This window comes from Cytobacillus sp. QJM3NY_8 (assembly GCF_056173585.1).
On record NZ_CM149681.1, the window covers coordinates 335,001 to 450,343 of the forward strand.

107 protein-coding genes and 4 riboswitches are annotated in these 115,343 nt (G+C 43.4%); of the genes, 73 read left to right on the plus strand and 34 right to left on the minus strand.

The window, feature by feature from the left end:
• Positions 1 to 74: 74 nt before the first annotated feature.
• The 14 genes from AC0VZ9_RS01800 (at position 75) to purD (ending at position 14,351) form a co-directional block, all read left to right on the plus strand.
• Complete coding sequence (locus AC0VZ9_RS01800) at positions 75 to 617, plus strand: DUF2179 domain-containing protein (protein WP_009336735.1); 543 nt, start codon at positions 75 to 77, stop codon at positions 615 to 617.
• Positions 614 to 820 carry an NETI motif-containing protein gene (locus tag AC0VZ9_RS01805; RefSeq protein WP_019382942.1) on the plus strand — a complete coding sequence of 69 codons (207 nt, stop codon included), beginning with the start codon at positions 614 to 616 and terminating at the stop codon, positions 818 to 820. The genes AC0VZ9_RS01800 and AC0VZ9_RS01805 overlap by 4 nt, the downstream gene beginning before the upstream one ends.
• An 88-nt stretch (positions 821 to 908) precedes the next feature.
• Positions 909 to 1,010: riboswitch (purine riboswitch) on the plus strand.
• 139 nt (positions 1,011 to 1,149) lie between these two features.
• Positions 1,150 to 1,638 carry a 5-(carboxyamino)imidazole ribonucleotide mutase gene (gene purE / locus AC0VZ9_RS01810; protein ID WP_026041807.1) on the plus strand — a complete coding sequence of 163 codons (489 nt, stop codon included), beginning with the start codon at positions 1,150 to 1,152 and terminating at the stop codon, positions 1,636 to 1,638.
• Positions 1,625 to 2,779, plus strand: coding sequence for a 5-(carboxyamino)imidazole ribonucleotide synthase (gene purK, locus AC0VZ9_RS01815; protein WP_175502193.1), 1,155 nt, complete (start codon positions 1,625 to 1,627; stop codon positions 2,777 to 2,779). The genes purE and purK overlap by 14 nt, the downstream gene beginning before the upstream one ends.
• A 3-nt stretch (positions 2,780 to 2,782) precedes the next feature.
• A complete protein-coding gene (gene purB / locus AC0VZ9_RS01820) occupies positions 2,783 to 4,075 on the plus strand; it encodes an adenylosuccinate lyase (protein WP_009336739.1) in 1,293 nt (430 codons plus the stop codon).
• A gap of 115 nt (positions 4,076 to 4,190) precedes the next feature.
• On the plus strand, positions 4,191 to 4,916 hold the full coding sequence (purC, locus tag AC0VZ9_RS01825; protein ID WP_019382939.1) for a phosphoribosylaminoimidazolesuccinocarboxamide synthase: 726 nt from the start codon (positions 4,191 to 4,193) through the stop codon (positions 4,914 to 4,916).
• Positions 4,904 to 5,158 carry a phosphoribosylformylglycinamidine synthase subunit PurS gene (purS, locus tag AC0VZ9_RS01830; RefSeq protein ID WP_019382938.1) on the plus strand — a complete coding sequence of 85 codons (255 nt, stop codon included), beginning with the start codon at positions 4,904 to 4,906 and terminating at the stop codon, positions 5,156 to 5,158. The genes purC and purS overlap by 13 nt, the downstream gene beginning before the upstream one ends.
• Positions 5,155 to 5,841 carry a phosphoribosylformylglycinamidine synthase subunit PurQ gene (gene purQ, locus AC0VZ9_RS01835; protein ID WP_019382937.1) on the plus strand — a complete coding sequence of 229 codons (687 nt, stop codon included), beginning with the start codon at positions 5,155 to 5,157 and terminating at the stop codon, positions 5,839 to 5,841. The genes purS and purQ overlap by 4 nt, the downstream gene beginning before the upstream one ends.
• Entirely contained in the window at positions 5,825 to 8,041 is a 2,217-nt protein-coding gene (purL, locus tag AC0VZ9_RS01840) for a phosphoribosylformylglycinamidine synthase subunit PurL (RefSeq protein WP_019382936.1), read from the plus strand. Before purQ ends, purL begins: the two co-directional genes overlap by 17 nt.
• Positions 8,026 to 9,423, plus strand: coding sequence for an amidophosphoribosyltransferase (gene purF, locus AC0VZ9_RS01845; protein ID WP_071158092.1), 1,398 nt, complete (start codon positions 8,026 to 8,028; stop codon positions 9,421 to 9,423). The genes purL and purF overlap by 16 nt, the downstream gene beginning before the upstream one ends.
• 149 nt (positions 9,424 to 9,572) lie before the next feature.
• Positions 9,573 to 10,598 (plus strand): phosphoribosylformylglycinamidine cyclo-ligase, encoded by a 1,026-nt coding sequence (purM, locus tag AC0VZ9_RS01850; protein ID WP_019382935.1) that lies wholly within the window; start codon positions 9,573 to 9,575, stop codon positions 10,596 to 10,598.
• A 13-nt stretch (positions 10,599 to 10,611) separates the two neighbouring features.
• Positions 10,612 to 11,193: a phosphoribosylglycinamide formyltransferase gene (gene purN, locus AC0VZ9_RS01855; RefSeq protein ID WP_009336746.1), complete on the plus strand. Its 582-nt coding sequence runs from the start codon at positions 10,612 to 10,614 to the stop codon at positions 11,191 to 11,193.
• 34 nt (positions 11,194 to 11,227) lie between these two features.
• Positions 11,228 to 12,763, plus strand: a complete 1,536-nt coding sequence (gene purH, locus AC0VZ9_RS01860; RefSeq protein ID WP_019382933.1) for a bifunctional phosphoribosylaminoimidazolecarboxamide formyltransferase/IMP cyclohydrolase — start codon at positions 11,228 to 11,230, stop codon at positions 12,761 to 12,763.
• Between the two features lie 319 nt (positions 12,764 to 13,082).
• Positions 13,083 to 14,351 (plus strand): phosphoribosylamine--glycine ligase, encoded by a 1,269-nt coding sequence (gene purD, locus AC0VZ9_RS01865; protein ID WP_448897546.1) that lies wholly within the window; start codon positions 13,083 to 13,085, stop codon positions 14,349 to 14,351.
• Here the strand turns inward: purD and AC0VZ9_RS01870 are convergent.
• Complete coding sequence (locus AC0VZ9_RS01870) at positions 14,329 to 14,475, minus strand: EYxxD motif small membrane protein (protein WP_342025880.1); 147 nt, start codon at positions 14,473 to 14,475, stop codon at positions 14,329 to 14,331. The two genes, purD and AC0VZ9_RS01870, sit on opposite strands and share 23 nt — an antisense overlap.
• A gap of 26 nt (positions 14,476 to 14,501) precedes the next feature.
• On the minus strand, positions 14,502 to 14,792 hold the full coding sequence (locus AC0VZ9_RS01875) for a YgaP family membrane protein (RefSeq protein ID WP_009336749.1): 291 nt from the start codon (positions 14,790 to 14,792) through the stop codon (positions 14,502 to 14,504).
• A gap of 195 nt (positions 14,793 to 14,987) precedes the next feature.
• Between AC0VZ9_RS01875 and AC0VZ9_RS01880 the strand changes: the two genes are divergently transcribed.
• The 9 genes from AC0VZ9_RS01880 (at position 14,988) to AC0VZ9_RS01920 (ending at position 27,840) form a co-directional block, all read left to right on the plus strand.
• Entirely contained in the window at positions 14,988 to 16,730 is a 1,743-nt protein-coding gene (locus AC0VZ9_RS01880; protein WP_026041806.1) for an adenine deaminase C-terminal domain-containing protein, read from the plus strand.
• 94 nt (positions 16,731 to 16,824) lie between these two features.
• Positions 16,825 to 17,880, plus strand: coding sequence for a DUF3048 domain-containing protein (locus tag AC0VZ9_RS01885; RefSeq protein ID WP_019382931.1), 1,056 nt, complete (start codon positions 16,825 to 16,827; stop codon positions 17,878 to 17,880).
• 40 nt (positions 17,881 to 17,920) lie between these two features.
• Positions 17,921 to 18,229 (plus strand): YerC/YecD family TrpR-related protein, encoded by a 309-nt coding sequence (locus AC0VZ9_RS01890; protein ID WP_019382930.1) that lies wholly within the window; start codon positions 17,921 to 17,923, stop codon positions 18,227 to 18,229.
• 342 nt (positions 18,230 to 18,571) lie between these two features.
• Positions 18,572 to 19,258: a heptaprenylglyceryl phosphate synthase gene (pcrB, locus tag AC0VZ9_RS01895; RefSeq protein ID WP_251175371.1), complete on the plus strand. Its 687-nt coding sequence runs from the start codon at positions 18,572 to 18,574 to the stop codon at positions 19,256 to 19,258.
• 75 nt (positions 19,259 to 19,333) lie between these two features.
• The gene (gene pcrA / locus AC0VZ9_RS01900; RefSeq protein WP_475396985.1) at positions 19,334 to 21,565 is read left to right on the plus strand and encodes a DNA helicase PcrA; all 2,232 of its coding nucleotides are present in this window, start codon (positions 19,334 to 19,336) and stop codon (positions 21,563 to 21,565) included.
• Between the two features lie 54 nt (positions 21,566 to 21,619).
• The gene (ligA, locus tag AC0VZ9_RS01905; protein WP_217028236.1) at positions 21,620 to 23,626 is read left to right on the plus strand and encodes an NAD-dependent DNA ligase LigA; all 2,007 of its coding nucleotides are present in this window, start codon (positions 21,620 to 21,622) and stop codon (positions 23,624 to 23,626) included.
• Positions 23,627 to 23,641: 15 nt separating this feature from the next.
• Entirely contained in the window at positions 23,642 to 24,811 is a 1,170-nt protein-coding gene (locus tag AC0VZ9_RS01910; protein ID WP_019382927.1) for a CamS family sex pheromone protein, read from the plus strand.
• 814 nt (positions 24,812 to 25,625) lie between these two features.
• Complete coding sequence (gene pruA / locus AC0VZ9_RS01915) at positions 25,626 to 27,173, plus strand: L-glutamate gamma-semialdehyde dehydrogenase (protein WP_064328209.1); 1,548 nt, start codon at positions 25,626 to 25,628, stop codon at positions 27,171 to 27,173.
• A gap of 115 nt (positions 27,174 to 27,288) precedes the next feature.
• The gene (locus AC0VZ9_RS01920) at positions 27,289 to 27,840 is read left to right on the plus strand and encodes a cysteine hydrolase family protein (RefSeq protein WP_026041579.1); all 552 of its coding nucleotides are present in this window, start codon (positions 27,289 to 27,291) and stop codon (positions 27,838 to 27,840) included.
• A gap of 124 nt (positions 27,841 to 27,964) precedes the next feature.
• Here AC0VZ9_RS01920 and putP read toward each other — a convergent pair whose 3' ends face one another.
• Complete coding sequence (gene putP / locus AC0VZ9_RS01925; protein ID WP_009335966.1) at positions 27,965 to 29,434, minus strand: sodium/proline symporter PutP; 1,470 nt, start codon at positions 29,432 to 29,434, stop codon at positions 27,965 to 27,967.
• A gap of 634 nt (positions 29,435 to 30,068) precedes the next feature.
• On the opposite strand from putP, the gene aceA reads away from it, so the two are divergent.
• Both aceA and AC0VZ9_RS01935 read left to right on the plus strand, forming a co-directional pair.
• Positions 30,069 to 31,358, plus strand: coding sequence for an isocitrate lyase (aceA, locus tag AC0VZ9_RS01930; protein ID WP_475396986.1), 1,290 nt, complete (start codon positions 30,069 to 30,071; stop codon positions 31,356 to 31,358).
• A 206-nt stretch (positions 31,359 to 31,564) separates the two neighbouring features.
• A complete protein-coding gene (locus AC0VZ9_RS01935) occupies positions 31,565 to 31,999 on the plus strand; it encodes a YueI family protein (protein ID WP_009335964.1) in 435 nt (144 codons plus the stop codon).
• Between the two features lie 204 nt (positions 32,000 to 32,203).
• Here AC0VZ9_RS01935 and AC0VZ9_RS01940 read toward each other — a convergent pair whose 3' ends face one another.
• Positions 32,204 to 32,557 carry a cupin domain-containing protein gene (locus tag AC0VZ9_RS01940; protein WP_019380120.1) on the minus strand — a complete coding sequence of 118 codons (354 nt, stop codon included), beginning with the start codon at positions 32,555 to 32,557 and terminating at the stop codon, positions 32,204 to 32,206.
• 223 nt (positions 32,558 to 32,780) lie between these two features.
• On the opposite strand from AC0VZ9_RS01940, the gene gatC reads away from it, so the two are divergent.
• From gatC to AC0VZ9_RS01980, 8 genes are all read left to right on the plus strand, one after another.
• Positions 32,781 to 33,071 (plus strand): Asp-tRNA(Asn)/Glu-tRNA(Gln) amidotransferase subunit GatC, encoded by a 291-nt coding sequence (gatC, locus tag AC0VZ9_RS01945; RefSeq protein WP_009335962.1) that lies wholly within the window; start codon positions 32,781 to 32,783, stop codon positions 33,069 to 33,071.
• A gap of 13 nt (positions 33,072 to 33,084) precedes the next feature.
• On the plus strand, positions 33,085 to 34,542 hold the full coding sequence (gene gatA / locus AC0VZ9_RS01950) for an Asp-tRNA(Asn)/Glu-tRNA(Gln) amidotransferase subunit GatA (protein ID WP_026041578.1): 1,458 nt from the start codon (positions 33,085 to 33,087) through the stop codon (positions 34,540 to 34,542).
• 15 nt (positions 34,543 to 34,557) lie between these two features.
• A complete protein-coding gene (gatB, locus tag AC0VZ9_RS01955; RefSeq protein WP_009335960.1) occupies positions 34,558 to 35,985 on the plus strand; it encodes an Asp-tRNA(Asn)/Glu-tRNA(Gln) amidotransferase subunit GatB in 1,428 nt (475 codons plus the stop codon).
• A gap of 165 nt (positions 35,986 to 36,150) precedes the next feature.
• Entirely contained in the window at positions 36,151 to 37,203 is a 1,053-nt protein-coding gene (locus tag AC0VZ9_RS01960; protein ID WP_019380118.1) for a LytTR family transcriptional regulator DNA-binding domain-containing protein, read from the plus strand.
• A gap of 128 nt (positions 37,204 to 37,331) precedes the next feature.
• The gene (locus AC0VZ9_RS01965; RefSeq protein WP_009335958.1) at positions 37,332 to 38,180 is read left to right on the plus strand and encodes an ABC transporter ATP-binding protein; all 849 of its coding nucleotides are present in this window, start codon (positions 37,332 to 37,334) and stop codon (positions 38,178 to 38,180) included.
• Complete coding sequence (locus AC0VZ9_RS01970; protein WP_019380117.1) at positions 38,177 to 38,884, plus strand: ABC transporter permease; 708 nt, start codon at positions 38,177 to 38,179, stop codon at positions 38,882 to 38,884. Before AC0VZ9_RS01965 ends, AC0VZ9_RS01970 begins: the two co-directional genes overlap by 4 nt.
• Before the next feature lie 171 nt (positions 38,885 to 39,055).
• Complete coding sequence (locus AC0VZ9_RS01975; RefSeq protein WP_019380116.1) at positions 39,056 to 39,616, plus strand: thioredoxin family protein; 561 nt, start codon at positions 39,056 to 39,058, stop codon at positions 39,614 to 39,616.
• Between the two features lie 19 nt (positions 39,617 to 39,635).
• The gene (locus AC0VZ9_RS01980) at positions 39,636 to 40,703 is read left to right on the plus strand and encodes an NAD(P)H-dependent flavin oxidoreductase (RefSeq protein WP_009335955.1); all 1,068 of its coding nucleotides are present in this window, start codon (positions 39,636 to 39,638) and stop codon (positions 40,701 to 40,703) included.
• Positions 40,704 to 40,734: 31 nt separating this feature from the next.
• Here AC0VZ9_RS01980 and AC0VZ9_RS01985 read toward each other — a convergent pair whose 3' ends face one another.
• On the minus strand, positions 40,735 to 41,667 hold the full coding sequence (locus tag AC0VZ9_RS01985; protein ID WP_192908056.1) for a manganese-dependent inorganic pyrophosphatase: 933 nt from the start codon (positions 41,665 to 41,667) through the stop codon (positions 40,735 to 40,737).
• Positions 41,668 to 41,834: 167 nt separating this feature from the next.
• On the opposite strand from AC0VZ9_RS01985, the gene AC0VZ9_RS01990 reads away from it, so the two are divergent.
• Complete coding sequence (locus AC0VZ9_RS01990) at positions 41,835 to 42,587, plus strand: metallophosphoesterase family protein (RefSeq protein WP_009335953.1); 753 nt, start codon at positions 41,835 to 41,837, stop codon at positions 42,585 to 42,587.
• 177 nt (positions 42,588 to 42,764) lie between these two features.
• Here AC0VZ9_RS01990 and AC0VZ9_RS01995 read toward each other — a convergent pair whose 3' ends face one another.
• The 3 genes from AC0VZ9_RS01995 to plsY form a co-directional block, all read right to left on the minus strand.
• On the minus strand, positions 42,765 to 43,790 hold the full coding sequence (locus AC0VZ9_RS01995) for an STAS domain-containing protein (protein WP_009335952.1): 1,026 nt from the start codon (positions 43,788 to 43,790) through the stop codon (positions 42,765 to 42,767).
• Between the two features lie 109 nt (positions 43,791 to 43,899).
• Entirely contained in the window at positions 43,900 to 44,559 is a 660-nt protein-coding gene (locus AC0VZ9_RS02000; protein WP_019380112.1) for a DUF421 domain-containing protein, read from the minus strand.
• A gap of 105 nt (positions 44,560 to 44,664) precedes the next feature.
• On the minus strand, positions 44,665 to 45,291 hold the full coding sequence (gene plsY, locus AC0VZ9_RS02005) for a glycerol-3-phosphate 1-O-acyltransferase PlsY (protein WP_009335950.1): 627 nt from the start codon (positions 45,289 to 45,291) through the stop codon (positions 44,665 to 44,667).
• Positions 45,292 to 45,687: 396 nt separating this feature from the next.
• Here plsY and AC0VZ9_RS02010 point away from each other — a divergent pair, with 396 nt between their 5' ends.
• The 6 genes from AC0VZ9_RS02010 (at position 45,688) to AC0VZ9_RS02035 (ending at position 51,543) form a co-directional block, all read left to right on the plus strand.
• Positions 45,688 to 46,047 carry a hypothetical protein gene (locus AC0VZ9_RS02010; RefSeq protein ID WP_009335949.1) on the plus strand — a complete coding sequence of 120 codons (360 nt, stop codon included), beginning with the start codon at positions 45,688 to 45,690 and terminating at the stop codon, positions 46,045 to 46,047.
• Positions 46,048 to 46,173: 126 nt separating this feature from the next.
• Positions 46,174 to 46,431 (plus strand): hypothetical protein, encoded by a 258-nt coding sequence (locus AC0VZ9_RS02015; RefSeq protein WP_009335948.1) that lies wholly within the window; start codon positions 46,174 to 46,176, stop codon positions 46,429 to 46,431.
• A gap of 59 nt (positions 46,432 to 46,490) precedes the next feature.
• Positions 46,491 to 47,108, plus strand: coding sequence for a TetR/AcrR family transcriptional regulator (locus AC0VZ9_RS02020; protein ID WP_009335947.1), 618 nt, complete (start codon positions 46,491 to 46,493; stop codon positions 47,106 to 47,108).
• 254 nt (positions 47,109 to 47,362) lie between these two features.
• Positions 47,363 to 48,298, plus strand: a complete 936-nt coding sequence (locus AC0VZ9_RS02025; protein WP_251175362.1) for a diacylglycerol kinase — start codon at positions 47,363 to 47,365, stop codon at positions 48,296 to 48,298.
• 296 nt (positions 48,299 to 48,594) lie between these two features.
• Positions 48,595 to 49,974, plus strand: coding sequence for a 23S rRNA (uracil(1939)-C(5))-methyltransferase RlmD (gene rlmD / locus AC0VZ9_RS02030; RefSeq protein ID WP_251175361.1), 1,380 nt, complete (start codon positions 48,595 to 48,597; stop codon positions 49,972 to 49,974).
• Positions 49,975 to 50,079: 105 nt separating this feature from the next.
• The gene (locus AC0VZ9_RS02035) at positions 50,080 to 51,543 is read left to right on the plus strand and encodes a PAS domain-containing sensor histidine kinase (RefSeq protein WP_475396987.1); all 1,464 of its coding nucleotides are present in this window, start codon (positions 50,080 to 50,082) and stop codon (positions 51,541 to 51,543) included.
• Positions 51,544 to 51,626: 83 nt separating this feature from the next.
• Here the strand turns inward: AC0VZ9_RS02035 and AC0VZ9_RS02040 are convergent, their stop codons facing one another.
• The gene (locus AC0VZ9_RS02040; protein WP_475396988.1) at positions 51,627 to 53,543 is read right to left on the minus strand and encodes an alkaline phosphatase family protein; all 1,917 of its coding nucleotides are present in this window, start codon (positions 53,541 to 53,543) and stop codon (positions 51,627 to 51,629) included.
• 287 nt (positions 53,544 to 53,830) lie between these two features.
• Between AC0VZ9_RS02040 and AC0VZ9_RS02045 the strand changes: the two genes are divergently transcribed.
• The 3 genes from AC0VZ9_RS02045 (at position 53,831) to AC0VZ9_RS02055 (ending at position 57,138) form a co-directional block, all read left to right on the plus strand.
• A complete protein-coding gene (locus AC0VZ9_RS02045) occupies positions 53,831 to 54,934 on the plus strand; it encodes an SH3 domain-containing protein (protein ID WP_251264839.1) in 1,104 nt (367 codons plus the stop codon).
• 384 nt (positions 54,935 to 55,318) lie between these two features.
• A complete protein-coding gene (locus tag AC0VZ9_RS02050) occupies positions 55,319 to 55,975 on the plus strand; it encodes a 5-bromo-4-chloroindolyl phosphate hydrolysis family protein (protein WP_009335941.1) in 657 nt (218 codons plus the stop codon).
• A complete protein-coding gene (locus AC0VZ9_RS02055) occupies positions 55,972 to 57,138 on the plus strand; it encodes a toxic anion resistance protein (RefSeq protein WP_251175359.1) in 1,167 nt (388 codons plus the stop codon). Before AC0VZ9_RS02050 ends, AC0VZ9_RS02055 begins: the two co-directional genes overlap by 4 nt.
• Positions 57,139 to 57,197: 59 nt before the next feature.
• On the opposite strand, the gene AC0VZ9_RS02060 is transcribed toward AC0VZ9_RS02055, so the two are convergent.
• Entirely contained in the window at positions 57,198 to 58,856 is a 1,659-nt protein-coding gene (locus AC0VZ9_RS02060; protein ID WP_009335939.1) for a PAS domain-containing sensor histidine kinase, read from the minus strand.
• Positions 58,857 to 59,062: 206 nt separating this feature from the next.
• On the opposite strand from AC0VZ9_RS02060, the gene AC0VZ9_RS02065 reads away from it, so the two are divergent.
• From AC0VZ9_RS02065 to AC0VZ9_RS02085, 5 genes are all read left to right on the plus strand, one after another.
• The gene (locus AC0VZ9_RS02065) at positions 59,063 to 59,293 is read left to right on the plus strand and encodes an excisionase family DNA-binding protein (protein WP_475396989.1); all 231 of its coding nucleotides are present in this window, start codon (positions 59,063 to 59,065) and stop codon (positions 59,291 to 59,293) included.
• A gap of 92 nt (positions 59,294 to 59,385) precedes the next feature.
• Positions 59,386 to 59,946 carry an FAD-dependent oxidoreductase gene (locus tag AC0VZ9_RS02070; protein ID WP_251175358.1) on the plus strand — a complete coding sequence of 187 codons (561 nt, stop codon included), beginning with the start codon at positions 59,386 to 59,388 and terminating at the stop codon, positions 59,944 to 59,946.
• A gap of 202 nt (positions 59,947 to 60,148) precedes the next feature.
• Positions 60,149 to 61,549, plus strand: coding sequence for a M28 family peptidase (locus AC0VZ9_RS02075; protein ID WP_009335936.1), 1,401 nt, complete (start codon positions 60,149 to 60,151; stop codon positions 61,547 to 61,549).
• A 186-nt stretch (positions 61,550 to 61,735) separates the two neighbouring features.
• Entirely contained in the window at positions 61,736 to 62,704 is a 969-nt protein-coding gene (locus AC0VZ9_RS02080) for a DMT family transporter (protein WP_009335935.1), read from the plus strand.
• Between the two features lie 114 nt (positions 62,705 to 62,818).
• Positions 62,819 to 63,496: a DUF421 domain-containing protein gene (locus AC0VZ9_RS02085; RefSeq protein WP_009335934.1), complete on the plus strand. Its 678-nt coding sequence runs from the start codon at positions 62,819 to 62,821 to the stop codon at positions 63,494 to 63,496.
• Between the two features lie 29 nt (positions 63,497 to 63,525).
• Here AC0VZ9_RS02085 and AC0VZ9_RS02090 read toward each other — a convergent pair whose 3' ends face one another.
• From AC0VZ9_RS02090 to AC0VZ9_RS02105, 4 genes are all read right to left on the minus strand, one after another.
• Positions 63,526 to 64,488, minus strand: coding sequence for a D-2-hydroxyacid dehydrogenase (locus tag AC0VZ9_RS02090; protein WP_071156475.1), 963 nt, complete (start codon positions 64,486 to 64,488; stop codon positions 63,526 to 63,528).
• 176 nt (positions 64,489 to 64,664) lie between these two features.
• Complete coding sequence (locus tag AC0VZ9_RS02095) at positions 64,665 to 65,012, minus strand: hypothetical protein (RefSeq protein ID WP_009335932.1); 348 nt, start codon at positions 65,010 to 65,012, stop codon at positions 64,665 to 64,667.
• A gap of 239 nt (positions 65,013 to 65,251) precedes the next feature.
• Positions 65,252 to 66,070 carry an MBL fold metallo-hydrolase gene (locus AC0VZ9_RS02100; RefSeq protein ID WP_226280802.1) on the minus strand — a complete coding sequence of 273 codons (819 nt, stop codon included), beginning with the start codon at positions 66,068 to 66,070 and terminating at the stop codon, positions 65,252 to 65,254.
• 186 nt (positions 66,071 to 66,256) lie between these two features.
• Complete coding sequence (locus tag AC0VZ9_RS02105; protein ID WP_217027440.1) at positions 66,257 to 67,702, minus strand: TerD family protein; 1,446 nt, start codon at positions 67,700 to 67,702, stop codon at positions 66,257 to 66,259.
• 452 nt (positions 67,703 to 68,154) lie between these two features.
• On the opposite strand from AC0VZ9_RS02105, the gene AC0VZ9_RS02110 reads away from it, so the two are divergent.
• Positions 68,155 to 68,877, plus strand: coding sequence for a glycerophosphodiester phosphodiesterase (locus AC0VZ9_RS02110; RefSeq protein WP_009335929.1), 723 nt, complete (start codon positions 68,155 to 68,157; stop codon positions 68,875 to 68,877).
• A gap of 226 nt (positions 68,878 to 69,103) precedes the next feature.
• On the opposite strand, the gene AC0VZ9_RS02115 is transcribed toward AC0VZ9_RS02110, so the two are convergent.
• From AC0VZ9_RS02115 to AC0VZ9_RS02125, 3 genes are all read right to left on the minus strand, one after another.
• On the minus strand, positions 69,104 to 69,544 hold the full coding sequence (locus AC0VZ9_RS02115; protein ID WP_475396990.1) for a hypothetical protein: 441 nt from the start codon (positions 69,542 to 69,544) through the stop codon (positions 69,104 to 69,106).
• Positions 69,545 to 69,553: 9 nt separating this feature from the next.
• Positions 69,554 to 69,904 carry an ASCH domain-containing protein gene (locus AC0VZ9_RS02120; protein ID WP_009335927.1) on the minus strand — a complete coding sequence of 117 codons (351 nt, stop codon included), beginning with the start codon at positions 69,902 to 69,904 and terminating at the stop codon, positions 69,554 to 69,556.
• A 128-nt stretch (positions 69,905 to 70,032) separates the two neighbouring features.
• Entirely contained in the window at positions 70,033 to 71,724 is a 1,692-nt protein-coding gene (locus tag AC0VZ9_RS02125; RefSeq protein ID WP_251156670.1) for a glutamine--tRNA ligase/YqeY domain fusion protein, read from the minus strand.
• Between the two features lie 303 nt (positions 71,725 to 72,027).
• Here AC0VZ9_RS02125 and AC0VZ9_RS02130 point away from each other — a divergent pair, with 303 nt between their 5' ends.
• The 5 genes from AC0VZ9_RS02130 (at position 72,028) to AC0VZ9_RS02150 (ending at position 81,262) form a co-directional block, all read left to right on the plus strand.
• Positions 72,028 to 72,792 (plus strand): alpha/beta hydrolase, encoded by a 765-nt coding sequence (locus AC0VZ9_RS02130; RefSeq protein ID WP_050807844.1) that lies wholly within the window; start codon positions 72,028 to 72,030, stop codon positions 72,790 to 72,792.
• A 185-nt stretch (positions 72,793 to 72,977) separates the two neighbouring features.
• Positions 72,978 to 74,180: an MFS transporter gene (locus AC0VZ9_RS02135; protein WP_034297759.1), complete on the plus strand. Its 1,203-nt coding sequence runs from the start codon at positions 72,978 to 72,980 to the stop codon at positions 74,178 to 74,180.
• A 443-nt stretch (positions 74,181 to 74,623) separates the two neighbouring features.
• Positions 74,624 to 77,371, plus strand: a complete 2,748-nt coding sequence (locus AC0VZ9_RS02140) for a dynamin family protein (protein ID WP_251175355.1) — start codon at positions 74,624 to 74,626, stop codon at positions 77,369 to 77,371.
• Positions 77,372 to 77,553: 182 nt separating this feature from the next.
• Complete coding sequence (locus AC0VZ9_RS02145; RefSeq protein ID WP_009335922.1) at positions 77,554 to 80,349, plus strand: ATP-binding protein; 2,796 nt, start codon at positions 77,554 to 77,556, stop codon at positions 80,347 to 80,349.
• 97 nt (positions 80,350 to 80,446) lie between these two features.
• Positions 80,447 to 81,262, plus strand: coding sequence for a CheR family methyltransferase (locus AC0VZ9_RS02150; RefSeq protein ID WP_009335921.1), 816 nt, complete (start codon positions 80,447 to 80,449; stop codon positions 81,260 to 81,262).
• Positions 81,263 to 81,427: 165 nt separating this feature from the next.
• Here the strand turns inward: AC0VZ9_RS02150 and AC0VZ9_RS02155 are convergent, their stop codons facing one another.
• Positions 81,428 to 82,570 (minus strand): PP2C family protein-serine/threonine phosphatase, encoded by a 1,143-nt coding sequence (locus tag AC0VZ9_RS02155; protein ID WP_251175354.1) that lies wholly within the window; start codon positions 82,568 to 82,570, stop codon positions 81,428 to 81,430.
• A gap of 347 nt (positions 82,571 to 82,917) precedes the next feature.
• On the opposite strand from AC0VZ9_RS02155, the gene AC0VZ9_RS02160 reads away from it, so the two are divergent.
• The 5 genes from AC0VZ9_RS02160 (at position 82,918) to AC0VZ9_RS02180 (ending at position 87,983) form a co-directional block, all read left to right on the plus strand.
• Positions 82,918 to 84,282, plus strand: a complete 1,365-nt coding sequence (locus AC0VZ9_RS02160) for an aspartate kinase (RefSeq protein WP_009335919.1) — start codon at positions 82,918 to 82,920, stop codon at positions 84,280 to 84,282.
• 238 nt (positions 84,283 to 84,520) lie between these two features.
• Positions 84,521 to 85,159 carry a hypothetical protein gene (locus AC0VZ9_RS02165; protein WP_009335918.1) on the plus strand — a complete coding sequence of 213 codons (639 nt, stop codon included), beginning with the start codon at positions 84,521 to 84,523 and terminating at the stop codon, positions 85,157 to 85,159.
• A gap of 135 nt (positions 85,160 to 85,294) precedes the next feature.
• A complete protein-coding gene (locus AC0VZ9_RS02170) occupies positions 85,295 to 86,482 on the plus strand; it encodes an MFS transporter (protein ID WP_009335917.1) in 1,188 nt (395 codons plus the stop codon).
• A gap of 173 nt (positions 86,483 to 86,655) precedes the next feature.
• A riboswitch (glycine riboswitch) is annotated at positions 86,656 to 86,756 on the plus strand.
• 149 nt (positions 86,757 to 86,905) lie between these two features.
• Positions 86,906 to 87,772 carry a formyltetrahydrofolate deformylase gene (purU, locus tag AC0VZ9_RS02175; protein WP_019380091.1) on the plus strand — a complete coding sequence of 289 codons (867 nt, stop codon included), beginning with the start codon at positions 86,906 to 86,908 and terminating at the stop codon, positions 87,770 to 87,772.
• A gap of 85 nt (positions 87,773 to 87,857) precedes the next feature.
• Positions 87,858 to 87,983: an FbpB family small basic protein gene (locus tag AC0VZ9_RS02180; protein ID WP_139266815.1), complete on the plus strand. Its 126-nt coding sequence runs from the start codon at positions 87,858 to 87,860 to the stop codon at positions 87,981 to 87,983.
• Positions 87,984 to 88,539: 556 nt separating this feature from the next.
• Here AC0VZ9_RS02180 and AC0VZ9_RS02185 read toward each other — a convergent pair.
• Positions 88,540 to 88,860 carry a hypothetical protein gene (locus AC0VZ9_RS02185; protein ID WP_009335915.1) on the minus strand — a complete coding sequence of 107 codons (321 nt, stop codon included), beginning with the start codon at positions 88,858 to 88,860 and terminating at the stop codon, positions 88,540 to 88,542.
• 314 nt (positions 88,861 to 89,174) lie between these two features.
• On the opposite strand from AC0VZ9_RS02185, the gene AC0VZ9_RS02190 reads away from it, so the two are divergent.
• The 5 genes from AC0VZ9_RS02190 (at position 89,175) to AC0VZ9_RS02210 (ending at position 93,557) form a co-directional block, all read left to right on the plus strand.
• The gene (locus AC0VZ9_RS02190; RefSeq protein ID WP_475396991.1) at positions 89,175 to 90,929 is read left to right on the plus strand and encodes an alkaline phosphatase D family protein; all 1,755 of its coding nucleotides are present in this window, start codon (positions 89,175 to 89,177) and stop codon (positions 90,927 to 90,929) included.
• A 15-nt stretch (positions 90,930 to 90,944) separates the two neighbouring features.
• Complete coding sequence (locus AC0VZ9_RS02195) at positions 90,945 to 91,151, plus strand: twin-arginine translocase TatA/TatE family subunit (protein WP_009335913.1); 207 nt, start codon at positions 90,945 to 90,947, stop codon at positions 91,149 to 91,151.
• Between the two features lie 169 nt (positions 91,152 to 91,320).
• The gene (locus AC0VZ9_RS02200; RefSeq protein WP_071156462.1) at positions 91,321 to 92,316 is read left to right on the plus strand and encodes a hypothetical protein; all 996 of its coding nucleotides are present in this window, start codon (positions 91,321 to 91,323) and stop codon (positions 92,314 to 92,316) included.
• A gap of 318 nt (positions 92,317 to 92,634) precedes the next feature.
• Complete coding sequence (locus AC0VZ9_RS02205) at positions 92,635 to 92,760, plus strand: FbpB family small basic protein (RefSeq protein ID WP_019380085.1); 126 nt, start codon at positions 92,635 to 92,637, stop codon at positions 92,758 to 92,760.
• Positions 92,761 to 92,774: 14 nt separating this feature from the next.
• A complete protein-coding gene (locus tag AC0VZ9_RS02210; RefSeq protein WP_009335911.1) occupies positions 92,775 to 93,557 on the plus strand; it encodes a TerC family protein in 783 nt (260 codons plus the stop codon).
• Positions 93,558 to 93,609: 52 nt separating this feature from the next.
• On the opposite strand, the gene AC0VZ9_RS02215 is transcribed toward AC0VZ9_RS02210, so the two are convergent.
• Positions 93,610 to 94,158, minus strand: coding sequence for a GNAT family N-acetyltransferase (locus AC0VZ9_RS02215; protein ID WP_192908066.1), 549 nt, complete (start codon positions 94,156 to 94,158; stop codon positions 93,610 to 93,612).
• A gap of 99 nt (positions 94,159 to 94,257) precedes the next feature.
• Positions 94,258 to 94,653 (minus strand): VOC family protein, encoded by a 396-nt coding sequence (locus AC0VZ9_RS02220; protein WP_009335909.1) that lies wholly within the window; start codon positions 94,651 to 94,653, stop codon positions 94,258 to 94,260.
• A gap of 130 nt (positions 94,654 to 94,783) precedes the next feature.
• Between AC0VZ9_RS02220 and AC0VZ9_RS02225 the strand changes: the two genes are divergently transcribed.
• Positions 94,784 to 94,921: a hypothetical protein gene (locus AC0VZ9_RS02225; RefSeq protein WP_019380083.1), complete on the plus strand. Its 138-nt coding sequence runs from the start codon at positions 94,784 to 94,786 to the stop codon at positions 94,919 to 94,921.
• A 131-nt stretch (positions 94,922 to 95,052) separates the two neighbouring features.
• Positions 95,053 to 95,886, plus strand: a complete 834-nt coding sequence (locus AC0VZ9_RS02230) for a TVP38/TMEM64 family protein (protein WP_009335908.1) — start codon at positions 95,053 to 95,055, stop codon at positions 95,884 to 95,886.
• A 75-nt stretch (positions 95,887 to 95,961) separates the two neighbouring features.
• Here AC0VZ9_RS02230 and AC0VZ9_RS02235 read toward each other — a convergent pair whose 3' ends face one another.
• Positions 95,962 to 96,333, minus strand: coding sequence for a PaaI family thioesterase (locus AC0VZ9_RS02235; protein WP_226280665.1), 372 nt, complete (start codon positions 96,331 to 96,333; stop codon positions 95,962 to 95,964).
• A gap of 186 nt (positions 96,334 to 96,519) precedes the next feature.
• Here AC0VZ9_RS02235 and AC0VZ9_RS02240 point away from each other — a divergent pair, with 186 nt between their 5' ends.
• From AC0VZ9_RS02240 to tenA, 3 genes are all read left to right on the plus strand, one after another.
• Complete coding sequence (locus AC0VZ9_RS02240; RefSeq protein WP_071156456.1) at positions 96,520 to 97,629, plus strand: alpha-hydroxy-acid oxidizing protein; 1,110 nt, start codon at positions 96,520 to 96,522, stop codon at positions 97,627 to 97,629.
• A gap of 128 nt (positions 97,630 to 97,757) precedes the next feature.
• Positions 97,758 to 97,874: riboswitch (TPP riboswitch) on the plus strand.
• Positions 97,875 to 97,986: 112 nt separating this feature from the next.
• On the plus strand, positions 97,987 to 98,475 hold the full coding sequence (gene thiW / locus AC0VZ9_RS02245; protein ID WP_251175351.1) for an energy coupling factor transporter S component ThiW: 489 nt from the start codon (positions 97,987 to 97,989) through the stop codon (positions 98,473 to 98,475).
• 149 nt (positions 98,476 to 98,624) lie between these two features.
• A riboswitch (TPP riboswitch) is annotated at positions 98,625 to 98,726 on the plus strand.
• 58 nt (positions 98,727 to 98,784) lie between these two features.
• Positions 98,785 to 99,474 (plus strand): thiaminase II, encoded by a 690-nt coding sequence (tenA, locus tag AC0VZ9_RS02250; protein WP_009335904.1) that lies wholly within the window; start codon positions 98,785 to 98,787, stop codon positions 99,472 to 99,474.
• Positions 99,475 to 99,836: 362 nt separating this feature from the next.
• On the opposite strand, the gene AC0VZ9_RS02255 is transcribed toward tenA, so the two are convergent.
• Positions 99,837 to 100,544 (minus strand): DUF1287 domain-containing protein, encoded by a 708-nt coding sequence (locus AC0VZ9_RS02255; RefSeq protein ID WP_192908069.1) that lies wholly within the window; start codon positions 100,542 to 100,544, stop codon positions 99,837 to 99,839.
• 104 nt (positions 100,545 to 100,648) lie between these two features.
• On the opposite strand from AC0VZ9_RS02255, the gene AC0VZ9_RS02260 reads away from it, so the two are divergent.
• Both AC0VZ9_RS02260 and AC0VZ9_RS02265 read left to right on the plus strand, forming a co-directional pair.
• Positions 100,649 to 101,482, plus strand: a complete 834-nt coding sequence (locus AC0VZ9_RS02260) for a TIM barrel protein (protein WP_192908070.1) — start codon at positions 100,649 to 100,651, stop codon at positions 101,480 to 101,482.
• Positions 101,483 to 101,604: 122 nt separating this feature from the next.
• Positions 101,605 to 101,934, plus strand: a complete 330-nt coding sequence (locus AC0VZ9_RS02265) for a hypothetical protein (protein WP_475396992.1) — start codon at positions 101,605 to 101,607, stop codon at positions 101,932 to 101,934.
• Between the two features lie 78 nt (positions 101,935 to 102,012).
• Here AC0VZ9_RS02265 and AC0VZ9_RS02270 read toward each other — a convergent pair whose 3' ends face one another.
• The 8 genes from AC0VZ9_RS02270 to AC0VZ9_RS02305 all read right to left on the minus strand — a co-directional run bounded on the left by AC0VZ9_RS02270 (position 102,013) and on the right by AC0VZ9_RS02305 (position 109,637).
• Entirely contained in the window at positions 102,013 to 103,158 is a 1,146-nt protein-coding gene (locus AC0VZ9_RS02270; RefSeq protein WP_475396993.1) for an MGDG synthase family glycosyltransferase, read from the minus strand.
• 16 nt (positions 103,159 to 103,174) lie between these two features.
• Positions 103,175 to 103,762, minus strand: a complete 588-nt coding sequence (locus tag AC0VZ9_RS02275; RefSeq protein WP_192908073.1) for a DedA family protein — start codon at positions 103,760 to 103,762, stop codon at positions 103,175 to 103,177.
• The gene (locus AC0VZ9_RS02280; RefSeq protein WP_009335898.1) at positions 103,759 to 104,466 is read right to left on the minus strand and encodes a polysaccharide deacetylase family protein; all 708 of its coding nucleotides are present in this window, start codon (positions 104,464 to 104,466) and stop codon (positions 103,759 to 103,761) included. Before AC0VZ9_RS02280 ends, AC0VZ9_RS02275 begins: the two co-directional genes overlap by 4 nt.
• A gap of 277 nt (positions 104,467 to 104,743) precedes the next feature.
• Positions 104,744 to 105,565, minus strand: a complete 822-nt coding sequence (locus AC0VZ9_RS02285; protein ID WP_009335897.1) for a manganese catalase — start codon at positions 105,563 to 105,565, stop codon at positions 104,744 to 104,746.
• 148 nt (positions 105,566 to 105,713) lie between these two features.
• Entirely contained in the window at positions 105,714 to 106,721 is a 1,008-nt protein-coding gene (locus tag AC0VZ9_RS02290; RefSeq protein ID WP_009335896.1) for a FecCD family ABC transporter permease, read from the minus strand.
• Complete coding sequence (locus AC0VZ9_RS02295) at positions 106,718 to 107,728, minus strand: FecCD family ABC transporter permease (RefSeq protein WP_009335895.1); 1,011 nt, start codon at positions 107,726 to 107,728, stop codon at positions 106,718 to 106,720. Before AC0VZ9_RS02295 ends, AC0VZ9_RS02290 begins: the two co-directional genes overlap by 4 nt.
• Positions 107,729 to 107,914: 186 nt before the next feature.
• Positions 107,915 to 108,841, minus strand: a complete 927-nt coding sequence (locus tag AC0VZ9_RS02300) for an iron-hydroxamate ABC transporter substrate-binding protein (protein ID WP_019380077.1) — start codon at positions 108,839 to 108,841, stop codon at positions 107,915 to 107,917.
• A complete protein-coding gene (locus tag AC0VZ9_RS02305) occupies positions 108,792 to 109,637 on the minus strand; it encodes an ABC transporter ATP-binding protein (protein WP_009335893.1) in 846 nt (281 codons plus the stop codon). The genes AC0VZ9_RS02300 and AC0VZ9_RS02305 overlap by 50 nt, the downstream gene beginning before the upstream one ends.
• Positions 109,638 to 109,847: 210 nt before the next feature.
• Between AC0VZ9_RS02305 and AC0VZ9_RS02310 the strand changes: the two genes are divergently transcribed.
• A complete protein-coding gene (locus tag AC0VZ9_RS02310; RefSeq protein ID WP_009335892.1) occupies positions 109,848 to 110,897 on the plus strand; it encodes an NAD(P)/FAD-dependent oxidoreductase in 1,050 nt (349 codons plus the stop codon).
• Positions 110,898 to 111,390: 493 nt separating this feature from the next.
• On the opposite strand, the gene AC0VZ9_RS02315 is transcribed toward AC0VZ9_RS02310, so the two are convergent.
• Positions 111,391 to 112,605, minus strand: a complete 1,215-nt coding sequence (locus AC0VZ9_RS02315; RefSeq protein WP_475396994.1) for an MFS transporter — start codon at positions 112,603 to 112,605, stop codon at positions 111,391 to 111,393.
• A gap of 141 nt (positions 112,606 to 112,746) precedes the next feature.
• On the opposite strand from AC0VZ9_RS02315, the gene AC0VZ9_RS02320 reads away from it, so the two are divergent.
• Complete coding sequence (locus tag AC0VZ9_RS02320; protein ID WP_009335890.1) at positions 112,747 to 113,082, plus strand: antibiotic biosynthesis monooxygenase family protein; 336 nt, start codon at positions 112,747 to 112,749, stop codon at positions 113,080 to 113,082.
• A gap of 61 nt (positions 113,083 to 113,143) precedes the next feature.
• Here the strand turns inward: AC0VZ9_RS02320 and AC0VZ9_RS02325 are convergent, their stop codons facing one another.
• Both AC0VZ9_RS02325 and AC0VZ9_RS02330 read right to left on the minus strand, forming a co-directional pair.
• The gene (locus tag AC0VZ9_RS02325) at positions 113,144 to 114,175 is read right to left on the minus strand and encodes a FecCD family ABC transporter permease (protein ID WP_009335889.1); all 1,032 of its coding nucleotides are present in this window, start codon (positions 114,173 to 114,175) and stop codon (positions 113,144 to 113,146) included.
• Positions 114,175 to 115,209, minus strand: coding sequence for a FecCD family ABC transporter permease (locus tag AC0VZ9_RS02330; RefSeq protein WP_009335888.1), 1,035 nt, complete (start codon positions 115,207 to 115,209; stop codon positions 114,175 to 114,177). The genes AC0VZ9_RS02325 and AC0VZ9_RS02330 overlap by 1 nt, the downstream gene beginning before the upstream one ends.
• Between the last annotated feature and the right edge of the window lie 134 nt (positions 115,210 to 115,343).

Here is a 115,343-nt window from a genome sequence, read left to right on the forward strand (position 1 = left end):
TTTGTACAATAGGGACTTAATGGGGAAGGGGCGCCCATATGCCTTTAAATCCCCCATAAAGGAGGACGCTTGCTTTGCTGGAAAACAGTTTTATTATGGTCGCTATTATTTTGATCATTAATATTGTATATGTATCATTTTTTACCATCAGGATGATTCTTACGCTTAAGGGGCAGCGGTACCTTGCAGCTTTTATAAGCACCATCGAAGTTGTTATCTATGTCATAGGTTTAGGGCTGGTTCTGGATAACCTAAATGAAATACAAAATCTGATTGCTTATGCAGTCGGTTATGGAATTGGCGTTATTGCCGGCATGAAAATTGAAGAGAAGCTTGCTCTTGGCTATATTACGGTAAATGTAATTACAAAGGAATATGACAGGGATCTTCCAAAAGCTTTAAGGGATAAAGGCTATGGTGTCACAAACTGGGCTGCCAATGGACTTGAAGGCGATAGGATGGCCCTTCAGATCCTGACACCAAGAAAATATGAATTAAAGCTTTATCAGACGATTAAAGAGCTGGATCCTAAGGCCTTCATCATCGCTTATGAGCCAAAAACGATTCATGGCGGTTTCTGGGTGAAATCTGTTAAGAGAGGAAAGTTATCCCAATGAGCAAAGCCAAAAACAAAATGGTGTTTGAGGTCCAGGAAAACGAAACGATTGACCAGTGCCTGGACAGGATACAAAAGGCAGGATATATACCTGTTAGAAGGACTGAGAAGCCTATATTTAAAGAAGTTAAGACGGGTGGTAAAGTCGATTATGAACCGGCTGGAAGGCAGATAGTTTTTGAAGCAAAACGATTAGAAGATTAAAACACGAACATTAATTGTCTGACTTTTAGTATTGTTCGATTTTTCGATTGACAGAGTATCAGGTATGTTGTTAATATGATGGTAGTTAATAAAACGTGAATAAACCCCTCGTATAATAATGGGAATAGGGCCCATAAGTTTCTACCCGGCAACCGTAAATTGCTGGACTATGAGGGAAAGCTGATATGCCCGGCATGTAGAAGGAATGGTTCCTGCCGTTTGCAGGTGTCTTCCTTATGGTTCTTTTTAGCCCGGACAGATTACTTTCTCTCATATTAAGAGAAGGGTCTGTGCGGGTTTTTTATATTGGAAGATTTGGAGGAGAAAGAATGAGCGCACAAGCAGCAGTCATTATGGGAAGCAAATCAGATTGGGAGACAATGAAGCACGCTTGCGGAATTCTGGAAGAGCTTGAAATCCCTTATGAAAAAAAGGTTGTTTCAGCCCATCGGACTCCAGATCTTATGTTTGAATATGCTGAGCAGGCAAGAGACAGAGGAATAAAGGTAATTATTGCGGGTGCAGGAGGAGCGGCACACCTTCCAGGAATGGTTGCAGCGAAAACGACACTTCCTGTCATTGGAGTGCCAGTCCAATCAAAAGCTCTAAACGGACTGGATTCATTGCTGTCCATTGTTCAGATGCCCGGCGGCGTCCCGGTTGCAACGGTTGCGATTGGAAAAGCAGGAGCCACTAACGCCGGATTGCTGGCAGCACAAATACTTGGCGCTTTTGATACAGCCATTGCAGAACGTCTTCAGTCAAAAAGAGATAAAACAAAACAGGAAGTACTAGAAAGCAGTGATGAACTTGTCTAATAAAACAATTTTACCTGGACAAACAATTGGAATTATTGGCGGGGGACAGCTTGGGAGAATGATGGCACTTGCAGCAAAAGCAAATGGCTTCAGGATTGCCGTTTTAGATCCGGCAGAAGACTCTCCTTGCGGCCAGGTTGCGGATATTAAAATCATTGGAGAATATGGCCATTTAGATTCTATAAAAGAGTTAGCTGACGTCAGTGACGTTGTGACATATGAATTTGAAAATATCAGTGCGGAAGCTCTTGAGTGGCTATGTGCAAATGCGTACGTCCCACAGGGGAGCGAGGTGCTGGAAATCACCCAGGACCGGACAAAGGAAAAAGCAGCCATCCAAAAAGCCGGCTGCGAGGTAGCGCCATATGCGGTCATTACTACTGAAAAAGATATTTATGATAATATAGAAAAGCTTGGCTATCCAGCAGTATTAAAGACATCCAGAGGCGGATATGACGGAAAAGGGCAAGTTGTAATAAAGAGCGGGCAGGATATTAAGAAAGCTGCACAGCTTCTTGAGAATGGCGTGTGCGTCCTTGAAAAATGGATTCCATTCGAAAAGGAAATATCGGTTATTATCTGCCGGAATATCTCGGGAGAAAAAGCGGTATTTCCAGTCGGGGAAAATGTCCATAAAGAAAACATTCTGCACCAGACAATTGTGCCGGCCATGATCACAGCCGATGCTGAGGAAAGGGCAATAAATGCAGCAAACCAGCTGGCAGAAGCTTTAAGCCTTGTCGGTACATTGGCAGTCGAAATGTTTCTGACAAAAGACGGACAGATTTACATTAACGAGCTTGCGCCTCGTCCGCATAACTCAGGCCATTATTCGATAGAAGCTTGCGAAACCTCCCAGTTTGAACAGCACATCCGTGCAGTTTGCAATTGGCCGCTTGGCAGCACGGAGCTATTAAAACCGGCTGTTATGGTAAACATACTAGGAGAGCATCAGGAGCCTTTAATTAAGAAAATACCTGAATTGGATGACTGGAAGATTCACTTGTATGGAAAAAAGGATGCCAAATATAAACGCAAGATGGGCCATGTCACGCTTTTGCGGAAATCAGCCGAAGAGGCACTTGAAGAAGCAGAAAGAAGCGGCATTTGGACCCCTGTGAAGGAAAAGATCGGAGGATAAAACATGATTGAACGCTATACGAGACCGGAAATGGGAGCTATCTGGACAGAAGAGAACCGCTTTCAGGCTTGGCTTGAGGTAGAAATTCTTGCTTGTGAAGCTTGGGCTGAATTAGGGGATATTCCGAAAGAAGATGTTCAGAAAATCCGTGAGAATGCTTCTTTTAATATTGACCGTATTAAAGAAATCGAAGAGGAAACACGGCATGACGTGGTCGCTTTTACTCGTGCGGTATCTGAAACGCTTGGCGAGGAACGCAAATGGGTTCATTACGGGCTTACTTCCACAGATGTGGTTGATACGGCGCTTTCATACTTAATCAAACAGGCGAATGATATTCTTCTAAAAGATATCGAACGCTTTGTGGAAATCCTGAAAAACAAAGCACAGGAACACAAGCATACAGTAATGATGGGCCGTACGCACGGGGTACATGCTGAGCCGACTACATTCGGATTAAAGCTTGCACTATGGTATGAAGAAATGAAGCGTAATCTTGACCGCTTTAAAGAAGCAGCTGCTGGAGTGGAATTCGGTAAAATCTCAGGTGCAGTTGGAACATATGCAAACATCGATCCGTTTGTTGAAAAATATGTGTGTGAAAAGCTGGGCATCCAGCCAGCGCCCATTTCAACGCAAACACTTCAGCGTGACCGTCATGCACATTATATGGGGGCGCTTGCGCTTGTAGCCACTTCAATTGAAAAATTTGCGACAGAGATCCGCGGCCTGCAAAAAAGCGAAACGCGTGAAGTGGAAGAGTTCTTCGCGAAAGGTCAAAAGGGATCTTCAGCAATGCCGCACAAACGCAACCCGATTGGTTCAGAAAATATGACGGGAATGGCAAGAGTGATCCGCGGCTATATGATGACTGCGTATGAAAATGTGGCATTATGGCATGAGCGGGATATTTCCCACTCATCAGCTGAAAGAATCATACTGCCTGACGCAACGATTGCGCTGAACTATATGCTGAACCGCTTTGGAAATATCGTGAAAAATTTAACAGTCTTCCCTGAAAACATGAAGCGCAATATGGACCGTACGTTAGGGCTGATTTACTCTCAGCGTGTTCTTCTGGCCTTAATTGACAAAGGCATGACTCGTGAAGAGGCATATGATACTGTTCAGCCGCGGGCTATGGAAGCGTGGGAAAAACAGGTGCAATTCCGCAGCCTGATCGAGCAGGACGAGACGATTACATCAAAGCTAACCGAAGCAGAAATAGATGACTGCTTTGACTATAACTACCACATCAAGCATGTGGACACCATTTTTGACCGTCTAGGTTTATAAAAAAATAAAGAGGTAAAGAGCAGTCTTTACCTCTTTATTATCGGGAAAATTCCCAATCTTCTTAATAATAATGTCTAGCAGACATGTGCTATTCAAATAAGGGAGGCTCTCCGCTATGGAAAAAGGAGAATTGTTATACGAAGGCAAAGCCAAAAAGGTTTATCAAACAAACGATGAAAATATCGTCTGGATTGAATACAAAGATTCTGCAACAGCCTTTAATGGTGAGAAAAAAGCAAGCATCAGCGGCAAGGGCCGTTTGAATAACGAGATTACGAGTTTGCTTTTTTCAAAGCTTCATGACCTGGGAATTGAATCTCACTTTATTGAAAGACTTTCAGAGACTGAGCAGCTTGTTAAAAAGGTGGATATCATTCCGCTCGAAACAGTGGTCCGCAATGTTGCAGCGGGGAGCTTTTCTAAGAGATTGGGAGTTGTAGAAGGGAAAGAGTTACCGAGGCCGATTGTTGAATTCTACTACAAAGATGACGAGCTCGGTGATCCGCTGCTGACAGAAGATCATATTGAAGTTCTTCAGCTGGCTGATAAAAAGGAAGCAGCCCTTTTACAGGAAAAGGCACTTCAGGTTAATGCCATTTTAAGAGACTTTTTCAAAGACCTCGGCATTAAATTAGTAGATTTTAAGCTGGAGTTTGGTAAAGATGAATCAGGACAAATTCTGCTGGCTGATGAGATTTCGCCAGATACTTGCAGGCTTTGGGATATTGAAACAAATGAAAAGCTGGATAAAGATGTTTTCCGCAGAGACCTTGGAAATTTAACAGATGCTTATGAAAATATTTTAGCTCGACTGGGAGGCCAAACAGTATGTACAAAGTAAAAGTTTTCGTCACATTAAGAGAAAGTGTTCTAGATCCTCAAGGAACAGTTGTAAAAAATTCTCTGCATTCCATGAATTACAGCGAAGTGTCTGATGTGCGCATTGGAAAATACATGGAACTGATAGTGGATAAAAGCGACCGTCCTGTTGAAGAAGCTGTGAAGGAAATGTGTGAGCGCTTATTAGCTAATGTAGTGATTGAAGATTACCGCTTTGAAATTGAGGAGGCTGTTGCTCAGTGAAGTTTGCTGTGATCGTATTTCCAGGGTCTAATTGTGACATCGACATGTACCATGCAGTAAAGGATGAGCTTGGAGCGGAAGCCGAATATGTCTGGCATGACGCGGAAAGTTTAGACGAATATGACGGGATTCTTCTTCCCGGCGGTTTCTCTTACGGAGATTATCTCCGTTCGGGTGCTGTCGCACGCTTCAGTAATGTCATGAAAGAAGTTGTTAAAGCGGCTGAAGCAGGAAAGCCGATCCTGGGCGTCTGCAATGGATTTCAAATCCTTCTTGAAGCTGGTCTTTTGCCTGGGGCAATGAGAAGAAACGATAGCCTGAAATTCATCTGCCGCACCGTGGAGTTACGGGTTGAAAACAATGAGACCATGTTTTCATCTGCATATGAGAAGGATGAAGTAATCAATATTCCGATCGCCCATGGTGAAGGAAACTATTATTGTGATGAAGCTGTTCTAGCTGAATTGAAGAAAAATAACCAAATCGTTTTTACTTACAATGGAACGAATCCAAATGGCAGCCTGGAAAACATCGCAGGCATTGTCAATGAAAAAGGAAATGTACTCGGCATGATGCCGCACCCTGAAAGAGCTGTTGATGAGCTTTTAGGGGGAGCAGATGGCCTGAAACTTTTTCAATCAATCGTAAAACAATGGAGGGAAGCACATGTCGTTAATGCTTGAGCCAAGTCCGGAACAGTTAAAGGCACAGAAGGTATACAAAGAAATGGGTTTGTCTGATGACGAATTTGCGATGATTGAAAAGATTATCGGGCGTTTGCCAAATTACACAGAAATCGGTTTGTTTTCGGTTATGTGGTCAGAGCATTGCAGCTATAAAAACTCAAAGCCCGTTTTAAGCAAATTTCCGACAACAGGAGAGAAAGTACTTCAGGGACCAGGGGAAGGAGCTGGAATTGTTGATATCGGCGATGGGCAAGCAGTTGTTTTTAAAATTGAAAGCCACAACCATCCGTCTGCAATCGAGCCTTACCAGGGGGCAGCAACAGGTGTCGGCGGGATTATCCGCGATGTATTTTCAATGGGAGCAAGACCGGTCGCGCTCCTCAACTCTTTACGCTTTGGAGAATTGGATACTCCTCGTGTACGGTACCTTTTTAAAGAAGTAGTCGCAGGCATTGCAGGTTACGGAAACTGCATCGGCATTCCAACAGTTGGGGGAGAAGTGCAGTTTGATTCTTCCTATGAAGGAAATCCGCTTGTAAACGCTATGTGTGTCGGCTTAATCGACCATAAGGATATTAAAAAAGGCCAGGCCCATGGAGTAGGCAACACAGTCATGTATGTTGGAGCAAAAACCGGCCGTGACGGTATCCATGGTGCTACTTTTGCATCTGAAGAATTAACAGACCAATCAGAATCAAAACGCCCGGCTGTCCAGGTTGGCGATCCATTCATGGAAAAGCTTCTGCTAGAGGCATGCCTTGAACTGGTCCAGTCTGACGCACTTGTCGGCATTCAGGATATGGGAGCTGCCGGTCTGACAAGCTCTTCTGCTGAGATGGCCAGCAAAGCGGGATCCGGAATTGAAATGAATCTTGACCTTGTTCCTCAAAGGGAAACAGGCATGACTGCATATGAAATGATGCTTTCCGAGTCTCAGGAGAGAATGCTGATTGTCGTGAAAAAAGGACGCGAGCAGGAGATCGTTGATTTATTTTCCAAGTATGGCCTTGAAGCAGTATCTATCGGCAAGGTAACCGATGATAAAATGCTCCGCCTGACTCATCAGGGAGAAGTGGTAGCAGAGCTGCCGGTAGATGCGCTTGCAGAGGATGCGCCGGTTTATCATAAGCCATCAAGCGAGCCGGAATATTTCCGCGAATTTCAGGCAATGGAAAATGAAGTTCCTGCGGTTGAAGATTATAAAGAAACATTGGTAAAGCTCCTTCAGCAGCCGACAATCGCCAGCAAGGAATGGGTTTATGACCAGTATGACTATATGGTCCGCACGAATACAGTAGTGGCACCTGGATCAGATGCTGCAGTCATTCGCATCCGCGGCACCCGCAAAGGATTGGCCATGACGACAGACTGTAATTCACGTTATATGTATCTTGATCCTGAAACAGGCGGAAAAATTGCTGTGGCTGAAGCAGCAAGAAATATCATTTGCTCCGGCGGTCAGCCATTGGCGATAACAGATAATCTTAACTTCGGAAACCCGGAGAAGCCTGAAATCTTCTGGCAAATCGAAAAAGCGGCAGATGGAATCAGTGAAGCATGCCGCACATTGAATACGCCAGTTATCGGCGGAAACGTCTCTTTATATAACGAAACAAATGGAACAGCTATCTACCCAACACCTGTCATTGGAATGGTCGGGCTTGTTGATGACATTGATCATGTTACAACACAATCATTTAAAGCAGCTGGTGATCTTATTTATCTGGTAGGCGAAACAAAGGATGAGTTCGGCGGCAGTGAGCTGCAGAAGATGACATACGGCAAGATTTTTGGAAAAGCGCCTGAACTTGATCTCGAAAAAGAAGAAAAGGCACAGGAACAAATTTTAAAAGCTATTCGTTCGGGACTTGTTGCATCTGCCCATGATGTGGCAGAAGGCGGTTTAGCGGTAGCAGCTGCGGAAAGCCTGATTGGTTCAACAGGTCTGGGAGCGGATATCAAGGTAAAAGGAAATGCGACTTCAGCTTTATTCAGTGAATCACAATCCCGTTTCTTGCTATCTGTCAAAAAAGAAAACCAGGAAGTATTTGAAAGTTTAGTAGACGCGACATTAATCGGTGAAGTAACAGAAGCACCTATACTTTATATCTCCAATGAAGAGGGCCTATTGCTTGCTGAACAGGTTGACGTTCTAAAGCAGGCCTGGAAAGGGGCTATCCCATGCTTGCTGAAATAAGAGGACTGAATGAAGAGTGCGGTGTTTTTGGAATCTGGGGGCATCAGGATGCTTCCCAGATCACGTATTACGGGCTTCATAGTCTGCAGCACCGCGGCCAGGAAGGCACGGGAATGGTTGTTACCGATGGCAAAAAGCTGAAAGGCATTAAAGGTGAGGGGCTAGTAACGGAAATTTTCACTGCAGATGCCATGAAGGAACTGGAAGGAAAAGCAGCAATCGGACATGTACGCTATGCGACTGCCGGCGGGGGCGGATATGAAAATGTCCAGCCTCTGCTATTCAACTCACAAAGCGGAAGTCTTGCACTTTGCCATAATGGAAACCTGGTGAATGCGACTGCATTGAAGCATCAGCTTGAAGGACAGGGAAGCATTTTTCAAACGAGCTCGGATACAGAGGTGCTGGCTCACTTAATTAAGCGTGCAGGCTTCTCTTCACTTAAGGACCGTGTCAAAAATGCTTTATCCATGATTAAAGGAGCTTATGCTTTTCTGATTATGACCGAAACAGAACTGATGGTTGCGCTGGATCCGAACGGCATGAGGCCGCTCTCGCTTGGCAAAATCGGCGATGCTTATGCGGTTGCATCTGAAACATGTGCTTTTGATGTTGTCGGTGCAGAGTATATCCGCGATATCCTGCCAGGAGAACTGCTGATTATTGACGACAATGGATTCCGTTCTGAAATGTTTGCAATGGCCTCTAATATTGCAATGTGCACAATGGAATATGTTTATTTTTCCCGTCCGGACAGTAATATCAACGGGATCAACGTTCATACAGCCCGGAAAAACCTTGGAAAGCAGCTTGCCTTTGAGGCGCCAGTTGAAGGGGACGTCGTTACGGGCGTACCTGACTCAAGCATCTCTGTCGCGATTGGCTATGCTGAAGCTACAGGCATTCCATATGAGATGGGCTTGATAAAAAACCGCTATGTTGGCCGGACTTTTATCCAGCCATCCCAATCGCTGCGTGAGCAGGGTGTAAAAATGAAGCTGTCTCCGGTACGCGGAGTTGTAGAGGGCAAGAGAGTCATCATGGTGGACGACTCGATCGTTCGAGGAACAACAAGCAGACGGATCGTCACAATGCTGAAAGAAGCAGGAGCTACAGAAGTGCATGTGCTTATCAGTTCACCGCCAATTAAAAATCCATGTTTCTATGGAATCGACACATCAACAAAGGAAGAATTGATTGCCGGCAATCATTCAGTTGAGGAAATAAGAGAAATCATTGGTGCGGACACACTTACCTTTTTAAGTACAGAGGGCATGGTCAAAGCAATCGGCCGAAAAGACGGACAATGCCTGGCATGCTTTACAGGCCAGTATCCGACGGAGATTTATCCAAGCACTTTGCATCCTTATGAAAAGGTATAAATATGAAACTTGGCCGGTATTTTGCTCTTTTTGGCCGGTAAATATAAAGAATTAACCGGTAAATCATCATTTTTGACCGGTAAAAGCACAATGTTGGCCGATAAAATACAAAATCGGCCTTTATTTTTCCAACCAAGAGGTGAAAAGGAATGGCAAATGCATATAAACAGGCCGGAGTAGATATTGAAGCTGGCTATGAAGCAGTTTCCCGCATGAAAAAGCACGTACAGAAGACGATTCGTCCTGGTGTGCTTGGCGGTTTGGGCGGATTTGGCGGCATGTTCGATCTATCTGAACTTAACCTGAAGGAACCGGTTTTAGTATCAGGTACAGATGGTGTCGGCACGAAGCTGATGCTCGCTTTTATGATGGATAAGCATGACACGATTGGGATTGATGCGGTCGCAATGTGTGTAAATGATATTGTTGTACAGGGAGCGGAACCTCTTTATTTCTTGGATTATATCGCCTGCGGAAAAGCGGCGCCTGAACGGATTGAAGCGATTGTGAAAGGAATTGCGGATGGCTGCGAACAGGCAGGATGCGCACTCGTAGGCGGTGAAACAGCTGAGATGCCTGGCATGTACAGTGAGGAAGAATATGACCTTGCCGGCTTTGCGGTCGGTGCCTGTGAAAAATCCAGCCTGATTAATGGTTCCGATATTAAAGCTGGAGATGTACTGATTGGGCTTGCATCCAGCGGAATTCACAGCAATGGCTACTCACTTGTCAGAAAGCTGTTTTTTGAAAAAGCGAATCTGTCCTTGACAGATCATGTAGAAGAATTAGGCTGCACTTTAGGGGAAGAGCTGCTTCGCCCTACAAAAATTTATGTAAAGCCGCTTCTATCAGCTATGAAGCAATTCAAGCTGAAGGGCATGGCGCATATTACCGGAGGCGGATTTATTGAAAATATCCCCCGCATGCTGCCTGAAGGTCTTGGCGCCCAGCTTAGTGAAAGCAATTGGGAAGTGCCGCCTGTGTTCACGCTTATGGAGAAGATCGGCGGACTGGAACGCAAAGAAATGTACAACATTTTTAATATGGGAACAGGCATGGTGATTGCAGCGGATAAAGAAAATGCTGATAAACTAATCACCTATTTTAATGATATCGGAGAAAAATCCTATCTAATGGGGACAGTGACGGATCAGGAAGGAATTGAAATTCTGTAACTTGGAGGAAGTCATGAAAAAAATCGCAGTGTTTGCTTCCGGAAGCGGAACGAACTTTCAGGCCATTGCCGATGCTGTAAAAAAAGGTGATTTGCAGGCTGAGATCGTCTTGTTTGTCTGTGATCGGCCAGGTGCATACAGCACACAGCGTGCACAAAACGAACAGGTTCCGCAGTTTGTTTTTTCAGCTAAAGACTATGCTGGCAAAGCAGAGTATGAAAGAGCGATTTTGCAAAGGCTGAAGGAGAGCGGCGCCGAGTATATTATTCTCGCAGGCTACATGAGACTGATCGGCCCGACGCTTTTGAAAGAGTTTGAAGGCAGGATTATTAATATCCATCCTTCTCTTCTTCCTGCTTTTCCTGGTAAGGATGCAATTGGCCAAGCGTTATCTGCCAATGTGAAGGTAAGCGGTGTAACGGTTCATTTTGTCGATGAAGGTATGGATACTGGGCCGATTATTGCTCAAGCGGCAGTTGATATAAGTGCGGGTGAAACGCTGGATAGCCTTCAAAAGAAGATACATGAAGTCGAGCACAAACTTTATCCGCAGGTTTTGCAAAATCTTTTCTATGCTAAAATGGTAGAGAACTAAAGTGTATCATTCAACAGAGACAGGGGGAGCGAACATGAAGAAACGTGCATTAATCAGTGTTTCCGATAAAAATGGCATAACAGAATTTGCCGAGCAGTTAAGCGAACTGGGTTTTGAAATTATCTCAACAGGCGGTACAAAAAAAGCGCTGGAAGAGAGTGGAGTCCCCGTTATCGGAGTAAGTGATGTGACAGGCTTTCCGGAAATTTTGGAAGGGCGTGTGAAAACATTAAATCCAATGATTCATGGCGGGCTGCTGGCAAAGCATGGCGAACCAGGCCACAAACAGCAGCTTGAGGAGCATGGAATCCAGCCTATCCAGGTTGTGTGCGTGAATTTGTATCCGTTCCAGCAAACTATCGCTAAGCCAGATGTGACAGTAGAGGATGCGATAGAGAATATTGATATCGGCGGCCCGGCCATGCTGCGTGCCTCCGCCAAAAACCATGACTATGTAACGGTTGTGGTGGATCCGGCCGATTATGAAACAGTTCTTTCACAGCTAAAAGAAACCGGAGAGGTCCAAAAGGAAACCCGCCGCAGACTCGCTGCAAAGGTTTTCCGCCATACTGCTTCCTATGATGCGATGATCGCTGAATATATGACAGATTTGGCAAATGAAGAAACACCTGAAAAATTAACGGTTACGTATGAACTGAAGCAAACATTGAGATACGGGGAAAATCCGCATCAAAAGGCTGCCTTTTACCGCAAGCCGCTTGGTTCTGAATTTTCGATTGCTAACGCTGAACAGCTTCACGGCAAGGAATTATCCTACAACAATATAAATGATGCAGATGCAGCTCTCCAAATAGTAAAAGAATTCTCAGAGCCTGCAGCGGTTGCAGTTAAGCATATGAATCCTTGCGGAGTGGGGACTGGGGAAAATGTATTCGAAGCTTTTTCAAAAGCTTTCGAGGCGGACCCTGTATCAATCTTTGGCGGCATTATTGCCCTGAACAGGGAAGTAGACGCTGAGACAGCGAAAAAGCTATATGAAATCTTCCTTGAAATCATCATTGCACCTTCCTTCTCAAATGAAGCGCTTGAGATTTTAAAAGGGAAAAAGAATCTGCGCCTGCTGACTATTCCTTTTGAAGGCAAAAAGAAAGCGGAGATGAGATTGTCCGCCATTGAAGGCGGCTTGCTGACGCAGGAATATGATCTATTCACCCTTGATAATGCAGAAGTAAAAGTTCCGACCAAGAGAGAGCCAACAGAAGAAGAGTGGAAAGCATTGAAGCTGGGCTGGAAAGTTGTGAAGCATGTAAAATCCAATGCCATTGTCGTAAATGATGCAAATATGACACTTGGGGTCGGTGCCGGGCAGATGAACCGCGTAGGCTCTGCCAAAATTGCGCTTGAGCAGGCCGGTGAAAAAGCGAACGGAGCTGTACTGGCATCCGATGCCTTTTTCCCAATGAACGATACAGTTGAAACGGCAGCCAAAGCAGGCATCACAGCCATCATCCAGCCGGGAGGCTCAATCCGTGATGAGGATTCCATCAAAAAGGCTGATGAGTACGGAATTGCAATGGTCTTTACAGGCGTACGTCATTTTAAACATTAATCGAAAAGCGGAAGCGCCTCGATCAGGGGCGACAAGCATAAGACGAGCTGTCGGAAAGGTGGCCCTTTACCTTTTTGACAGGTTGGCTTATGACCTCGAGCCCCTAGGCGCTGGAGCTGGACAATACGAAAAGCGGAAGCGCCTCGATCAGGGGCGACAAGCATAAGACGAGCTGTCGGAAAGGTGGCCCTTTACCTTTTTGACAGGTTGGCTTATGACCTCGAGCCCCTAGGCGCTGGAGCTGGACAATACGAAAAGCGGAAGCGCCTCGATCAGGGGCCTTGCTATTATAGCTGACATTTTTACGGAGGTGGGCGTAATGAAGGTATTGGTTATAGGAAGAGGCGGCCGAGAGCATGCAATTTGCTGGAAGATGAATCAAAGCCCTTCAGTGAAACAGGTTTTTGCGGCTCCAGGAAATCCGGGAATGGAAGATTCAGCTCAAGCGGTTGCCATCCAGGAACATGAACAGGAAAAACTTGTGCAGTTTGCTCAGGATAATGAAATCGAATTGACTGTAATCGGGCCGGAAGTGCCGCTGCTTGAGGGGCTGGCTGACCGATTTGAAGAAGCCGGGTTAAATGTATTTGGGCCGAGAAAAGCAGCAGCCGAAATTGAAGGCAGCAAGTCCTTTGCCAAGGAGCTAATGAAGAAATATGCTATCCCCACTGCCGAATATGGGGTATTCAGCAACTATGAAGAAGCGAAAGCCTATATTGAAGCAAAAGGCGCTCCCATTGTTCTTAAAGCAGATGGCCTTGCAGCCGGAAAAGGCGTAATAGTGGCCATGACTATGCAGGAAGCATTGTCTGGGATTGAGGAACTATTATTGAATGAAAAGTTTGGCCAAGCTTCTTCAACGGTTGTAATTGAAGAATTCCTTGAAGGCGAAGAATTTTCCTTAATGGCCTTTGTGAACGGTGAAACGGTGATTCCGCTAGAAATTGCACAGGACCACAAGCGTGCCTATGATGGAGACCAGGGACCGAATACTGGCGGAATGGGGGCTTATTCACCGGTACCGCATATTGGTGATGAAACAGTTGCAGCGGCTGTTGAACATGTTTTGAAGCCGGCAGCAAAAGCAATGATTCAGGAAGGCCGAAGTTTTACCGGTATCCTGTATGCAGGTCTGATCAAAACAACAGCAGGCCCGAAGGTAATTGAATTTAATGCCCGTTTTGGAGATCCTGAAACACAGGTGATTTTACCCCGCATGAAGTCGGATCTGGCGGGAGTAATGCTGGCAGTCCTAAAAGGGGAACAGCCTGAAATCGAGTGGGATAAGGAAGCAATCGTCGGAGTGGTTGCTGCTTCTAAAGGCTACCCTGAAGCTTATGAAAAAGGAGCCGTTCTGAATGGGCTTCAATCACTTACAAATGTCTCCGTCTTCCATGCCGGCACTGATCGAAACAGCTCAGGTGAGTATGTGACAAATGGAGGCCGCGTGCTGCTGGCAGGCGCTAAAGCTCCTACTCTGAAAGAAGCACAGCAAAAGGTATATTCCGAACTCGAAAATCTTCAGTGTGAAGGTGTATTCTACCGCAAAGATATTGCCGATAAAGCTATCGCGCACGTCCTTTCTTAGTCTTCCGGATATACACAAACAGGAGTGCTACAATGCTTCCAATTATTGCTGCCAGGACGAACGTCATATCCATTACGTATTCCCAAAACATATTGTCAGCTCCTTTCAATTTTCCAGCCCCCATATAGGGAGCTGGATTTTTTAAGAAATTTAAGATGGATTATACGGGAGAATTTCCTCAACAGCATCATCATTATTGTGATTGCCATCCTGCTTTCGCTTTTCCTGAACCATGTCCTGGCCTCTTTCAAAAAGAGCTGTCAAAGGGCAAAAGCGGACAATTCCCTCTGCCACCTTCATGCCGCCCAGCATGGCCATCATGAGGTAAGAGTCCCGCCAAGGTCTTTTCACAAGCTTTGAAGTGCTCCAGGCTAAGACAGTTAATCCGACTGTTATGCGTATTAAGGCATTTACTATGCCGATATTTGGTTTTACATTCATGGTTGTGTCACCACTTTCACAAAAATTTTACAATCTTTTACTGATTCTTTAATGCGTTAAACAGTGAAATATGTTACTATAAAAAACAAGAGAAATGAAAGGGCTTTCTTTACTGATTTATAGCCATTTCACTCATTGATTTTATTCTAAAAACAGAGTCTTTTATATATAGATATCAACAAGGGAGGGAGTATGGTGCTGGAACAGCGTTACCGTTGGAAAAACAGACACTTGCGTGAACATGTTTCCGTATTGGACGGAAAACTGTCACCGACGATATTACTAAAGAACGCCCGTTATCTTAATCAGGCACTTCGCAAATGGATAACAGCAAATATATGGATTTATGGCGACCGTATTGTTTATGTGGGCGAAAAGCTGCCGGAAAAAATAGAACAGTGTGAGGTCGTTGATTGTACGGGACTCACGCTGGTTCCTGGATATATTGAACCGCATGCCCATCCATTTCAATTATATAATCCCCATTCCCTGGCGAGCTATGCATCGCAGTTTGGTACAACAACCCTGATTAATGACAATATGGTCCTTGCTTTACAGCAGGATAAAAAGAAAGCGTTTTCTTTCCTGAAGGAAATGAGAAACATGCCTGCAACAACCTATTGGTGGTGCCGATTTGATGCACAAACGGAAATCCAGCATGAAGAATCCGTTTTTTCGCATGGGAACGTTAAATCATGGCTTGAGCATGATGCCGTGCTTCAGGGAGGAGAGCTTACAGGCTGGCCGAAGCTTTTGGATGGCGATGATATGATGCTTCATTGGATTCAGGAGACTAAGCGGATGAGGAAAAAGATTGAAGGCCATTTTCCTGGGGCATCCGAAAAAACGCTGGCAAAGCTCATGCTGCTTGGTGCTGATTGCGACCATGAGTCGATGACGGGAAAGGATATTTACAATCGTCTTTTACAGGGATATACCGTATCTCTCAGATATTCTTCCATCCGTCCCGATTTGCCGGTTTTATTGGACGAGATGCATGAAATCGGCATTGATCAATATGATCGGATGATCTTCACAACAGACGGTTCCTTTTCCTCCTTCTATGAACAGGGAATTATTGACCATATGATCCGCATTGCCATAGATAAAGGAGTGCCGGTAATTGATGCTTATAACATGGCTACCATTAATGTGGCCCGTCATTATGGAATCGATTATTTACATGGCTCCATTGCGACAGGAAGGGTGGCCAATATTAATTTTCTGTCAGATGAAAAAGAACCAACTCCATTATCTGTTATTGCCAAAGGGGAGTGGGTGAAAAGAGATGGTGAAAACCTGCACGCCTATAAGCCTGTAGAATGGGGAGAATACGGCTTCGAACCGCTGGATATTGATTGGGAGCTAACTGCTGATGATATGCAATTCTCCATGCCTTTCGGGATAAAACTGGAGAATGCAGTTATTACGAAGCCCTACTCCATCACGATTGACGTTTCATCCGAAGAACTGGAGAAAGACCATGATGAATGTTTCTTCATGCTTGTTGACCGGAATGGACACTGGCGCATAAATACGATACTAAAAGGGTTCTCGAAAAGCCTGGATGGAATGGCAAGTTCTTTTTCCAATACCGGTGACATTATCTTAATTGGAAAAAGAAAACAGGAAATGCTGAATGCTTTTAACCGGCTGAAAGAAATTGGCGGAGGCATTGTCATATCAGAAGGGGGAAGAATTGTCCAGGAGATGGAACTCCGCTTAAAGGGTGTGATGTCCCATAAAAATGTGGAGGAATTAATGGAGGAAGAAAAACAGCTTGTTCATTATTTGCGTGATCAAGGCTATAGACATGAAGATCCAATGTATACGCTGCTCTTTTTCTCTTCAACGCATCTGCCTTATATCAGGATTACTCAGCAGGGGATGTATGATGTAATGAATAAAACGGTACTCTTTCCAACGATAATGCGTTAAAATATAAAAGTATACTATATAATAGAGATAAAGACTGCTCAGTGGTGGAGCTAACATAGAACCTGCATCAAAGCAAAAAACACAGGGGTGCTAAATGCTAAAAAGATGGATAGCTGTATCAGCAGCGGCAATGCTTTTAGTCTCTGGCTGCAGCAAAGAAAAAACTGAAGAGCCTGAAAAACAAGATACGGAAAAAGCGGAAGAGGCTGCAAAAGGGGTAAGCTCTGAAAAAGAACTTCCATTTCACTATCCTCTCACAGGCTTCGGGTCGGAGGCTGAGGTGGATGGAAGGGCTGTAGCGGTGATGATCAATAATCATCCGAAAGCCCGTCCGCAATCCGGGCTTAACCAGGCTGATATCGTCTACGAATTGCTGGCAGAAGGGGACGTGACGCGTTTTCTTGCTATTTTTCAAAGTGAGCAGCCCGAAATGATAGGGCCGGTAAGAAGTTCAAGAGATTATTATATTGAGCTGGCGAAAGGCTATGACAGCCTCTACATTGCCCACGGCTATAGTCCGGAAGCCAAAGAATTGCTGGATCAGGGCTATATTGATAATCTGAATGGAATGCAGTATGACGGTACACTGTTTAAACGGGAAAGCTTCCGCCAGGCTCCTCATAATTCCTATATTTCATTCGAAAATGTGCTGAAGGGTGCAAAGGAAAGAAATTATGTGATGGAAAACGAACCGGAATCTCTGGCGTTTCTGTCGAAGGAAGATGCAAAGGCTATTCAGGGAGAGGATGCTGACTCTGCCATGATCTCCTATTTGGACAATGAATTATTCAATGTCATCTATGAGTATGATGCGGCACTGGAGAAATACAAAAGATATTCCAATGGCGAACTTACAGCTGATTACAAATCCGGCGAACCTGTATTGCTTGATAACATCTTCATTGCAGAAGCAGACCATAAAGTGGTTGACAGCGCGGGCCGCCGTGATATTAACTTAACTTCTGGGGGAAAAGGATACCTCCTGCAAAAAGGGAAAGTGACAGAAGTAAAATGGGAAAATATTGACGGGCGAATTCTTCCTGTATTAAATGGGAAACAGGCTGGCCTGGTGCCAGGAAAGACCTGGATCAACATCGTTCCATCAAGCATGGGCAATGAGCAAACGGTTTCCTTTGAAGCTAAACAATAATTATGTCAAAAACTATTACAATAAAGGGGTATGCAAATATATGCAAATTGATAAGCTAAGAGGCAAAGAACTGGATCAGTTATTTAAATCTGTTTTATCTTTAAATGACCTGGAAGAGTGCTATCGCTTCTTTGATGACTTATGCACAGTTAATGAAATACAGTCCCTGGCTCAGCGTCTGGAAGTGGCACGCATGCTTCGTGAAGGCAAAACCTATCATAAAATTGAAACAGATACGGGCGCAAGCACGGCAACCATTTCCCGCGTGAAGCGATGCCTCAACTATGGAAATGATGCCTATGAAATGGCACTGGAAAGAATCAAAGAAGAAGAACCTGAAAAAGCGTAAATATTCGTATTACTTAAACCGATGGGGCTGTTCCCGCGGTTTTTTTCTTTGTTTCCCCTAATAATTTTTTCCACCTCATAAAGACTTCCTGCTTTACTTTTTTATCTAGCTTCAGCGCCCAGCCCCTCGAGGTCGCTTCAGGCAAGCTGATGAAGTCAAAAAAACGACTTCATCCACTGACCTTCCGACGTACAGGATTACTAGTGCCGACGTTGCCACAGGACGTGGCAGCGTCGGCCAGCGCTTGTCCGGGCTGTTCGAGGCGCTTCAGCTTTTATTTTTTATTCACTATCTTAAATGATATAATGATGAAATGGAATGATAGAATGGAGGCAATTTTGCATGTATGATGTTCGCGAATGGAGCCACGTTTTTAAGCTCGATCCGGATAAAAATATATCAGATGAAAACCTGGAAATGATTTGTGAGTCTGGAACAGACGCGATTATTGTGGGCGGGACGGACGGAGTAACGCTGGAAAAGGTGCTGGATTTAATGGCACGCATCCGCCGATACACAGTCCCTTGTGTGCTGGAGGTTTCAACCATTGATTCAATTACCCCGGGCTTTGACTTATACTTTATCCCGACAGTCCTTAACAGCCGGGACGTGAAGTGGATTACAGGCCTTCATCAGGAGGCTGTAAAAGAATATGGGGATGTCATGAATTGGGAAGAAATTCTGGTTCAGGGTTATTGCATCCTGAATGAAGATTGCAAAGCGGCACACGTTACCAATTCAAGGACAGATTTATCATTGGATGAGGTAAGGGCATATGCCATGATGGCTGAGAAGATGTTCAGCCTGCCAATCTTCTATCTGGAATACAGCGGAAAGTACGGAGACGCTGAAGTGGTCGCAGAGGTGAAAAATACGCTTGAAGAAACCGTATTATTTTACGGCGGCGGCATCATGAATGCCGAGCAGGCAAGTCAAATGGCTGAGCATGCGGACGTAATTGTGGTCGGAAATATTATTTACGATGATCTGCAGGCTGCATTGGCCACTGTCGAAGCTGTTCGTGCCTAATTCAGTTGCTGATGATTATAAAAAAAGATAAAATAGATATAAGAACATATGTTTCTATGGTGGTGAAGAGAAGAAATGCAATTTTTAACGGATAAATTATTGAACGGACTGAATCCGCAGCAGCAAAATGCGGTAAAAACAACAGACGGACCACTTCTTATAATGGCAGGAGCGGGAAGCGGAAAGACAAGAGTGCTTACCCACAGGATTGCTTACTTGATGGTAGAAAAGGGTGTGAACCCCTACAATATTCTGGCAATCACTTTTACAAACAAAGCAGCCCGTGAAATGCGTGACCGTATTCATAACATGATGGGCGGAGCTGCAGATGAAATCTGGATTTCGACGTTCCACTCCATGTGCGTTCGAATCTTAAGAAGAGATATTGACCGTATTGGCTATAACCGCAATTTCACGATTCTTGATTCAACAGATCAGCAATCGGTGATTAAATCAATCCTCAAGGATAAAAACCTGGATCCAAAGAAATTTGATCCGCGTGCTATCCTGGGGTCTATCAGCTCGGCAAAAAATGAATTAATTACCCCTGAAGAGTATGCGAAAACAGCAGGAGATTATATTCAGCAGGTTGCAAGTGATGTATATACAGAGTACCAAAAGAGACTAAGACGCAACCAGGCGCTTGATTTTGATGATCTTATTATGATCACGATTCAGCTGTTCCAGAGAGTGCCGGAAGTGCTTGAATATTATCAGCGCAAATTCCAGTACATTCATGTGGATGAGTACCAAGATACTAACAGAGCGCAGTATATGCTGGTCAAGCTTTTGGCAAGCCGTTTTAAGAATCTGTGTGTGGTCGGTGATTCCGATCAGTCCATCTATAAATGGCGCGGTGCGGACATAGCCAACATCCTTTCTTTTGAAAAGGATTATCCAAATGCACAGACTATTATGCTCGAACAAAATTACCGATCAACTAAAAGGATTCTGCTGGCTGCGAACGAAGTCATCAGCAAGAACCTCAACAGAAAGCCAAAAAACCTTTGGACTGAAAACGCAGAAGGCAATAAGATCTTCTACTATCGTGCCGACAGCGAGCAGGGAGAAGCGCAGTTTGTTGCAGGGAAAATTAAAGAATACATCAGCAGCGGCAAGCGAAGCTTTTCGGATATTGCTATCTTGTACCGCACAAACGCACAGTCCCGTGTAATGGAGGAAGTACTGTTAAAGTCGTATATTGAATATTCCATTGTCGGTGGCATCAAGTTCTACGACCGCAAAGAAATTAAGGACATCCTTGCTTACCTGCGTCTGATTGCAAATCCGGATGATGATATCAGCCTTCAGCGTGTCATCAATGTGCCAAAACGCGGAATCGGCTCCGGTTCCGTTGATAAAATCGCCAACTTTGCACAGCTTCACGAGATGAGCATGTTTGAAGCTCTTGAGTCCATTGAACTGATTGGCCTGAGCCCGAAAATTACAAAAGGGGCTATTGAATTCAGGGATTTGGTTAAAAACTATACACAAATGCAGGAATACTTATCTGTGACAGAACTTGTGGAAGAGCTGCTGGAGAAATCAGGATACCGGGATATGCTCATTGCCGAGAAGTCCATTGAAGCCCAGAGCCGTCTGGAAAACATTGATGAATTCCTGTCTGTTACAAAAAACTTTGAAGAAGCCAGCGAAGATAAATCGCTTATCGCATTTTTGACTGATCTGGCTCTTGTGGCTGACATTGATAAATTGGATGATGATGGGGAAAAAGCTGAATCAGTTGTGCTTATGACACTTCACTCAGCAAAAGGGCTAGAGTTCCCTGTTGTCTTTTTACTAGGTCTTGAAGAAGGTGTATTCCCGCACAGCCGTTCTCTAATGGAAGAATCGGAAATGGAAGAGGAGCGCCGTCTTGCTTATGTGGGAATCACGCGGGCAGAAGAAGAGCTTTACATTACGAATGCACAAATGCGTACTTTATTTGGACGCACGAATATGAATCCGCCATCCCGATTTATCAAAGAAATTCCTGCTGATTTGCTGGATGGGCTTGAACCTGCTAAAAAGCCGTCTCCATTTGGATCATCCCCGTTTGGATCTCCTTCAGCTTCAAGAGGAGCACAGCCTCAGCGGAAAGCGGTGGTTCGTCCATCTGCATCGAATACAGGCGGAGATGAAATTGACTGGAAAGTCGGCGACAAAGCCCAGCACGGAAAATGGGGTACAGGTACAGTTGTCAGTGTAAAAGGTTCCGGCGAAGGAACAGAGCTGGATATTGCGTTCCCAAAACCAGTTGGCATTAAACGTCTGCTGGCCAAATTTGCACCGATTACAAAGGCGTAAACTTAGAGCAGCCTGCCAGGCATTTTTTAAAGGACTATAGAAAGGGTTGAATGTATGGACCTTCAATTGGCAGAAAAAAAGGTGAAAGATCTGCACAACCTTTTGAATCAGTATAATTATGAATACCATGTTCTTGATCAGCCGTCTGTTCCAGATGCTGAATACGATAGACTGATGAGGGACCTCATTGAGCTTGAAGGGCAATTTCCCGAGCTGAAAACAGAAGATTCTCCAACACAGCGGGTTGGAGGGGAAATCCTTGATATGTTTGAAAAGGTGGAGCATCAGTCACAAATGCTCAGTTTGGGCAATGCCTTCAGTGAGCAGGACCTAAGAGACTTTGACCGCCGTGTCCGCCAGGGTGCAGGTGAAAATGTTTCTTATGTATGCGAATTGAAAATCGATGGGCTGGCTGTCTCCCTCCGTTATGAGGATGGGCTTTTTACTCTCGGTGCCACACGCGGGGACGGATCCATCGGTGAAAATATCACAGCAAATTTAAAGACCATTCGCTCTATCCCTCTCCGGCTGAAAGAGAGTGTCACGATGGAAGTGCGCGGTGAGGCATTCATGCCAAGGCGTTCTTTTGAGAAATTGAATAAAGCGAAAGAGGAGAATGGGGAAGAGCCTTTCGCAAACCCAAGGAATGCCGCAGCAGGTTCATTAAGGCAGCTTGATCCGCGTCTGGCGGCAAAGCGAAATCTCGATATTTTTGTCTACGGCATAGCGAATGTAGGGGATACAGGCGTTGTATCCCATAGCGAAGGTCTGGATTATCTGGATAGCCTTGGATTTAAAACGAATAAAGAACGCAAAAGATGTGAAAGCATCGAGGAAGTCATTGAATATGTACAGGGATGGACTGACAAACGTCCAAACCTGTCTTATGATATTGATGGCATCGTTATTAAAGTCGATTCACTTGAATCACAGGAGCAGCTTGGCACTACGGCAAAAAGCCCACGCTGGGCCATTGCTTATAAATTCCCTGCAGAAGAGGTTGTTACCACATTAAGGGATATTGAATTAAGCGTGGGGCGAACTGGCGTAGTTACGCCAACTGCACTTCTGGAGCCTGTCCGTGTTGCCGGAACGACTGTTCAAAGGGCGTCACTGCACAACGAAGATTTAATTCGCGAAAAAGATATTAAGATTGGCGATCAGGTCGTTGTGAAAAAAGCAGGAGATATTATCCCTGAAGTTGTAAATGTTCTGGCTGACAGGAGAACGGGTGAGGAGCAGGATTTTAACATGCCGACACATTGCCCTGAGTGTGAAAGCGAACTGGTCCGCCTTGATGGTGAAGTGGCATTGCGCTGCATTAATCCAAAGTGCCCGGCCCAGATCAGGGAAGGCCTAATTCACTTTGTATCCCGCAACGCCATGAACATTGATGGCCTTGGTGAAAAGGTGATCAGCCAATTATTTGCCGAAAATCTGATTAAAGATGTGGCAGATATCTATAAATTAACGTATGAACAGCTCATCCAGCTCGAGAGGATGGGTGAAAAGTCAGTAAATAACCTCATTCAGGCAATTGAAAACTCCAAGGGCAACTCATTGGAAAAGCTTTTATTTGGGCTGGGGATCCGCCATGTTGGCGCAAAGGCAGCCAAGACGCTGGCCCAGGAGTTTGGCCATATGGAAGCACTTGAAAAAGCATCCCGGGACAATTTAACAGCTATCAATGAAATTGGTGAAAAAATGGCTGATTCTATCGTTTCCTTCTTTGATCAGGAAGAAGCCCATGAACTGATTGCGGAGCTGAAAGCAGCTGGGGTCAACATGGCTTATAATGGGCCAAAGCCTGTTTCGGCCGAAAACTCGGATAGCTTTTTTGCAGGAAAAACAGTGGTTCTGACAGGAAAGCTTGAAATAATGAGCCGGAATGAAGCAAAAGAAAAAATAGAGGCGCTAGGCGGTAAAGTATCCGGAAGCGTCAGCAAGAAAACAGATGTTGTAATCGCCGGAGAAGAGGCTGGATCCAAACTGACGAAGGCCCAGGAGCTTGGAGTAGAGGTTTGGAACGAGGAGAGACTGGTTGAAGAATTAAATAAGTAAGAGGGTGTAAGCTCCGTGAAAAAACTGATGATGCTTGCTTTATCTCTAACCCTTCTGCTAGCAGGCTGTGCGCCTAATTTTAATAAGCAGGAGGAAGTTGTTCAGGAAGACAAGAACGAAAAGGATAAGGCAATCATTCCGAACTATAAAATTTCTGAAAAGTATTATCGAACACTGCTGCCTTTTGAACCAAGTGAATCCAGAGGTCTCGTGGTCAATAATGTAAACACCAAATATGATATCAATGAATTTGAGACAGGACTTATGAGAGTTGCGCAAAACACGTTTGATCCTGATAAATACTTATTCCAGGAAGGACAGTATCTAAAGAGAGGCACAGTCCAGGCTTGGCTAAACCGTAAATTCACTGATGCTCAGCTGAAGGAACGCGAAATGAAGGCAGAAGACAATATCGGCTTAAATCCAATGATCGCAGATGGCGGAGATATTGATAAAAACAATGAAAAAAGCCCGATCTACCTTGCCCATATTCTTGAACACAACTATTTGCTGAAAAATGATGATGGAAAAGTGGGGCTCGGCGGTGTTGTAATTGGCCTTGCCATGAACTCTGTCCATTATTATCAAAAGGAACAATATGGTGCCACTTTCGAAACAAAGATTGACCAAGATGTCATCGAACGGGAAGGTAAAAAGCTGGCTGAAGAAGTACTGCAGAGAGTACGGCAAATCAAAGGCCTGAAAGATGTGCCGGTAACCATTGCTTTGTTTGAACAGCAATCAAGAACTTCGGTGGTGCCAGGCAGCTTCTTTACATACGCTACGGCGGATAAAGGAAGCACTAAGCTTGGCGGATGGGAAGACGTCAACGAGAAATATGTCCTTTTCCCTTCAAACACGGCTGAAAAAAATCATCGAGATGATTTAACGGCTTTTCTTAACTTTAAACAGGATGTAGAAACCTATTTCCCAAACTTCAATGGAGTTATCGGGAAAGCCTTCTACGCTCAGGACCAATTGCAGGAAGTTAATATTGATATCCCAATCCAATTCTATGGAAAAGCAGAAGCGATTGGATTTACCCAGTATGTAACAGGGCTTGTCGTCAAACACTTCCCTGAATACATCTCAGTCCAGGTGAATATCTCATCTGTCAACGGACCGGAAGCGCTAGTAGTCCGGAAAGCAGACCAAAGCGAACCTTTTGTCCACATCTATCAATAGAACCAGGGTACCCAGAAGTGCAGAAGATGCATCTTCTGGGTTTTTTAATTTCAGGAAAGAGGGTTACGGGCATTGTGGAAAATTGGAAGCAGTTTGAGAAAATCTGGTGTCATAGAGGCTTCATGAAGACGAAAAAGGAAGTGGAACGAGGAAAATGGTCATCATAGAGTATTCATGAAGACGAAAAAGGAAGATGCTCGAGGAAAATGGTCGTCATAAAGGCTTCATGACGACGAAAAAGGAAGAGGCTCAGGAAAATGGTAGTCATAGAGGGTTCATGACGACGAAAAAGAAAGAGGAACGAGGAAAATGGTAGTCATAGAGGGTTCATGACGACGAAAAAGAAAGAGGAACGAGGAAAATGGTCGCCATAGAGGGGTTCATGACGACGAAAAAGGAAGAGGCACGAGGAAAGTGGTCGTCATAGAAGGCAATGGCGACACAATAGAGAGATGCAAGAATAAGGGTCCCCATAAAAGTTCATAGCTGTAAAAATGATAAGAAGTAAACAAAAATGATATTCACTGCTAAAAAATAACAGCACTAAAATTTTTTATATAACAGTTTTATCCAAAACCTGCCCTAAGAATCTTCAACCCCTTATCCTTCTAAGTAAAACTGCAATTTCTCTCGAAGGATGTTAATATATAACATCAGCGGAGAATGTTTGAAGATAATGTTATTTTCGTGTTAATATAGTGTTTGGATGAAAACGTTTTAAGAGAATAGCAGACCTTTCTCCAGCATGTTTATAAAACGGGGCGGGGCGCTACGATCTGGCGTTTGATATTTGTACACACAGGAGGCGGTAAAAATGGTACAACCTTATAAGCATGAGCCATTCACGAATTTTAAAGAAGAAGAAAATCGTGAAGCATATTTAAAGGGTTTACAAACTGTAGAAAGCTATTTGGGCCAGGATTATGATCTTTTAATTGGCGGAGAGCGCATTTCTACTGAAGATAAAATTGTATCAATCAATCCTTCTAATAAAGAAGAAGTAGTTGGCCGTGTTTCAAAGGCAAACCGCGAGCTTGCGGAAAAAGCAATGCAGGCTGCTGTTGAAGCATTCAAAACATGGAGAAAAGTGAAGCCGGAAACACGCGCAGATGTTTTATTCAAAGCTGCTGCGATCATCCGCCGCCGTAAGCATGAGTTTTCTGCCCTTTTAACAAAGGAAGCAGGGAAGCCTTGGAACGAGGCAGATGCTGATACTGCGGAAGCCATTGACTTCCTTGAGTACTATGCACGCCAAATCTTAAAAATCAAAGACGGTGTTCCAGTCAACAGCCGTCCGAACGAATATAACCGTTATGACTACATTCCATTGGGAGTGGGCATCATCATCTCTCCTTGGAACTTCCCGCTTGCAATCATGGCCGGCACTACTGTTGCCGCGATCGTGGCAGGAAATACAGTTCTATTAAAACCAGCTTCTACAACACCGGTTGTGGCTGCGAAATTTGTTGAAGTGATGGAAGAGGCAGGCCTTCCGAAGGGCGTGCTGAACTTCGTGCCGGGCAGCGGTGCAGAAGTGGGCGACTATTTGGTTGACCATAAAGACACTCGCTTCATCTCCTTCACGGGTTCACGCGACGTTGGTCTTCGCATCAACGAGCGTGCTTCCAAGCTAAACGAAGGCCAAATCTGGCTAAAGCGTGTGATCGCTGAAATGGGCGGTAAGGACACAATCGTTGTGGACAAAGAAGCAGACCTTGAATTGGCAGCTACTTCAATCGTTGCCTCTGCTTTCGGATTCTCCGGCCAGAAGTGTTCTGCATGTTCACGTGCGGTTGTAGTAGAAGATGTATACGATCAGGTTCTTAACCGTGTGGTGGAACTGACTAACGAATTAACGCAGGGCAATCCTGAAGACCAGAGCAATTACATGGGTCCAGTGATTGACCAGGGCGCATTTGATAAAATTATGAGCTACATCGAAATCGGCAAAGAAGAAGGCAAGCTGATGACGGGCGGAGAAGGAGACAGCTCGAAAGGCTTCTTCATCAAGCCGACAGTATTCGCAGACCTTGCCCCGGATGCACGCTTAATGCAGGAAGAGATCTTTGGACCTGTCGTTGGCTTCACAAAGGCAAAAGATTTCGATCATGCGCTTGAAATCGCCAACAACACCGAGTACGGCTTAACAGGTGCTGTGATCACACAGAACCGTGAGCACATCCAAAAAGCGCGCGAAGACTTCCATGTTGGAAACTTATACTTCAACCGCGGCTGTACAGGCGCGATTGTTGGATACCAGCCATTCGGCGGATTCAACATGTCAGGAACTGACTCCAAGGCGGGCGGCCCTGACTACATTCTTCTGCATATGCAGGCGAAGACTACTTCTGAAATGTATTAATAAACCTCCGATTGGAGGCGGGAACAGCAACTTGGTTGCTGTTCCTTTTTTATTGGATATTCAGGACTTTGAAGTATATGATGAAAATAAGCCTATAGATTGGAGTGATGCGAAAATGCCAAACAAAGCTTTGATTAATATCGATTACACAAATGATTTTGTAGCGGAAGGCGGTGCGCTGACATGCGGTAAGCCTGGACAGCTGCTGGAAAAGAAGATCGCGGACCTTACAGGAGAGTTTATCGCGAGTGGGCATTTCACTGTTTTTGCCATTGATGTTCATGATGAAGGAGACATCCATCACCCAGAAACAAAATTATTTCCGCCGCATAATATCAGGAACACGGAGGGAAGAAATCTGTACGGTTTATTGCAGCAGATTTATGAAACAAACAAAGACGCTGAAAATGTTTATTTCATGGACAAAACAAGATATTCTGCATTTGCAGGAACCGATCTCGAGATAAAACTGAGGGAACGCGGTGTTGAGGAGGTGCACCTGGTCGGTGTATGCACAGACATTTGCGTGCTTCATACAGCAGTCGATGCTTATAATAAAGGGTTTAAAATAGTGATTTATAAAGATGCTGTTGCTTCATTTGATCAGGAGGGTCATCAGTGGGCCTTAAGGCATTTTGCAAATACGCTTGGAGCAGAAGTAATTTAATGATTCCTGCTTTGTAATTAAGCCGGCAACACAAAATATTGATTCCCGGCTCAAGCCTGTAATTGTATGGATGAACGACAGACATACAAAAAACCCTCTCCACAAAGGAAGAGGGTTGCTGCAATTAATTTTTAAGGACAGACTTATATTGATTGTACTGCTCCTGAACTTCCTTTGAAGGTGCTTTATCCAGAAGGCTGACGATGATGATCGCTAGACCTGCAAATAGGAAGCCGGGCGCCAATTCATACAAATCAAACAGTCCGCCGGTAAGCTGTGCCCAAACAATTACTGTTACGGCACCAACAATAATGCCGGCAAGGGCGCCATTCCGTGTCATGCGCTTCCAGAACAGGCTCAGGATGATAACTGGCCCGAAGGCTGCACCAAATCCGGCCCAAGCATAACTGACAAGTTCCAACACCTTGCTTTCTGGGTTATACCCTAAGAAGATGGCAATAATGGCAATGCCCAGTACAGCAATTCTGCCAACAATCATTTCTTCCTTTTTGGAAGCATTTCTTCTGAAGATGGATTTATAAAAATCCTGCGCCAGTGCACTTGAAGAAACGAGCAATTGAGAGTCAACTGTGCTCATGATTGCTGAGAGAATGGCTGCTAATAAGAATCCAGCTACCCATGGATTAAATAGTACCTGTGAAAACATGATGAATACTGTTTCAGAATTGGCAAGCGGTGCATCTGCAAAATAGGCGATGCCGGCAAACCCTACAAACAGTGCTCCAAATAACGAAAGAACCATCCACGTCATACCGATCAAGCGGGCTTTTGGAACGTCGTTTGTTGATTTTAATCCCATAAAGCGGACAAGGATATGCGGCTGTCCAAAGTAGCCAAGCCCCCATGCCAGCAGGGAAACTACGCCAACAAAAGTGGCTCCTGAAGCAACATCTAAATGTGTTGGATCTATCGCGCTGATCTGATCTAGTGTTTCATTCCAACCGCCAAGCTCCTGAATCGCTGTAATCGGAATGATAATCAAGGCTAAGAACATTAAAATGCCTTGAATAAAGTCTGTCCAGCTGGCTGCAAGGAAGCCGCCAAATAATGTGTATGACAAAATGACAGCAGCTCCGACCCAAAGAGCGAGTGTATAATCCATCCCGAATGAATTTTCTAATAGAATGGCACCGCCGACCAGGCTGGAAGAAGTATAGAAAGTGAAAAAGACTAATATGACGATTGCAGAAACTACCCGCAGCAATTTTGAAGTATCATGGAACCGGTTTTCAAAATACCCGGGAACTGTAATCGAATCGTTGGCTACTTCTGTGTAGACACGCAGTGGCTTAGCAACAAACTGCCAATTCAGATAGGCACCGGCTGCCAGACCGATAGGAAGCCATATTTCACCCATACCGCCTAAGTAAACAGCTCCAGGCAATCCCAGCATTAACCATCCGCTCATATCAGAAGCTCCGGCACTCAAGGCTGCAACTCCAGCTCCAAGCCCTCGTCCGCCTAAAACATAATCAGATAAATCTTTAGTCATTCTGGCTGCAAGCACGCCAATCAGCAGCATGCCGACCAGATAAACAATAATGGCAATTAAAGTTGGTATATTTATATCCATACTTATTTATCCTCTCCTTTCAACAAAATATGAGATGCCTGATAGTACGATCAATAATGGCATTGGAATAAGAAGCCAAAGCCACGTCGCCATAGTGAAATCCATATGTTCACCCCCATTTTTCTATTTATGTCCCCATTAAAACATACGTGGAAAAGTTCCTTTTATACAGTAACATGCAGTTTTGTGTTTGTGGAAAAATCGGTTTGGGGAATGGTCCACTTTGAAAAGACGTTTATTATCATAACATAATAAAGGTTGAGGGACAAAAAACCTTGTAAGCTACAAAGATATAAATGTATAAAAATACGTTATTTCGCATTAATTTGCTGTTATATCACATATATCAACATATCTATTCATCTAAATTTATAAAATTAAGTTGGCGAAAAGAGCTATTTTATTGGATAGATTAGAGAATTAGCGGTAAATTTTGAAAATTTTTTTAAAAAGGGGTTCCCATTAAGAAATCTCTGTTATATAATACAAAACATAGATGGTTAATTGTTTTATAACAACTTAGACTTATATCATAACAGCTAATAATTTAATACCTGTTGTGATACAGAAATGCAGTGCAACTGGGATTTTGCTCAAATGATGATTTTCTAAATTAAAAGGAGGATTTAATCAAATGGCAGATGAAAGAGTGCGTCAGTTACAGGAAAGCTGGGAAATGGATGAACGCTGGAATGGAGTAGAAAGACCGTATACGGCTGAGGAAGTCATTAAATTAAGAGGGTCAATTGATATTGAACATACATTAGCGCGTCGTGGTGCAGAGAAGCTGTGGAAGCTTGTGAATGAAGAAGAATTCGTTAATGCATTAGGGGCGTTAACGGGAAACCAGGCTGTCCAGCAGGTTAAGGCTGGGCTGAAGGCCATATACTTAAGCGGCTGGCAGGTTGCTGCAGATGCGAATCTGTCCGGAAATATGTACCCGGACCAAAGTCTATATCCGGCCAACAGTGTTCCGAGTGTTGTAAAACGAATTAATCAGGCCCTTCAGCGAGCTGACCAGATTCATCATATGGAAGGCGATCATTCCATTGACTGGTTCGCTCCGATTGTAGCAGATGCGGAAGCAGGATTCGGCGGCCAGCTTAATGTATTTGAACTTATGAAAGGCATGATTGAATCGGGTGCCGGCGGAGTACACTTTGAGGACCAGCTATCTTCTGAGAAGAAATGCGGCCACCTTGGCGGAAAGGTTTTGCTGCCTACCCAGACTGCTGTTAAGAATTTAATTTCTGCAAGATTGGCAGCGGATGTTATGGGCGTGCCGACTGTCATTGTCGCACGGACTGATGCCAACGCTGCAGACTTAATAACCAGCGATGTGGACCCTTATGATTCACCTTTCATTACCGGGGAACGCACACCTGAAGGTTTCTTCCGTACAAAGGCAGGTCTTGACCAAGCGATCGCTCGGGGATTGGCGTATGCTCCTTATGCAGACCTGGTATGGTGTGAAACCTCAGAACCGGATCTTGATGAAGCGAGACGCTTTGCTGAAGCAATCCATGAAAAATTCCCTGGCAAGCTGTTAGCGTATAATTGCTCTCCTTCATTCAATTGGAAGAAAAAGCTCGATGACGAAACGATTGCAAAATTCCAGGTTGAGCTCGGCAAAATGGGCTATAAGTTCCAGTTTGTTACTTTGGCAGGATTCCATGCGCTAAACCATAGCATGTTTGAACTGGCTCGCGGCTATAAAGACCGCGGAATGGCAGCGTACTCTGAACTGCAGCAGGCCGAGTTTGCCAGCGAAACACATGGCTACACGGCGACAAGACATCAGCGTGAAGTGGGTACCGGCTATTTTGACCAGGTTTCCATGGTCATTACTGGAGGAACATCCTCGACAACAGCTTTGAAGGGATCCACTGAGGAAGAACAGTTTACTGAAAAGCAGGAAGCTTAAATTCTACCCGTATGTAACTTGATTTCTTACCTGTATATTCTCCTATTTTGAACCTCTCTTCCTGGAAGGGGGGTATTTTTTTGCTTAAGGGACAAGCACAGTACATGCTGCAAAAACATACATATTATATAGGCGAAATTTGAAATAGGACGTAATACTGAATACAATGGAAGCATTGAGGTCATATAAGGATGGAGGATGTACAATTGGCTGAAAATATAGATGATTATCTTCAACAGGGGATTCATGGACAAAAACAGACCAAGCCTGATGAGCGCCGCAAGTTTCTTGGCTCGCTTCGGGAGAGGGTGGTCATTGCCTTGAAGCAGCCGCAGATAAGGGAAGATGGAATCTATCCGCAGGTGGAAGAGGCCCTTAAAGCCAACAGCAAGGCTCATCTTTATCTAAATGGGAATATGAGCTACTCCTATTTATCAAAATATATAAAGCTTGCCTCAACCTATAAGGTCGAATATACAATCGTCACCAATAAAGATCATAATTCAGAGATCGGGCTGGTTCTAGCCTATGACTATGCGATTGATAAACCGGAAATTTTCGTGGAGAGGAAAACGGTCAAAGCAGAAGCAAAAAAAGAAAAAAAGGGCGGCCTATTTGCCAAACTATTCAAGCGGAAATGAGCAGCGTCTTCAGCGCTGCTCTATTTTGAGAGGAAAGCACCACAATACCGGCCGAAATGGGGATTTTACCGGTCAAGTTTTATAAAATACCGGCCGAAATGGGGATTTTACCGGTCAAATTTTTGTAAAATATCGGCCGAAATACGGGATTTACCGGCCAAAATTCAGCACTTACCGGCCCATTCGAGGTGTTCCGCTATCTATTCAAAGGCCCTTCAGGTACAGATGGGGATCCAAATCAGGACCTTCAATCACAATTGCAGTCATGCCAAGGTAAGAGCCTGATTCATGTTCCTCACCTTCAGACCAATAAACAGCGGTTCCTTTTTGGACTGCAATTTGCTCACCGCCAGCAGTTTTAACCCATCCTTCGCCGTCAACGATGAGAAATAGCTGGGGACAAGCTGCCGGATGCATGCCTAAAACACTATTATCCTTCAGGTGGATACACCCAACTGTAGCTGTTTTGTTCCGGATAATCGGGGTGATGCTGGCATTGTGGCTGCTGAATTGGGCAATTTCCCTGCTGACATCCAAATCAAATCGGAAAAATTCCATAATCGCACCTCCTGTATTTATTACCGCAACCCCCATTTATTCGGTTTCGCTTTTCATTTATCCTCTAAAAAGAGAAGCAAACACACAATTCACTGAACTCATGGTAAAATAAGCAGAAGATTGCTAAGCCAGCTGGCGTGCGCGTATTGCTTTAACGCGCGAAAGTTTGGTATGATCATAATAATTGTGCATTGACAGTATTCAATTTTTGGAGGTGGCATTAATGTCGAGAATTTCAATAGATCAGGTTAAGCATGTTGCACACCTGGCGCGACTTGCAATGACTGAGGAAGAAGCTGTTGCATACACCGAACAGCTGGACAAGATGATTTCATTTGCCGAACTGCTGAATGAGCTTGATACAGACCATGTTGAACCAACATCCCATGTTCTTGATATGAAGAATGTATTGAGAGAAGATAAGGCAAATAAGGGGCTTCCACAGGAAGAAGTTCTGAAAAATGCACCGGAACATCAGGATGGCTATATAAAAGTGCCGTCTATTATTGAATAGGGAGGGGAAAATGGTGAGTTTATTTGACCATAAGGTATCGGAACTTCATCAGCTTTTACATAAGAAAGAAATCACGGTTACCGACCTTGTCAGCGAATCGTACAAGCGAATCGGTGAAGTTGAAGATAAAGTACAGGCTTTCTTGACGCTTGATGAAGAAAAAGCCCGTGAAGCAGCTAAAAGAATGGATGGGAAAATTGGAACAGACGAGGCAAAAGGCCTTTTGTTCGGTATGCCAATCGGCGTGAAGGATAACATCGTAACGAAGGGGCTGCGCACCACCAGTGCGAGTAAAATCCTTGAAAACTTTGATCCAATTTATGATGCGACTGCTGCATCCAAATTACATAATGCTGAAACCATTACAATCGGTAAACTGAATATGGATGAATTTGCAATGGGATCATCCAATGAAAACTCAGGCTTTCAAGTAACCCGAAACCCATGGAATCTAGAAAGAGTTCCCGGAGGATCTTCCGGTGGTTCTGCTGCTTCTGTTGCAGCCGGTGAAGTTTTATTTTCTCTTGGATCAGACACAGGCGGCTCAATCAGACAGCCTGCTTCTTATTGCGGAGTTGTTGGGTTAAAGCCTACATATGGAAGAGTATCAAGATTCGGACTGATCGCGTTTGCCTCATCTCTGGACCAAATCGGGCCAATTACACGGACCGTTGAAGATAACGCATATCTGCTTCAGGCAATTTCAGGTGTGGATCCTATGGATTCTACTTCAGCAAATGTTGAGGTCCCAAGCTATGCGGAAAGCTTGACTGGGGATGTAAAGGGGCTGAGAATTGCCGTACCGAAAGAGTATTTGGCTGAAGGTGTGAATGAAGAGGTGCGCCAGTCAGTACTGGACGCCCTGAAAGTGTTAGAAAAACTTGGAGCAACATGGGAGGAAGTTTCCCTGCCGCATTCGAAATATGCACTGGCAACGTATTATCTGCTGTCCTCCTCTGAGGCATCGGCAAACCTGGCACGCTTTGATGGCGTACGCTATGGCTATAGAACAGCAGATCCTGAGAATTTAATCGATTTATACAAAAAGACCCGTGCAGAAGGCTTTGGTGATGAAGTGAAACGCCGCATCATGCTTGGCACATTCGCCTTAAGTTCAGGCTATTATGATGCTTACTATAAAAAGGCACAAAAGGTGCGTACACTGATTAAACAAGACTTTGAAAATGTTTTTGAAAAATATGATGTCATTATTGGACCGACAGCACCAACTCCTGCCTTTAAGATTGGTGAAAATACATCTGATCCGCTGACAATGTACGCAAATGATATTCTGACAATTCCAGTAAACCTTGCCGGCGTACCTGGAATCAGCGTACCTTGCGGATTCGCGGATGGATTGCCGCTTGGCCTTCAGATTATCGGAAAGCATTTTGATGAAAGCACTGTTTACCGCGTAGCGCATGCTTTTGAGCAGGCTACAGAATTCCATAAGCAAAAACCGGGACTGTAAGGGGGGGGGAACTTCATGAAATACGAAACGGTTATTGGACTTGAAGTACACGTTGAGCTAAAAACAGATTCAAAAATATTCTCGGCAAGCCCAAACCATTTTGGGGCAGAGCCTAACTCCAACACAACGGTCGTCGATCTTGGCTACCCTGGAGTGCTTCCTGTCATTAATAAAAAGGCAGTTGAATTCGGAATGAAAGCTGCGATGGCACTGAATTGTGAAATTGCACCTGTCACCAAATTTGACCGGAAGAATTATTTTTACCCGGATAACCCAAAAGCCTACCAGATTTCGCAATTCGATAAGCCAATTGGAGAGCATGGCTGGATTGAGATCGAAGTCGACGGCTATAAGAAAAAAATCGGCATTACGCGAATCCATCTTGAAGAAGATGCAGGAAAACTCTCTCATGCTAAAGGATATTCTCTTGTAGACTATAACCGCCAGGGTACCCCGCTGATTGAGATTGTGTCTGAGCCGGATATCCGCACGCCAAATGAAGCATACGCATATCTCGAGAAGTTAAAGTCCATCATCCAGTATACAGGCGTTTCTGACTGTAAAATGGAGGAGGGTTCACTTCGCTGTGATGCGAATATCTCCCTTCGTCCTGTGGGCCAGGAGGAATTTGGCACAAAGACAGAGCTTAAGAACCTGAACTCCTTTAACTTTGTCCGCAAAGGACTGGAGTATGAGGAGAAACGACAGGAAGAGATTTTAAGTTCAGGCGGTACAATCCAGCAGGAAACATTGCGCTATGATGAAGCAACCAATACAACCATTCTAATGAGGGTAAAAGAGGGTTCGGATGATTATCGTTATTTCCCTGAGCCTGATTTGCTTGATATCCATATTGATGAAGAGTGGAAAGAGCGCATTCGTGCTGAGATCCCTGAGCTTCCGGACCAAAGAAAGAACCGCTATATTGAAGAACTTGGGCTTCCTGCTTATGATGCAGCTGTCCTGACAGTCACGAAAGAAACATCCGATTTCTTTGAAGCGGCTGTCCAAGCAGGAGCTGACGCAAAGCAGGCTTCCAACTGGGTGATGGGTGAACTGTCAGCATACCTGAATGCTGAACAAAAAGAGCTGACAGATATAGCTCTGACACCAGAGGGACTTGCCGGCATGATTAAACTGATAGAAAATGGCACCATCTCTTCCAAAATTGCCAAAACCGTTTTCAAAGAACTGGTTGAAAATGGCGGAGATCCGGAAACAATCGTAAAAGAAAAAGGCCTGGTTCAGATTTCGGACGAAGGTGCACTTCTTAAGATTATCGGAGAAACGCTTGATGCGAATCCGCAATCGATTGAGGATTTCAAAAATGGAAAACAAAAAGCGATCGGCTTCCTTGTCGGCCAAATCATGAAAGCCACAAAAGGACAGGCCAACCCGCCGCTTGTCAACAAATTATTGCAGCAGGAAATTCAGAAAAGATAGCTATTTATCGGGGTATGAAATCATTCGGTTTCATGCCCCTTTTTTGTTTGAAGAAAACGGTCTTTCGACAAATACCCCTATTATTTCCCAGGAAAAGCTATATTTTACATGTCCTTCAGCGTTATAATTACAGGTATGAAATCTAAAAAAACCAGGTGATTAGAAATGGCCATTTTAAAAATAACAAATTTAGAAGAGCATGATGAGCATACAGTTGTATTTCCTCCATTTAGTCTGGAGATCTCTGCGGGCGAGGCCGCAGCAGTTCATACAAATACAAATGTAAGGAACGTATTATTGAGTATGTTCATGGGGACAATGCCGATTTCCAATGGAGAAATAAGGGTTAATGAAATTAGTGCGGCGATAGACAAACGCAAATTCTTGACGGGCATTGGAATCTTCTCCTTAAATGACGGGCTATATGAAAGATTAACGGCGAAGGAAAACTTCTCTTTTTATAAGAACCTATATGGATCGGAAATATCAATAGAAGAAGGGCTGCGTGCTGTTCAGCTGGATGCAGAGCGAAATCAGCAGGTTAGAAAGTTATCCTATTCACAAAAAAGACGAGTCCATTTTGGCCGTATGCTTTTTCAGAACCCTGCATTGTTTATTTTTGAAGAGCCAGACCAAAATATTGATTTGGAAACAAAGCGTGTCTTCATAAAATTGATAAGGAAACTTAATCAAAATGGGAAAGGTGTTTTAATACTAACTGGTAATTTGGAGAGTGCGCTTGCAGTGACCAACAAGGTTTATAGGCTTGGTGAAACCGGTCTGCTGGAGCTTGACGTTTTACAGGATGAACCGGATACAGCGGCGCAGGAACAGCATGCCGGTCTGCTGAGTGAAGAAACGCCAGCGGTACAGCCTGTTCGCTTCGAAAAAGTCCCTACAAAAGTGAACGATAAAATCGTATTATTCGACCCGCCTGAAATTGATTACATTGAAAGCAGCGATGGCCAATCCAATATTTTTATTAAAGGTGAAGTGTATCCAAGTGTATTTACTCTGGCAGAGCTGGAAAGAAAACTGCACCCCTATGGCTTCTTCAGATGCCACCGCTCTTATATTGTTAATCTGCAGAAGGTCCGGGAGGTCGTGACGTGGACAAGGAATAGTTTTACACTGGTGCTCAATGATGCTTCTAAATCATCAATCCCTTTATCAAAAGGGAAAATGGCGGAGTTAAAAGAAATGCTGGGGTTAAAATAAGCTCCATTCCACTTCTGTATTGCTCCATTCAGCCTCTGTAGTGCTCTTTTTATCTGGAATATAATGTGGGGGTTTTCTTTATGAATTAAGATGAATGCATAAGAAAACAAACCGCATGGAGGATGAAAATGGAGAATATCATTGAAGTCAAATCATTGGCCAAATACTTTTCAGATCAGCCAGCACTGGAAAATGTATCATTTAATGTAAAAAAGGGAGAGACTTTCGGGTTTTTAGGGCCAAGCGGATCCGGCAAAACAACTACCATAAAAATTCTAACCGCTCAATTAGCCCAGACAGATGGGGAGGCTTTAGTATTTGGGGTAAATGCTTCCAATCTGAAGAAAGAAGAATACCGTAAGAAAATCGGAATCCTGACTGATAATAGCGGTTTATATAGCCGTTTAACAATTTATGATAATTTAAAGCTGTACTGTGATCTTTATGATGTACCGGATAAGAGGATTGATGAAGTTCTGGGCATGGTCAATTTAATAGATGATAAGAAGAAGGCTGTTTCTAAACTATCAAAAGGGATGACTCAGCGTGTGACACTGGCACGGGCATTCTTGCATCAGCCTGAGCTGCTGTTTCTTGATGAACCGACTTCAGCACTTGATCCAGTAAATACAAAACATATTTATAAAGGCTTAAAAGACTTAAAAGAAAAAGGAACCACGATCTTTTTGACCACACACGATATGAATGAGGCTGAAACGCTATGTGACCGCGTTGCGTTCTTAAATAATGGGGCTATTCAATTGCTGGATTCACCTAAAGCGCTTCGCCGAAAATTTGCCGATCATACATTGACTGTTGAGCTGACCGATGGGAGCAAAGTAATTGTCGATAAAGGACCGGGCGGAGCACAAACTGTGTATGATTACATGTCTGGAAATAAAATTGTTTCCATCTATTCGAACGAACCGACTTTAGGGGATATTTTTGTAGAAGTAACAGGGAGGAAATTAGCATGACTTTTTCAATGAAACGATCTATGGCCATCTTATATAAGGATTATAAAGATGTTTCGAAAAATTTATATGTTTCTACTACCGTCTTCCTGCCCCTTGTTATGGCCGCGATTTATGGACGCATGGGTATTGAGGCAATCGATGCACATTATATGGTCATCAATATGATTTTTAGTTTAGTAGCAGCTTATGTGCAGTGCTCACTAATTGCAGAGGAAAAAGAAAAAAATACATTAAGGGGACTTATGCTGTCTCCTGCAAGTACCCTGGAGATATTATTCGGGAAAAGTTTATTGAGCTTTATTAGCACCATTGCCGTTATCATTATAGCTGCATTTTTAACTGGTTATAATCCTGATAATGTAATAATAGTTGGTATGGCTATTATTCTGTCTGCTATCTTTTATATTGGAATTGGCACATTGCTTGGATTGTTGACAAAATCCGTAATGGAAGCATCGGTTGTTATTTTGCCCATTATGATGATTTTTTCCTTTGGCTCGTTCTTGACCCCTTTTATAGAAAAATATCCAGTTTTAATATTTATTGAGTACTTGCCAAATCTGCAGCTCATTGACTTGGCTAATCAGATTGAAGCGGGGGCTGGCCTATCGGATGTATGGTCCCATCTGGCGGCAATAATTATATGGACTGCTGCTGTGTTTGCTCTAGTGGTCGCCGTATACAAAAAACGAATGATGGATTGATGACAAGGCCGGCCGCTTTTCGCCGGCCTTCGTTTTTTGCCGACAGCCTCTTTGTCTAATTTCCCAGGAAAAGATGTTTTTCTGCAAAATTAGACAGCAGTAATCAGAAGGAATGCTGGGGAGCCATACAGAATTAGTAATTAGTCATTTAGAAAAAAGGAGTGTTGATTAATGGAATTACTGGATTGGTTCCAAAAAGGGCTGAGTCTGCATGAATACATAGGGGGAATGAAAGTAAATAAAGATGAAATGATGGGCATTTACGATCGTTTCTCTTTATCAGATAAAGAGAAAGCAAGATTGGCAGAATTTAAGGACACTGGCATGAAAGTGATTGTACTCACTGAAGATTGGTGCGGAGATGCGATGCTGAATAATCCGATTCTGCTGAAAATCGCAGAGGAAGCAGGGATGGAAGTCCGTTTTATTTTAAGGGATCAGAATCTTGAGCTGATGGATCAATATTTGACTAACGGAACATCCAGAGCAATACCCATTTATATTTTTATAGATGAGGCGGGGAAGGAAAAAGCTGTTTGGGGACCTCGTGCCAAACAGGTTCAGGAAATGGTTGATGATGGAAGAAGTAAGCTCCCCGCACAGAATGCGGAAGACTTTAAGGACAAACAAATGAGCATGTACAGGAGACTAACTGCTTCCTATCAGGAGGATTCTAAGATCTGGCAATTTGTTGCTGATAGTATAGTAGATGCTATTGTTTCGGGGAAATAAAGGCGGAAGGATGTTTTAAATGGGCTGGAACCAGAATTCCATAACAGCGATGCTGGATATAAAATACCCTATTTTCCAGGCTCCTATGGCTGGAGGGATGACAACGCCGCAATTAATCAGCGGGGTATCCAATAGTGGAGGACTTGGAAATATGGGCGCAGGCTATATGAGTTCAGATGAAATAAGGAACGATATAAAACGGATTCGGAATCTGACAGATAAGCCATTTGGCGTTAATCTCTTTGTTCCGGATAGTGAGGCTTCGGCGGATGCAGAGGAAATCAGCAGCATGGAGGATGTACTCGCCGGATACAGCAGTGAGCTGGGTATGAAGGAAAAACCTTCTCTGCCAGAAAAGAATTATGCTGCTTTATACAGAAAACAGCTTGATGTTTTGATGGAGGAACAGGTGCCTGTTTGCAGCTTTACATTTGGCATTCCTGAATCTGCCATTATTTCTGAATTAAAGAAACAGGGTACGATTATTATTGGAACCGCAACCAATGTAAAAGAAGCAGTGGAATGGGAAGAGGCTGGCGCAGATGTGATTATTGCTCAGGGGGTTGAAGCCGGGGGGCACCGTGGAACTTTCGGCAGCGAAGAAAGCGGGCTTATTGGTTCCATGGCTCTAATACCACAGGTAGCAGATGCGGTCAGTTGTCCCGTGGCTGCTGCAGGGGGAATAATGGATTCCCGCGGCATTGCTGCTGCTATGATGCTTGGCGCAGCAGGAGTCCAGCTGGGAACTGCTTTTCTTACATGCAGGGAAAGCGGAGCTCACTCACTGTACAAACATGCACTATTAAATGCAAGGGAAGATCAGACAGCTGTGACGAAAGCATTTTCCGGAAAGCTTGCAAGAGGAATTCGCAACAGGTTCATGGAAGAGATGAAAGGTCTGCAGACATTGCCTTATCCATTACAGAATGATATGACAGCCCCTATTCGAAAACAGGCAGCCAAGCTGGAGCAGCCGGAGTTTATGTCATTATGGGCCGGACAGGGAGTGACACTGGCTGAAGAAGTAACAGTGAAGGAACTAATGATAAAACTTGTTATGGGGACAGAAACTTTATTGGATAAGTAAAAAGCAGTGCCCAGTGCGGCACTGCTTTGTCTTATTTGCCAGCCAATACGTTAGTAAGCGGCGGTACAATCTGCTTTTTGCGTGACACAACGCCCTTTAATACGGCACTGTTGTTTTCAAGTGTTACATCATAAGCTTTTTCAACTGCTGCAGCTTCTTTGCCAAGAGAAATGGCAACTGAGTCGTTGTTAAGGATGTCAGTTAAAACAAAAACAAAAAGGTCAAGCTCTTTATTATTGATATTTTCAGTAATGGCAGCTTCCAATTCTTCCTGGCGGCTTAATACGTCATTTAGGTCCACGGCATTAACCTGTGCGATTTCTGTTTTATAGCTGCCCATTTGGAATTCCTTAGCATCAAGGGAGATTAGCTCTTTCACGCTCTTCTTGCTTAAATCTGCTCCTGCTTTAAGCATTTCCAGACCATACTCTTCAGCGTTTACTCCCGCGATTTCAGCAAGCTCGCGTGCTGCTGAAACGTCCTGATCTGTGCATGTTGGAGATTTGAACAGCAAAGAATCGGAAATGATGGCCGAAAGCATTAAACCAGCTGTTTCCTTGCTGATTTCTACACCGTTTTCCTTGTACATTTTGTTCAGAATAGTTGCTGTGCAGCCAACAGGCTCTGCGCGGTAGTAAAGCGGATCGCTTGTTTCAAAGTTCGCTATGCGGTGGTGGTCAATAACCTCAAGGATTTTCACATCTCTGATATCATCAGCACTTTGCTGGAACTCATTATGGTCTACAAGGATTACTTCGCTTGCTTCTTTGGAAACTGCCTCAACAAGACGGGGAGCTTCAGCTTTAAAATAATTTAAAGCATATTGTGTTTCCTCATTTACCTGGCCCAGGCGGATTGGCTCAGCATCAACGCCTAATTTGTTTTTTAATTCTGCATAAGCAAGTGCTGAACAGATTGAGTCAGTGTCTGGGTTTTTGTGTCCGAATACAAATACTTTTGACATAAATCCTACTCCTTCTATATGTAATGTTGGTTTTGGCATGCTGTTATTTTACCATATTTCTAATGTAATGGCGGTACAGGGAAAAATCAAATTTTGTTTTTTCAATTGTTAGAGGAAGCTTGGATGTTTTGGAGAAATTAAATAAGAATAGTAAGGGGGAGACATACATGGGGAAAGTAGCCATAATTTCTGATATTCATGGAAATATCACAGCTCTGGAGGCGGTGCTGGACAATATCCGCGAACGCGGAATAGAGATTATTTTCTGCCTAGGTGATTTAATAGGAAAGGGGCCAAACTCCCTTAAAGCCGTTGAACGGATAAAAGAAACCTGTGAAGTGGTCCTCCTTGGAAACTGGGATGATTTCATGCAGAAGCCGCTGGACTTTGAAGAGGGCAGATGGCATCAGAGACAGCTTGGGGAAGAGGCGTTAGCCTATTTGGGAACTCTGCCATTCCATCACGATTTTTATATGAGCGGCAAATATGTCAGGCTCTACCATGCTTCCGCTAAAAGCATTTATCATCGGGTTGTACCGATGCGGGATTCTTATGAAGAAAAGCTGGCTATGTTTGAGAATACAGAAAATATTAATGCCGGAGAGGACGGGCTAATTCCGGATGTTGTCGGCTATGGTGATATTCATGCTGCTTTGATTGAACCGGTCCATCCGCATAGGACGCTTTTCAATACAGGAAGCGTTGGGAATTCCCTGGATATTCCTCAGGCAACCTATGCAATTTTGCATGGGGAATACTTATCGAAAGAGGCTGGGCCTTTCTCAATCGAAATTGTCCGGATTCCTTATGATATTGAAAAGGAAATAAGCATTGCCAAGGATATGGGTATGCCTAATATTGAGGCCTATGCGCTTGAGCTGCGCGAAGCGAAATATAGGGGGGCTCCTAAGAAAGTATAATCAACTGATAAGACAGACTAAAATAACCTGTACGCACATTAATAAAATTATCCGCACTTAAAACAAGGCTATGAGCACATAAAAATTTTTATCCGCAGAAATTAACGATACAGATAATTTGTACACATTTAACTCAAAAAAGCTGACTTCCCAATGAGGAGTCAGCTTTTTCCGTTATTAAAAGATTTTCCTGCCTTTTTTGGACAGTGCATAATAAATGCCGTGCTGCAGGTTTGTGAAGCAGTTAAATTTAGAAAGGTTAAAATTAGTTTCCGTAATCTTTGTGCCAAGTTCTGGTGAAATGCCAACCAGAATGGTTTCGGTGCCAATCAGGTTAGCTGCAGCGGCCAACTTGCTTAAGAATTCGACAGTGTAGGAACTGATGGACTGATTTAACCCGGTTAAGTCCAGGATCAGACAATCTGCCTGGTGCTTCGGAAGGCTGTGGAGAGTTTTATCCACGAGTTCTTCAGAGCGGAATTCATCGTATCTTCCCAATAGAGGGACAACAACGATTCCATCCAGGACTGGAATAACCGGTGAAGAGATTTCTTTAACAAGCTGCTTTAATTCAATCGTCCGGTCCTCCACTAATTTTTCAAGCTCGCTGATTTTTTTTGATTCCTCGCGCCTTGCCAAAGCGTGTATATTTTCCTCAACAGTAACGCTTGAAGGGAAGTAATCCAGCTCTGTATAATCCTGTCCGGCCAACTGGTCAGCTGCTTTTTTATACCAAAGGCTTGTGCCAAACACAGCGGAAAAGATTCCTGCAAAATGTCCCGGCAGGAATGTTCCAGACTCGTTTTTCCCTTGTTCTTTGTTAATCTTATATTCCCAGCTGTCAATTGCTCTGACCCTGGCGGTTTTCGCAGCGGGATCTAAATCAGTGATTATGAATTTTCCCCAGCCGGCAGAAGCATATATTCTGGGTATGATATTAGCCACTTCTTCTATCGGAAGTTTTAAATCCTTGAAGAATTCCCCTACTACCATTCCCTGCCTGAAGCCGGTGGTCTCAAGTACAAGGCTGGATGTTTCTTTTCCAGAGATCTCTTCAATCGTATCGAAGAAGCTTTTCATGGCAGATTTTATCCAAAATAGGACCGCATCATCGCCTTCAAAATTAAACAGACCTTTTTCAAGGTCCCAATTAAAATCAAAACCATCAATTTTTGTTTCAAGCACTAGGCTATTTTCTGTCATACCATTACCCCCTGATATTGATATGTATAGTTAAGTAACTTTTTATTTGTCTAGTAAGTAACCAATGTTATATACCCTTAACTTCAAACCTTAAACCTATTTTAGAATATTATCTGCGTCTATTTATATTCAATTTTTTTGACTTTTCATTTACATAAGCGTACATAATATCTTTCTCATTCAAATTGTTTTGCCGCAGCTGCTCTAAAAGCCAATCTTTAGTCTGTCCCAGCAGCTCGAGATTACGCGCCTGAATCCTCCCATCCACAATAACCGCAATAGGGAGGCCCTCATCCTGAATGGAGATATTTAAATGTTCGACGGTAACAGGCGTATTGGCCACTTTCGGTATGATGCTCACTTCACCGATAGGCTCAAGAATGGCGTAATCCACATCCGCAATTTTTGGATAGCCTTTGCTTCTTAGGATAGACAGCAGCTGAGTCATGGAAAGGTGGGATTTTTCCAGATTGTCTTCCAGGATTTCACCGTTTTTAATCAGCATTGTCGGTTCCCCAAGAAAAAATCGGTTGCCAATTTGGTTTAAAGTCAAATAGGAAAAGAGAATATGAAGGCCTACAAGAATCGCCAATGCTGCTAATGTCGGCCAGTATTCTGTGCTAATAAGAGGCTCAGAGGCAACTGTACCAACAATAATGATGGCGACGAGGTCGTAAGGAGTCATCTGGATAATTGTCGACTTGCCCATCAGTCTCATAATCATGATTGTGATTAAGTAAAGACTTAATATTTTTAAGATCAAAAACATATAGAAGCTCCTTTGACTGCACTTTTATTCAAAGGATTTGCTTAATGAACGGCTTTCATGTGAGAAAATAATAAAAAAAGCCCGAATGCAGGATCCGGGCTTCGATTAGGCTCGTTTTTTTTGGTCTCTTGGAGGGATGCGGTCATTTTTCAGGCGCTTATCATTGATTTTAGGCTCATTTTTATCAATGAAGTTTTTAATATTCGAACGGTGAAGGAAAATCAAAAATAATAGGAAAATAGAAAAGATAAGTTCATGTTCAGTGCCTTCGGTAAATAAGGAATAGATAAGTAAAGATGCACCCACCGATAAAGAGCCAAAAAATACATACTTCGTTCTGTAAATGACTGCGACAAAACAAATGTAGGCGATCAAAAACATCCATATATTTGCTAAAAGCAATACACCTGCCGTGGTTGCAATGGCTTTTCCTCCGCGGAATCCTGCAAAGATCGGAAAGCAGTGGCCTGCTACTGCAACCATCCCAGCCATTAACGGATCGGTCTCAGCGTTCAGGATGACAGGCAATGCTGCAGCTGCTGCTCCCTTACCCACATCCACCAGCAGAACCACGATAGCTGCTTTTTTGCCCAGTACCCTTAGTGTATTAGTCGCACCAGGATTATTGCTGCCATGATCACGGATGTCGATCCCAAAGGCATATTTGCCGATCAATAAGGCTGTAGGAATTGATCCTATCAGGTACGCTGCCAAGTAAATAAGAAATGTCATCGTAACCATCCTTTTTCAATCAATATATTCAATAATGGTTTAGAGTTGTCCATTATTTAAAAATATGTTCACTGCCCTCCTCTTTGAAGTCATCGCTTACAGTTTACCATATAATGGTTTTGTTCGAAGCGGGAAATTAATCATTATTTTAATATTAAGCGATGAAAAAATATGGAAATAAAAGCTTTTTGGGGGAGATTTTTATAAAAAATGTATTGAATTATTCAATTCTCTCGATTATGATTGTTTCGGCACTCAAAAAGAAAGAATGTAATCCGAATAGATATAAGGGAAGCTGATATAACCCAGGATTTATACGATCGGCAATACCCAGCAGGATATTCTCATGCTCCCGGACGCTACGCTGTCAGGAACATTGGAAGGAGATGATTTTTCATGGATCATTTTTCATTGGAAGAATGGCGGAAATATGTGAAAAATGTGCTGTCAGAACCAGAACGTGAACTCTATGAAGATCATCTCTATATATGTGATCAATGCCTGGAAGTATACCTCGAAGCAATGGACGAGGAGGAAAATTCCCTGCCGGAAATGCCGGGGGAAGATGAGTTTACCAATCTTATTATGGCTCAAATTACAGGAGGATTTTCGGAAGAAGCGGACAAGGAACACAAAGAACTTCCCAATAAAGAATCCTGGTTTGAGCGCTGGTTTCCCATTGCATTTGCCTGCTTTATGCTGATTGGGGGATTAGTAACAATGTACCGGGATAAAAACCAAATAGATCAGGATTAACTCTTAACGGACAGTTAGGAGTTTTTTTGTGTGCGAAAAGTTTGAAAATTCATTTAAAAATCCTTACAATAAAAAGACTAATCAGTTTATTTTAAAAGATAAGAATATGCTTGGGGAGTGAGAAATATGGGAAGAAGGCGGGTTCCGCAGGAGATGCAAAAAAAGAGCAAGAGCGTCCATCTTGAGCAATGGATCTGGGACTTGGCAGCGCAGATGCAGCCATGCCGTTCAGCAGCTATCAGAGATTTATTTCTCGCTAAAGTGAAAGAAGACCTGGTAATGGCCGGATTGGCGGAGAAAAATACAGAAATCACGAGTGAACATGCCAGCCTTTATATAGAAGAAGTTCTGAAAAGAAGTGACATCAGTCAAAAGTGCTGCTGATGTTTAATGCGCGGGAATAATTTTCTCAGAGACTAAACAAATACAATGGAGGGACAGACTTGTCGCCTATCGTATCAGAGGAATATAAGCGGAAGAAAAAGAAAGAGATCCTGGCGGGTGCATTGGCCTGCTTTGCCAAAAAGGGATTTCAGGCAGCGACCATTGATGACATTGTCGCTTATTCAGGAATCAGCAAGGGAGCTATCTATAATTATTTTAAAAGCAAGGAAGAAATCTATCTGGAGCTTTTGAATGAGCAGACAGAATCAGCTAATGCAAGACTTGCAGAGAACATTTCCAAGTTCTCTTCTGCGGAAGAGAAACTGGAATATCTTTTTGATTTGTATAGGGATATGAGCCCATTCAGCCAGGAACGAAAAGATAGAATTACTGTTCAGCTGGAATTTACGCTGCATTCCTCCAGAGATGAGAACTTGAATCGAATTCTGAACGAGCGAGGAAAGAAGTTCTTTTTGAAATTGATAACAGACATTATGGAGGAAGGGCAGGCTGCCGGGGAATTCCGTCCGGATACAGATCCAAGCCATGTATCGGGATTATTCTGGACTTTTATGGACGGGGCAATGCTTCACAGGGTAATTAATGAAGAGTATCCATATAAAACCATTATTGACTATGTTAAGAGCCTTGTTTTGCAGGACCTGAAACAGGAATAATGCTCAATTGCATCCTGCTTAATGCGATTTCAGTTACATCTCCAAGAAATATAACTTAATTACGATACTTTTTTGCCTAATGAGGGTATAATTCATTTGTGCATCTGACCACTTGTGAAAATAGCGGGAAGTGAATAGAATAGAAACGGATGGCAGTGAATAATTGCTAAGCCGTGGACTATTCGCTATGATGTAAAAAGATGGAATAATATATAAGGATTAAGTTTAGATATTTCAATAATAGGATGATGGCTATGAAAAGAGCAAGAATTATTTATAATCCGACTTCAGGCCGGGAAATTTTTAAAAGACATTTAGCAGAGGTTCTGCAAAAGCTGGAGAGTGCAGGATATGAAACCTCATGCCATGCCACCACAGGTGAAGGAGATGCGATTAAAGCTGCACGGGCAGCTGTTGAACGCCGCTTCGATCTGGTTATTGCAGCAGGCGGCGACGGTACGATTAACGAGGTGGTAAACGGACTCGCTGAACAGGATTACCGTCCTCGCCTCGGCATTATTCCAACGGGCACAACCAATGATTTTGCCCGTGCGCTCCATATTCCAAGAGATGTGGATGCGGCTGCTGAAATCATTGTAAAAGGAGATACCATACCTGTCGATATTGGCCGCATAAATGATAAATATTTTATTAATATTGCTGGTGGCGGAAGGCTGACAGAGCTGACTTACGAGGTGCCAAGCAAGCTGAAAACCATGATTGGCCAGCTTGCCTATTATCTAAAGGGAATTGAAATGCTTCCTTCCATCCGTTCAACCGAAGTAAGCATCGAGTTTGACGGGAAAATCTTTGAAGGTGAAGTTATGCTTTTCCTTGTCGGCCTGACAAATTCAGTCGGCGGTTTTGAAAAGCTGGCGCCGGATTCCTGTATAAATGACGGGCTATTCTCTCTGCTGATATTAAAGAAAACCAATCTTGCTGATTTTATCCGGATCGCGACAATGGCTGTCCGGGGTGAGCATGTAAAAGATCCGAACGTCATCTATACACAGGCAAACCGCATCAAAGTACAGTCCAATGAAAAAGTCCAGCTCAATCTGGACGGTGAATTTGGCGGGCTGCTTCCTGCTGAATTCGTAAACCTGTACAGGCATTTGGAAGTATTTGTCCCAATTGATCAGATTCGTGAAGAAGACCGCCCGACCGATTGGGAAAGTTCCCGCGAATAATAGGAAGTCCGCTCTCTTACAGGGCGGGCTTTTATTTTGCAAAACACATGAATTTGTGAACGATGCAATTAGAATAGTATTACTGCAATTAGAAGGGTGATTCTGCAAACAGACAGGGTAAGCTTACAAATAGACTGGAAAATATGCTAATAGAGTGGAGGGTTTTTCAAATAGGCATGATAAAGGGTATACAGGTTCAAAATCCGCACCATATCTATTTCGTATTCACCCCTTTTTTGTGATACAATCTGTCTAGTCAAATAGGTCACGGAATTAAGCTGAAAAGGAAGAAAATGATGAGCAGAACATTACCGGTTCAAAAAAATGATTATATAGATGTTATATTTGAGGATTTGACCCATGAAGGGGCAGGAGTTGCAAAGGTGGATGGTTATCCTCTATTTGTTCCGGATGGGCTTCCCGGTGAGAGAGCAAAGGTAAAAGTGATTAAGGTGAATAAGGGATATGGCTTTGGGCGCCTGATCGAGACATATGAAAGAAGCCCATACCGAGTAGAAGCTCCCTGCCCGATTTATAAGGAGTGCGGCGGATGTCAGCTGCAGCACCTGAGCTATGAAGGCCAGCTTCTCGCCAAGGAAAAACAGGTCAGAGATGTTCTGGAAAGAATCGGAAAACTTGAGGGCGTCAAGGTGCATCCGGTTCTCGGCATGAAGGACCCTTGGCGTTACAGAAATAAAGCGCAGGTTCCGATTGGCGAGCAGGAGGGCGGCCTGATCGGCGGATTTTACCAGCAGCGTACCCACCAGATCATCGATATGAAGGAATGTCTCATCCAGCAGGAAAAAAATGATGAGGTTGTACAAAAGGTAAAGGAAATTTGCGGACGCTATGGTGTCCGTGCTTATGATGAAGGCAGGCATAAAGGCGAGCTCCGCCACGTGATGGCGCGCTATGGGCTTGTGACAGGCGAAGTGATGATTGTCCTTGTCACAAGGACGAACGAGCTCCCGCATAAGCAAAGGATTGTGGAAGAGATTGCATCAAGCATTGAAGGTGTTAAATCCATCGTCCATAATGTGAATCCCAGGAAGACGAATGTGATCATGGGAGATGTCACACGAGTCCTCTGGGGTGAAGAAGTGATCTATGATTTTATTGGCGATATCAAATTTGCGATTTCCGCCCGCTCCTTTTATCAGGTGAACCCGGAGCAAACGAAAGTTTTATATGATAAAGCACTGGAATATGCGAATTTGAGCGGAGAAGAACAGGTTATCGATGCGTACTGCGGAATTGGCACCATTTCTCTTTTTCTGGCACAGAAAGCAAAAGAAGTGTTCGGCGTTGAAATCGTGCCGGAAGCCATTGAGGATGCGAAGCGGAATGCTGATTTAAATGGCATGACAAATGCTTCATTTGCAGTCGGGAAAGCAGAAGAAGTAATCCCTGACTGGTATAAAAAGGGGAACACCGCAGATGTGCTTGTCGTTGACCCGCCGCGAAAAGGCTGTGATGAAGCTCTGCTGAAAACCATTTTAAGCATGAAGCCAAAGAAAGTCGTCTATGTATCCTGCAACCCGGGAACGCTTGCAAGGGATCTTCGTATTCTGGAGGATGGCGGATACAGGACAATCGAAGTGCAGCCGGTGGACATGTTCCCTCAGACTATGCATTGTGAAGCAGTCGCTGGATTAGAATGGAAAGAGGGCAGCTGACCTATTGGGAAGCTGCTTTTTTAGGTTCTCTCAAGAATTCCCCTGCTTTTTTTCTTATAATTCTGTAAAATATAGTTTATAGAGTTATTAAATGGGGTGAGCTAATTGGTCAATGATTTCCCGATACTTGGCAATGATGGTGAGTCGATTTATTCCAATCCTGATGAATTACTCGATTTGTTCCTGAACTGCACTGCAGATGGGGTTGCCATCATTGATATGGAGAACCGTTTTATAAGGGTAAATCATATGTATACGGTGATTTTTGGCTATACCGAAGCGCAAGTTATTGGCAGAAAGTTTACCGAGTTTCAGAACCCTGAAGAAGTGAAGGAGATTATAAAACTGGTCAAGCTTGGGAAAGTATACAGCAATGTGATCACACAGCGCTATCATCAGGATGGTTCGGTTCTGGATATATCGGTTTCGTATTCTCCCTTCAGAAATTCCAAGGGCAAAATCATCGCCGTTTTGGCTATCTTCCGGGATATGACAGAGTTTAAAAGCATGGAGAGGGAATTAAGAAAAACCAGGGAACTGTACGATTTGATTACGATGAATACGACAGATATGATCAAAGTATTCACAAAGGATCAAACGTTGATCTATGCATCCCCATCTCATAGAAAAGTTTTGGGTTATTCGCCGGTGCAGCTTGTTGGGAAGACCTGCGGCACTGTCATAAACTCTGAGGAAGAGAGAGAAAAGTTTAGCAAGGTATGTCAAAAGCTGCTGGAAACGGGTGAGCCTCAGCTGCTTGAAACAAAGATGGATACCATTAATGGCGAAATCGTTTTCGTTGAGGCAAGCATTTCTCCTATATTAAACGATAAAGGAGAGATTGAATTATTTGTGGCAGTAGGCAGAAACATAACAGACAGAGTTAATAATGATGCGGCTTTGCGTAATTTGGACCGCCTTTCCATTATCGGACAGCTTGCAGCAGGGGTTGCACACGAGATCAGAAATCCGCTGACCTCTTTAAAAGGTTTCTCAAAACTGCTCCAATCCAGCGTTAATCAGGAAAAACAGGATGATTATTTATCCATTATTATGGAAGAGCTTGATCGGATTGATATCATTGTCAATGAGTTCATGTCCCTGGCAAAACCCCAGGCAATTGAGTTTGAGAAAGGGAGCTTAATGTCCATTCTTGAAAGTACGATTAATGTACTTCATCCGCAGGCACTGCTTCACAATGTTCAAATCCATCTCAATCATTTTGAGAATGATATCATGCTATTATGCTCACCTCCCCAGCTGAAGCAAGTGTTTGTCAACTTTTTAAAAAATGCGATTGAAGCTATGCCAAATGGCGGAAATGTATATATTAGTGCTGAAAGAATAGAGAGCAGACGTGTAAGGATTGCTTTTGAAGATGAAGGAGCAGGCATTGATGGTGAAATGCTGAAGTATCTTGGGACCCCTTTTTATACGACAAAAGATAAAGGAATCGGTTTGGGGCTCACAGTCAGCAATAAGATTATTCAGGAGCATCAAGGTTTGATGGCCATTGAAAGTGTTATAGGCAAAGGCACTACGGTGATGGTGGAATTGGATTGTATATAGTGTGTACAGCTCATCTCTTTAGGGGTGGGTTTTTTATTTTCAAAAATAAAATACTGCCTTGCAGCACATGCAAGGCAGTATTTTTAATCTAAAGCATCTTTTAGAACTTCACCCTCCAAGAAGTCCGGAGCTGGTATGTCCAGCAGCTTATAGACAGTTGGGGCAATATCCAGTGTGGTAATCGAGCTAATCCGGTGTTCCTTTTTAAAAGAAGGGCCGTGTGCAAAGAAAACGGCCCTGAGTTCTTTCCGATCAGGATTGCCTCCGTGGCTGCCGAGTTCAATGGCCGGCATATGGGGGCTTGTTAGGCTGCTGCCCATCATATAGCCCCTTGAGCCAATCAGCAAAATGTCTCCCTGGTTAGGATGCTTATTCTCTTTTTTATTTCCATAGGCAATTTGATAAGGTTTTTCTTCCTTTCTAAAAAGGTAATGGAAAAATTGCTTCGCTGCTTGATTAAAATGGCTGACCTGCCCTTGCACAATGGAATCACCTGCTTCACCTAAATACCCCTTAAGGACTTTCGTCTGGAATTTCGGCTTGATTTTATACTCGCTAAAGAGTTTCTCTACTTGGTCTGCTGCCTTTTCCTTCTCTTTCTTAGTGAGGTTCTCATTCAGATAAATTTGTGCAGCTGACCCGCTGGCCACAGCCATTGCTTTGGAGTACTCCTCATCCACTTTGCCTTTATTATCTGTCTTTAAGAGGCCGGCTTCTTTCAAAAGAGTGTTTGGGGCAAGGATGGTGTGAACTGGCTCCATGCCGTGGTCGGATACAATAAGAAGGTGGTCTTCTCCGTTAAGGCTATCCATCGTCTGTCCAACGACATTATCGGAAAGCTTGTATGCCCATTCAATGTATTTTTTATGTTTTTGAGAATTTTCCTCTGAATACCCAGGCTGCCGTGGATCTGTCAGCAGAAAGTGATGTGATTCATGATCTATTTGAGGTGTATAAAACATCAGCAAATCCGGCTGGTATTCTTCTTTAATATAAAGAGACACATCAGTTGCCCAGCTGACAAAACGTGAACTGATTTCTTCGTACTCTTCTCTAGTAATCCACTTTTTTTCAAAGGCCTTTGTATCATCCTGAACGGGAAAAAAGCCGAATTTTGAAATCAGCTCCTCTTCAAATCCGTCGGGACCTTCAATGAGGGCTGACGTAACGGCTGTCCGGTAAATGCTTGCTTTCTCAAGGCCAGGGTCAATTTTCAGCTTAAACCAGAATCCTGCAGATTCGCCATCAGCTTCGACAGGAATTGACCCCCATTCGTTGGCATTGACAATGACATCTTTGGGGTCTGCCGAACGATTTTCCGAAAAAATGAAGCGGTTATAGTTGGTCTTTCCATCATCTGAAGTGTCTAAAGCCAGTATATAAATTTCTTTATTCTTTGCTTTTTTTAATGGCAGCTTCAATATAGCTTCCTTTAAAGGGCTAAAGCTGCTTTCTGTGTGCTTCCAGCTCTCTGCTTTTTTGAACTGAAGCTTATCCAGGGAACTTTCTGCCCAGGTTTCGCCATAATAAACTGCGTAATCAGCCTGTGTTCCTGCACTGGGGTTTGATCCGGGAAACAGCACTGTGGCAGTTGTTTTGCCATTTTTTTTTGCCTCTGCCCAAAGCGGGCTTTTATCGAGCGGCTGATGGAAGGCGCTTTCTCCATTTGCCAATTCTTTTTGGGGATCCTGCCACTTATTGCTGACCATGCCGGTTTCCGACGGGGCTGCTCCTGATGCAATTGCCGCATGAGATGGGGCGGTCAGCGATGGGGTTACGGTTTTGGAATCCTTGGCGGCCACTCCATTCTTCATGAGTGCTTTAATGTGGGGAAGCTTGCCTTTCTTTACATACTCTTTTGTCAGGTCATTTCTCATTCCATCAAATGAAATCAGCACAACCTTGTTTTCCTGTTCAACCCGATCCTCTGCATATCCAGAGGAAGGAAATACAATCGCTCCTATAAAAAAAATAATTATATAAAAATAGTACTTATTCATTATGTTTCCTCCAAGGTGTAAGTAAATTGGTACAAGAGCATATTCCCTGTATTTCTTATAAATAAACCAAAAATCGTCTTTCTGCTGCTAGGGGCACTTAATTGAATGGCAGGAAGAAGGAAGATATGCAGATGCCAAATATACTGACTCCCCCATATTAGCTGATTCAATAGAATCAATAATATTTTTCCAGTCCCGAAAAGGTAGACTGGGAGTTTCCGAATCGATATTTTTAGAGTAGTCTGCAAAATTCGACAGAAATAAATTAGGGATATGGAGGAAAGTATATGGCAATTATAAAAAGTTCATATGGAAAAAGAGCTTTATTAAAAGGGACTGCTGCTGCAGCTATTTTTGCAGGAGGAATCATGTCACCATTAATTCCAGGCTTTTCAAACGAAGCAGTGGCAGAAGCGGCTTCCTATACTTACACAGTGGATGCAACCAGTCTGAATGTCCGTTCAGGCCCCGGAACAAATTACGATCGGATCGGCAGTCTGCCCCAAGGCAGCAGTATACAAGCAATCGAACGCCTTGCCAGCGGCTGGTATAAAATTAACTATAATGGAAAAACAGGCTATGTCAGCGGCCAATACGTCAAAACAAATGAAAAACTTTACCGGGTGGATGCAACATCATTAAATGTCCGAAAAGGTCCGGGATTAAATTACAGCAGTGTCGGCCTTTTAAAAAACGGATCATTATTAATTGTCATACATAAGGAAAGCAACGGCTGGTATAAAATTTCCTACAACGGCAGCACAGGGTATGTAAGCGGTGATTATGTGACAGCTGGTGATCCCCGTCAAGCAAGGATCAATGTACCGCTCATTGCCCAGCGGCCGGAGCTGCCAAGCGGATGTGAAGTAACTTCTCTTGCCATGGCATTGAAATTTTATGGAGTGAATGTAAGCAAAACAACACTTGCAAAAGAAATGCCATATGACTCAACCAAGCTGGTAAGAAATGCGGATGGTTCTATTAAAACCTGGGGGGATCCTGATGTCGGGTTTGTCGGAACACCTTTTGGCAACGGCCATACGATAAACCCGGGACCGCTGAAAAAGCTGCTTGATCAGTATCGTCGAGGCGGTGTAAATCTGACCGGAAAAGATTTTTCAGAAATAGAAAAGGCTGTTTCAGAGGGTAATCCTGTTTTGGCATGGTTTACAATCAGCCATGAAATGCCGAATAATAGAAGCTGGAAAACGCCTGCCGGCAAAACGATCAGTGCACCGACACCATTGCACTGCATTGTCGTAACCGGTGTGGATGCAGATTATGTTTACTTTAATGACAGTGAAGCAGTTCAGAAAGATGTGAAAATGCCTAAGGAGAAGTTCATTAAGATCTACGATGCCATGGGCAAGCGTGCATTGGCTGTAAAATAGCCTGAAAGCATCTGCGGGAAATTTCCGCAGGTGCTTTTTTTGCAGGGAAATATACGTCTCAGGTCTTAGCAAGGATTACTTTTGTGGTCTATGGCGGGCAATCGTGTTATTTTGTATCGTATAACTTGAGAAGTTTTTTAAAAGTGTTTTAATAGATTTAAGGATGTACGCCATTTTTTGCTTTATAGCTCGCACCTGCCCCCTTGAGGGGTCCGGTGGTGGGAACCAAGTCAAAGCCTCCTTGGATGTTCTTCGCAAGAACAAGCGGAGTTGACTTGTTCCGAAGGTGCTCGCGATTTTCTTGCTGAAATATGTCTGTGGATGAAACTTTAGGTTTATAAATAACGTATAAATAAGTAGGACTATGAGTAGGAGTCGATAAATATGAATTCCTTTTTAGCATTTGCTTTTCGTTTGCTGACGGCTGTTCCTTTGTCTGTCAGCGTTTGGCTGGCTAGTTACTTTGCATTCGGGCAAACTTTCATTTTGTCAGGGATATATGGAGCCGGAGCCGGGCTTCTTACTTATTGGGCAGGGGGATTGATTCAGCGCCGCCGCTTTTTGAAAAAGCATGGATTGACGAAAAGGGAATACCAATACATTAAGCGAAATCTTGATGAGGCGCGCCGCAAGATAACCCGTTTGCATAAAGCGATGTTCTCGATTCGGCATTTCCCGACGCTGAAGCAGAGGATGGAGTTCATGAGGGTGACGAGAAGGATTTACAGACTGACCAGGAGTGAGCCGAAACGTTTTTACCAGGCCGAGAAGTTTTACTTTTCTCATCTGGATTCCGCAGTGGAGCTGGCGGAAAAGTATGTCTTTCTGTCTTCCCAGCCGAGAAAATCCCGTGAACTGGATCAGTCCCTCCAGGAGACCAGACGTACACTCGATGCACTTACCCATCATGTGGAGGAAGATCTTCACAGGGTTATAGCTGAAGATATTGATCAGCTTCATCTTGAAATTGATGTTGCCAAGAATTCGATTGAGAAGATAAAAGATTCAAGAATTCATGATGAAAGCAGGAGATTAAAATGACTGAAGATAAACCGTCCCTGTTAAAAAACACTAATTTATTGGATGATCTGATGGCAGATCCTTTTGGGGAAAAGCAGGATGCAGCTCCCTCGCCATTGCAATCGGAAAAGCGGACAAGGCTGATCGATGTGATTCCGGAAGAAAACCGGGAAAAAGCCTATCAGCTTGCAAAGCAAATCGATCCTGCCAATCACCAGGCGATGATCTCATACGGAACACCGGCTCAATCAAAGCTGCTGACGTTTTCTCATACAATGCTTGAGCATGTTCAGAAAAAAGATGTTGGTGAAGTGGGAACAATCATCAATGATCTGATGAAGAAATTCAATGATGTGAATCCGGATGAGCTGAAGCCGGAGAAATCAACCTTTTTTGCGCGTATGTTTGGAAAGATATCCGGCTCTGTTCAGGAGGTCTTATCCAAATACCAAAAAACAGGTGCTCAGATTGACCGCATCAGCGTCAAACTGGAAAGAAGCAAGAATGCACTTCTTTCCGACATTGTCATGTTAGATAAGCTATACGAAAATAATAAAGAGTATTTTCATGCTTTAAATGTATATATTGCAGCAGGTGAACTGAAGCTTGAAGAGCTTCATGAAAAGACGATTCCCGAGCTGAAGAAGAAGGCAGAAGAGTCGAATGACCAGATGAAGTTCCAGGAAGTGAACGATATGATGCAGTTTGCCGACCGCCTGGATAAGCGCCTTTATGACTTGAAGCTTAGCCGTGAAATAACGATTCAAAGCGCACCGCAGATCCGCCTTATACAGAATACCAATCAGGCATTGGTTGAGAAAATTCAGTCATCCATCATGACGGCTATCCCGCTTTGGAAAAACCAGGTGGCCATCGCCTTGACACTGCTTCGCCAGCGCCATGCTGTCGAAGCCCAGAAGAAGGTCTCGAAAACAACTAATGATCTTCTTTTGAAAAATGCCGAAATGCTGAAAATGAATACAATTGAAACAGCACGTGAGAATGAGCGGGGCCTTGTCGACATTGAAACGTTAAAGAAAACACAGGAGAACCTGATTTCCACTCTTGAAGAAACCCTTAGAATCCAGGAGGAGGGCCGCCATAAACGCCGGCAGGCAGAACACGACCTGGCCAATATGGAAAATGATTTGAGGCAGAAGCTGCTGGAGATTAAGGGGAAATAGCAGGGTTAAAAAAGAGCGATGTTCAATCAAACGTTTGATTGAACATCGCTCTTTACTGTTTAAACTGTTAATCCAGCCTCAGGGGCAGATGTATTTTTTCTTACTGGCAGCTTGATGACAGCTTCTGTTCCTTTCCCTTTTTTACTATTGAAATAAATGGAACCATTATGGGATTGGACAATTTTGAAACTGACTGTAAGTCCGAGGCCAGTTCCTTTCTCCTTGGATGAATAGAAAGGTTCACCAATCCTGTTAAGGCGTTCTTCCGACATGCCGCAGCCATTATCCTTAACCAGGATAGTCAGCTGCCGGTCTTCCGCCTGCAGCGTAACCGTTACTTTACCGCCATCACTTGATGCTTCAATGGCATTTTTTATTATATTAATAAATAGCTGCTTTAGCTGATTTGGTTCACATTCAATCATATACACATCCGATTTTAATAGAAATTCGATCTGGACATTGTGCATGCTGGCTTCTGTTTTTAAAAGCGAAATGACATTAAAAAGGATTTTCTGAACATCCGCTTTTGTAAAACAAATATCCTGAGGCTTGGCAAGGAGCAGCAGCTCGCCGACAATATGGTTGATCCGGTCCAGCTCCTCCTGCATGATCTGATAATAGAATTGATGCTTTTCATCTTCCAGCTGCATGAGCTGCACGAAGCCTTTTAAAGATGTCAGCGGATTTCTGATTTCATGCGCCACACTGGCAGACAGCTCTCCAACCACAGAAAGCTTTTCGGTGCGGCGCAGTCTTTCTTCAGCTTGCCGCAGCTTTGTCACATCTTTTCCATAGCCGATGATTCCGGCAATTTGACCGTTCACAATGAGCGGAAGTGCGGTGCATTGGATAGTGAGCTTGCTGCCATTTTTATGATTGAACTCAAATTCGCAGGTTTTGGGCTGTTTATCCTTAAGGATGCCTTTAAAGCCTTTAATGGCCTTCATTTTATAAGGAGCTGGTATGATTTCATTAATGCTCTTACCCAATGTCTCATCAGGACTGTATCCTGTTACCGCTTTGAATTGGGGATTTACTTTCGTGATGGTGCCATGAAGGTCTGTCATAAAGACAATTTCAGTATTATATTCAAACAAGGATTTATATTGCTGCTGGCTTTCGGCAAGAAGCTTTTCCACATGCTTTCTTTCTGTAATATCTCTGCCGATTATGACGAGACCCTGACGGCTTCCATCTGCATGGAAGAGCGGTACCTTAATCGTATCAAACGTTTTTTCTGTTCCGTCCTGCAATGGGATGACTTCTTCCAGACGGGTAATTTTGCCGTTTTTCCAGGCTTCCTCATCTGATGTTTCACAGTAGCGCAGTGCGTCTGCATAAAAATCTGTGTACTCGGCCAGTTCAGAATCCCTTTTGCCTTTATAATCGACATTTTCAAGATTGAACAATTTGAGTCCAAATTCATTGGACTCGATCCAGCGGCCATGGCCGTCTTTGAAATTGACAAAATCCACCATGGAGTTAATTAAAGTGGAAAGACGTTTTTCATCTTCCCTTGAGGCAATAAGCTCATCTCTTTTGCCAATAAAATAATAGAGCAGCCAGCCTGTAACGATAATGTACAGAAACTCTTTTGCTCTAAAAAGGAAGCTGACAAGAGAAGAGGGCTCCAGCATATGCAAAAGGTAGTTCGTTCCGAATACCCAAATAAGGCTGATGATCACATATAAGCCCAATAACCATTTTTTATTCATTAGCTTATATTTCTCCTGTTCTCTATCTGGCTGAAAAAAGAGCTGGAATTCAGTCAAATAGTATTTTTTCGCTGTATAATAAAAGAATATAAGTTGCATATACAAATTATTTACAGTTTCTATTCTATATGATTTTAGTAGAGTCTTCTAGTGCCTAGAAAATAGTAAAACCATATTATAAGGGAATTAGAAAGGGAAGAACAAGCATGTATCTTACCATTAAAGAAACCGCAGAATATTTATCTTACCCTGAGTCATATGTAGAAAGCTTGATTCAGCAAAAGAAAATACGCACCATTTATGATGGAGAACAGTATTTAATATATAAGGAACAATTTAGTGCCCATATAAAGCAGGTGGAAAAATACAGGGAGCTGGTGGAAGAAATACTAAATGAGCCGATACCGGAGGATCGGGATATCAAAGATGAAGATTAAATTGGACAATTTTCCTGAAATCACATTATTTTACAATTATTATTAAATTAGATAACATATAAGTAAATAATGTGTTGAAGGAGGAAGTATGGATGTTTGATATCTTAATTGTAGGTGCAGGCCCTGCTGGTGCAAGTGCTGCGCTATTTGCTGCAAAAGCGGGCAAGAAGGTAGTGGTTGTGGACAATGATAAAAGCATGACTAAACGTGCCTGGGTAGAAAATCATTATGGCCTTATGGAAATTACTGGACCGGAACTGATTGAAACAGGCAAAAAGCAAGCAGCTAAGTTTGGGGCAGAGATCGCAGAAGGAACTGTTGATAACATTGAAAAAGCTGAAGGAATTTTTACAATAACAGCAGGAGAAAAATCGTACTCAGCGAAGCATGTGATTTTAGCAGCTGGCGTATCTACTGATTTAGCAGAAAAAGCCGGTTTGAAGACTAAAGCAGGCACCGAGCCGCGCATTAAAACGGTTCTGGATGTAGATGCTGACGGCAAGACGAATGTCGATGGCATTTGGGCAGCCGGAACCGTTGCAGGAGTTAGCGTCCATACAATCATTACAGCTGGAGACGGTGCAAAAGTTGCAATTAACGTAATCAGTGAATTGAACGGCGAGCGCTATGTGGACCACGATATAATGAAATAAAGAAGGAAAGAAGGCGTACCTGGGGTAGGGCAGCCTTCTTTTTTTGTCTATTTTTCCTATTAGATATTTACTAATATTGACAATATACCCAAAATATAGATGATTGTACCTACTGTACTCTAGTATCTTGTACCCTTATAAGAGTTTTCGAAACATTATAAAATTTAATGAGCGGAATCTATTATTCTATTGGAGGTACTAGATGAGAAAACCAATTTTAAAAGTGGCATTAGCTTCGACTCTTATCTTTGGAGCTATTGGGACACAGGCAGTTTTTGCACATCCGTCAGACGTTAAACAGACTCAGCCTGTAAATGTATTCGACAAGAAGGTAGTCAATCAAATTAATGCAGAGAATATCTATAATAATATTGATTATCTTTCACAAACCCCGCGTGTAGCCGGTACGGAATCGGAGTATAACGCTGTTCAGTATATTAAAAGCCAATTCGAATCCTATGGCTATGAAACAGAGATTCAGCCATTCACTTTTTATGGATATACTCCTCCGAGCAGTATGGAAGTGACTATTGATGGCTATGGAGGAGAACTGCAGCCAAGATCCTTTACCTATTCAGTCAATGGGGATGTGAGCGGGGAGCTGGCATTTGCTGGGCTAGGCACACAGGAAGAACTGGAAGGCGTTGATCTCACAGGCAAAATTGCTCTTATCCAGCGCGGTTCCATTTCTTTTGCCGAGAAAGTTTTAAATGCAGCAGAAAAAGGGGCTGCCGGAGTAGTTATTTTTAATAATGCAGAGGGTCCATTAAGCGGTACGCTTGGAGCTCATAATGAAGAATATGTTCCGGCGTTAGCCCTGTCAAAAGCAGAAGGTGAGGCAATTCTTGCATTGCTGGAGAGCGGTGAAACTTTATCAGCATCCCTATCCATTGAAGGTGCGGATGCAGGAGAAAAGGTTTCCCACAACGTGATTGCCACAAAGAAACCAACCAACAATAAGAAAGCAAACGATGACATTATTGTGGTTGGGTCACACCATGATTCTGTAGCAGGGGCTCCTGGAGCGAATGATGATGCTTCCGGAACAGCGATGACATTAGAGCTGGCACGCGTATTCAAGGATATTCCGACAGATACGGAGATCCGCTTTGCAACATTCGGTGCAGAAGAGCTGGGATTGATTGGATCTTATCATTATGTTGACAGTCTTTCTGACGACGAAATCAGCAGAACCATTGCAAACTTTAATCTTGATATGGTGGGAAGCAAGGATGCAGGTGATTTAGTAATGATGACTTTGGATGGAGAAGAAAATCTTGTAACAGAACTTTCTCAAGCATCCAGTGAAAGGCTGAACGGTGAGCCGACCCCAGTATACCAGGGAGGCAGAAGTGACCATGTGCCTTTTGCCGAAGCAGGCATTGCAGCCGCGTTATTCATTCACAGCCCAACTGAACCATGGTACCACTCTCCAGAAGACACAATTGATAAAATCAGCAAAGAAAAGCTTCAGGATGTAGCGGAGGTTGTAGGTGCTGCCATTTATGATAAGGCGCGTTTTGATAACATGGGCCCTAAACCGAAAAAGCAGCATAAAATGAAAGCAGCACCTGAAATGGTTCACGAGTTAGATGTAAAATAAGCAGAAGAGCAGCCGTTCCTTTGATGGGAGGCTGCTCTTGCTATTATACAGCTGCTTTGCGCTTTTCACGGTTGTTCATCCACCGAAAAACCCTGGTATGCCAACAGTCCAGATGGGTGTTTTTCATGCCATCACTTTCATATTTAAAGCCTTAAAAAGTCATCTTCCCATTTGAAATATGATAAAATGATACAAATTATGAACTTGGATTTTCTGGAAAGAAGGATCGATGTGAAAAACATAAAAACATACATTCTCCTCATTTCCATCATGGCTTTATGGGGATTGAATGTGAGCATTATAAAAATTCTTGTCAGTTATTTTCCTCCGGTTTCGATTACTTCTTTGCGAATACTAACTGCGGGTATAACCGTATTTTTGATATTAAGCATAATGGGGAAAGTAAGAAAGCCGAGCCGGAAGGAAATCTCGTACATTGTATTTGGCGGCCTTTTAAGTGTTGTCAGCCACCATCTTTTTCTGGCTATAGGCTTAACGGGAACAAGTGCGGTGAATGGGGGGCTTATTCTAGGTGCAGGTCCGCTCTTAACAGCCATACTGTCTTCCATTCTGCTGCGCAATAAGCCTACAGGCATCCAGGTTCTGGGTTTTCTGCTTGGGGGTGCAGGCGTGACCTTTATTGTCCTTTCAGGAAATAAAGGGATATCGAGCTTAACTCCAGGAGATTTCTTTGTGTTCCTGTCCATTCTTTCACAGGCTCTTAGCTTCATTGTAATCAGCAAGGCTTCGAAAACGCTTGATCCGCGATTGCTGACAGGCTATATGCTGATTTTTGGAGGGGTGATCCTTTTTGTAATGGCCAGCATAATGGAACCCGGCGGACTTAAGGGTATAACCGAAGCCCCAGCCTATGTTTGGGCTGCATTTGCCGCATCTGCCGTATTGGCAACAGCTATCGGCCATATGGTTTATAACACAGCCATCCGTAATATTGGGCCTGCAGAAGCCAGTATATTTTTGAACCTGAATACCTTTTTCTCATTGGCAGGCTCAGCGTTCATTCTTGGTGAAGTAATTACTATAAACCATATGCTCGGGCTGGTTCTTATTGTGGGAGGTGTCATTTCAGGATCCGGAGCATTGGAGGAATTAGTATTCAGGAAGCGGAGAAAAGAAAATAGCCAGTATATGTAAAGTGGTCTCTTGACATAGGGATCACTTTTTTTTGCAAAAAGTGGAATAGGAGAAAAGGTGTATTCGAAGTCTGGTAAGGGGAATAGAGAGGATATAGAGAGAGGAGGAGCATTGATGTATTTATCAATAACAGTAAAAATGGCTGTTGGGCTAGTTGCCTTGTTAGCTGTTACCCGAATTCTTGGAAAGAAGGAGCTTTCACAGGTAACTCCGTTTGATTTTGTTTATGCGGTTGTTCTTGGAGGGATTATTGAGGAAACCATTTATGATGAAAAAATAACAACGCTGCAGGTGATCTATTCGGCTTTATTGTGGGGAGCATTTATTTACATTATTGAAATTCTGGCAAAAAAGAAAAATATATTCAGGGCGATTTTAAAGGGAAGGGAGTCGGTCCTTGTCAAGGATGGCAAGCTGAATGTGAAGGAGATGGAGAAAAACCATCTTGAAATGGAACAGCTGAGAACAATGCTGCGCCAAAAAGGAATATTCAGCATGAATGAAGTTAAATACGCTTACCTTGAGACCAATGGCGGCTTAAGTGTAATGAAATACCAAAAACAAGAGCCTGTCACTCCTGAATTGATGAAACTTGAGGTGAAGGAAAAGAAACCTTCAACTTTACTGATTGATGAAGGAGAAGTAGTGGAAGACGGCATTAAATTACTGGGGAAAGATGGGGATTGGCTGAGGGAGTCTATTAAAACGGAAGGCTACCATAATATCAAAGATATTTTCTGTGCAGAGTGGTCGGAAGAAGAAGGGTTTTATATCGTATCTTATAAAAAATGAGCCTTGCGAATGCTGCAAGGCTCTCTTTATTAATATCCCTTTTTATAATCTACCTGATTAATGCCGGGATTACCGCTGTTTATGTACTCTTTTAAATTAGGAATGAATATATCTTCAATCACACGCTTGGTATAGTATTCCGTCGATCCGGCAGTATGCGGGGTAATGATGACATTATCCTGTTCCCATAGCGGGCTGTCTTCAGAAAGCGGTTCTTTTTCAAATACATCCAGCCCTGCACCGGCAATCTGTCCGTTCTGCAGTGCGGCAATCAAATCTGTTTCTTTTACAATTTCACCCCGGCCGATATTGATGAAGAAAGCAGTGTCCTTCATGCGGGTAAACTGTTCGGCTCCGAATAGCTGCCGTGTTTCCTGTGTAAGCGGAAGTGTGACGACAACATAGTCACATCGAGGCAGCACATCGTTCAACTGGCTGGAAGTATACATTTCATCTATATACTCTTCAGGTTTTCCGGAGTGTCGAACCCCAATAACCTTCATACCGAATGCTTTGGCAATCCTGGCAGTTTCCTTCCCGATGGCTCCGGTGCCAATCATGCCGATGGTTTTATTGTGAATTTCAAGCTTCATTCCAGAATGGTGCCATACCTTAGCTTGCTGATTTTTTACATATGTATGGATTTTGCGGGTGAGCCCAAGCATTAATGCGAAAATCGTTTCTGAAATGGGGTTAGCATGTACGCCATTTGCGCTGGTAATCTGGATGCCCTGTGATTCCATTTCTGCCAGGGGCAGAGAATCGACCCCGGCACTCCAGGACTGGAACCAGCGAAGATTGCTGTTTCCCTCAAGGACCATCTCTTTTAGTTCCTTTTTCCAGCCGGCGATCACTTCGGCTTCTTTCAGCTCATTGTGCCAGTTTGCTGAATCTTTTCCGGATATGAGCTCCCAATCGGGGATGATTTCTTTAATTTTATCAATCTGTGAGGGTTCCAGATCATGTGTGACGATACAGGTTCTATTTGACATGTGTGTTCCTCCAAATTTTATTTTTTGAAAAGTCGGTAAATATATCATAGTCTATAAAACTATAAATGTGAACTTTTCGAATAAAATAGCTATCATAAGATAAATAAGTTTGTTGAGGTTGAGCGGTACGGAAACAAAAAGCCCCCGGGCGATGGACCCGGGGGCTTAATTATCTATTAAGAGGGCTGAAACCCTATTAATTTTGCTTTCTTATCAACGCCGAGTGTCTGTTTATCCGGGAAGGTAATGACAGAACTGATATAATCCCAGCGGATCAGAAAATGGGTGACGCAATCTTCTTCCTTCTGCTGTTCTTCTGGGATGTCGGTACCGTCTTCCTCTTTGACCATAGTGCGTTTGAAGCAAGGATTCTCAACCCATATTCCCATGCTTTCTGTTTTGATCAGTTTAACAAGGTACCATTCATCGGGCTGATAAATGCCTGTGATGGAGCCGACGAGATCATTTGGGAAGTTCTTGAATTTTATTTGAATTTTTTGTCCTGTAAAGTTTTCAAGATGCATATATGAACCTCCTGAACTATTAAAATTCGTTTTATTATACTCTTCCTTTTTTTGATTGTTTTAAACATCAAAAAAGCAAGATCCACCCGATTTGGTGAACCTCGCTTTTTTATTGTTTACCAGAAAATTAAAAAATCGCAACGTGTAAATAAGTTTGAGGATAAGTTTATTCACGGCTGGCTCACAGCGCCTGCCCCCTCGAGGTGTCAGGGGTGAGCGAGGCGCTTACACTTTTGTTTTTAGCCTTCCCCGTCTACATATTTTCCGTGATCAGGAACGGCAATTTCATCAAAATCATTTACGAGCTTGGCGAGGCTTTCCCTTAATACAGCAGCAGCCATTGGAATGCCATGACCGGTGATGGCGACATCTGGCTGAAGGGCTTCAAGTTTCTGTACGGAAGTCCGGGCAGAATCCCAATCAGTTGTGAGGTAGCGGGGCGGGCCGCTGATTTCCTGTTCCTGGGTGAGCACACTATATAAGGACTCCTGCTTCACTGTTACGAAAGCGTCACCTGCAATCAGCACGCGATCCGACTCCCTGAATAAGGAAACATGGCCGGGAGTATGACCTGGTGTGTGAATCCATATCCATCCTTCCATATGGGGAACATTTCCGTCTTCAGGGAAAGGCTGAATATGGGTATCGAGATCAATGCCTTCATGCGGAAAAGTGGGGGACATCTTTGCGACAAGTCCGCCTTCAACACTCGCGTCAGGTTTTGGGTAATCCTGCTGTCCTGTTAAGAATGGCATTTCGAGTGTATGAGCGTATACAGGAACTTGCCAGTGCTCAACTAAATCAATAATTGCACCAACATGGTCAAAGTGGCCATGTGTAAGAATAATGGCTTTCGGTCTTGCGTTCTCTCCAAAGAGTTCTTCCGCCGCATCCATAATTTTTTCTGCAGATTTTGGCATGCCTGCGTCAACCAGAACCCAGTCGCCGGGCTTTTCTGATATTCGCACAAAACAAACATTCACAATCTGAACTGTCAGGCAGTAGACTCCATCCGCTTCATTAACAATCATTCCGCTCGTGGAGGAAGTCATGGGCATATAGCGTTCAGTAGATGAACTTTCCTTCAAGGATATTACCTCCTTAGTAATTTTAGAAATAACAGGGCATTTATCTTTTTGAGTATACCCGCATGTGAACTTTGTATGCGGCATATTCAGGAGGAGTAGGGAATAAATGCAAAAAAGCTCTGCCTGAAATTCGGCAGAGCTTGGGTACATTATATATTAAGATAGAAATTCATGCGGGTTTAAACCGAGTTCCATGCAGATCTCTGTAACAGCCTGTTTTTCATTTTGATCAAAGTTCCCGTCGGCATATCCGATCGCGATGCAATAACGGGCTACGAGGCGGGCGATCTCAGGCTTATTTCTTACCCGGCCAACTGCTTTAAAGGCTTCGGCCCGCCCGATGATCGGGTCCATTTCAATCCGCTGTACGAACATATTGAATTGCTGTATCACTTTTTGTGTATCAAACACTTTTAATTCCTGGCTGCTGTTTACAAACTCGACCATCTTTTGACGTTCAGTTGGATCAAGCCTGCCATCTGCCATGCCGACAAGGGCGCATGAAGCTACAACGGCGTCCAGGACATCCTGGCTCTTGAATCGTGTAAACAGCTCCTGGGCACGGCGCTTTTGGTCATTGGCCCATTGTGCGTAATCCTTCTGATTAGGTGACCATGAATTACCGCAGGAATTACAGGTGAGCTTCAGCTGGTTTTTTCCGATAAAGCCGCCAAGAAGTCCTACAGGCCCAAGGATGAGTCCTCCAATCGCCGCTTTTCCAAGGCCAAATCCTTTTTGGCCGGTCCGGATGTTAGTGGATCCGCAGCGGGTGCAGGCGATATTTCCATCTGTATAGGATTGAGCCTGGACCGGCTGCCCAATACCTGTCTGCCCGCCAAATGATGGCTGCGAAGGTAGCGTGTTATAAGAAGTCTGATTGTAGGCAGGCTGGCCAAAGGACGGTGAGTTGTATCCTGATTGTGCCTGCTGGCTATATTGCTGCTGGTTTTGTTGAGGACTGAATCCTTGAGCTGGCTGCTGATATTGACCCTGGCTGAATGAGTGCTGCTGACTTGGAGCAGGCTCATCATCTACGGAAACACCGAAGTTGCGGCAAAGGGCAGCTAATCCACCCTGGAATCCACTTGCAATGGCATTGAATTTCCACTCGCCATTGTGACGGTAAAGCTCTGCAGCGACGATTGCTGTTTCAACAGTAAAATCGCGCCCAAGGTCGAAGCGGAGAAGCTCTTCATTTGTCATGGCATTAAAAATTCTCACATAAGCATTGGAAACTTGTCCAAAGCTCTGTCCTTTCATCTGGGCATCATGAATGGTAATAGTAAAAGCAATTCGATGGATATGCTGCGGCACCTTATGTAACTCGATGCGGATTTGCTCATCATCCCCGGCACCTGCCCCAGTTCTATTATCACTGCTGTAAAGGATGGATCCGTTTCCGCCGGATGGATTATTATAAAACACAAAGTCACTATCACTTTGCACTTTGCCGGATGCACCTGTTAAAAAGGCTGAAGCGTCCAGGTCATATTGCGATTGATTATGGCTGACATCCCAGCCCAATCCTGCCATCACAACCTGCAAACCAGGATTGGTTTTGGTCAAATCTACTTTTTGTCCCTTGCTCAATCGAACTCCCACAGATTTCACTCCTAATTTGTTTTTATACTTAGAATTAAAAACTTTGTACTTTAAAAACTGTCTAGCTCCAGCGCCTACCCCCTCGAGGTCACAAGCCTGTCTAGTTGCGGCTCCTAGGGACGAAAGACTAGCCAATCCCTTCCAGAAGGGAAGAACACCTTCTTGCAGGGCTCGTCTTATGCTTGTCGTCCCCTCCACATTTCGGACAATCCTCCCAAAAGGGCAAAAAACGCCTTTCCGGAAGGCTTGTCTTGTGCTTGCCGGGGGGGCAAGGCGCTTCCGCTTTTCTTTTTATACGTTCTGAGAAGAAAGAAGTTTCATAGTTTTCATTATAAGGGAATTGGAAGCGAAGGGAAACTTGAGCGGCTATTCTGAGGATGAAAAAAATGGTTTTGGGGCAGGCCGTAGAATAGAATATTAATAATGATGTTGTTGACTTAGGAGGAGATAATTTGAATAAAAGAGCAAAAGTCTTTGCACACCGCGGCGTCAGCGGACATTTTCCAGAAAATACGATGGCCGCCTTCCAGGCCGCATTGGAGGCAGGGGCAGATGGAATTGAATTGGATGTGCAGATGGCGAAGGATGGAAAGCTGGTGATCATTCACGATGAAACTGTGGATAGAACAACGGGCGGCACCGGTTATATAAAGGACATGACCTTTGAAGAAATCCTGCGGCTTGATGCAGGGAGCTGGTTTGGGAATGTTAACACCGGCGAAACAATTCCGGATCTGGAGCAGCTTTTACAATGGGCAGTTAGGGAAGGCAACGAACTGCTGATTAATATTGAATTGAAAAATGATTTGATTGAATATCCCGGGATGGAAGAAAAGGTTATTGATCTTATTCTAAATTATAAATTGGAACAGCGTGTCATAATATCATCTTTCAATCCAGAGAGTCTGAAAAGAGTCCGGGACTTGCATGCCACTTTGCAGACGGGCTATTTGATTGAAGGCATCCCTGAAAACACACTCGAAATGGCAAAAAAAATAGGGGCAAACAGCATTCATTGTGAAGAGGGGTTTGCTCTATCGGAGTTTGGGAGGGAAGCAAAAGAAGCAGGGTTTCCGTTGCGGGTATATACCGTAAATGATGAAACCCGCAGCGGATTGTTAAATAATGCCGGAGTCGAAGTGATTATGACCGATTTTCCGGAAAGGTTTTTGTAATAAAGAGTTTATTGCCTATGTAAATTCCGTTTATCTCCGAGACATTTGATATATCCGTGAAAATATCAAGATATTCGCGAAATTCAGAATATATTCACGCAAACAAAAATTCCGCGAAAATTAGGATTTATCAGACATTCGGATATAAACACGAATTCGAATGCCATGCAGCAGAATGCCATCAAAAAAACAAGCGCGGATCTCCAGCGCTTGTTTTTAGTTAACTCTACCAAAGTACAGGTTTGGCCACCATGAACCAGAGCATGAGCAGTAATAGAAAAAGGTAAATCCAGACTGAGCGGGTAAGTTTCCTGACAAGAAACTGCTGATCTGCTCCAGGCGCATCAAATTTCTTCAGAACGGGAGAAAAGGCTCGGGCGAGAAAAAAGACAGAGCCTCCCATTACCGCCAGGGTCGCAACGATCCAGGATGTCGTCCAGCCCCAATGGCTGTTCACGATAAGAAGGACACCCGAGCCTACAAGTACATGTCCTGCATGCTTGACAAGGCGCACGGATGTCCTGAAGATGCTTATGTATGCCTGCTGAACCCCGGGCTCAGCCGATTCCAATTTATTGACGATTGGAATCAGAACAAAAAATGGGCCAACAGAAAGTATGGCACTGCTGACATGGATGTACAGCAGTATTCGGTACAGTATGTCCATTCCGGCAGATTACTTCTTCACTGCGCTGAATTCATGAACCCATACACGCATCTGCGGAAGCCATGGCATTCCCGGATGCATGGAAAGAATGGATTGTTTGTAGTCTTCCAAGCTTTCGAAGCCTTCCTGGCGGGCATGCTCGTCTGTTAATTCACCAAGGGATTGGGAATAAACTTTATTTACAACAAAGTCCTGGCCTTCAAGTGTCATGATTTCCCCGACATCAGCATATCTGCCATTACGGCGTGTGGCTGTTTTTTTTCCTGCAAGAACCTTCTCCACGTCCTCTTTAACTGTGACCATTCTGTCTACGGAACAGGTTTTTGGCGGTAATGTATTTGGATCATGCTGATTTGACATTATGCTATTCCTCCTTATGTAAATGCTTACCTTTTAAACCTTACCATATTTTCAAGCCGGAAGGTAGCTGTGTTTAAGAGCAGTTTTTATAAAAAAGGCTTGAGGAAATTCTTCCTCAAGCCTAAAAATTACTTTAACTTAAATGAACTCTTCAGTGATACAATCCTGTTAAAAACAGGTTTTTCTGCTGTTGTGTGTTTCGGGTCGACATTGAAATACCCATGGCGGAAGAATTGGAATTTATCCTGGGCTTTTACATCCTTCATGTTAGGTTCAATGAAACCATTAACAATTTCAAGTGAGTTCGGGTTCACGTAGTCAAGGAACGTTTTTCCTTCAGCATCGCTTTCAGCAGCATCATCTGTGTCTGTCTCAGCGTTCTGATCGGCATCTTCGTCAAGAATCAATGGCTCGTATAAACGGAATTCAGCCGGAATAGCACTCTTTGCATCCACCCAGTGAAGGGTACCCTTCACTTTTCGTCCTGTAAAGCCTGTTCCGCTCTTTGTTTCTGGGTCATATGTGCAATGCAGCTCAACAACATTGCCATCCTCGTCCTTGATGACTTCGTTGCACTTGATGAAGTAAGCATGCTTTAAGCGTACTTCATTGCCAGGGAAGAGGCGGAAATATTTTTTCGGAGGATCTTCCATGAAATCGTCCTGTTCTACAAAAATCTCTCTCGAGAAAGGAATTTGGCGTATGCCCATCTCCGGGTTTTCTGGATTGATTTCCGCATCAAGCATTTCAGTCTGATCTTCCGGGTAGTTCGTGATCACAACCTTTAACGGGCGAAGCACACCCATTGTACGAGGGGCTTTTAATTTCAGGTCTTCGCGGACATAATGCTCAAGCATAGCTTCATCCACCACACCGGAACCTTTTGAAACACCCGTTTCTTTTACGAACTCGCGGATTGCTTCCGGAGTATAGCCCTTGCGTCTTAGACCGGAAATCGTCGGCATGCGCGGGTCATCCCAGCCGTCAACATAATTCTCTTCCACAAGCTGCTTCAGTTTTCTTTTGCTCATAACTGTATTAGAAATATTCAGGCGGCCAAACTCGATTTGCTGCGGTGTGCTTTCCATTTCACACTCTGCGACAACCCAGTTATATAGCGGACGCTGGTCTTCAAACTCGGTTGTGCATAAGGAATGGGTAACCCCCTCGATTGCATCCTCAAGCGGATGGGCAAAAGCATACATCGGATAGATGCACCACGTATCACCCGTATTATGGTGAGTTGTATGTGAAACACGATAGATAACCGGATCACGCAAGTTCAGGTTCGGTGATGACATGTCGATCTTTGCTCTAAGAACTTTTGCTCCATTTTCGAATTCCCCGCCCCGCATACGTTCAAATAAATCAAGATTCTCTTCAACTGAACGGCTGCGGTATGGGCTTTCTTTTCCAGGTTCTGTCAGCGTTCCGCGGTATTGGCGGATCTCTTCCTGGCTTAAGTCATCCACATATGCCTTTCCTTTCTTGATTAAAAGAACTGCACGGTTATACATTTCCTCGAAATAATTCGAAGCAAAGTGAAGCTCCTCCCACTCGTAGCCAAGCCATTTAACATCTTCTTTAATGGCATCCACAAATTCCTGATCTTCCTTTAGCGGGTTCGTATCATCAAAACGGAGGTTCGTCTTGCCATTAAAATCATCTGCCAGGCCGAAGTTGATGACAATCGATTTGGCATGTCCGATATGAAGATAGCCGTTCGGCTCAGGCGGGAAACGGGTAATAACCTCTTTACGCTTTCCCGATTCCAGATCCTCTTTAATAATCGTTCGTATAAAATTTGAATTGTTTTCCAAACCGGTATCAGCCTTTCTGTTTATGTAGTTAGTACTTATTTTAATAAGTTCGGGAAGGAAAATAAAGCGAAACTTCCCTTTGCTGCGCTCCTGCCGCTTGCTTTTTGTTTAGAGGGAAAAATGCTGCTTATTTCTTTATTCATTCTATCTATTATAAACAAGACGATGCTGGAAAAAAAGTTTTTCTGAAGACTGGATGCGAAGTTTTACAAAAATGTTAAATATTTTCAAATAAGGAGGGATAGAGTGGGGTGGGAAGAATACCTCTTATTAGGAATTAATCTATTGAATGGAGGAATGAACATGTCTGAAAAGTATCCGATTATAGAAGGCGCAGAACCTTTTTATTATGAAGGAAATGAGATTGGGATTTTGGTTTCACATGGCTTTACCGGTTCAACTCAAAGCATGCGTCCGCTTGGGGAAGCTTATGCAAATGCAGGGTATACGGTCTGTGGTCCACGCTTGCGGGGACATGGCACTCATTATGAAGAAATGGAAACAACGACCTATCAGGATTGGATTCATTCTGTTGAAGAAGGCTATCAGTGGCTGAAAGAGCGCTGCAGTACGATATTCGTTACAGGTCTGTCGATGGGCGGCACCCTGACATTGTATATGGCCGAGAAATATCCGGAGATTAAGGGGATTATCCCGATTAATGCAGCAATTGAGATTTCTGATATGGAGGCAGCAGCCAGCCTGGAGGATGTCCGCTTCCTTGATGCAATTGGTTCAGACATTAAAAACCCTGATATAAAAGAGCTTGCCTATGAAAAGACACCGGTTAAATCGATTGGTGAAATAACGGAACTGATGAAGAAGGTCAAAGGCGATTTAGAAAAAGTGAATTGTCCTGCGCTGATTTTTGTCTCAAAAGAAGATCATGTAGTTCCGCCTTCCAATTCGCAGGAAATATACAGCAGCATTAAATCGGCTGCAAAGGAATTGGTCACCCTGGACAACAGCTATCATGTGGCAACACTGGATAACGATCAGGACATCATTATAGAAAGAACACTGCATTTTCTGCAGCGGGTACTGGAAACAAGCAGTCTGCAGGGGTGATGGGGGAGCTTAATCTGGCTCCTTTTTTTTATGGACTTTATTATAGAAGATTTTCATTGTCTTAATAAAGTTCTACCCCTTGATATGATGCAAAATTCCCGTTCCTTTTTCCAATCAGTTATGGTAGTATTTAGTGATGCGAAATAATTAACTGATTTATTCTGGAGATAAAAGGAAAGCGGGGGATGCAGTTGGTAAGGGCTGTAAAAGAGACTTTATGGACCAAGTCTTTCATAATGCTGATGATCGGGAATTTATTTGTCTTTATGTCGTTTCAGATGCTGATTCCGACACTGCCCCCATATATAAAGTCCATAGGAGCAACTGGTCTTGAAATTGGTCTGGTTACGGCGCTGTTTTCGATTGGAGCCGTTTTGAGCAGGCCTTTCATCGGATTTATGCTTGAATATAGAGCAAGGAAGCAGCTGGTGCTGATAGGGGCAGCGGCGCTTCTGGCCATAACGGTTATTTATCCGCTGTCAAGCGTGGTGATGATTTTTCTGCTGTTCCGATTCATCCACGGACTCGCTTGGGGCTGGTCAACTACTGTGAATGGTACGGCAGCAGTAGATGTAGTGCCTAATTCCCGTCTTGGAGAGGGAATGGGTTACTATGGCCTTAGCGTTACAATCGGGATGATCATCGCTCCGAGTCTTGGAATCTATCTATATCAGATTACCTCTTTTACCAATCTTATTTATATCTCGAGTGTACTTGGCGTAATTGCCATTGGGCTCCTATCCATTGTTCGCTACGAAACGCCTGCAGCTGTTCTGGAAACAAGGAAAGAGGATCTGAAATTCTCTTACTTAGACTCTTTAATCGAAAAAACCAGCTGGTTTCCTGCCTTTATTACGATAATTGTGACATTTGGGTATGGTTCCATCGTAACGTTCATTGTTATTTTTGGTGAAGAGCGCGGTATTGATCAAATTTTCCTTTTTTACCTGTTCAATGCGATCATGGCATCGCTTTCGAGACCGATTTCCGGAAAATGGTTTGACCAGCGGGGGCCAAAGGGACTTGTCCTGCTTTGCACGTTCCTGACCTTTATCGGCATGTGGGTACTTTCTTTCGCTCATTCGAATTTGTTTATTATCATAAGCGGAATTTTGTTCGGAATTGGCTTTGGATCATTGATACCTACTCTGCAGTCTTGGACACTATCAATGACACCATCCAACCGCAGGGGTGTGGCAAATGGAATGTTCTTCTCATCTATCGACCTTGGCATTGGGCTAAGCGGCCTTGTGTTTGGTGTGCTTGCACAGTTTGTGGAAACGGCAGCCCTATTCCAAATATCAAGTGTGTTCCTGATTCTAGGCATGGCTGTTACAATCCTCTATGGCAGACGGCGCTCAGCTGCCCGGCCGCAGCAAGCCTCTTGATGAAGAATATAAACTGGCAGGCAGGAATATATATTTCTGTCTGCCAGTTTTTATTTTGATTGGGGTGGTATTAATATATAGAAGCTGGTTCTAACTATTAAGAATATTACACAGGAATACAGCAATGTTTCAAAAATGATAGAGAAATGAAATTTTTTGCAGAAAAATTTTTGTTACAATATAAGGATAAAGGATGAAAATTGGCGCATTATGCGTTCTTTATAAAAGATAAGAAGGTAAACTCTGAAGTTAGATAACTGTCTAGCTCCAGGCGCCATCGGCTCGAGGTCATAAGCCGATAGGCGGGCGCCTTCCGCTTTTCTTATAAAAGCATGCTGATAAAGCCCTATGATATTAGGAAATCAGCAGGCTGTTCAATAAAACTCTTTTAAAAGCCGGTGCCTTTAGGCGCACTTTTAAAAATAGCACTGCGGGGGATCAAGATGACTTTAGAGAAGCAGCTAATCAGCAAAACCTTTTATGAGACCTTCATGGAATCTAATGAAAATGTGCATCCGATCAGGGTTTTGGGTGAACTGTATGTTGCTGAGCAGCAGAACGAAGTGCCCGATTTAACCAATATCCGTTTCGCCCAGGGTGAGGTGTATTTCCTTAACAAGGATTACGAAGCGGCCATTTTTAAATGGGAGAGCATTCCGAATGAATTGGGGCCATGGGCACAGAAAAATATGGCTGATGCCTATTTTGAATTGGATTTGCTTTCAAATGCAGAGGACTTTTACAAATCGATTGAGACAGATTCAGAAGTGCTGAAAACCGAAGTGCTCCTTCAGCTGTTTTCACTTTACATACAGCGCGGCAAGCTTGAAATGGCTGTTGGATCCATTAAAGATGCGGTCCGGTTAAATCCGGATTATCCGGATGTGACTGATCTGGCACGCGGATTCTTTGAGGAACACAGCGATTGGGGAAATGCGGTGGAGCTGGCTGTCAATGAAGCAATCAGGACGGAATCCCTATCTTGGTTTGAAGTTCTTCATTCGTATGTGGACCAGGGGCGGACAGCTAAAATGGAGCCGAACTATTTCAGCGAGGCGCTTTCGGTGTTATACCGTGTGGACCATGCTCATTTTGAAAGTTTATCAGCCGCTCTATGGAGTAGCTACAAGAAATCAGGTCTTTATTTCTCATGGCTGAAAGAATATAACCATCTTCTCCTGAATATGGAGCCAGGGCGCTCACATACATGGGGCCAGCTTTCCGAGCTTTACAAGGATACTTATTTTGAACTAATCAGCGGTAAGCATCTAATCAGGGACTTATCACACCTGATACCGAATCATATAACTAACTGGTTGAAAATAGCTGCACCTTCGCATTCCCTTGTTTCGGCCTCGGCAGTGCTGGCGTGGAGCGAAATTTTCCCGTCTAATATTGATTCCTCAGCTGTCAGCGAGGCAGAAGGCCTTGTGAATCGCTCTGTCCGCTATCAGGACGGCTTGGAGGAAAGCTTCAAGCTATTTGAAAATGTCATGAAATGGGCGAAGGAAAAGGGCGTGCTGATGGGTGAACGCTTTGAATGGATGGTCCGTGAGCTCCTTGATTTGGATGCAGGGCATTTGCTGATTGCCGGTACGGCATCAAATGGGAAATCCTCGTTTGTCAACACTCTTCTCGGTGAAGAGCTGATGGGAGATTCCACTTCTGCCTCAGTGCTGTTCAAGGATAGTGATGTAGCGGAAATTCATGCCGTTACGGACGAGGAAGTCCGGAGTATTTCTGACCTGGAGGACTTTAGGCAAAGCGCAGAAAAAAGCCAGCAGACACTTATACGATGCAGAATGCCATTCGCCTTTTTACAGAATAATAGACTTGCTGTTATTGATACGCCAGGTCTTGCGGGGCAAAGCAAATTCAGAAATGGTGTGTTCCAATATCTCCATTTCGCAGACAGCATGCTGTTTGTCCTGAATGCGGATTCGCCTCTGACAGATAAAGAGCTGGATCTTGCTGTGAGAATGAGAGAACAGGCTCCGGAATTGCCTATTCATTTCCTTCTCAGTAAAATGGACCGGATTCCAGACAGCCAGGATGCCATGGATCTTCTTGATGAAACTCAGTCCCGTGTTCATACCTACTTTCCAAAAGCAAAGGTGTTTGCTTTCTCCGCCTATTATGAAAGCGAAAGCCAGCTGAAAGATTTAGCAGTCTTTATCAGGTCGATGATGGATGGACGGGACCGGAAAGAAGAGCGTACAGCAAAGGTTCTATACTATGTTAAAAAATCGATCAAATTCCTTCTTGAAAAACGCGTTGAAATGGAAAACAGCTTGATTGACACTATTAAATGGAACGAAGAAATGGTAACAAAACTTAAGGGTGCCAACAATCAGCTGAGTGATATGGAAGAAGAAAAGGTCCGGACAATTAAAAAGTCCTACAGTCAAATTAAAGATAAAATGAGACAGGATCTTGAGAAAAAGATTCCGGAACTGCTTCGGAATTGTTCAGAAATGGTGACAGAGGACAGTGATTTTGGAAAAATCCACACTGAACTCAATGACGAAATGAATAATCGGGTACACGAATATATTGAAGAGACGGTTTTGCCGGATTTCCATGTCTCCATTCAGGAGTGGATTGCTGAAAGTGAAGGAGAGTTCAGAAGCAGCCAGGCATATCTGGATGAAATGAGCGAAAGCTTTAATGAGCTATATGGCGAGGAGAAAATCTCGCTGGCCTGTGACTTCAGGGTGCTGGATGACTGGCGCCGCGACGCGGATCGAATGACGCGGGGAAGTGTTCAGCTGGAAAAGGCCAACATTCTAAACCGCTTTTCGCCATCGCAGTTCCTGCTGAAGAGTGCAGGCAAGCTGCTTGGTGCGATCCAGCAGAATAAAGCCATGCTCCATAATAAATATAAACAGTTCATTGAACACGAAGATTATAGCGAGATCGCAGAATCCATCACCAATAAATTCATGCAGCAATTCGAGCTTTTCGAGAAATCGCTTGAACGGGATATTAAAATGTTCTTCAGAAATCCGTTTGATGTATTGAATCATACGGTTGAAGAGACCTATACGGACATTGCAGATAATAAAGAGGCTTTAAGCGATATGCGCAAAAATCCTGAGATTTACCAGGATCCTCTGACACTATTTGACCTGAAGCTCCGCCAGTTTGAATGGATGACTTCAGCAGGGGAGAAAGTTAAGGAATATCGTTAAACATTAGGAAGGAGTTTTCCTTCCTTTTTTTTTATGAAAAAAAATAGAAAAACAGGTTTGATTTATACCGAATAAGGGTAAAGAAGCCAGTCTATTAAAATTTTTAAGCTCATAAACGTGAACAGGAACTTGAAAACGGAAACAAAGATAAAGAAAAATTGGGGGAAAGAAGGAGAGAACAGGTGAGCTTTAAGAGAAAGCAAATAATGGGTTTGGGCCTAACTGTATTTTTTATGTTTATTCTAATGTTTGTCATTCTGTCTATGGTGAACGGAATGAAGGCAAACATGCTGGAAATTGTGGAGGATCGCTATTATAAGGTAAACCAGGCTACAGAGATCAGACAGCTTTTTTATCAGACAGATCAGCAGCTGCTGAGTGTGCTCACCGACATAGAATCGGCAGATCCCGCCATGACGGCTGAATTGATCGAGGCAAACCATGAAGGGATACAAACCCGGATTTTGAAATTGGAAAATGAATTAAATAGACAGAAATCCAGTCTGCTATTAAAGGAAGTAGAACAGGCATATGAATCATATGCCCAAATGCAAAACAGCTTCATTGGATTAATGGGAAGCAGAGATCTGGATTCCTTGGAAGATCTGTACAGGGATGAAAGGGAAAACCGGAACTCTCTTCTAGTAAAGCTGGCTGAATTTAAAGAATATCAGGAATCCATCATGGCTGATTCGCTGGAAAATGCAAATGAAACATATAGCCAGTTAGTAGCGACTTTGGTTGCTGCGGTTGCAATAGCCATTATTTTAATCGTCGGAGTTACGGTTTGGGTGATTAGAAGTACAGGCAGAAGCATCAGCTTAATTACAAAAGGGATTAAGGATATTGATTATCAAGACCTTTCTTCCATCTCAAGGCTGAATATTGAAACAAAAGATGAGATCGGTGAAATCGCGATAGCCTTTAACTCTATGGCTGATTCACTCGAGAACTATTACGAAAAAGAACAGCGCTATTCGGCTGAAATCAGTGAGCAGAACTGGATTCAAAGCCAGTCTGCTGCATTAGTAAGCATCTATAGCCAGCATGTGACCATAGCGAATTTGGCAGATGATTTTATTTCCAGGCTGGCACCTGCCGCCGGAGCCAATCTCGGAGTCTTTTACGTGAAAGATGACAGCGGAAGCAAACCTGTATATAAAAAACAAGCTGCTTATGCCGATGGGGCGGAAGATGCAGGAAGAGACTTTTTCTTTGCTGGGGAAGGAATAGCAGGGCAAACAGTCAGGGATAAGAAAACAATATTCCTTCATGATGTTCCTGAGGATTACAAGGTCCTATCAACCGGTTTGGGAGATGTCAGGCCGAAAAGCATCATGATGGCACCCGTCATGCTCAAAGACGAGGCCGTTGCAGTTGTGGAATTGGCAAGTTTGCGGCCATTCACTGATGCACAGATCAAGCTCCTGGAAAAAGTAATTGAAACATTAGGAATAGCCATTACGAATATTTCAGGAAGAATGGAGATCGAACGCTTATTGGCAGAATCTCAGGCACAGACAGAGGAACTGCAGGCACAGGCTGAAGAGCTGCAGTCCCAGTCGGAGGAGCTGCAGGCGCAATCTGAAGAAATGCAGAGTCAGTCCGAAGAGTTGCGTATGATTAATGAACAGCTTGAAGAGCGCTCCAGAGATGCGGAAATGAAGTCTGAAGAACTTCAGGCTGCCAAGGAAGAGCTGGAGGAAAAAGCAAAGCAGCTGAGTTTAAGCTCAAAATACAAGTCAGAATTCCTGGCAAATATGTCGCATGAGCTGCGCACGCCGCTTAACAGCATATTGCTTTTATCAGAGATGCTGGCAGAAGACCCGGATCAAATGCTAACTGAAGAACAGAAGGAGTTTTCCAAAGTTATTCATACATCAGGACAGGATTTGCTTACCCTGATCAATGATATTCTGGACCTTTCAAAAGTGGAAGTAGGAAAACTGGAGATCAGCTTTGAGGAAGTCAATATGGGTGAAATGTCGCAGCGTATGAATCAGCATTTTACACAAGTGGCAAAGCATAAAAACCTTGAGTTTACTGTAAGCTCTTCAGAAGAAGTGCCGCCTGTATTCCATACAGATGAGCAGCGGCTGCAGCAAATTGTGAAAAATCTCCTGTCAAATGCATTTAAATTTACGGAAGAAGGTTCAGTAGCAGTCACTTTTGAAAAAGCTGCACAGAGCGATTTCTTTGGTTTGCCGTTATCCGCCTATACAGATGATTGGCTTAAAATAACAGTGCTGGATACAGGCATTGGCATTCCAGCAGAAAAGCAGCAGCTGATTTTTGAAGCCTTCCAGCAGGCTGATGGAGCCACGATGAGAAAATATGGCGGAACGGGCCTGGGATTGTCCATCTCCAAGGAATTTGCCCAGCTGCTCGGCGGCATATGCAAAGTGGAGAGTGAAGAAGGAAAAGGAAGCCGTTTTACACTGGTCATTCCGAATCTGCCAAACGGCATGCCTGAAATTGAGGCAGGAACGCTTGCTTTTGAAGAAGCTGCTGTAACCGCAGAACCTCTGGAGGAAGTGTCTGAGCCAGCATCCCCCCCAGCCGCTGAAGGAAATAGTGAAGCAGACCATCAGCATACAGGTACCGAGCTTAAAGATAAAACAGTCATTGTCGTAGATGATGATCACAGAAATATTTATGCGCTGAAAAATGCTTTGAATAAAGAAGGCATGAATGTCCTTACAGCAGAAAACGGGATGCAATGTCTGGATTTAATAATGGGGACAGAAAAGATTGATATTGTGCTGATGGATATTATGATGCCGGTTATGGATGGTTATGAAACCATGAAGAGGCTTCGCGGGCTGGACAGGCATCAGGATGTTCCAATCATTGCCCTTACTGCCAAGGCAATGAAAGGCGATAGGGAAAAGTGCATGGAAGCCGGTGCAACAGATTATATCAGCAAGCCATTAAAACTGGACCAGCTGCTGTCCGTTATGAGGGTGTGGCTTTCATAGAAGGAACCAGGGGAGCGCCATTTCTAATGTACGGACAGACAGAGGAGCATTCCCCGTATCCATAATTTTATTCTCGAAAGTTGAGGAATGACTAGAATTGAAAAAGGAAGAATTAGAGATAGATTTACTTTTAAAGGCCATTTACGGTTTATCCGGGTATGATTTCCGGCAATATATGCGCTCTTCCATTACAAGGAGGATTCAAAATCGCATTAGCAGGGATCGGCTGCCCAGCATAACAAGCCTCACAGAGAAGGTTATACATGAAGATGGGTATCTGCAAAAGGTCCTGAGCGATTTTTCAATCAATGTTACCGAAATGTTCCGGGATCCTTCGTTTTTTAAAGCTTTTCGAAATGAGGTTGTCCCGATGCTCAGAGAATTGCCTGAGATCAGAATCTGGCATGCAGGCTGTTCGACTGGAGAGGAAGCCTATTCCATGTCTATTTTGATGGAAGAAGAGGGTTTGGGAGAACGAACTAAAATTTATGCCACAGACATCAATGAAAAAGTGCTAAAAAAAGCAGAGAGCGGAATGATCCCTTTGCAAAAAATGCAGCTCTACACAAAGAACTACATTATGGCAGGCGGAAAAAAATCATTTTCTGAATACTATACTACAGATTGTGAAGCAGCTTATTTGAATTCATCCCTGCTTAATCGAATGGTTTTTGCGCAGCATAATCTGGTGACCGATGGCTCATTTAATGAATTTCATGTGATTATATGCCGCAATGTCATGATTTATTTTAATACTGATCTGCAAAGCCATGTTTTTAATCTTTTCAATGAAAGCCTCAGCATGGGAGGGTTTCTGGGACTTGGAAGCAAGGAAGCGCTGAGGATGGAAGTGCCTGTATTTGAAGAAATCAACCTGCAGGAAAAGATTTTCAGGAAGACCGCTCCAGCATAAAAAAGCGGAAACGCCTTGCCCGCCCCCTCGAGGGGCAGGCGCAGGAGCTGGACAATACTCAAAGTTCAAAAGGAATCACATTTTTATCTTTTATATAAAGACAGAGTGCGGACCCTATTTCAGGGACTGCACTCTGTTTTTTTGCAAAAATATTATGTATACACACTAATCTGCCTGGACCAAAACAACACACATATCATCATCAGCGCTTGCCTGCTGCTGTTTAGTCAGAATCATATCGATTGGCTCTGCTGTTCTGGCTGCATTCCAATGGAAGGATGCGAAGCGCTGAAGATATTCACAAGGGTTAAGATTATTCTGCTCCACTGCCTCCTCCACTCCGTCCGTAAACAGGAGCAGCTGGATGGAGTCTATATAGGGAATTGTTTCTTTTTGTATCGTAATATCTTCAAAAAAGCCTACTGCACACATATTGCTTGATAAGCTGAACATTTCCTTTTTATCTGTGAGCGCATATCCGGTTGGATGTCCGGCATTCACATACTCAACGGTTTTGTCTTTTTTATTAAGGACGAGGTAAATGGCTGTAAAATAATATGGAATCCGCTGATTGCGCTGATTAAGGGAATTCATCCACCGATTTAGTTCCTTCATGACGTATTCAGGATCGCTGCATGTTCTGATGGCATCCCTTAGAACAGAAGAAATAAACATGCATACAAGGGATGCTGAAATCCCGTGGCCCATCATGTCCAGCTGGATGGCAGCAAAGCGGTGTTCATCTATTTGGTGCCAGTAATACATATCCCCTGCAAGTTTGTTGGCTGGCAGGTAGGAAGCTTTTAACAGTGTATGTTCATGATAAATCGGCTCGCTCAGCATGCTGGTCTGAACCTGCATGGATAAATCCAATTCATTCTTGATTTTATTTTCCTGCTCCTTATGCCAGTCCTTTTCATATTTAAGTCTTAAAGCAGCACGAATCCGGGCAAGCAGTTCCGTTTTATTTATGGGCTTCATAACATAATCAGTTCCGCCCGCATCAAGAGCCTCAGCTACCTTATTTGAATCTTCCAATGCAGTTACAAAAATCACCGGTATATCCTTTAAATGCGGAATCTGCTGAAGCCGCCGGCATGCCTCAATTCCATCCATCTCCGGCATCATAATATCCATTAAGATAATGTCTGCTTTTATATCAGCTGAAAAAGGTGAATATCCCTGAAGATGCTGAAACATATCCTTTGCAGAAGAAAACGTTAAATGGTCTTTATAACCCGCGCGTTTTAATATATGCTGAATGACAAATAAATTGGCTTGATTATCGTCCACAATTAGGATTCCCATAGACTTTTTCCCTTCCCGTGTTTTACGATTTAATTCTTTATATAAATATCCTTAACATATACCCCGTTTTGACAAGGGGAAAACCATAATATTAATAGTTTATTTGCTTTGGGCAATTTGGCAGAACGGCATAAAATAAACTTTATATTGTAAGCGTTTTCTTTTGTTTTTCTGAAATAATATTATAAAGTGATATAATCACACAAACTAGCTATATTAAATATATCTATATAACTTTGTGTATTTTTATGGTGAACATCTGTATTTTTAGGATAGAATTTCTCTTGATTTCTTTTCGGATAAGAGTAAAATAAAGATTAAATTTTCAGAGATTAGGAGATGTCAGGATGAAAGTCGTAAAGTTCGGAGGATCTTCTTTAGCATCCGGAAAGCAAATCGAAAAAGTTTTCAATATTGTAAATGCTGATCCAGAGCGGAAGATAATCGTCGTCTCGGCTCCTGGAAAGCGATTTTCAGCAGATAATAAGGTTACTGATTTATTAATCGCATGTGCGGAGAAACGGATTCAGGGGGAATCAGCAGATGACTTGGCTGAAGCTGTATTGGATCGGTATGGCCAAATAGCTGATGAATTGGAGCTGGGTCTGGACATTAAAGATATGATCAGGGAGGATCTTTTTACAAGGCTTTCAAGCGATACAGATGATCCTGAAGTTTTTATGGATCTGATCAAAGCGAGCGGCGAGGATAATAACGCTAAGCTTGTTGCAGCTTATTTTCAGCAGCAGGGAGTGGAAGCAAGGTATGTGAACCCGAAGGAAGCGGGATTGCTTGTAAGCCCGGAGCCCGGAAATGCACAGGTTCTTCCTGAGGCATATGAGAATCTATATTCCTTAAAGGAAAAGGACGGGATTATCATTTTTCCAGGTTTCTTTGGATACAGCAGGGATGGGCAGGTGTTCACATTTTCAAGGAGCGGATCGGATGTGACAGGTTCCATTTTGGCTGGAGCAGTCAAAGCGGACTTGTATGAAAACTTTACAGATGTGGATGCTGTTTATTCGGTAAATCCATTTATTGTGGAAAGTCCTAAAGAAATCAAAGAACTGACATACCGCGAAATGCGGGAGCTTTCCTATGCAGGTTTTACCGTCCTGCATGATGAAGCACTTGTGCCGGCATTCAGGGCTGGAATTCCTGTGCAGATTAAAAATACGAATAATCCATCTGCTCCTGGCACCAGGATTGTGAACGAGCGCGATAACACAAACGGACCTGTGATCGGGATTGCCAGTGATCAGGGATTCTGCAGCATATACGTCGGCAAATACTTAATGAACAGGGAAGTCGGCTTCGGAAGGAAGCTGCTGACCATTTTGGAAGAGTATGGCCTCAGCTATGAGCATACCCCGTCAGGAATTGATGACATCTCCATTATTCTTCGGGAAAACCAATTTACTGATGGTGTGGAGGAGGAAATTCTGAGCCGCATTCAATATGAGCTTCACGCGGATGAGGTGAAAATCCAGCATAGCCTGTCGCTTATCATGGTAGTTGGTGAGGGGATGCGCCAAAACATCGGAACAATGGCCCGCGCCTCCAAGGCCCTCGCTAAAGCGAAAGTAAATATGGAAATGATCAATCAGGGCTCATCTGAAGTGAGCATGATGTTTGGCGTACAGGCAGTGGATGAAAAACGCGCGGTACAGGCTCTATATAATGAGTTTTTTGCTGCGGTGGCAGCTGTGTGATCATTATCCGAAGGTAAATCTGCTCATACGAAAGTAAAATGGTTTATCCGAAGGTAAATCTGTTTATACGAAAGTAAAATGTTTTATCCGATAGTAAATAGGCTTTATATGCAAATAAATCAAACGTTTGATTGAAAAAGCTTGGGGCATTAGCCTCGAGCTTTATTTTTTGGAATGAAAAATCTTAAGATAATCAAAATAAGAAGGAAACTTTTTCAATCTGGAAGGAGAAAAGGATATGAAGAAAGTATTGATATTGGGAATAATGCTGCTGCTGCCGCTGAATATGCTAACAGCTCCAGGCAATGCGGCTGCACAGAAACCGTGTATCACCCAATCAGAGGTTAAATTTGGAAATGAATTCCGCAGGTTATGGGTCGACCATGTATTATGGACAAGCAATTACATTACAAGTGCCACAACTGCCGGAGCGGAGGATCAGAAGCAGGTTCTGGCAAGGCTTTTGAAAAACCAGGAGGATATCGGCAATTCGATAAAGCCTTATTATGGAGATGCTGCAGGTAATAAGCTTACAGAGCTGCTTAAGGAGCATATTGTTATTGCCGGAGATATTGTTGAAGCTGCCAAGAGCGGGCAAGGCGCAAAAGTGAATCAGCTGAACAAAATATGGCATCGCAATGCAGATGAGATTGCTGCTTTTCTAAGCGGAGCCAATCCTAATTTGCAAAATGAAGATGTAAAAAAATTGCTGTACACGCACCTCGAATTGGTGACGGATGATTTAACAGCGAGCCTGGTTAAGGATTGGGATGCAAGAATTGTTTCAATTGATGATGGATTGTCGCATATTATCATGATGGCAGATGCCATTTCAGATGCAGTTGTGAAGCAATTCCCAGACAAATTCAAAGGGTGAATACAAGAGGCTTCAGTACATGCTGGAGCTTCTATTATTTTTCCTTTGACAAAGCAGCCTGTCTCATTATAAGCTATTTAGCGTGCTAAATAATTTAATGTAAATTTTTCACATATAGAAGGAGGGGTATCCGCTATGTCTGGGGATCAAAAGAAAAAGATGGTCATACTAATGATCAATATGTTTATTGCGATCGGAAGCTTTGGGATTATTATTCCGATTTTGCCCGCTTATTTGGAATCCATTAATCAGGGTGGAACGGCAGCAGGCTTGATGATTGCCATTTTTGCGGGTGCCCAGCTGATTTTTTCACCCATTGCAGGGAAATGGGCTGACCAATACGGCCGCAGAAAGATGATTATTTACGGGTTAGCTGGTTTGACTTTATCCATGCTTGTCTTTTATGCAGTGGATTCCATATGGCTGCTATATTTTTCTCGTGTCATTGGAGGCGTTGGAGCAGCATTGCTGATTCCAGCTATTTTTGCCTACATTGCAGATATTACAACCATGGAGCAGCGTGCAAAAGGGAATGGCCTTGTCTCAGCTGCGATGTCACTTGGAATCGTGGTCGGACCTGGAATTGGCGGATTTTTGGCTGACTTCGGATTGAAAATGCCATTTCTGATTTCAGCGCTTGTATCTCTAGTTGCAGTTATTTTTTCAATTATGCTCCTCGAAGAGAGCAGCACATTGCAGACGGTGCCGGGAGAGATGCCTGAAGAGGAACCAATGGTCAAGAAGCTGGCAATGTCTGTTAAGAAGCCATATTTTATTCCGCTTGTTATCACATTGGTGATGAGCTTTGGACTAATGGCATATGAATCAGTGCTGGGGCTTTATCTTGATAATGAGTTTGCTGCTACTCCGCAGGAAATCGCCATTATGGTGACTTCAACGGGGGTTATTAGTGTTATTGTTCAGTTATTTGTAGTCGATCGGGTGGTTAATAAATTCGGAGAAGGAAAGGTATTGAATATCTTCTTGGCTGTTGCGGCGTCAGGTTTCCTTGTGTCGCTGTTTGCAGGAAGTTATGCACTATTCTTTTTCATTTCACTGATCATTTTCCTGGCCACTTCCATCCTGCGTCCGGTTTTAACCACGCTTATCTCAAAAATGGCTGGCAATGAGCAGGGATTTGCGATGGGGATGAATAATGCTTATATGAGCATTGGAAATGTACTTGGACCAACGATTGCCGGCGTACTTTACGATGTGCAGATAACCTATCCGTTTGTTCTCGGTCTGGCCCTATTGATCGTTACATTGTGTATCACGATTGCCTGGCAAAAAAAGGAACCAAAACCGAAAGCGGCTGTATAGAAAACGGCTTGGAGACATTGTCTTCAGGCTTTTTTTATTTGCCCTTTATTCTCAAATGATATTGAAAGAAAAATAGTCAGGTTATAATTGTGGCAATTTTGTGAAAGAAACGCAGTTCGATTGACACAGTCTAAATAATGTATTATTCTGAAAATAACAAAAATATTGAGCGAATGACGGCTGCGGGAGAGAGCATTTAGTAGCCACCGAAGGAGCAAGCTTCAAAAATACCCTTGAAGCCAATCTCTCAGGTAGACAGAACCGCAGTCGGACGCATCTCTGGAGAGCGCGCAGGAATCCTGCGACACCAAAGGGGTTAAACTCTCAGGTAAAAGGACAGAGAAGGGGGATGAAGAAGCCGCCTTTTTTTCTGTCCTTTTTATATGGATGGCAGCTTCGGGAAATGCAGATGGAGGAATCTATATGAATAAAAATATCAATGCAAACAGGGCGACATTGCTGATATCTTGTCCTGAGCGGCCGGGCATAATCTCCACAGTCTCCAATTTCCTGCTGGAGCATAAGGCTAATATTGTCCATTTTGACCAGCATACAACCGATCCGCTGGCAGGCATATTCTTTATGCGGATTGAATTCGATATGAATCATTTTGATGAGTCCTTTTCAAAACTGAAAGAGGATCTGCCTGAAATGGCCAGGGAATACTCAATGGAGTGGAAGCTGAGCGGCAAAGGCGAGCGCAAGCGGATGGCTATTTTTGTTTCTAAGATGGATCACTGTCTGCTGGAGCTCCTATGGCGCTGGAAATCGAAGGAGCTTGAAGTGGATATTCCCTTGGTGATCAGCAATCATCCCGACATGAGGGAAGTGGTGGAGGGTTTCGGAATACCTTATCATCATATTCCGATTACACCTGACACTAAAGCTGAAGCTGAGCAAAAGTCGGTGGAGCTTCTGGAAGGAAAAGTGGATTTCATTGTGCTCGCGAGATATATGCAGATCCTTTCGCCTAGCTTTATTTCTAAATATCCAAACAGGATTATCAATATCCATCATAGCTTTCTGCCAGCCTTCGTGGGAGCCAATCCTTATGCACGGGCGTTTAACCGCGGAGTAAAGCTGATTGGGGCAACAGCTCATTATGTAACGAATGATTTGGATGAAGGCCCAATCATTGAACAGGATGTCCAGCGGGTTAATCACCGCCACACTGCACAGGATCTCAAAATTGCAGGACGGCATGTAGAAAGACAGGTCCTCGCTCAGGCAGTCGCCTGGCATGTGGAAGACAAAGTCATTGTGCATGGAAATAAGACGATTGTTTTTTAGGTGATAGACAGACACCATACTCTGTCAAAAAAAATAGATCCAGCATCCAGGAGATTACAGACATCATGAGAGAAGGTGAGCAGAAATGAAAAAGAAAAAATTATCAATGCTTGAAATGATTAAGGCAAATAAAGAAGAGCTTTTAAAAGATAGCCGGGAGCTTGAAAAAATTGAAAAGAAAATAGACGATAAATATGCAAGAGCGCAGTAAGAGAGTACACCCGGTCTGGGAGTAAAACAGGCCGGGTGTTTTTTTATGGAGCTGGGTTAAGAAGTGAAAATGGCGCGAGACTTATTGAGATTAGTGTCTGCGGAAGAGCAGAAAATGAACGAAGGGAGCTAATGAGGGAGAATAGCGTCTTTGAGGAGAGGCAAGAGGAGTGAAGGGAACTAATAAGGATGAATAGGGCCTTTGGGGAGAGATAAGCGGGGGTGAGGAGAACTGATAAGGATGAACATTGCCTTTGAGGAGAGGCAAGCGGGAGTGAAGGGAGATAATAAGAATGGGTAGTGCCCCAGAAGAAGATGAAAAGGGGACGAAGGAAACTAATGCAGATAGGTAGTTTCCCCTTGATAAAAGCATTAAAAACGCCCAGGGAGTCCCTGGGCGCCAGCTTCTTATTTTTGTCTAAAGAAGTCTGTGAAAGCATGATACATTTCCATTCCCTGATAAAAGAACAGGCTGGAAGCTGTTAATGAAAATAAGCCAATCATTAAGAATCGAATCCACATTATTCGTTTCCTCCTTCAATTGTTTTGTTGGACAATTAAGGAGTGTGGATTACATAATTCGCCTCGTAGAAGATGGGGGTATAAAATATCTTTTTTCTGCGGGCGATGATGTGAAGGGCACTGTATACAAAAAGGATAATGGTTAGGTTTATGATGGCTATAGAAAGCATATCCTGTGTGAAGATATGTTTTTTAGGATCATCTTTTAATAGAAAGCTCTCGGTAAAGTCCGAAACCGTTACCGCTTTGCTTTGGTCCATTGGAATATCATTAAAATGGACACCAGGGTATTGGGTGATGAGGAAGGATAAAAATACAGACAGCATTAAAAGTGGCAGTAACTTCATTTTTTTCATTCCCTCACCCCTTTTCAAGATTATAACTATCATCATAAACACTATTTATAGATTAGTAAACTAAAAGATTTTGACAGGATTCGTTAATATTCTATGTATATATTGTAAAAATAGCTGGGACAAATGTTACAGGGGCACAAAGGGATTTTGGCTGCAAGTCTGGATTATAGGTTGAATGAATAACCTAATGCTTACAAAGTCCTGATAAAATAGGCAGAGGTATTGTCATTCTCCTTTACACATCTTCATATTGCTTTAAAAATAGCCTCTTATAATCAACTGTGAATCCAGATTGATTTAAGAGGTGAAGAAAAATGGGACATGAGAGATCGATTGATGATTTAATCAGGAAGTTTAATGAAGAGAACTTAAAGAGGGACATTGACCGCCGGAGCTTTCTATCTGGTGCAGGGAAAATAGCCGGTTTTTCGCTTGCGCTGGCTATGGCGCAATCATTAGGGGTGGGTAATCTAACGGTTGATGCAGCTCCTAAGTTCAGCAAATATCCTTTTACCCTCGGTGTGGCATCAGGAGATCCTCTTTCGGACAGTGTGGTTTTATGGACAAGGCTTGCACCAGATCCGCTTAATGGAGGCGGGATGCCTCATCATGCTGTCCCAGTCAAATGGGAACTTGCTGCAGATGAACATTTCCGAAAAGTTGTTAAACGCGGGACAGAAATTGCAGTGCCGGATTTGGCGCATTCTGTGCATGTGGAGGCAGAAGGCTTAATGCCGGACACTGTCTATTATTATCGTTTTAAAAGCGGCAATGAATTAAGCCCAATTGGGAAAACAAAGACGCTTCCGGCTGCGGGTGCCAAAGTATCAGGGCTATCATTTGCATTTGCTTCATGCCAGCAGTATGAACATGGATTTTTTACAGCCTATCAGCATATGGCAAAGGAAAATCTGGATCTTGTCATTCACCTTGGTGACTACATATATGAATATGGACCAAATGAATATATTTCACCAACAGGAAATGTCCGTCATCATAGCGGACAGGAAATTATCTCTCTCGAAGATTACCGGAATCGCCATGCCCAGTACAAAACGGATCCGCATCTGAGAGAAGCGCATGCTGCTTTCCCTTGGGTAGTCACTTGGGATGACCACGAAGTGGAAAATAACTATGCAGCTGGGATTCCGGAAAAAGGCCAGTCGGCAGAAGCATTTATTAAACGCCGTGCAGCTGCTTATCAGGCTTACTATGAGCACATGCCGCTCCGGTTATCTTCCATGCCAAATGGTGATGGTATGCAGCTGTATAGGGAATTCAGCTATGGCAGCCTAGCGTCATTCCTTGTGCTTGACTCCCGGCAATATCGGGATGACCAGGCAAATGGTGATGGCAGCAAGCCGCATACTCCGGAGTCGCTTGATCCAACCCGCACTCTCCTTGGCAATGAACAGGAACAATGGGTTGAAAGCAATCTAGCCAGCTCCAATGCGCATTGGAATGTACTTGCACAGCAGGTGTTCTTTGCCCAGAGAAATTTTGGATCAATTGCTTCGCCGAAGTTCAGCATGGATGCATGGGATGGTTACCCTGCTGCCCGGCAGCGTCTGACAGATTTTGCTGTTTCAAACAATATCGGAAACCTAATCGTTCTGACTGGGGATGTCCATGCAAGCTGGGCTTCGAATATTCTAACAGACTATAATGATCCAAATGCAAAGCTGATTGGGGCTGAATTTATCGGAACCTCTATCACATCAGGAGGAAACGGATCAGATGTGAGAGCGGATACGGAAAAGACGCTTGCAGAAAATCCGCATATTAAGTTCTTTAATAATTATAGAGGCTATGTCCGCTGCCGGGTAACACCAGAGCAATGGCGTGCAGATTATCGGGTTCTTCCTTTCGTAACAGAGCCTGGAGCGGATATTTCAACAAGAGCATCATTTATTTTTGAAAAAGATCAGGCTGGCTTGAAGCAGGTATCGGCATCTGCTGTACCTCAGGGGGCTGGAATCTCTTCTGAGGTGGAAGAAGATCGCCATCACGCTCATTCAAGGGCACATGAAAAGCAGCTTAAGAAAAAGCGAGAAAAGGTATTACATTAACGGGACGGTGAGAAGATGATTTCCAACATTGGCATTCCAGGCTTAATTCTCGTTCTTGTCATTGCGTTGATCATATTTGGGCCATCCAAGCTTCCTGAAATCGGGCGGGCATTTGGGCGGACCTTAACGGAGTTTAAAAGTGCGGCAAAGGATTTGGTATCAGATGAGGAAAAGAAGGAAGAGCAAAAGCCGGTACTTTCAGCCTTGAAAAAAGAAAAGTAGGAAATAAAAATACAGGCAAGCGAATTAGCCTGTATTTTTATTGCGAACAATATGTGAAATATTTCACATATTGTTCATTTTTGATTCATCCACTGGAATGAAAAGTATTATATATTAATACTGTACTTATATTGTTTACCTAAAATGCCATCAGGGAGGCACGATCATCATGAAAAAAATATTCCAGTTTTTATTAATAGCAGGATTGGTTATGACGCCTTTTTTTGCGAGCGCACATGTGAAATGGTTCACAAATGTGACACCTCAAAAGGAAACGATTGAAAATATATTATCACCTTTATTTTTGGGACTGGCACTGACAGCTGCGATTGTCCTTGCGATGCTGACATTGATTATCCCAAGGACAGCGCAATGGGACAAAGTTAAAAAGCTGGATGACTGGCTCTCAGGATTCCGCAAATATAGCAGGTATATCCTTAAGTATGGTACAGCCGCGGCATTAATAATACAGGTGACGAATGGAACATTATTTGCGCCTGAATTTTATTTAACCAATACGATTGCAATGATTCTAACTTGGGCAGCAATTGGCTTTCTGCTTATTCCGCATCACATCTCTACAAAGGCCGGAGCCGTTATTTTATTGGGGCTATTTGTGTACGTTACCCTTCTGAATGGCATTTTCCATATGCTTGATTATGGATATTATGTTGCCATTATTGGAGTCTTGCTGGTCGGCAGCACAAAGCTTGAGCAGGTTGGATTTCCATTCCTTTATTTAGGCACAGGTTTATCTTTATGCTGGGTGGCTGTTGAAAAATGGGTATATCCAAGCATGTCTCTTGATATTGTAGCCAATCACGGAGTTCCCACATTCGGCTTTGCCCCGGCTGCATTCGTTGTAATGGCTGCATTCATTGAGTTTGTTGTCGGTTACCTTCTAGTGGTAGGGATCCTTAACCGGGTAGTTGGCTTTGTGGTTACGGTTATTTTTATTACAACCACGATGCTGTTTGGAATGACAGAAGTAATCGGCCATTTTATGATCCATATTGTCCTGATTATCTTCATCATTGAAGGGGTGTCTTTTTATAACCCGCCTATTAAGCTTCATAAAACCAGGGCAGATCAATTTGTGTTTGTTTTCCTGAACTTTATTTTCGTCCTTGCGACATTCATTCTGATTTATTACCGATTTGCATAAGGGTTGACACCTTAAGAAAAATAGAATATGATTAACGTATAGTTGAATAGTTTCTCCTAAAGGGGAGTAGCTTTTACAGCAGAGTCGTCATTTCGGAGTTTAGAGCTCCCGGCTTTGTTGGCAACCTTAACGTTGTTAGCAAGACCTTTGCCTGTTTCGGGTAAAGGTCTTTTTGTTTTTTTAAACCTTTACCGCTTGCTGGTAGAGGTTTTTTTATTGCCTGATATAGCTTGGCAATGGAAATCCTCAATCGACATAACTGCAGGGAAACAGTGCGAAGCTTTCAATACTTAAAAAATAGAAGGAAAGGAGACCAAGATGAAAAAAGCTAGAGTATCATTTGCAGAATTAATTAAGAAAAACAAAGAAGAGCTGCTGAGAGATCAAGAATTGCTGGCTAAAATTGAAAAACGTGTAGACGAAAAATATACAAAGGTGAAATAAGGGAGGGTGTTTAGATGGAATTATCACTAATACTTGAGTATGGATGGGTATTGCTGCTGCTTGTGGCGCTGGAGGGTTTATTGGCTGCTGATAACGCGCTGGTGCTGGCGATTATGGTTAAGCATCTTCCGGAGGAGCAGAGGAAGAAGGCTTTATTTTACGGGTTAGCTGGAGCGTTTGTTTTCCGCTTTGGATCGTTATTTGCGATTTCATATCTAGTAGATGTATGGCAGGTTCAAGCCATTGGAGCGCTATACCTTCTGTTTATCGCTGCTAATCATATATTAAGAAAATTCCTTGTAAAAAAAGGCGAGGAAGAAGCAGGAGTAACGAAAGAAAAGAAACAATCTGGTTTTTGGCTGACAGTATTTAAGGTTGAGCTGGCTGATATTGCATTCGCTGTAGATTCCATTCTGGCAGCGGTCGCTCTGGCCGTGGCCCTTCCGGATTCAGGACTTGGCCATATAGGCGGACTTGACGGCGGAAAGTTCTTTGTCATCTTTGCCGGGGGTATGATCGGATTGATCATTATGCGTTTTGCTGCAAACCTCTTTGTCGATCTGCTTCACAGGAGACCTGGACTTGAGGTTGCAGCATTTGGTATTGTCGGCTGGGTTGGTGTCAAACTGGCTGTCTATACAATGTCCCATCCGGCGCTGGCGATCCTGCCTGAAGGATTTGCCAAATCGACCGAATGGAAAACTACTTTCTATGTAGTCTTAATTGGAATAGCATTAGCTGGATGGTTTCTTTCCAAGGAAAAACAGGAAGTGCCGGCTGAAGAAAAAGCAAGCTAAATCAAACAGGGCGGAGTATACCGCCCTGTTTTTTATGTAGAGGATCATTCAATCAAATGTTTGATTGAATACCCATGAGCCCGGGTCTGGCCTGCCATTCAGCTTTCAGGATGCTCATTTCTATCAAGTTCCAATATTTATTTCTAACTTTATTGGTCTGCCTAAGAAGTCCCTCTTTTTGGAACCCTGCCTGCTCGTAAATCTTAATAGCAGGCAAATTAAAATCAAAAACCCCAAGGCTGATTCTATTTAATTTCAGCTCTTGGAAGGCAAAGTTCAGGATTTGATGAATCATTTCTGAAGCATACCCTTTCCCCCGTGCTGTGGGGCTGATGAAAACCTTGCCAATCCTCGCAGTTTCGTTGACACGGTCAACTCTGCCAAGGGAAATATGACCGACGATTTCATCGTTTGCCAAAACTTTGCAGATATATTCCGAGCTGGTTTCCAGATTTGCAGAGCTTATATACTTAGCAAGCTGCTCATGATTAAGGGGGAATTTGAAATGGGCACCGCTCCACTGAACCATTAATTCCGGTGTACTGATCCAGCTGATGAGCAAATCGAAATCTTTTTCTGTAAAAGGTTCTAATCTTACCATGGGAATCTCCTTCTTATTAATCATCTGAATTCGCAGTTTTTCAACCTTTTTCCCTTTTACCAGCCTGGTTTGTAAATTGAGGCTTGAGGCTTTTTTTCTTTATTGGCCTTTATGCAGCACGTTGCATGCGCTAAGCAGATTGCCATCCGGATCCTTAAAGCCAAATCCTCCAAAGCCATGTTCCTCATTAATATTAAGCGGACCAACTTCAATGTTTTTCACCTGCAGCCAATGATGGAACTCTTCTAAGGATTGTGTATAGAAATCAATGATGCTGTGTTCGACACCATTATGGGAATTGGAAAAAGATAATGACTTTCTGTCTTCGGTTTCTACAAGGAAGATTGTTGGAACACCCTTTGCTTGAAAGCTTAGCATAGCATTTTTCTCACCTTTGAATTCAACTTTAACACCAAGAACCTCTACATAAAATGCTACTGACCGCTCCAAGTTTGAAACTGGTATCTCAACAGTAGCAATATGTGAAATAAACATTTGGACCCTCCTTTTATATCGAGTTTTTTACCTATTTTACAGAGTGCAGGAAAAATCCTGCTAATTATGCGTGAAATGAAAGTAATGAGTACATATTAATTTAAAGAACCATAAGGAAGGAGCAAATGAGTTGTCTGGAAAAGATGAGCAAAATAAGAAACAGACACAAGGCCCAAAAGAAGAGAGGGAACTTGTCAATGAGTTTGGAAAGTATAAAGGGGATCAGCCGGTTCCGCAGCCTAAGGATTATGATGAGATAGAGTATTAAAAAAGCAGGATAAGTCCTGCTTTTTTAATATTTAAGTCTCTGGCCTTAGCTTATTTTAATGCTAAGGGAGCTTAATCCTCTTTGTATTCTCTTCTAAACTATAGTTAAGAAAAGCAAGAAGGGGAAAATGTATGAATGGAAAAATTGAAGTTAGTTTTCATGGACTTATCATTTTATTAGCATTGTATATATTGTTTAATTATATGCCGACACTTTTGCCGGCTTATAAATGGGGTATTATTGCAGGCATGGCTGCCATATTAGTGATGGATTTTTACTTTTTTGCTGCAGGCAAGTTATCCCGATTGAAATACAGCAGACTGGCACTTATTTATATGTTCTGTCTGCTGTTAATAGTTTTTATGACCTTTTATTTAACAAAAATACTTGTTTTGACTGATGCCTATGGGCTCGAGAGAATGCTGAGGGAATATGAAGCGGAGGGCAAGCTCATCTTTTTCCTGGTTTGCTTTTTACAGCCTATTCTGTTGCCGCTTCCTGAAGCCGTAACACTGCCTGCCGGAAGTGCCGTATTCGGTCCCGCAGCCGCTGCCTTTCTTGGATTTACAGGTACACTTTCGGGGATTATTGTTATGTTCTTGACTGCAAGGATAGGAGGATTAAAGCTTGTATCCCGGTTTATAAAAGAGCGGCATCTGATCAAATACCAAAAATACATGGAGAAAAATGAAAACACCATACTAATGCTGATGTTTGTTATTCCGATATTGCCGGATGAGATCATTTGTGTTGGAGCAGGAATGGGTGGTGTTTCATTTAAAAAGTTCCTGGGAATTGCGTCTATTTCCAAAATGTTAACTTCCTTGCTGCTGGCTTACTCGCTTTCATTGGCCAATGCCTTATCTTTATCTGGCTCACAGCTTTTATTAGTCGTTTCGGTTGTGATAGGGGTATTTTACAGTGTATCCCACTTGTATAAAAAGAAGAAGGATAGAAACTATTAGGACTGTCTTTAACCTTTAATGGTTCCTCCTATCGCTGTCAGCGAAACTATTCAGGCAACGATAGGATTAATCACTTTAGATAGATGCGAAGATTCCCGATGCTTTGGCGACCAGCTGATCCTGGTCGTTATAAATCAGGCAGTCTGTGTGGTTGAGGGTGCGCCCCCTCTTCACAAGGTGAGCATTGGCGATAAGAAATTCACCTGTCGCCCCCTTTAGGAAAGTGACCTTTAAATCAGCTGTCACCACGGATTGCATCTGGTTTTCATCCGGCTCGAAAATATTCCCCATCGCTACATCCGCAAGAGTGGAAATGACGCCTCCATGAACCAGCCCCGCGCTGTTAATAAAGAGCGGCTGAATTGGCAAAGTCACTTTCATATTGCTTTCACTGACTCTTTCGTAATGGAATTTCAGAAATTCATCAAAAGGCTGTTTGATTAACATTTTGTACACTCCAATTTCATTAAGGTTAAAATGTTTATTCATGATTTTTTGTGAAATCCCTGCTTATTGCGGCTAATTTGTATAGGAAAGGCTGTAACTGCGAATTTATGATTTTATTAGATGGTTTCATAAAATCTGAAAAAGTGTTATTATTTTCAATAAATTCAAAAAAGGCAGGGCTGGAATATGGCAAAAGTAGAGAATATTAGTTTCGCAGAAAACTTTCCTATTTCATTTAAGGAACTGGAAGAAGAAGCAGAGAAAGTGATGGGAGCTGGCGGATTTGGCTATGTCCAATCAGGAGCCGGGGGAGAAGAAACGCTGAAAAAGAATATCGAATCCTTTGCAAAATACTCAATTGTACCGAGGATGCTTAGAGATGTATCAGTGCCGGATATAAGTGTGAATTTATTTGGAAAAACGTATCCTTATCCAGTATTCCTTGCACCTATAGGAATGCAGCGTCTTGAACACAGTGAGGGAGAGCTTGCATCTGCCCGGGCGGCAGCTTCGTTTGGAATTCCTTTTATCCAGAGCACGGTATCCAGTTATTCCATTGAAGAAATCGCAAATGCAACAGGCACGAGTCCAAAATGGTTCCAATTATATTGGTCCAATTATGAAGATGCTGCGTTCAGTATGGTGCGCCGGGCGGAGGAATCAGGCTATGAAGCAATTGTGTTAACAGTAGATACGGTGATGATGGGGTGGAGGGAAGCTGATCTAAGAAACAATTTTTCACCGTTAAAGCTTGGCTATGGAAAAGCAAACTATGAGAGTGACCCGGTCTTTATGGCCACTCTCCATGACGGTGATGTAGTTCAGGGAATCCTTGATAATATCCATCATCCAACCTTGAGCTGGGAGCATATTGCTAGGTTAAAAGAGAAAACAAATCTGCCGATTCTATTAAAGGGTATTCTCCATCCCGAAGATGCCAGGCTGGCCGTTGAAAAAGGGATAGACGGAATCATAGTCTCCAATCATGGCGGCAGGCAGCTTGATGGAGTGATTGCGGCGATTGATGCGCTTGGACCGGTTGTGAAGGAAGTCAAAGGAAGAATTCCAGTATTGTTTGACAGCGGCATTCGCCGCGGTTCCGATGTGGTCAAAGCACTGGCATTAGGAGCCGACGCAGTTTGCCTGGGAAGGCCGTATGTGTACGGTTTGGCCATTGGCGGGCAGAATGGAGTTGAAAAAGTACTTGCCAACTTTATTGAAGAAACAAAAGTGTCACTTTCTCTGGCAGGAGTCGGGAGTCTAAAGGAAATGGCAAGTCTGAAGCTACTTCGATAGTTTCTCAGCAGAAATCGAAGAGCGCTTAATACATTGATTGCACCAAGAAAAGTATATAAGCAAAAAGATTGATGACAGTGCCGGAATAATTTGTTAAGCTTGAGATAGCTTATCAAACTAAATATCTATGCAGCTACTAGGGGTGCCCCGAATGTGCGGGCTGAGAGGAAAGCGCGTTATAGCTTTCTGACTCTTATGGACCTGATCTGGTTAATGCCAGCGGAGGGAAGTAGGATTTGACTATATGTCAATTCATATACTTAAACCAAGCCAGGTCCTTATGGGAATCTGGCTTTTTTGTATACATACTTCCCATCCTGATAAGCAATCAGGCGGCCCTTTAGAAAGGAGGTTTAGATGAACAGAACCCGATTGTTAACTACGATGGCTTTATTTGTAGCAATTGGGACACTGGGATCCCATTTGCTCTGGTTTCCGGCAGGCATAGCCAAGGCCTATCCGGTGCAGCATGCGGTGAATGTATTGGCAGCGGTGACGCTTGGCCCCCTGCCTGCAGCAGCTGTGGCATTTATGATTGGCCTGCTTCGTAATTTGCTTGGATTCGGGACGCTGCTTGCGTTTCCAGGCGGCATGATCGGAGCGTTTTTGGCAGGTGTGCTTTATTTGAAGTTCGGCCGGAAAATATGGGCTGCTGTAGGAGAAGTGGTAGGTACCGGCATAATCGGTGCATTGTTTGCAGTCCCTTTTGCAAAGGTTCTCATGGGAAGCGCAGCTGGGGCATTCTTCTTTGTGCCGCCATTCCTGGTCAGCAGCATTGCCGGTGCGGCCATAGGCTGGATGGTTTTGGCAAAGGTTAAAGAGAAGAATCTGGTTCAGAATATATGATGATTTTGAGCTGGCGAAGCTGGATGAGTAAGCAGCATAGTAAAGAAATCTGACTTAATGAGCGATTTTCAAGAGTTATAAGCGAAATCCCAAATTTATGAGAGAAAAACGTCAAGTTAGAAAATCGGTAAAAAACAATTAAAATGTTAGAAAACTGCTAGGGGCGCTACGGCTGAGATAAGGAGCTTTTCCTTTGTCCCTTGGAACCTGATCTGGATAATGCCAGCGCAGGGAAGCAGTGAGGACCTCGTTTTATATCCTCATGCTTTTTCCCCGGCAGCTTCTGTAATTAATAAGGAGGCTATTTTTATGACTTTTTCAGAGATTCTGCGCAAGGAAAATGAAGATTTGTTTCAGCTGATATTTGAGCACCCATTTGTCCAGGGTATCGGGAGAGGGGACGTGCCGAAAGAGGCACTGGCCCATTACATTAAAGCGGACTTTGAGTATCTGAATGCGTTCATGCATATTTATGGGATTGCCATTTCAAAGTCAGCAGAGCGTAAGGATATTGCATATTTTAATCAGCAAATAGAATTTGTATTGAACAGCGAAGTACATCCCCACCATAATTTCTGCCAGCAGATTGGCGTGGATTACGAAGCATTGCAGGGCTATCCGCTCCCTCCAACAGCTGATCATTATGTTAAGCATATGATGTATCATGCCCACACAGGCGGCATGGGTGAAATCCTTGCTGCATTATTGCCTTGTCCATGGACTTATTGGGAGATTGGGCTTGAACTCATGAAGCAATATGAGCCAGATGAGAACCATCCGTTTTATCCATGGATCTCTTTTTACGCAAATTTAAGGGTCGAAGCTGTGACCATGAATATGAGAAACCGTTTGGATGAGCTTGCTGATGCGGCATCACCGGAAGAAAGGCAGCGAATGAAGGATGCTTTCCGAAAAAGCTGCCAGCTGGAGCTTGGCTTCTGGGAGATGGCTTACACCTGCGAAGAGTGGCCGGCAGGCAATCCTGCAGCAGTAAGATAAGAAAAGCGCAAGCGCCTCGCTCAAAAAGGAACGCAGGCTAAGAGCGCAACGTCCTCCCAAAAGCTACCGCTTTCGGTCGTGCGATGTATCGCTGCCGTAGCTTTCCTTGTCCTGTGGCAACGTCTGCATGACCCACATCCTCCCATAATCTGCCGCTTTTGGTCGTGCGATGATTATGCTGACGAAGCCTTCCTTGTCCTGCGGGCCTCAGGGATAAGACGGTTCCTTATGGCCCCGGGTTCCTAGGAGCCGGAGCTAGACAAGCTTGTGACCTCAAGGGGGGAGGCTGCTTGCGCTAGACAGTTATCGAAGTTCAAAATTTTATACTTTCGTATTTAATAAGAAAAACGCCTGCATCTGCTTTATGGCAGTGCAGGCGTTTTTTCAAAATCCCATCTGTAATGAGCGGTAATAGGAGTCTTAAAAGAAGAGAGTTTTACTTCTGCTGCAAATGGTGTGGAGTTATGTATGACATATGGAATGCCATCTTTCGTCCGTTTGTCAGATATGATGGCAACATGGTCGAATTTAGGAGAAAGGAAAACCACAATGTCACCCGGCTGCCATTGCTGAAGGTTCTTAATATCTCCTGGAATCAGTTCTGTTGTTAATGACTTTGCGAAGCGGCTGAAAAAGACATTCTGGTTTGGCACCCTCCTGAAATCAATGTTTGGATCAGGATTGCCCTTCACTCTTGAATACAAGTCCGTATTCTCGGCGATATCCTGATCAATAAGATCCTTTATGGTTACATCAGCCCCCTGGAAACCCCTCCAAACCACATCTGTACAGACACCTTCACCATCGGGCGGATATCCTCCCGCATAGTAGGCACTTTTATATGGCGTGCGCTGTTCCACTTCTTTTCTGGCTGTCAGGACCATATCAAGCGGATCGGCAATGCCGTTTTGATTAGAATCGGCCTTTGAATAAGCAGCAGGCACTTCCATTTTCTTTGCCAAAGGATTTTCAAAATGAATGCCGATGGAATCCAGAATGATTCCGCTTCGGAAAAAAAGAATGAATAATAACAGTACTGCGATAATGGAACCAAACACTTTTTTTATCATAAAAGTCTCCTCATGTATTTTAATGATTAGACGGCATTATTTTCCAATAAGTTACATAGAGGTATGATAAGATTGCTATAAGAATACATAAGAGAGGGGATATCATGGCTCATCATATAGGGATATCGGGAAGCGTCATTTTGTCAGACAGCAAGCTGTTTCCTGAACTTTTTAAACGTCATTTGCCGCATATTGAGATAGGCGAATTTCAAGATGAAGAATCTTTCCGCCGTTTTATTGAAATGCTGGGTAAAACAAACAAAAGCTTTGGTCTTCATTCGCCTCTTTTCCGGGGACAAAGCAAATACGATCTGCTGGAAAAGATCCGTATAAATCCGAAGGAAGCCTGGATCCAGTTTGAGACGGAAGTGGAAAGAATGTCCCGGCTTGGAGCTGAATACATATTGGTGCACTTTCCTTACTTTAAAAAGGAAACCAATGGGAATCCAGCAGAGATCATTGAGGAGGGACTCAAGAAACTCAGTTCTCTTCAGAGTAAGTATGGGATTATGATTGTGTGTGAACCTAAATTGGGATTCCAGCAATCGCCAGCAGGGATTCATTATCTTGACCGCTTTCCTGTAGAGACATGGAAGAAATACGGACTCAGCCTCTGTGTCGATATTGGGGATTATATATTGGCCGCAGGCGAGAAGGCCATAAATTATATAGAAAAATGGTCCGAGTTTGTAAGAGTGGTCCATTTACATAATGTTGAATATCAGGGTGATAAATATATTTGGGTGCCTGTACATCCATCTCATGAGAATGATGGCAATCATCATAAAATTAAGAAGCTGATGGATTTTTTAGCTAAAGAATGCAAGGATGTATTTTTTGTCATGGAATACACTCCACACACGAACCCTCCGGAAAAAATGGTAGAAGAAGGGATCGGGTGGGCAATAGAGGTGATTGAGGAAGGGTCTGTTAGTTAAGGAAGCAGGCCGCCTGGCATTAATTTTGTGCACGTTGAAAATAAAAGGTTATGATACCTTGTATGTATGCTTAGATATATGTGAAATTATTCACAATCGAGAGAGGAGGTTCATTTATTCTGATGCTGGGATTAAAAATAAAAACGGCCCTGCAGGCTTCCATTCTTTTTACATTTGGTTTTTGGCTTCTCTTTTTCTTGTCTGAAGGGGAACTGTTTTCTTTCTTCCTGATTATGTTTTTTTTTTTACTGCTTTTTCGGAAATGTGATATACGGTGTCCCAGTGTCGCTGCTTCATATGGCGGATCAGGCGGTGTACAGGGAGATGGTTATGAATATTCGTATACCTATTTTTTGGTTGGCTGTGATGAGAACATGGATGATCATGGAACTAGCCCTGGGATTGAGGATATTCTTTATGAAGAGGGTTTGATTAATCAAACGTTTGATTGAAATGGAAAACAGCCTGAAGATTCCAGGCTGTTAATTATTTATCGCAGTCTTACTTCCAGAGCCCAGCTGAGCGAAGTTTCACTTTAAAGTGGGGATAGCTCTTATGGAATGTACAGTTTCAGGCGTTTTTCTGCCGGTGCTTTTAATTGACATTAACATGGCATAGTCCAATGGGCAATTGACTTTTGCCAGATAGGAATCAATGTGTTTTCTTAGACTAAGTATAGCTTCTTCATTATTAAGCTGTTCAGCAATGTGCTTGTCATTAATGACAAGCACCAGATTTTTCTCAAGCAAATAGTCCAAATTGATTTCCTCTTGTCCGGGGAGTGAGGTATGGACCAGAATCGGAAGTTTCTTTTGCAGTGCTTCACTAATTGTAACTCCGCCTGGTTTGGTCAAAATAGCATCGGCTTTATTATATAGCTGGTTCATTTCAAAAGGGTCTTCAATATATCCAATGGGCTCGATATGCTTTGAATCGAGTGCTTGGAGTGAGCTATATAATTCGTCATTATTTCCGCAAAGGATCAGAAATCGAATATGAGGAACCTTCTGCATAGCGACTATAAAATCACAGTTTACTAAGCCGCTGTTTCCTCCTGCAACCAGAATATGGCGTATCCGGTTATCTTTCTTAAATGGAACCTGAAGGTGATACGCAGAATGAACCGGTATGCCTGTTACAAAAATTTGCTCATCAGGAATATTGTGCTTTTTAATAAGCTTTTCCTTCGCCTCGGGATGAGGTACGAAATGAAAATCAATTCCCCGTTTTCCCCATATATCATTAATAAAAAAATCCGTGTAAACATTCACCGCCGTGACGTCCCGGTATCGTCCCTTTTGCTTTAGTGAACTGATGATTCCAGATGGAAAAGAATGAGTGCAAAATATTAAATCCGGATTTTCTTCATCAAGGAACTTCTGCATTTTTCGTTCAAAATAATAGGATAGAACCTGTAAATCAGGCTGCAATTTAAAAGGGTGCTGCTTATACATAATGGTGTAATATAATGCCCTGTAAAGGAAAGGGGCACCCAGGAAACCTTTTAAATATATCCCTGATACCAGCTTCTCAAGCTTATCACTGCAATAGGAAAGAAAGTCGACTATTTTGATTTCAGCATCAGGATATTGGCTTTGAATATTATCCTGAATTGTTTTGGCAACTTTTGAATGTCCCGTGGGGAATTGAAATAATGGGAGCAGCAGAACTTTCATAATACCCTCCTCTCTGTCACTTGGATTTATTTTTTGCATACTTAAAGAGCATGTAGATTGCGAATATAACTAATAATAAAACCCCGAGATATGGAACATATTCAGGATTTATATCAAATAGGCTTCCTGCAAAGTATCCCGCGGCAATTATAGGGAGCACCCAGCTAAGGGAGCCTGCAGCAGAATATAGAAGGTACTGATGAAAAGGAACTTTTGAAATGCCGGCAAAGTAAGGGCTTATCTGACGTATTCCCGGCATATAAAAACCAGCAAAGATCATGAATCGATGATTCTCCATGTACTTTTTCTGGGCGGTATTCCATCTCTGTTCCGTGATCCCAATATATCTGCCATATTTTTTGAGAAAGGGCGTACCTGCTTTTTTACCGATCCAATACGCTGAAAGCATCCCAAGCAGCACACCTGCTTCTGCACAGACAGCGGATTCGGCAAAGCTTAGTTGATGATTTCCAATTAACACGCCAATCAGGAATAATAGCGATTCTTCCGGAGCAGGAATGCCGACAATCCCGAAAAATAAAAATAAAAAGATAATCCAATACCCGTAGGACGAAATAAATTCAATAATTGTTTCAGTACTCATGTGCGATGCCCCTGATATCCTTCTTTTAAAGAAACAAAATGGATCCCTTTTAGTGCTGACTGCTGCAAATACTGGTCCAGATGGCCGATCATATATTCAGGTGCATTGGAGTCTGCGCCAAGAGTTTCACCGCTGTCGTGGAGAAGAAAAATCCGGCCAGGCACGGTTTCTTTTGCCAGCGACTTTGAAAGGGTGTTCCTGATATGCTGGATCTTCCAATCCTTAAAAATGCCCGACCACATAATAATCTTATACTTTCTTGCCATCCAGAGGGTAAATAAATTGAAGTGTCCCCATGGCGGACGATAAAAATAGACTTCTTCATTAATCGTTTCTTCAATAACTTGTTTTGTTTGCTCCAGCTGTTTTTTTAAAGATCCCGGTGAAAGGATCCAGCTTGAGACATGCCTATAATGATGGATGCCAATTGTATGACCATCCGCCTGCATTCTTTTAAGCAGCAGCGGATGCTTGGCTGCTTTTTCCCCGACAACAAAAAAGGCTGCCTTTGCTTCATGCTTTTTTAAGACATCCAGAAGCCTCGCTGTATATTGTGGATCCGGGCCATCATCAAAGGTTAAAGCAATGGAATTGGGTTCGGTTATTTCTTTTACAATTCCCCAATTCAGCGATCGTATGAGTACAGTGGGCAGAACTGCGTAACTAATAAATATAATCAGTGCGGCGGTAAAAAAATAAATCATGCAAACTAGATCCTTTCCGGCGGTGTATCACTTATTTTCATTCCCCTTTTATAGTGAGGGTAACCTTAATGTTCATAGTGAATGTAATGAAAATAGAATTTAGATTCATTATTCCAGTCATCTCAAAAGGGTGGGATGGTTTTATCATATAAAAAATTTGAAGGAAGTCAATGGAGAGGATGGATATTAAAGAGGAAAGCGATGTCCAATTCAATCAAACGTTTGATTGAACTAACAAAACAAGCTGATGCTTCAGCCTGTTTTGTTAGTTCTATTATTAATCCATCGGTAATGTGTTATGAAGGTTTGGAGGTGCAGGCTTGAGCATAGGCTTGTCCCCTTCAGGCTTTGGATTGCCTACATATTTGTATTCTCCCTGGCCATCCAGAGCAGGGCCCTGTGCCCATCTGCCTGTGCTGCTTTCTTCGCCTGCTGATAGGTTGTAGAGAGTGTAAGAGATATCTGTGCGTTCTTTCTCACGAGGGAAGGTGCTAGGGACGAGCAGGCCTTCTTTTTCTTCAAGCTCCGCAATCGCAGCAGCCCATTGGTTTTGGTGGTAGGCATCTCTGGCAATCAGAACTGAAAGCAGCTCTTTAATGCCCTTATCATCAGTCATTTCATAGAGACGTGCAGCCTGCAGCCGGCCCTGTGACTCTGCATTCAAGTTTGAACGAAAGTCTGCTAATAGGTTTCCGCTGGCTGTAATATAGGTACCCATCCAAGGGTTCCCTACACTGTCAGTCGGACGTGCACCAAGTCCGGAGACAATGGCATGCTGCGGATTCATTCCGCCCATAATCGCTCCAACCACTGGGTCCTTTGCTGCTTCTTGCTGCTGATTAACAGGGGCGTCGTCCATTAGTCTGGCAACCATTGTTGCGAGCATTTCCACATGTCCAATTTCTTCAGTCCCAATATCCAGCAGAAGGTCGCGATATTTTTCATTCCCACGAGTTGCCCAACCCTGAAACATGTACTGCATGGCAACCGTCATTTCACCATATTGGCCGCCAATCAATTCCTGAAGCTTTTTGGCAAAAACGGGATCCGGACGTTCCGGCTTAGCTTCAAATTGCAATTCTTTTACATGAAAAAACATCTAAATTCCTCCTATGCTATAGATTTCCAAATATACACTGTATCTATTGCCCTGAAAAAAGCAGGAAGAAACATGTTTTTAAGAAATTAATATATTAATATACATTTCAAAAAGATAAAAAGACGTGCGAACACGTCTTTTTAATCGGCTATTTTTTTAGCAGTAAATACATGAAATAAGGAGCACCGATCAGTGCAACCATAATGCCGGCTGGCAGGCCGTCAGGATCAACCAGGTTCCGGCCAAGCGTATCGGCGAATAAGAGAAGCCATCCTCCTAAAAGGATAGCAATCGGAATGAAAAGCTGATTCCGCGGTCCAACAAGCGCTTTAGCCATGTGCGGTGCAATTAAGCCGATAAAAGCAATTCCGCCGGTTACCGACACAGCTGAAGCGGCCAATGCAACGGCTGTAAGCAGAAGGACGATCCGTTCTCTTTCAATGGATACCCCTATCCCGATGGCGACAGGCTCGCTTAAGCTTAATAGATTCAAGCGATTTGCTTTATATAAAGTAAATGGAATCAGCAGAAGAAGCCAGGGGAGGAGTGCCCAAATGAACGGCCAATCCGTTCCCCAGATATTCCCTGATAGCCATTTAGCTATAAAATCGACTTTCTCTCTTTCCGCTGAAGAAATCAGGACAATCATGACACCGGAAAGCGCCATGGAAAATCCGACCCCGACCAGCACCATCTTTACAGGCTGAAGCCCCTCGCTTTTTTTATAGGAAAAAGCATAGATAAGGATTGCAGTAAGTAAAGCGCCGAAAAATGCGCATAAAGGCAGCATGTATATGAAAGTGCCAGCTTCAATCGGAAAGAACAGAAAGAAAACCGCTATAGCAACTCCGGCACCGGAGTTTATGCCAATGATGCCTGGATCTGCCAGGTCATTGCGTGTAATCCCTTGTAAAATGGCACCGGATAATGCGAGTGCCATGCCGGCCAAGACAGTGATAAATACCCGCGGCAGCCGAATGGAAAATAACACAAATTCTTCTTTAAATGTGCCCTGTCCCATAATAGTCGGGAGCAATCGGTCATATGAAAGGGAGGCATAGCCTAATCCCATTCCAATCACAATGGTAACAATAATGAGTGCTGATAACACGGCCATTAAAATTCGCTGTTTTTTTACTAACTCTGGCTGAATCATGAGAACGCCTTACCTCCTTTATGAACAATAAACAGGAAGAAAGGAAGCCCCATAACGGCGATAATAGCAGCTGCCGGTGTTTCGTAAGGAGCGTTGATGGTTCTCCCTAATGTATCGGCCAGAAGCATAAAAGAAGCTCCTGTCAGGGCAGACATGGGAAGAATAAAACGGTAGTCTGTACCTACAATAGCACGGACAATATGAGGCACCATCAGCCCGATAAAAGCCATATTGCCTACCAGTGCCACTGATGCGCCAGCAAGCAGGGTCACTAAGATGAAAAGGATGGTCTTAATCTGAGTTGTATTTTGCCCCAGACCTACTGCCACTTCCTCATTTAAGCTTAAGATAGTCAGCTGCTTGGACAGAAAAAGAGAAACAAGAATGCCAATGGAAATAACCGGGACAATCACTTGCAGCTGGCTCCAGGATGTGCCGATGATTCCGCCTGCAGTCCACATGCTGACATCTTTTGAAATTTTAAAATAAATGCCGACTCCTTCGGCTATTGCGAAAAGGAAGGCGGACACCGCGGCTCCGGCCAATACGATCCGAATAGGAGAAAAACCTCCTTTTTTCATGGCGCCAATGCCGAAAACCAGCGAAGCTCCAACCGCTGCACCGATAAAACAGGCGAAGAGAATCCCTATGTAATTTGCTGAAGGAATGACCACAAGAGTTAATGCAAGTGCGGCATTTGCTCCAGCCGTTAATCCGAGCAAGCCTGGATCAGCAAGAGGGTTTCTTGTCATTCCCTGCATAATGGCACCGGAAATGCTAAGCGCAGCTCCAACGAAGACTGCAGCAATTTCACGAGGAAGACGGATTTCACGAATAATCGAAATTTTTTCTCCAGAAGCATTGGAAGTAAGCGCCAGCCAAACATCTTTGACCGTTACATCCGCAGCTCCAAACACACATGCAGCCACAAACATGCCGGCAAAGATAACAAAGCCTGCGGCGAGTTTATAGATAAATGGAATAAAGGGTTGAGCATCTTTTGTCATTGTACTCTCATCTTTCTTTATGGGATCAGAACTGCCTTAAACTTCGAAAACTGTCTAGTTCCAGCTGACATGCGGGAACTTTTCGCTGTTCTTATAATAACAGAATTGATTCTTTTCGTAGATAGGCGCTTCCGCTTTTCTAAATAGGAAAGAGGAATTCCCAAAATAAGAATCCCTCCTGCAGTATTACTTTCCTAAAAATGATTCTTTAAAGAACTCCAGCTGTGCATCAAGTGTGATAGGATCACTGAAGGAAGCACCATTGCCTTCCATTTCAAAGACGCGGTTATTTTTTACAGCAGGGATGTTTTTGTACGTATCAGTTTCCTGGAAAGAATGGTCAGCATCAGAGTATTTGCTCAGAATAATGTAATCTCCGGAATATTCTGGAAGCACTTCTGTTGAAATAGCGTAATAACCATCTTTAAGAGCCATTTCCTTAACCTTTTCAGGCATTTTTAAGTCCATTGCCTGATAGAGGATTTCAGTTCCGCGTGCCCAGTTATCGCCAAACACATAAAGCTGTTTATCAAAGATTTCAAATACAGAAACGGTTGCATCTTCTCCAATTTTTGCACGGATGTCTTCACCAGCTGTTTCAGCACGCTGTTTAAAGTCTGCCACCCATTTCTTTGCTTCTTCTTCTTTATTAAGAAGCTTGCCGATTTCTTCATGCTGTGACAGATAATCTAATTTACCCCATGTATAAGTTACAGTTGGTGCAATTTCCTTAAGTTTATCGTAGTTTTTTACAGTAGATAATGCAATGATCAAGTCTGGTTCTAATTCAATTATTTTTTCCAGGTTATCTTCAGATACTTCTTCAGCATCTTTCAATTCTTCTTCAAAACGAGGATTATTCTTGGACCATGTGTCCACACCGACGATATTTACGCCTAATTGCATTACATTTCCTGTAAACCCGGAAAGGAGAACAACTCTCTTAGGATCAGCCGGGACTTCAACCGGCCCGGTTTCAGATTCATAAGTAAAGGTGCCTGATTTCTTATCTTCTTTTGGTTCTCCTTCTTTTGATTCTCCTTGCTCTGTATTGCCGCAGGCGCTAATAAGCAGAAGCAGCAAGATCGTAAACGGGATCAATAGTTTCTTCATGTTGATTTTCTCCTTTTAGTAAATTATAAGTAATACACATTGGTTTGTTTGTGCGGGGATCGCGCCCGATGACTGCATCAATATTGAACACTTTCCTTAAGACATCCTGTGTAATGACTTCCTCATAGCTTCCTGACTTAACAATTTCACCATCTTTTAATGCAACGATATGGTCAGCAAAACGGGCTGCCTGGTTTAAATCATGAAGGACCATTACAATGGTGCGTTCCTGCTCCTGGTTCAGCTTTTGGAGAAGCTCGAGAACTTCAAGCTGATGGGCCATATCCAAGTAAGTGGTCGGTTCATCAAGGAAAATGATGTCTGTTTCCTGTGCCAGAGCCATTGCAATCCAGACCCTTTGACGCTGGCCGCCGGAAAGGGCGTCAACCGGACGAAATTTGAAATCCTTGATCCCAGTAACGTCAAGAGCCCAATCAATGACTTCATAGTCCTTTTTCGTTAATCTGCCAAATCCTTTCTGATAAGGAAAGCGACCGTATGAGACCAGTTCGCCAACTGTTAAACCGCTTGCACTTTCAGGTGTTTGCGGCAAAATTGCCATTTTCTTGGCAAGGATCTTTGTATTTTCCTTTGAAATGTTCTCGCCGTCCAAAATGACAGTGCCTGATTGATGAGAAATGATTCGTGTAATCGCTTTTAAAAGGGTTGATTTTCCGCAGCCATTCGGGCCGATTATAGTCGTGATCTTCTTATCGGGAATCTGGACACTAAGGTCTTTCACAATCAAGCGTTCACTATATCCAATGTTCAAGCCATCTGTATATAGGCGGACCATTATGTAACCTCCGTTTAGTTGAGAATATATTTTAGTGATAATGATTATCAGTATCGGTTCTTTTTTACTATAAGTCTATCTGATTTTTATGTCAATAGTATTTAAAGGAAAAGTATTCAGAAAAAATTTCATTGTCAAAGGAGAAGAAAGGTCGTATAGTTGAAGTGAGAATGATAATCAATAGTAATTGGTTATAGGAGTGAACGGTAAATGAAAAATGCTGAAGTGTTTGATGTGACGGTCATTGGAGGCGGACCTGCTGGTCTTTATTCCACTTTCTACAGCGGATTAAGGAAAATGAAAACAAAGCTGATCGAGTTTCAGCCGATGCTTGGCGGTAAAATACATGTATATCCGGAGAAAATGATCTGGGATGTGGGCGGCCTGACTCCGACTCCTGGGGCAAAACTGATTGAACAGCTGGTGGAGCAGGGGCTAACGTTTAATCCAACGGTTGTTCTCAATGAAAAGGTAGAATCCATTGCCAAAAATGAAGATGGTTTATTTGTTTTAAAAGGTTCTTCTGGAGAAGAGCACTATACGAAAACCGTCATTGTGGCTGTTGGCAGCGGAATTTTAAAGCCGCAGAAACTGAAGATAGAAGGGGCAGAGCGTTTTGAAGTTTCCAATCTGAATTATACAGTCAAATCCCTTAAACACTTTAAAGATAAGACTGTAATTGTTTCAGGCGGAGGAAATTCTGCAGTAGACTGGGCAAATGAATTGGAGCCCGTTGCCAAGCAGGTATACATCACTTGCAGGAGAGATGCTTTGACTGGCCATGAAGCTCAGGTTTCACAGCTGATGAATAGTTCGGTTATCTGCATTAACCATACGTCCATCACAAAATTAATTGCCGGCGGAAATCACGAGGAAATTGAACAGGTGGAATTGACCAATAATGAAACTGGCGAAGTTTCTTATCTGCAGATTGATGAAGTAGTAATTAATCATGGCTATGAACAGGATACGGAACTCTTAAAAAATAGCAATCTGAATATTGAAATGCTCGAAGATTTCTATATTGCAGGCAATGCAAACAGCGAAACATCGGTTGAAGGGCTATATGCTGCAGGGGATATCCTAAAGCATGACGGCAAACTTCACTTAATTGCCGGGGCATTCCAGGATGCTGCCAATGCAGTAAACAAAGCGAAGCAGTACATTGAACCGGATGCTGCCGCAGCTGCGATGGTTTCATCTCATAATGATGTTTTTAAAAAACGGAATCGGGAATTGGTGAAGCAGCTGGTCCACTAGTATAAAAACTAAACGCACATAAATTTTTTTATTCGCACATAAAACTTGGTTATGCGCACAGAAAAAATTCTATCCGCACATAAATTGAAAAAACGCCTGGAATTAAGGCGAACTAGCAGTGAAAAACCGGCCCACACGATGTGGACCGGTTTTTTAAGGTAAGATTTATACAATCTGAAGTCTGACAGCTGTCTAGTTCCAGCGCCTACCCTCTCGAGGTCACAAGCCTGTCTAGTTGCGGCTCCTAGGGACGAAAGACTAGTCAAGCCCTTCCAGAAGGGAAGAACACCTTCTGGAAGGGCTCGTATTATGCTTGTCGTCCCTGGGCAGTCGCCTCCACATTTCGGACAAGCCTCCCAAAAAGGCAAAGAACGCCTTTCCGTGAGGCTCGTCTTGTGCTTGAGGCCCCCAGGATGGGGGTCATGCAGACGTTGCCACAGGACGTGGCGTTCTTAGTCTGCGTTCCTTCGTGGGCAAGGCGCTTCCGCTTTTCTTACGTACTGATCTTTTCTTTTACTTGAGCTTCTGTCCTAAGCTTCCTGAATTTAGCAAAGAATGCTGCCGTCATAATCAGCGACAGTATTCCAAAGATCACGACCATTATCTGAAGGCCGACTGCGTCCAGAAGGAATCCAGTCAGGAGCAGGACAATCTGAAAAGTTACACGGTCAAGCATGTTTCGGAAGGAGAAGAATCTTCCGTGAAATTCCTTTGGCACTCTTGTTTGGAAAATGGTAGCGGCAGTAGGGAAGAAACAGCCGACGGCAAACCCAAAAATAAAAAAAGCCAGTATGGATAGAACAGGCACATCTGCAAAGTACAGAAGCAGCTGGGATAGTCCGATGATGAATGAGAAGAAAAACAGGATCGCATAAGGCGAACGTTTTTGGCTGATTTGTTTGACAATGAATGCGCCAAGCATGAAGCCGAGTCCTTCTGCCGTATAGATCAAGCCTTTAATGGATGAGCTTTCCTGAAGCTCACTGATATTAATGACCATTAAGTTAAATCCGCCAAGGAACAGAAGCGGAACCAAGGTTAGGATCAATGTCATAAACACAATGGGCAGACCTTGAATAATCGGGAATACTTCCTTGAAGCCTCCGCTGCCACTGCTTGAGTTTCTTCCCCTGCTTTCCTTTGAGAAGGATTCTTCAAAATCCATAAAAAAGGTGATTATAAAGAGAATCAGATAAGCGACAAGCGAAGCGATGTAAAGCATTGATAATGGCAAGATAACTAACAAAACGCCAGCTAAAGCAGTACCTAATATTCTGGAAAGTGTGGACACATTCATATGGACTCCATTCAGCTGCAGCAGGTCCTTATCTTCCACAACCAGAGGAATGGCAGCCTGCAGAGCTGGAAAATAGAAGGCTGCCGAGATTTGCAGGAATACCAGAAAAATAACCATCCACCAGACTGACCCGGTTTGTATGGCAATTAACATAAAAACAACGCTCAATGCCCGGGCGAAGCCAGATGCCAGCATGACTGTCTTCTTGCTGATTTGGTCAGTTATTCTTCCTGCCCAGGGTCCAACAGCAATCCCTGCCAGCAATCCGCCAGCCAAAATAAGCGACTTTAGAAAATCTGAGGGAACCTTTTCCTGCATAAATTCCAGATTCCCTATTATACCGAGCCACAAGCCCAGCCCTGCTATAAACTCCCCGGTTAATAAAATCCAAACATTTTTATTTTTCCACATACTCAGGCCCCGTTTTCTGATTAGTTCGATAATCTAAAGATACTATAAACCAAGGAAATAATGAATCTATTTTTTAAAATAGTTGAAAATGAAAATCGTTATCAATTATAATAACAGAAAAGAAGCAGGGGAGGAACAGATATGTTTATTCAATTAAAAACGATTACTGTGAAAGAAGGCCATTCAAATAAGCTAGTCGAGCGCTTTGCAGGGGAAGGAATAATCGAAGAGCAGCCGGGCTTCATTGATTTGAATGTTTTAAAGAAGAAGCAGCGCAGCGGGGACGAAGAAGTGGCTATTATGATTCGCTGGGAATCGGAAGGAGCCTGGAAGGCGTGGGAAACAAGTGATGTCCATATTGCCGGGCACAAGGCAAACCGCGGCAAGCCGAAGCCAGAATATATTATTGATAGCCGTCAGGATGTCTATCATTCATTGGGCCAGAAGCAGTACCGTGAGCCAGCTGAAATTAAATAAAGTGCAATGCCCATTCATAAAGGGATTTTTGAATGGGCATTTTTTATGTGATTGTTATCTATTAAGCTTTCAGTCCCGTGCCTTTCCGGGTGAGAAGCATGAAAATCAGATAGGGAGCTCCGATTACGGAGATGACGATCCCAACCGGAATATCTGCAGGTGCAAGGAGATTTTTTCCTATCATATCTGCAATGAGAACAAGTGCCGCGCCTATTAGTGCAGCTAAAGGCAAGTTGCTGAAATAGTTGGGGCCGCAAAGGCGGCGTGCCAGATGTGGCGCCAGGAGTCCAATGAAAGCAATTCCGCCGCCAGCTGCTACACATGCTCCGGCAAGAGCGGCTGAAAGACAGAGAAGAAGCCGGCGTTCGGATTCGACTCTTAAGCCGAGTGCAACAGGAACTTCCTGTTTGAATTGAAGGATATTCATTGTTCTTGCTTTTATAAAGGCGACTGGCATCAGAACAAGAATCCAGGGAAGGAGTGCCCACACATATGGCCACTGAATACCCCAGATGCTGCCAGTCAGCCAAATGGCTGCCTGCTGAAAATCCTTTGGATCCATTTTCAGCTGCAGGATCAGCAGCAAGGCACCACATAGTGCATTAAATCCAAGGCCAACGAGGAGAAGCCGTTCCGGGTCTATTCCGCCTTTCCACGAAAATCGATAGATCAGAGCTGCAATGGCGAGTGCTCCGGCGAAAGCAAATACGGGAAGGAAGAACGGTTTTGCCAGAAGGCTTCCTCCCGATTGCCCGAACAGGTAGATTGAGAGAACAACTGCTAATCCGGCCCCGGCATTAATGCCGAGAATGCCGGGATCAGCCAGTGAATTCCGGGATAGCCCCTGAAGGATGCTGCCGGAAAGAGCCAGGCCTGCTCCTATTAGAAGGGCAATGATCATTCTTGGCAATCTTAAATGAAGCAGTACGAGCTCCTGTTTCGGAGTGCCGCTGCCTGAAAGAACAGCCAAAATTTCATTCATTCCTACTGGCATCACACCAGTCGAGAGACTTAGTACAAAAGTAACCAGGATAAGGAATATAAAGGCTGCCATCCAGCCCCGCGATTGGAGTAAAGCCTGTTTCCAATCCATTACATATACCCCCTTTTCCTTCTGGACAAATATAAGAAAAATGGAACACCGATTAGTGCAGTAACAGCACTGACAGGAGTCTCAAACGGCGGGTTGATCATCCGTGCCCCGATATCTGCCGCTATTAGAAGCAGTGCACCTGCAATGGCACTAAGCGGGATAAGCCAGCGGTAGTCAGACCCAATCAAAAGCCTGACCATATGGGGAACCACCAGTCCGATAAAGCCTATAGCTCCAGCAATGGAAACGGCCGCTCCAGATAATAATATAACCGCTGCAAGCCCGATCCAGCGGACTTTCTGCTGAGATTGACCAAGCCCTGCAGCCACTTCTTCTCCCAATGCCAGGATTGTCAGGGAGCGGCTGATCCAAAGGGACAGGAGCAAGCCTAAAAATACGGCGGGAAGCAAAATATACACATGGCGCCATTGTGTTCCTGAAAGACCTCCGGCAAACCAGAAGCTCAGGTCCTGTGCAGTCTGAAAATAAAGGGCGATGCCGGTTGAAAGAGCGCTGAACAAAGTGCTTAATGCTGCTCCTGCCAGTGTCAAAGTGACAGGTGATATCCGCTCTTTTGACAGCATGGAGAAAGATAATACAAGCAAGGCTCCAGCAGCGGAACCTGCAAATGACCAGATGAGCAGAACCCAGTATGAACCGCCGGAAAGAAAAGCAAGTGCAATTGCGATGGCCAGGCCCGCTCCATGTGTAATGCCGATTATGGAGGGATCTGCCAGCGGGTTGCGTGTAATTCCCTGCATAATGGTGCCGGCTACAGCAAGAGCTGCCCCAATAAGTGCCCCGGTCAATGCCCGGGGAAGCCTGACTTCTCTGATAAGCTGATGTTCAATTTGGCCTCCCTGAAAGGAGACAAATGACTCCCACACCACGGAAGGGGGAATCCAGATTGCACCCAGCCCAATCGATGCAAGCAGCCCGATAAGCACCAGCACAATTCCTGCCAGGCCCCATTTTATAGATTTTTGGTGTACAGGCTGCCTGTGCTCTGTTATGTCAGCTGCGGTTCTGGCCATTACATTCAGTCCTTTTCTATGTAAATTTTAAGTGAAAATGATAATCGTTATCGTTCTAAATAATCGTAATTAATCTACTATCCTTTCACAGCTTTTGTCAATTCTTATTTAAGGAAAAAGAAGGGAGTATTTTT

Excerpts from the sequence above, each read along its gene's own strand:
- AC0VZ9_RS02210 (WP_009335911.1), top strand. The coding sequence starts at position 92,775 with ATGGAATTATCACTAATACTTGAGTATGGATGGGTATTGCTGCTGCTT.
- AC0VZ9_RS02275 (WP_192908073.1), bottom strand. The coding sequence starts at position 103,762 with ATGAGTACTGAAACAATTATTGAATTTATTTCGTCCTACGGGTATTGG.
- AC0VZ9_RS02230 (WP_009335908.1), top strand. The coding sequence starts at position 95,053 with ATGAATGGAAAAATTGAAGTTAGTTTTCATGGACTTATCATTTTATTA.
- AC0VZ9_RS01885 (WP_019382931.1), top strand. The coding sequence starts at position 16,825 with ATGCTAAAAAGATGGATAGCTGTATCAGCAGCGGCAATGCTTTTAGTC.
- AC0VZ9_RS02270 (WP_475396993.1), bottom strand. The coding sequence starts at position 103,158 with ATGAAAGTTCTGCTGCTCCCATTATTTCAATTCCCCACGGGACATTCA.
- AC0VZ9_RS02260 (WP_192908070.1), top strand. The coding sequence starts at position 100,649 with ATGGCTCATCATATAGGGATATCGGGAAGCGTCATTTTGTCAGACAGC.
- AC0VZ9_RS02180 (WP_139266815.1), top strand. The coding sequence starts at position 87,858 with ATGAAAAAGAAAAAATTATCAATGCTTGAAATGATTAAGGCAAATAAA.
- AC0VZ9_RS02040 (WP_475396988.1), bottom strand. The coding sequence starts at position 53,543 with ATGAATAAGTACTATTTTTATATAATTATTTTTTTTATAGGAGCGATT.
- AC0VZ9_RS02330 (WP_009335888.1), bottom strand. The coding sequence starts at position 115,209 with ATGGCCAGAACCGCAGCTGACATAACAGAGCACAGGCAGCCTGTACAC.
- AC0VZ9_RS02310 (WP_009335892.1), top strand. The coding sequence starts at position 109,848 with ATGAAAAATGCTGAAGTGTTTGATGTGACGGTCATTGGAGGCGGACCT.
- AC0VZ9_RS02045 (WP_251264839.1), top strand. The coding sequence starts at position 53,831 with ATGGCAATTATAAAAAGTTCATATGGAAAAAGAGCTTTATTAAAAGGG.
- AC0VZ9_RS02200 (WP_071156462.1), top strand. The coding sequence starts at position 91,321 with ATGAAAAAAATATTCCAGTTTTTATTAATAGCAGGATTGGTTATGACG.
- AC0VZ9_RS02170 (WP_009335917.1), top strand. The coding sequence starts at position 85,295 with ATGTCTGGGGATCAAAAGAAAAAGATGGTCATACTAATGATCAATATG.
- AC0VZ9_RS02050 (WP_009335941.1), top strand. The coding sequence starts at position 55,319 with ATGAATTCCTTTTTAGCATTTGCTTTTCGTTTGCTGACGGCTGTTCCT.
- AC0VZ9_RS02100 (WP_226280802.1), bottom strand. The coding sequence starts at position 66,070 with ATGCCCATGACTTCCTCCACGAGCGGAATGATTGTTAATGAAGCGGAT.
- AC0VZ9_RS02140 (WP_251175355.1), top strand. The coding sequence starts at position 74,624 with ATGACTTTAGAGAAGCAGCTAATCAGCAAAACCTTTTATGAGACCTTC.
- AC0VZ9_RS02085 (WP_009335934.1), top strand. The coding sequence starts at position 62,819 with ATGTATTTATCAATAACAGTAAAAATGGCTGTTGGGCTAGTTGCCTTG.
- ligA (WP_217028236.1), top strand. The coding sequence starts at position 21,620 with ATGGACCTTCAATTGGCAGAAAAAAAGGTGAAAGATCTGCACAACCTT.
- AC0VZ9_RS01980 (WP_009335955.1), top strand. The coding sequence starts at position 39,636 with ATGGGCTGGAACCAGAATTCCATAACAGCGATGCTGGATATAAAATAC.
- AC0VZ9_RS01965 (WP_009335958.1), top strand. The coding sequence starts at position 37,332 with ATGGAGAATATCATTGAAGTCAAATCATTGGCCAAATACTTTTCAGAT.
- AC0VZ9_RS02070 (WP_251175358.1), top strand. The coding sequence starts at position 59,386 with ATGTTTGATATCTTAATTGTAGGTGCAGGCCCTGCTGGTGCAAGTGCT.
- AC0VZ9_RS02265 (WP_475396992.1), top strand. The coding sequence starts at position 101,605 with ATGCTGGGATTAAAAATAAAAACGGCCCTGCAGGCTTCCATTCTTTTT.
- putP (WP_009335966.1), bottom strand. The coding sequence starts at position 29,434 with ATGGATATAAATATACCAACTTTAATTGCCATTATTGTTTATCTGGTC.
- pcrB (WP_251175371.1), top strand. The coding sequence starts at position 18,572 with ATGTATGATGTTCGCGAATGGAGCCACGTTTTTAAGCTCGATCCGGAT.
- purC (WP_019382939.1), top strand. The coding sequence starts at position 4,191 with ATGGAAAAAGGAGAATTGTTATACGAAGGCAAAGCCAAAAAGGTTTAT.
- rlmD (WP_251175361.1), top strand. The coding sequence starts at position 48,595 with ATGAGCAGAACATTACCGGTTCAAAAAAATGATTATATAGATGTTATA.
- AC0VZ9_RS02315 (WP_475396994.1), bottom strand. The coding sequence starts at position 112,605 with ATGTGGAAAAATAAAAATGTTTGGATTTTATTAACCGGGGAGTTTATA.
- AC0VZ9_RS02060 (WP_009335939.1), bottom strand. The coding sequence starts at position 58,856 with ATGAATAAAAAATGGTTATTGGGCTTATATGTGATCATCAGCCTTATT.
- gatB (WP_009335960.1), top strand. The coding sequence starts at position 34,558 with ATGAAATACGAAACGGTTATTGGACTTGAAGTACACGTTGAGCTAAAA.
- AC0VZ9_RS02205 (WP_019380085.1), top strand. The coding sequence starts at position 92,635 with ATGAAAAAAGCTAGAGTATCATTTGCAGAATTAATTAAGAAAAACAAA.
- AC0VZ9_RS01990 (WP_009335953.1), top strand. The coding sequence starts at position 41,835 with ATGGGGAAAGTAGCCATAATTTCTGATATTCATGGAAATATCACAGCT.
- pruA (WP_064328209.1), top strand. The coding sequence starts at position 25,626 with ATGGTACAACCTTATAAGCATGAGCCATTCACGAATTTTAAAGAAGAA.
- purL (WP_019382936.1), top strand. The coding sequence starts at position 5,825 with ATGTCGTTAATGCTTGAGCCAAGTCCGGAACAGTTAAAGGCACAGAAG.
- AC0VZ9_RS02130 (WP_050807844.1), top strand. The coding sequence starts at position 72,028 with ATGTCTGAAAAGTATCCGATTATAGAAGGCGCAGAACCTTTTTATTAT.
- purE (WP_026041807.1), top strand. The coding sequence starts at position 1,150 with ATGAGCGCACAAGCAGCAGTCATTATGGGAAGCAAATCAGATTGGGAG.
- AC0VZ9_RS01995 (WP_009335952.1), bottom strand. The coding sequence starts at position 43,790 with ATGACAGAAAATAGCCTAGTGCTTGAAACAAAAATTGATGGTTTTGAT.
- AC0VZ9_RS02065 (WP_475396989.1), top strand. The coding sequence starts at position 59,063 with ATGTATCTTACCATTAAAGAAACCGCAGAATATTTATCTTACCCTGAG.
- AC0VZ9_RS02120 (WP_009335927.1), bottom strand. The coding sequence starts at position 69,904 with ATGTCAAATCAGCATGATCCAAATACATTACCGCCAAAAACCTGTTCC.
- AC0VZ9_RS02185 (WP_009335915.1), bottom strand. The coding sequence starts at position 88,860 with ATGAAAAAAATGAAGTTACTGCCACTTTTAATGCTGTCTGTATTTTTA.
- pcrA (WP_475396985.1), top strand. The coding sequence starts at position 19,334 with ATGCAATTTTTAACGGATAAATTATTGAACGGACTGAATCCGCAGCAG.
- AC0VZ9_RS02195 (WP_009335913.1), top strand. The coding sequence starts at position 90,945 with ATGATTTCCAACATTGGCATTCCAGGCTTAATTCTCGTTCTTGTCATT.
- AC0VZ9_RS02160 (WP_009335919.1), top strand. The coding sequence starts at position 82,918 with ATGAAAGTCGTAAAGTTCGGAGGATCTTCTTTAGCATCCGGAAAGCAA.
- AC0VZ9_RS02080 (WP_009335935.1), top strand. The coding sequence starts at position 61,736 with ATGATACAAATTATGAACTTGGATTTTCTGGAAAGAAGGATCGATGTG.
- tenA (WP_009335904.1), top strand. The coding sequence starts at position 98,785 with ATGACTTTTTCAGAGATTCTGCGCAAGGAAAATGAAGATTTGTTTCAG.
- plsY (WP_009335950.1), bottom strand. The coding sequence starts at position 45,291 with ATGACATTTCTTATTTACTTGGCAGCGTACCTGATAGGATCAATTCCT.
- AC0VZ9_RS02135 (WP_034297759.1), top strand. The coding sequence starts at position 72,978 with ATGCAGTTGGTAAGGGCTGTAAAAGAGACTTTATGGACCAAGTCTTTC.
- purD (WP_448897546.1), top strand. The coding sequence starts at position 13,083 with ATGAAGGTATTGGTTATAGGAAGAGGCGGCCGAGAGCATGCAATTTGC.
- purM (WP_019382935.1), top strand. The coding sequence starts at position 9,573 with ATGGCAAATGCATATAAACAGGCCGGAGTAGATATTGAAGCTGGCTAT.
- AC0VZ9_RS02325 (WP_009335889.1), bottom strand. The coding sequence starts at position 114,175 with ATGGATTGGAAACAGGCTTTACTCCAATCGCGGGGCTGGATGGCAGCC.
- AC0VZ9_RS02240 (WP_071156456.1), top strand. The coding sequence starts at position 96,520 with ATGGCAAAAGTAGAGAATATTAGTTTCGCAGAAAACTTTCCTATTTCA.
- AC0VZ9_RS02010 (WP_009335949.1), top strand. The coding sequence starts at position 45,688 with ATGGATCATTTTTCATTGGAAGAATGGCGGAAATATGTGAAAAATGTG.
- AC0VZ9_RS02055 (WP_251175359.1), top strand. The coding sequence starts at position 55,972 with ATGACTGAAGATAAACCGTCCCTGTTAAAAAACACTAATTTATTGGAT.
- AC0VZ9_RS02320 (WP_009335890.1), top strand. The coding sequence starts at position 112,747 with ATGTTTATTCAATTAAAAACGATTACTGTGAAAGAAGGCCATTCAAAT.
- aceA (WP_475396986.1), top strand. The coding sequence starts at position 30,069 with ATGGCAGATGAAAGAGTGCGTCAGTTACAGGAAAGCTGGGAAATGGAT.
- AC0VZ9_RS02090 (WP_071156475.1), bottom strand. The coding sequence starts at position 64,488 with ATGTCAAATAGAACCTGTATCGTCACACATGATCTGGAACCCTCACAG.
- AC0VZ9_RS01960 (WP_019380118.1), top strand. The coding sequence starts at position 36,151 with ATGGCCATTTTAAAAATAACAAATTTAGAAGAGCATGATGAGCATACA.
- AC0VZ9_RS01940 (WP_019380120.1), bottom strand. The coding sequence starts at position 32,557 with ATGGAATTTTTCCGATTTGATTTGGATGTCAGCAGGGAAATTGCCCAA.
- AC0VZ9_RS02285 (WP_009335897.1), bottom strand. The coding sequence starts at position 105,565 with ATGTTTTTTCATGTAAAAGAATTGCAATTTGAAGCTAAGCCGGAACGT.
- thiW (WP_251175351.1), top strand. The coding sequence starts at position 97,987 with ATGAACAGAACCCGATTGTTAACTACGATGGCTTTATTTGTAGCAATT.
- AC0VZ9_RS01970 (WP_019380117.1), top strand. The coding sequence starts at position 38,177 with ATGACTTTTTCAATGAAACGATCTATGGCCATCTTATATAAGGATTAT.
- purF (WP_071158092.1), top strand. The coding sequence starts at position 8,026 with ATGCTTGCTGAAATAAGAGGACTGAATGAAGAGTGCGGTGTTTTTGGA.
- AC0VZ9_RS02015 (WP_009335948.1), top strand. The coding sequence starts at position 46,174 with ATGGGAAGAAGGCGGGTTCCGCAGGAGATGCAAAAAAAGAGCAAGAGC.
- AC0VZ9_RS02000 (WP_019380112.1), bottom strand. The coding sequence starts at position 44,559 with ATGTTTTTGATCTTAAAAATATTAAGTCTTTACTTAATCACAATCATG.
- AC0VZ9_RS02025 (WP_251175362.1), top strand. The coding sequence starts at position 47,363 with ATGAAAAGAGCAAGAATTATTTATAATCCGACTTCAGGCCGGGAAATT.
- AC0VZ9_RS01890 (WP_019382930.1), top strand. The coding sequence starts at position 17,921 with ATGCAAATTGATAAGCTAAGAGGCAAAGAACTGGATCAGTTATTTAAA.
- AC0VZ9_RS01805 (WP_019382942.1), top strand. The coding sequence starts at position 614 with ATGAGCAAAGCCAAAAACAAAATGGTGTTTGAGGTCCAGGAAAACGAA.
- AC0VZ9_RS02220 (WP_009335909.1), bottom strand. The coding sequence starts at position 94,653 with ATGTTTATTTCACATATTGCTACTGTTGAGATACCAGTTTCAAACTTG.
- purH (WP_019382933.1), top strand. The coding sequence starts at position 11,228 with ATGAAGAAACGTGCATTAATCAGTGTTTCCGATAAAAATGGCATAACA.
- AC0VZ9_RS02075 (WP_009335936.1), top strand. The coding sequence starts at position 60,149 with ATGAGAAAACCAATTTTAAAAGTGGCATTAGCTTCGACTCTTATCTTT.
- AC0VZ9_RS01920 (WP_026041579.1), top strand. The coding sequence starts at position 27,289 with ATGCCAAACAAAGCTTTGATTAATATCGATTACACAAATGATTTTGTA.
- purB (WP_009336739.1), top strand. The coding sequence starts at position 2,783 with ATGATTGAACGCTATACGAGACCGGAAATGGGAGCTATCTGGACAGAA.
- AC0VZ9_RS02165 (WP_009335918.1), top strand. The coding sequence starts at position 84,521 with ATGAAGAAAGTATTGATATTGGGAATAATGCTGCTGCTGCCGCTGAAT.
- purK (WP_175502193.1), top strand. The coding sequence starts at position 1,625 with ATGAACTTGTCTAATAAAACAATTTTACCTGGACAAACAATTGGAATT.
- AC0VZ9_RS02280 (WP_009335898.1), bottom strand. The coding sequence starts at position 104,466 with ATGATTTATTTTTTTACCGCCGCACTGATTATATTTATTAGTTACGCA.
- AC0VZ9_RS02190 (WP_475396991.1), top strand. The coding sequence starts at position 89,175 with ATGGGACATGAGAGATCGATTGATGATTTAATCAGGAAGTTTAATGAA.
- purS (WP_019382938.1), top strand. The coding sequence starts at position 4,904 with ATGTACAAAGTAAAAGTTTTCGTCACATTAAGAGAAAGTGTTCTAGAT.
- AC0VZ9_RS01870 (WP_342025880.1), bottom strand. The coding sequence starts at position 14,475 with ATGGGGGCTGGAAAATTGAAAGGAGCTGACAATATGTTTTGGGAATAC.
- AC0VZ9_RS02295 (WP_009335895.1), bottom strand. The coding sequence starts at position 107,728 with ATGACAAAAGATGCTCAACCCTTTATTCCATTTATCTATAAACTCGCC.
- AC0VZ9_RS02235 (WP_226280665.1), bottom strand. The coding sequence starts at position 96,333 with ATGTTAATCAAACAGCCTTTTGATGAATTTCTGAAATTCCATTACGAA.
- AC0VZ9_RS02155 (WP_251175354.1), bottom strand. The coding sequence starts at position 82,570 with ATGGGAATCCTAATTGTGGACGATAATCAAGCCAATTTATTTGTCATT.
- AC0VZ9_RS02115 (WP_475396990.1), bottom strand. The coding sequence starts at position 69,544 with ATGGACATACTGTACCGAATACTGCTGTACATCCATGTCAGCAGTGCC.
- AC0VZ9_RS02095 (WP_009335932.1), bottom strand. The coding sequence starts at position 65,012 with ATGCATCTTGAAAACTTTACAGGACAAAAAATTCAAATAAAATTCAAG.
- purU (WP_019380091.1), top strand. The coding sequence starts at position 86,906 with ATGAATAAAAATATCAATGCAAACAGGGCGACATTGCTGATATCTTGT.
- AC0VZ9_RS01875 (WP_009336749.1), bottom strand. The coding sequence starts at position 14,792 with ATGAATGTAAAACCAAATATCGGCATAGTAAATGCCTTAATACGCATA.
- purN (WP_009336746.1), top strand. The coding sequence starts at position 10,612 with ATGAAAAAAATCGCAGTGTTTGCTTCCGGAAGCGGAACGAACTTTCAG.
- AC0VZ9_RS02300 (WP_019380077.1), bottom strand. The coding sequence starts at position 108,841 with ATGAAGAAACTATTGATCCCGTTTACGATCTTGCTGCTTCTGCTTATT.
- AC0VZ9_RS01975 (WP_019380116.1), top strand. The coding sequence starts at position 39,056 with ATGGAATTACTGGATTGGTTCCAAAAAGGGCTGAGTCTGCATGAATAC.
- AC0VZ9_RS02215 (WP_192908066.1), bottom strand. The coding sequence starts at position 94,158 with ATGGTAAGATTAGAACCTTTTACAGAAAAAGATTTCGATTTGCTCATC.
- AC0VZ9_RS02255 (WP_192908069.1), bottom strand. The coding sequence starts at position 100,544 with ATGATAAAAAAAGTGTTTGGTTCCATTATCGCAGTACTGTTATTATTC.
- gatC (WP_009335962.1), top strand. The coding sequence starts at position 32,781 with ATGTCGAGAATTTCAATAGATCAGGTTAAGCATGTTGCACACCTGGCG.
- AC0VZ9_RS02290 (WP_009335896.1), bottom strand. The coding sequence starts at position 106,721 with ATGATTCAGCCAGAGTTAGTAAAAAAACAGCGAATTTTAATGGCCGTG.
- AC0VZ9_RS02305 (WP_009335893.1), bottom strand. The coding sequence starts at position 109,637 with ATGGTCCGCCTATATACAGATGGCTTGAACATTGGATATAGTGAACGC.
- AC0VZ9_RS01985 (WP_192908056.1), bottom strand. The coding sequence starts at position 41,667 with ATGTCAAAAGTATTTGTATTCGGACACAAAAACCCAGACACTGACTCA.